This window comes from Donghicola sp. XS_ASV15 (assembly GCF_041224595.1).
Taxonomy (GTDB): Bacteria; Pseudomonadota; Alphaproteobacteria; order Rhodobacterales; family Rhodobacteraceae; genus Donghicola.
In genome coordinates, this window is the sequence record NZ_JBGFGN010000132.1 from 1 (window position 1) to 93,434 (window position 93,434).

102 protein-coding genes and 1 tRNA gene are annotated in these 93,434 nt (G+C 59.9%); 56 read left to right on the forward strand and 47 right to left on the reverse strand.

The features are described 5' to 3' along the window. Window positions 1-122: 122 nt before the first annotated feature. The gene (gene recO / locus AB9K37_RS10170) at window positions 123-854 is read right to left on the reverse strand and encodes a DNA repair protein RecO (protein WP_369838014.1); all 732 of its coding nucleotides are present in this window, start codon (window positions 852-854) and stop codon (window positions 123-125) included. 107 nt (window positions 855-961) lie between these two features. Here recO and AB9K37_RS10175 point away from each other — a divergent pair, with 107 nt between their 5' ends. Continuing rightward, window positions 962-1,567 carry a Pr6Pr family membrane protein gene (locus tag AB9K37_RS10175; RefSeq protein ID WP_369838017.1) on the forward strand — a complete coding sequence of 202 codons (606 nt, stop codon included), beginning with the start codon at window positions 962-964 and terminating at the stop codon, window positions 1,565-1,567. Here AB9K37_RS10175 and AB9K37_RS10180 read toward each other — a convergent pair. Genes AB9K37_RS10180 through folK form a run of 12 tightly spaced genes read right to left on the reverse strand, consistent with a single transcriptional unit; the run spans window position 1,540 to window position 10,866 of the window. Continuing rightward, complete coding sequence (locus AB9K37_RS10180; protein WP_369838020.1) at window positions 1,540-1,866, reverse strand: DUF1491 family protein; 327 nt, start codon at window positions 1,864-1,866, stop codon at window positions 1,540-1,542. The genes AB9K37_RS10175 and AB9K37_RS10180 overlap by 28 nt on opposite strands. Then, complete coding sequence (gene era, locus AB9K37_RS10185) at window positions 1,866-2,771, reverse strand: GTPase Era (RefSeq protein WP_072709738.1); 906 nt, start codon at window positions 2,769-2,771, stop codon at window positions 1,866-1,868. Before era ends, AB9K37_RS10180 begins: the two co-directional genes overlap by 1 nt. Window positions 2,772-2,803: 32 nt before the next feature. Then, window positions 2,804-3,667 carry a DMT family transporter gene (locus AB9K37_RS10190; protein WP_369838024.1) on the reverse strand — a complete coding sequence of 288 codons (864 nt, stop codon included), beginning with the start codon at window positions 3,665-3,667 and terminating at the stop codon, window positions 2,804-2,806. Next, window positions 3,664-4,353, reverse strand: coding sequence for a ribonuclease III (gene rnc / locus AB9K37_RS10195; RefSeq protein ID WP_369838027.1), 690 nt, complete (start codon window positions 4,351-4,353; stop codon window positions 3,664-3,666). The genes AB9K37_RS10190 and rnc overlap by 4 nt, the downstream gene beginning before the upstream one ends. Next, window positions 4,350-5,186: a signal peptidase I gene (gene lepB, locus AB9K37_RS10200; RefSeq protein WP_369838030.1), complete on the reverse strand. Its 837-nt coding sequence runs from the start codon at window positions 5,184-5,186 to the stop codon at window positions 4,350-4,352. The genes rnc and lepB overlap by 4 nt, the downstream gene beginning before the upstream one ends. Before the next feature lie 53 nt (window positions 5,187-5,239). Further along, on the reverse strand, window positions 5,240-5,659 hold the full coding sequence (acpS, locus tag AB9K37_RS10205; RefSeq protein ID WP_369838033.1) for a holo-ACP synthase: 420 nt from the start codon (window positions 5,657-5,659) through the stop codon (window positions 5,240-5,242). Further along, the gene (locus tag AB9K37_RS10210) at window positions 5,656-6,276 is read right to left on the reverse strand and encodes a LysE family translocator (RefSeq protein ID WP_369838036.1); all 621 of its coding nucleotides are present in this window, start codon (window positions 6,274-6,276) and stop codon (window positions 5,656-5,658) included. Before AB9K37_RS10210 ends, acpS begins: the two co-directional genes overlap by 4 nt. Then, window positions 6,273-7,022: a pyridoxine 5'-phosphate synthase gene (locus AB9K37_RS10215; RefSeq protein WP_369838039.1), complete on the reverse strand. Its 750-nt coding sequence runs from the start codon at window positions 7,020-7,022 to the stop codon at window positions 6,273-6,275. Before AB9K37_RS10215 ends, AB9K37_RS10210 begins: the two co-directional genes overlap by 4 nt. A 20-nt stretch (window positions 7,023-7,042) precedes the next feature. Then, window positions 7,043-7,696 (reverse strand): DUF2062 domain-containing protein, encoded by a 654-nt coding sequence (locus AB9K37_RS10220; RefSeq protein ID WP_369838042.1) that lies wholly within the window; start codon window positions 7,694-7,696, stop codon window positions 7,043-7,045. A gap of 14 nt (window positions 7,697-7,710) precedes the next feature. Next, window positions 7,711-9,846, reverse strand: coding sequence for a bifunctional (p)ppGpp synthetase/guanosine-3',5'-bis(diphosphate) 3'-pyrophosphohydrolase (locus AB9K37_RS10225; protein ID WP_369838045.1), 2,136 nt, complete (start codon window positions 9,844-9,846; stop codon window positions 7,711-7,713). Window positions 9,847-9,870: 24 nt separating this feature from the next. Beyond that, window positions 9,871-10,227: a DNA-directed RNA polymerase subunit omega gene (gene rpoZ, locus AB9K37_RS10230; protein ID WP_072709720.1), complete on the reverse strand. Its 357-nt coding sequence runs from the start codon at window positions 10,225-10,227 to the stop codon at window positions 9,871-9,873. 36 nt (window positions 10,228-10,263) lie between these two features. Beyond that, window positions 10,264-10,866 (reverse strand): 2-amino-4-hydroxy-6-hydroxymethyldihydropteridine diphosphokinase, encoded by a 603-nt coding sequence (gene folK, locus AB9K37_RS10235; RefSeq protein ID WP_369838049.1) that lies wholly within the window; start codon window positions 10,864-10,866, stop codon window positions 10,264-10,266. 128 nt (window positions 10,867-10,994) lie between these two features. Here folK and AB9K37_RS10240 point away from each other — a divergent pair, with 128 nt between their 5' ends. The 5 genes from AB9K37_RS10240 to AB9K37_RS10260 all read left to right on the forward strand — a co-directional run bounded on the left by AB9K37_RS10240 (window position 10,995) and on the right by AB9K37_RS10260 (window position 14,333). Then, the gene (locus AB9K37_RS10240; RefSeq protein WP_369838052.1) at window positions 10,995-11,564 is read left to right on the forward strand and encodes an NYN domain-containing protein; all 570 of its coding nucleotides are present in this window, start codon (window positions 10,995-10,997) and stop codon (window positions 11,562-11,564) included. Between the two features lie 195 nt (window positions 11,565-11,759). Next, window positions 11,760-12,710: a 4-hydroxy-3-methylbut-2-enyl diphosphate reductase gene (gene ispH, locus AB9K37_RS10245; protein ID WP_369838055.1), complete on the forward strand. Its 951-nt coding sequence runs from the start codon at window positions 11,760-11,762 to the stop codon at window positions 12,708-12,710. Window positions 12,711-12,812: 102 nt separating this feature from the next. After that, window positions 12,813-13,268, forward strand: a complete 456-nt coding sequence (locus AB9K37_RS10250; RefSeq protein ID WP_369838057.1) for a DUF3429 domain-containing protein — start codon at window positions 12,813-12,815, stop codon at window positions 13,266-13,268. Next, complete coding sequence (rnhA, locus tag AB9K37_RS10255) at window positions 13,261-13,713, forward strand: ribonuclease HI (RefSeq protein ID WP_369838060.1); 453 nt, start codon at window positions 13,261-13,263, stop codon at window positions 13,711-13,713. The genes AB9K37_RS10250 and rnhA overlap by 8 nt, the downstream gene beginning before the upstream one ends. Next, on the forward strand, window positions 13,710-14,333 hold the full coding sequence (locus AB9K37_RS10260; RefSeq protein WP_369838063.1) for a trimeric intracellular cation channel family protein: 624 nt from the start codon (window positions 13,710-13,712) through the stop codon (window positions 14,331-14,333). The genes rnhA and AB9K37_RS10260 overlap by 4 nt, the downstream gene beginning before the upstream one ends. Window positions 14,334-14,336: 3 nt before the next feature. Here the strand turns inward: AB9K37_RS10260 and AB9K37_RS10265 are convergent, their stop codons facing one another. Genes AB9K37_RS10265 through def (AB9K37_RS10280) form a run of 4 tightly spaced genes read right to left on the reverse strand, consistent with a single transcriptional unit; the run spans window position 14,337 to window position 16,494 of the window. Continuing rightward, complete coding sequence (locus AB9K37_RS10265) at window positions 14,337-14,573, reverse strand: hypothetical protein (RefSeq protein WP_369838065.1); 237 nt, start codon at window positions 14,571-14,573, stop codon at window positions 14,337-14,339. A 3-nt stretch (window positions 14,574-14,576) separates the two neighbouring features. Next, window positions 14,577-15,491, reverse strand: coding sequence for a methionyl-tRNA formyltransferase (fmt, locus tag AB9K37_RS10270; protein ID WP_369838068.1), 915 nt, complete (start codon window positions 15,489-15,491; stop codon window positions 14,577-14,579). Further along, on the reverse strand, window positions 15,488-15,979 hold the full coding sequence (gene def / locus AB9K37_RS10275; protein ID WP_369838070.1) for a peptide deformylase: 492 nt from the start codon (window positions 15,977-15,979) through the stop codon (window positions 15,488-15,490). Before def (AB9K37_RS10275) ends, fmt begins: the two co-directional genes overlap by 4 nt. Next, a complete protein-coding gene (gene def, locus AB9K37_RS10280) occupies window positions 15,976-16,494 on the reverse strand; it encodes a peptide deformylase (protein WP_369838073.1) in 519 nt (172 codons plus the stop codon). Before def (AB9K37_RS10280) ends, def (AB9K37_RS10275) begins: the two co-directional genes overlap by 4 nt. Window positions 16,495-16,593: 99 nt before the next feature. On the opposite strand from def (AB9K37_RS10280), the gene AB9K37_RS10285 reads away from it, so the two are divergent. Next, on the forward strand, window positions 16,594-17,766 hold the full coding sequence (locus tag AB9K37_RS10285) for a MalY/PatB family protein (RefSeq protein WP_369838076.1): 1,173 nt from the start codon (window positions 16,594-16,596) through the stop codon (window positions 17,764-17,766). Between the two features lie 15 nt (window positions 17,767-17,781). Here AB9K37_RS10285 and AB9K37_RS10290 read toward each other — a convergent pair whose 3' ends face one another. Both AB9K37_RS10290 and AB9K37_RS10295 read right to left on the reverse strand, forming a co-directional pair. Continuing rightward, window positions 17,782-18,132, reverse strand: coding sequence for a hypothetical protein (locus tag AB9K37_RS10290; RefSeq protein ID WP_369838078.1), 351 nt, complete (start codon window positions 18,130-18,132; stop codon window positions 17,782-17,784). Window positions 18,133-18,253: 121 nt separating this feature from the next. Then, window positions 18,254-19,105 carry an SDR family oxidoreductase gene (locus AB9K37_RS10295; protein WP_369838081.1) on the reverse strand — a complete coding sequence of 284 codons (852 nt, stop codon included), beginning with the start codon at window positions 19,103-19,105 and terminating at the stop codon, window positions 18,254-18,256. 105 nt (window positions 19,106-19,210) lie between these two features. Between AB9K37_RS10295 and AB9K37_RS10300 the strand changes: the two genes are divergently transcribed. From AB9K37_RS10300 to AB9K37_RS10325, 6 genes are all read left to right on the forward strand, one after another. Next, window positions 19,211-19,603, forward strand: a complete 393-nt coding sequence (locus AB9K37_RS10300; RefSeq protein WP_369838084.1) for a winged helix-turn-helix transcriptional regulator — start codon at window positions 19,211-19,213, stop codon at window positions 19,601-19,603. Window positions 19,604-19,721: 118 nt separating this feature from the next. Continuing rightward, the gene (locus AB9K37_RS10305; protein WP_369838087.1) at window positions 19,722-20,696 is read left to right on the forward strand and encodes a glutathione S-transferase family protein; all 975 of its coding nucleotides are present in this window, start codon (window positions 19,722-19,724) and stop codon (window positions 20,694-20,696) included. A gap of 60 nt (window positions 20,697-20,756) precedes the next feature. Continuing rightward, on the forward strand, window positions 20,757-21,695 hold the full coding sequence (gene cobD / locus AB9K37_RS10310) for a threonine-phosphate decarboxylase CobD (RefSeq protein WP_369838090.1): 939 nt from the start codon (window positions 20,757-20,759) through the stop codon (window positions 21,693-21,695). Beyond that, window positions 21,692-22,594, forward strand: coding sequence for an adenosylcobinamide-phosphate synthase CbiB (gene cbiB / locus AB9K37_RS10315; RefSeq protein WP_369838093.1), 903 nt, complete (start codon window positions 21,692-21,694; stop codon window positions 22,592-22,594). Before cobD ends, cbiB begins: the two co-directional genes overlap by 4 nt. 63 nt (window positions 22,595-22,657) lie before the next feature. Beyond that, a complete protein-coding gene (locus AB9K37_RS10320; RefSeq protein WP_369838096.1) occupies window positions 22,658-23,830 on the forward strand; it encodes a lytic murein transglycosylase in 1,173 nt (390 codons plus the stop codon). After that, the gene (locus tag AB9K37_RS10325) at window positions 23,827-24,276 is read left to right on the forward strand and encodes a GNAT family N-acetyltransferase (protein WP_369838099.1); all 450 of its coding nucleotides are present in this window, start codon (window positions 23,827-23,829) and stop codon (window positions 24,274-24,276) included. Before AB9K37_RS10320 ends, AB9K37_RS10325 begins: the two co-directional genes overlap by 4 nt. Here AB9K37_RS10325 and smc read toward each other — a convergent pair. Further along, window positions 24,273-27,731 carry a chromosome segregation protein SMC gene (gene smc / locus AB9K37_RS10330; RefSeq protein ID WP_369838102.1) on the reverse strand — a complete coding sequence of 1,153 codons (3,459 nt, stop codon included), beginning with the start codon at window positions 27,729-27,731 and terminating at the stop codon, window positions 24,273-24,275. The genes AB9K37_RS10325 and smc overlap by 4 nt on opposite strands. Before the next feature lie 132 nt (window positions 27,732-27,863). Between smc and AB9K37_RS10335 the strand changes: the two genes are divergently transcribed. The 3 genes from AB9K37_RS10335 to AB9K37_RS10345 all read left to right on the forward strand — a co-directional run bounded on the left by AB9K37_RS10335 (window position 27,864) and on the right by AB9K37_RS10345 (window position 30,501). After that, window positions 27,864-28,319: a GNAT family N-acetyltransferase gene (locus AB9K37_RS10335; RefSeq protein ID WP_369838105.1), complete on the forward strand. Its 456-nt coding sequence runs from the start codon at window positions 27,864-27,866 to the stop codon at window positions 28,317-28,319. 79 nt (window positions 28,320-28,398) lie between these two features. Then, window positions 28,399-29,610 carry a hypothetical protein gene (locus tag AB9K37_RS10340; RefSeq protein WP_369838108.1) on the forward strand — a complete coding sequence of 404 codons (1,212 nt, stop codon included), beginning with the start codon at window positions 28,399-28,401 and terminating at the stop codon, window positions 29,608-29,610. A 123-nt stretch (window positions 29,611-29,733) separates the two neighbouring features. Then, window positions 29,734-30,501: a FadR/GntR family transcriptional regulator gene (locus AB9K37_RS10345; RefSeq protein WP_369838111.1), complete on the forward strand. Its 768-nt coding sequence runs from the start codon at window positions 29,734-29,736 to the stop codon at window positions 30,499-30,501. Here AB9K37_RS10345 and AB9K37_RS10350 read toward each other — a convergent pair. The 6 genes from AB9K37_RS10350 to AB9K37_RS10375 all read right to left on the reverse strand — a co-directional run bounded on the left by AB9K37_RS10350 (window position 30,498) and on the right by AB9K37_RS10375 (window position 33,603). Then, a complete protein-coding gene (locus tag AB9K37_RS10350) occupies window positions 30,498-30,878 on the reverse strand; it encodes a hypothetical protein (protein WP_369838113.1) in 381 nt (126 codons plus the stop codon). The two genes, AB9K37_RS10345 and AB9K37_RS10350, sit on opposite strands and share 4 nt — an antisense overlap. Before the next feature lie 121 nt (window positions 30,879-30,999). Further along, complete coding sequence (locus AB9K37_RS10355; protein WP_072709648.1) at window positions 31,000-31,557, reverse strand: F0F1 ATP synthase subunit B; 558 nt, start codon at window positions 31,555-31,557, stop codon at window positions 31,000-31,002. Between the two features lie 3 nt (window positions 31,558-31,560). Next, the gene (locus tag AB9K37_RS10360; RefSeq protein WP_072709646.1) at window positions 31,561-32,109 is read right to left on the reverse strand and encodes a F0F1 ATP synthase subunit B'; all 549 of its coding nucleotides are present in this window, start codon (window positions 32,107-32,109) and stop codon (window positions 31,561-31,563) included. Between the two features lie 106 nt (window positions 32,110-32,215). Beyond that, window positions 32,216-32,452 carry a F0F1 ATP synthase subunit C gene (locus tag AB9K37_RS10365; protein WP_072709644.1) on the reverse strand — a complete coding sequence of 79 codons (237 nt, stop codon included), beginning with the start codon at window positions 32,450-32,452 and terminating at the stop codon, window positions 32,216-32,218. A gap of 58 nt (window positions 32,453-32,510) precedes the next feature. Continuing rightward, window positions 32,511-33,284, reverse strand: a complete 774-nt coding sequence (locus AB9K37_RS10370; RefSeq protein WP_072709642.1) for a F0F1 ATP synthase subunit A — start codon at window positions 33,282-33,284, stop codon at window positions 32,511-32,513. Next, the gene (locus tag AB9K37_RS10375) at window positions 33,259-33,603 is read right to left on the reverse strand and encodes an AtpZ/AtpI family protein (protein ID WP_072709640.1); all 345 of its coding nucleotides are present in this window, start codon (window positions 33,601-33,603) and stop codon (window positions 33,259-33,261) included. The genes AB9K37_RS10370 and AB9K37_RS10375 overlap by 26 nt, the downstream gene beginning before the upstream one ends. Before the next feature lie 206 nt (window positions 33,604-33,809). Between AB9K37_RS10375 and AB9K37_RS10380 the strand changes: the two genes are divergently transcribed. Beyond that, window positions 33,810-34,160: a metalloregulator ArsR/SmtB family transcription factor gene (locus tag AB9K37_RS10380; protein WP_072709666.1), complete on the forward strand. Its 351-nt coding sequence runs from the start codon at window positions 33,810-33,812 to the stop codon at window positions 34,158-34,160. On the opposite strand, the gene AB9K37_RS10385 is transcribed toward AB9K37_RS10380, so the two are convergent. Then, window positions 34,123-34,998, reverse strand: a complete 876-nt coding sequence (locus AB9K37_RS10385; RefSeq protein WP_369838119.1) for a LysR family transcriptional regulator — start codon at window positions 34,996-34,998, stop codon at window positions 34,123-34,125. The two genes, AB9K37_RS10380 and AB9K37_RS10385, sit on opposite strands and share 38 nt — an antisense overlap. A 156-nt stretch (window positions 34,999-35,154) precedes the next feature. Between AB9K37_RS10385 and AB9K37_RS10390 the strand changes: the two genes are divergently transcribed. From AB9K37_RS10390 to trmD, 10 genes are all read left to right on the forward strand, one after another. After that, window positions 35,155-35,736, forward strand: a complete 582-nt coding sequence (locus AB9K37_RS10390; RefSeq protein ID WP_369838122.1) for an FMN-dependent NADH-azoreductase — start codon at window positions 35,155-35,157, stop codon at window positions 35,734-35,736. A 276-nt stretch (window positions 35,737-36,012) separates the two neighbouring features. Continuing rightward, on the forward strand, window positions 36,013-37,536 hold the full coding sequence (gene ffh, locus AB9K37_RS10395) for a signal recognition particle protein (RefSeq protein WP_369838125.1): 1,524 nt from the start codon (window positions 36,013-36,015) through the stop codon (window positions 37,534-37,536). Continuing rightward, the gene (locus tag AB9K37_RS10400; RefSeq protein ID WP_369838128.1) at window positions 37,533-38,075 is read left to right on the forward strand and encodes a GNAT family N-acetyltransferase; all 543 of its coding nucleotides are present in this window, start codon (window positions 37,533-37,535) and stop codon (window positions 38,073-38,075) included. Before ffh ends, AB9K37_RS10400 begins: the two co-directional genes overlap by 4 nt. Beyond that, window positions 38,072-38,689 (forward strand): GNAT family N-acetyltransferase, encoded by a 618-nt coding sequence (locus AB9K37_RS10405; RefSeq protein ID WP_369838131.1) that lies wholly within the window; start codon window positions 38,072-38,074, stop codon window positions 38,687-38,689. The genes AB9K37_RS10400 and AB9K37_RS10405 overlap by 4 nt, the downstream gene beginning before the upstream one ends. Continuing rightward, window positions 38,682-38,984: a chorismate mutase gene (locus AB9K37_RS10410; protein ID WP_369838134.1), complete on the forward strand. Its 303-nt coding sequence runs from the start codon at window positions 38,682-38,684 to the stop codon at window positions 38,982-38,984. The genes AB9K37_RS10405 and AB9K37_RS10410 overlap by 8 nt, the downstream gene beginning before the upstream one ends. Before the next feature lie 53 nt (window positions 38,985-39,037). Then, window positions 39,038-39,394 (forward strand): 30S ribosomal protein S16, encoded by a 357-nt coding sequence (gene rpsP / locus AB9K37_RS10415; protein WP_369838136.1) that lies wholly within the window; start codon window positions 39,038-39,040, stop codon window positions 39,392-39,394. A gap of 11 nt (window positions 39,395-39,405) precedes the next feature. Then, a complete protein-coding gene (gene bluB / locus AB9K37_RS10420; protein ID WP_369838139.1) occupies window positions 39,406-40,035 on the forward strand; it encodes a 5,6-dimethylbenzimidazole synthase in 630 nt (209 codons plus the stop codon). Window positions 40,036-40,048: 13 nt separating this feature from the next. After that, window positions 40,049-40,192 (forward strand): hypothetical protein, encoded by a 144-nt coding sequence (locus tag AB9K37_RS10425; protein WP_177218635.1) that lies wholly within the window; start codon window positions 40,049-40,051, stop codon window positions 40,190-40,192. Then, complete coding sequence (rimM, locus tag AB9K37_RS10430) at window positions 40,189-40,695, forward strand: ribosome maturation factor RimM (RefSeq protein ID WP_369838143.1); 507 nt, start codon at window positions 40,189-40,191, stop codon at window positions 40,693-40,695. The genes AB9K37_RS10425 and rimM overlap by 4 nt, the downstream gene beginning before the upstream one ends. Before the next feature lie 4 nt (window positions 40,696-40,699). After that, window positions 40,700-41,473, forward strand: a complete 774-nt coding sequence (trmD, locus tag AB9K37_RS10435; RefSeq protein WP_369838146.1) for a tRNA (guanosine(37)-N1)-methyltransferase TrmD — start codon at window positions 40,700-40,702, stop codon at window positions 41,471-41,473. 7 nt (window positions 41,474-41,480) lie between these two features. Here trmD and AB9K37_RS10440 read toward each other — a convergent pair whose 3' ends face one another. Beyond that, entirely contained in the window at window positions 41,481-42,341 is an 861-nt protein-coding gene (locus tag AB9K37_RS10440) for a hypothetical protein (protein ID WP_369838148.1), read from the reverse strand. Between the two features lie 274 nt (window positions 42,342-42,615). Between AB9K37_RS10440 and rplS the strand changes: the two genes are divergently transcribed. Both rplS and rpmE read left to right on the forward strand, forming a co-directional pair. Further along, window positions 42,616-42,993: a 50S ribosomal protein L19 gene (rplS, locus tag AB9K37_RS10445; protein WP_072709619.1), complete on the forward strand. Its 378-nt coding sequence runs from the start codon at window positions 42,616-42,618 to the stop codon at window positions 42,991-42,993. Window positions 42,994-43,004: 11 nt separating this feature from the next. Then, entirely contained in the window at window positions 43,005-43,226 is a 222-nt protein-coding gene (gene rpmE / locus AB9K37_RS10450) for a 50S ribosomal protein L31 (protein ID WP_072709617.1), read from the forward strand. An 18-nt stretch (window positions 43,227-43,244) separates the two neighbouring features. Here the strand turns inward: rpmE and AB9K37_RS10455 are convergent, their stop codons facing one another. Then, window positions 43,245-43,661 (reverse strand): hypothetical protein, encoded by a 417-nt coding sequence (locus tag AB9K37_RS10455; protein ID WP_369838153.1) that lies wholly within the window; start codon window positions 43,659-43,661, stop codon window positions 43,245-43,247. 209 nt (window positions 43,662-43,870) lie between these two features. On the opposite strand from AB9K37_RS10455, the gene AB9K37_RS10460 reads away from it, so the two are divergent. After that, entirely contained in the window at window positions 43,871-44,680 is an 810-nt protein-coding gene (locus AB9K37_RS10460; RefSeq protein WP_369838155.1) for a division plane positioning ATPase MipZ, read from the forward strand. A 131-nt stretch (window positions 44,681-44,811) separates the two neighbouring features. Here the strand turns inward: AB9K37_RS10460 and AB9K37_RS10465 are convergent, their stop codons facing one another. The 6 genes from AB9K37_RS10465 to rsfS all read right to left on the reverse strand — a co-directional run bounded on the left by AB9K37_RS10465 (window position 44,812) and on the right by rsfS (window position 50,267). Next, window positions 44,812-45,294 carry an RNA pyrophosphohydrolase gene (locus AB9K37_RS10465; RefSeq protein ID WP_303957979.1) on the reverse strand — a complete coding sequence of 161 codons (483 nt, stop codon included), beginning with the start codon at window positions 45,292-45,294 and terminating at the stop codon, window positions 44,812-44,814. Continuing rightward, the gene (locus AB9K37_RS10470) at window positions 45,291-46,622 is read right to left on the reverse strand and encodes a S41 family peptidase (RefSeq protein WP_369838158.1); all 1,332 of its coding nucleotides are present in this window, start codon (window positions 46,620-46,622) and stop codon (window positions 45,291-45,293) included. Before AB9K37_RS10470 ends, AB9K37_RS10465 begins: the two co-directional genes overlap by 4 nt. Window positions 46,623-46,627: 5 nt before the next feature. After that, window positions 46,628-47,749, reverse strand: coding sequence for a murein hydrolase activator EnvC (locus tag AB9K37_RS10475; RefSeq protein ID WP_369838161.1), 1,122 nt, complete (start codon window positions 47,747-47,749; stop codon window positions 46,628-46,630). Further along, the gene (gpmI, locus tag AB9K37_RS10480; protein WP_369838164.1) at window positions 47,749-49,266 is read right to left on the reverse strand and encodes a 2,3-bisphosphoglycerate-independent phosphoglycerate mutase; all 1,518 of its coding nucleotides are present in this window, start codon (window positions 49,264-49,266) and stop codon (window positions 47,749-47,751) included. The genes AB9K37_RS10475 and gpmI overlap by 1 nt, the downstream gene beginning before the upstream one ends. 117 nt (window positions 49,267-49,383) lie before the next feature. Next, window positions 49,384-49,854, reverse strand: a complete 471-nt coding sequence (gene rlmH / locus AB9K37_RS10485; RefSeq protein ID WP_092464820.1) for a 23S rRNA (pseudouridine(1915)-N(3))-methyltransferase RlmH — start codon at window positions 49,852-49,854, stop codon at window positions 49,384-49,386. 26 nt (window positions 49,855-49,880) lie between these two features. Next, window positions 49,881-50,267, reverse strand: a complete 387-nt coding sequence (gene rsfS / locus AB9K37_RS10490) for a ribosome silencing factor (protein ID WP_369838167.1) — start codon at window positions 50,265-50,267, stop codon at window positions 49,881-49,883. Window positions 50,268-50,769: 502 nt separating this feature from the next. Here rsfS and leuC point away from each other — a divergent pair. From leuC to AB9K37_RS10525, 7 genes are all read left to right on the forward strand, one after another. Further along, window positions 50,770-52,179 carry a 3-isopropylmalate dehydratase large subunit gene (gene leuC / locus AB9K37_RS10495; RefSeq protein ID WP_369838170.1) on the forward strand — a complete coding sequence of 470 codons (1,410 nt, stop codon included), beginning with the start codon at window positions 50,770-50,772 and terminating at the stop codon, window positions 52,177-52,179. A gap of 98 nt (window positions 52,180-52,277) precedes the next feature. Continuing rightward, window positions 52,278-52,883: a 3-isopropylmalate dehydratase small subunit gene (gene leuD / locus AB9K37_RS10500; RefSeq protein ID WP_293709890.1), complete on the forward strand. Its 606-nt coding sequence runs from the start codon at window positions 52,278-52,280 to the stop codon at window positions 52,881-52,883. Window positions 52,884-53,138: 255 nt separating this feature from the next. Continuing rightward, a complete protein-coding gene (locus tag AB9K37_RS10505; protein ID WP_369838173.1) occupies window positions 53,139-53,975 on the forward strand; it encodes a hypothetical protein in 837 nt (278 codons plus the stop codon). Between the two features lie 50 nt (window positions 53,976-54,025). After that, the gene (locus AB9K37_RS10510) at window positions 54,026-55,024 is read left to right on the forward strand and encodes an endonuclease/exonuclease/phosphatase family protein (protein WP_369838265.1); all 999 of its coding nucleotides are present in this window, start codon (window positions 54,026-54,028) and stop codon (window positions 55,022-55,024) included. Between the two features lie 42 nt (window positions 55,025-55,066). Further along, window positions 55,067-56,173, forward strand: a complete 1,107-nt coding sequence (leuB, locus tag AB9K37_RS10515) for a 3-isopropylmalate dehydrogenase (protein ID WP_369838176.1) — start codon at window positions 55,067-55,069, stop codon at window positions 56,171-56,173. Window positions 56,174-56,291: 118 nt separating this feature from the next. After that, the gene (locus tag AB9K37_RS10520; RefSeq protein WP_369838178.1) at window positions 56,292-57,287 is read left to right on the forward strand and encodes a DMT family transporter; all 996 of its coding nucleotides are present in this window, start codon (window positions 56,292-56,294) and stop codon (window positions 57,285-57,287) included. Between the two features lie 24 nt (window positions 57,288-57,311). Then, a tRNA-Pro gene (locus tag AB9K37_RS10525) sits at window positions 57,312-57,388 on the forward strand. 51 nt (window positions 57,389-57,439) lie between these two features. On the opposite strand, the gene AB9K37_RS10530 is transcribed toward AB9K37_RS10525, so the two are convergent. Then, complete coding sequence (locus tag AB9K37_RS10530; RefSeq protein WP_369838181.1) at window positions 57,440-58,459, reverse strand: AraC family transcriptional regulator; 1,020 nt, start codon at window positions 58,457-58,459, stop codon at window positions 57,440-57,442. Between the two features lie 139 nt (window positions 58,460-58,598). Between AB9K37_RS10530 and AB9K37_RS10535 the strand changes: the two genes are divergently transcribed. Further along, complete coding sequence (locus AB9K37_RS10535; protein ID WP_369838184.1) at window positions 58,599-59,879, forward strand: hypothetical protein; 1,281 nt, start codon at window positions 58,599-58,601, stop codon at window positions 59,877-59,879. Continuing rightward, the gene (locus AB9K37_RS10540; protein ID WP_369838187.1) at window positions 59,876-60,655 is read left to right on the forward strand and encodes a hypothetical protein; all 780 of its coding nucleotides are present in this window, start codon (window positions 59,876-59,878) and stop codon (window positions 60,653-60,655) included. Before AB9K37_RS10535 ends, AB9K37_RS10540 begins: the two co-directional genes overlap by 4 nt. A gap of 3 nt (window positions 60,656-60,658) precedes the next feature. On the opposite strand, the gene AB9K37_RS10545 is transcribed toward AB9K37_RS10540, so the two are convergent. Beyond that, window positions 60,659-61,192, reverse strand: coding sequence for a DUF1772 domain-containing protein (locus AB9K37_RS10545; protein ID WP_369838190.1), 534 nt, complete (start codon window positions 61,190-61,192; stop codon window positions 60,659-60,661). 86 nt (window positions 61,193-61,278) lie between these two features. Here AB9K37_RS10545 and AB9K37_RS10550 point away from each other — a divergent pair, with 86 nt between their 5' ends. After that, complete coding sequence (locus AB9K37_RS10550) at window positions 61,279-61,878, forward strand: TetR/AcrR family transcriptional regulator (RefSeq protein WP_369838193.1); 600 nt, start codon at window positions 61,279-61,281, stop codon at window positions 61,876-61,878. A gap of 51 nt (window positions 61,879-61,929) precedes the next feature. On the opposite strand, the gene AB9K37_RS10555 is transcribed toward AB9K37_RS10550, so the two are convergent. The 3 genes from AB9K37_RS10555 to AB9K37_RS10565 form a co-directional block, all read right to left on the reverse strand. Beyond that, on the reverse strand, window positions 61,930-63,465 hold the full coding sequence (locus AB9K37_RS10555; RefSeq protein WP_369838196.1) for a tripartite tricarboxylate transporter permease: 1,536 nt from the start codon (window positions 63,463-63,465) through the stop codon (window positions 61,930-61,932). Between the two features lie 11 nt (window positions 63,466-63,476). After that, window positions 63,477-63,908 (reverse strand): tripartite tricarboxylate transporter TctB family protein, encoded by a 432-nt coding sequence (locus tag AB9K37_RS10560; protein WP_072709545.1) that lies wholly within the window; start codon window positions 63,906-63,908, stop codon window positions 63,477-63,479. Between the two features lie 101 nt (window positions 63,909-64,009). Then, window positions 64,010-64,999: a Bug family tripartite tricarboxylate transporter substrate binding protein gene (locus AB9K37_RS10565; RefSeq protein WP_369838199.1), complete on the reverse strand. Its 990-nt coding sequence runs from the start codon at window positions 64,997-64,999 to the stop codon at window positions 64,010-64,012. A gap of 186 nt (window positions 65,000-65,185) precedes the next feature. On the opposite strand from AB9K37_RS10565, the gene AB9K37_RS10570 reads away from it, so the two are divergent. From AB9K37_RS10570 to AB9K37_RS10580, 3 genes are read left to right on the forward strand one after another with little or no spacing between them, the layout of a single operon-like run. Continuing rightward, entirely contained in the window at window positions 65,186-65,857 is a 672-nt protein-coding gene (locus AB9K37_RS10570; RefSeq protein WP_369838202.1) for a response regulator transcription factor, read from the forward strand. Then, the gene (locus AB9K37_RS10575) at window positions 65,850-67,247 is read left to right on the forward strand and encodes a sensor histidine kinase (protein ID WP_369838205.1); all 1,398 of its coding nucleotides are present in this window, start codon (window positions 65,850-65,852) and stop codon (window positions 67,245-67,247) included. The genes AB9K37_RS10570 and AB9K37_RS10575 overlap by 8 nt, the downstream gene beginning before the upstream one ends. Then, on the forward strand, window positions 67,244-68,287 hold the full coding sequence (locus AB9K37_RS10580; protein WP_369838208.1) for an ABC transporter substrate-binding protein: 1,044 nt from the start codon (window positions 67,244-67,246) through the stop codon (window positions 68,285-68,287). Before AB9K37_RS10575 ends, AB9K37_RS10580 begins: the two co-directional genes overlap by 4 nt. Window positions 68,288-68,357: 70 nt before the next feature. On the opposite strand, the gene AB9K37_RS10585 is transcribed toward AB9K37_RS10580, so the two are convergent. From AB9K37_RS10585 to AB9K37_RS10600, 4 genes are all read right to left on the reverse strand, one after another. After that, window positions 68,358-68,699, reverse strand: coding sequence for a DUF779 domain-containing protein (locus tag AB9K37_RS10585; RefSeq protein ID WP_369838211.1), 342 nt, complete (start codon window positions 68,697-68,699; stop codon window positions 68,358-68,360). Between the two features lie 75 nt (window positions 68,700-68,774). After that, the gene (gene adh / locus AB9K37_RS10590; protein WP_369838214.1) at window positions 68,775-70,298 is read right to left on the reverse strand and encodes an aldehyde dehydrogenase; all 1,524 of its coding nucleotides are present in this window, start codon (window positions 70,296-70,298) and stop codon (window positions 68,775-68,777) included. Window positions 70,299-70,425: 127 nt separating this feature from the next. Next, window positions 70,426-71,391 (reverse strand): helix-turn-helix domain-containing protein, encoded by a 966-nt coding sequence (locus AB9K37_RS10595; RefSeq protein ID WP_369838217.1) that lies wholly within the window; start codon window positions 71,389-71,391, stop codon window positions 70,426-70,428. 137 nt (window positions 71,392-71,528) lie between these two features. Beyond that, complete coding sequence (locus AB9K37_RS10600) at window positions 71,529-73,925, reverse strand: mechanosensitive ion channel domain-containing protein (protein WP_369838220.1); 2,397 nt, start codon at window positions 73,923-73,925, stop codon at window positions 71,529-71,531. 261 nt (window positions 73,926-74,186) lie between these two features. On the opposite strand from AB9K37_RS10600, the gene AB9K37_RS10605 reads away from it, so the two are divergent. The 4 genes from AB9K37_RS10605 to AB9K37_RS10620 are packed head-to-tail and all read left to right on the forward strand — an operon-like array spanning window position 74,187 to window position 78,332. Then, window positions 74,187-74,819 (forward strand): CDP-alcohol phosphatidyltransferase family protein, encoded by a 633-nt coding sequence (locus AB9K37_RS10605; protein ID WP_369838223.1) that lies wholly within the window; start codon window positions 74,187-74,189, stop codon window positions 74,817-74,819. Further along, entirely contained in the window at window positions 74,819-76,018 is a 1,200-nt protein-coding gene (locus tag AB9K37_RS10610) for an ABC transporter substrate-binding protein (protein WP_369838225.1), read from the forward strand. The genes AB9K37_RS10605 and AB9K37_RS10610 overlap by 1 nt, the downstream gene beginning before the upstream one ends. After that, entirely contained in the window at window positions 75,991-77,703 is a 1,713-nt protein-coding gene (locus tag AB9K37_RS10615; RefSeq protein WP_369838227.1) for an ABC transporter permease, read from the forward strand. The genes AB9K37_RS10610 and AB9K37_RS10615 overlap by 28 nt, the downstream gene beginning before the upstream one ends. Then, window positions 77,700-78,332, forward strand: coding sequence for an ATP-binding cassette domain-containing protein (locus AB9K37_RS10620; RefSeq protein ID WP_369838230.1), 633 nt, complete (start codon window positions 77,700-77,702; stop codon window positions 78,330-78,332). The genes AB9K37_RS10615 and AB9K37_RS10620 overlap by 4 nt, the downstream gene beginning before the upstream one ends. On the opposite strand, the gene choV is transcribed toward AB9K37_RS10620, so the two are convergent. The 3 genes from choV to choX all read right to left on the reverse strand — a co-directional run bounded on the left by choV (window position 78,329) and on the right by choX (window position 81,189). Further along, window positions 78,329-79,360 carry a choline ABC transporter ATP-binding protein gene (gene choV / locus AB9K37_RS10625; protein ID WP_369838233.1) on the reverse strand — a complete coding sequence of 344 codons (1,032 nt, stop codon included), beginning with the start codon at window positions 79,358-79,360 and terminating at the stop codon, window positions 78,329-78,331. The genes AB9K37_RS10620 and choV overlap by 4 nt on opposite strands. Continuing rightward, on the reverse strand, window positions 79,357-80,196 hold the full coding sequence (choW, locus tag AB9K37_RS10630; protein ID WP_369838235.1) for a choline ABC transporter permease subunit: 840 nt from the start codon (window positions 80,194-80,196) through the stop codon (window positions 79,357-79,359). The genes choV and choW overlap by 4 nt, the downstream gene beginning before the upstream one ends. Before the next feature lie 78 nt (window positions 80,197-80,274). Beyond that, window positions 80,275-81,189, reverse strand: coding sequence for a choline ABC transporter substrate-binding protein (gene choX, locus AB9K37_RS10635; protein ID WP_369838238.1), 915 nt, complete (start codon window positions 81,187-81,189; stop codon window positions 80,275-80,277). A gap of 205 nt (window positions 81,190-81,394) precedes the next feature. On the opposite strand from choX, the gene betC reads away from it, so the two are divergent. From betC to cybH, 9 genes are all read left to right on the forward strand, one after another. Continuing rightward, window positions 81,395-82,918, forward strand: coding sequence for a choline-sulfatase (betC, locus tag AB9K37_RS10640; RefSeq protein ID WP_369838241.1), 1,524 nt, complete (start codon window positions 81,395-81,397; stop codon window positions 82,916-82,918). Between the two features lie 108 nt (window positions 82,919-83,026). Next, window positions 83,027-84,355, forward strand: coding sequence for a sensor histidine kinase (locus AB9K37_RS10645; RefSeq protein ID WP_369838244.1), 1,329 nt, complete (start codon window positions 83,027-83,029; stop codon window positions 84,353-84,355). Beyond that, window positions 84,352-85,344, forward strand: a complete 993-nt coding sequence (locus tag AB9K37_RS10650; RefSeq protein WP_369838247.1) for a HupU protein — start codon at window positions 84,352-84,354, stop codon at window positions 85,342-85,344. The genes AB9K37_RS10645 and AB9K37_RS10650 overlap by 4 nt, the downstream gene beginning before the upstream one ends. Further along, on the forward strand, window positions 85,341-86,765 hold the full coding sequence (locus tag AB9K37_RS10655) for a nickel-dependent hydrogenase large subunit (RefSeq protein ID WP_369838250.1): 1,425 nt from the start codon (window positions 85,341-85,343) through the stop codon (window positions 86,763-86,765). The genes AB9K37_RS10650 and AB9K37_RS10655 overlap by 4 nt, the downstream gene beginning before the upstream one ends. Beyond that, window positions 86,765-89,017, forward strand: a complete 2,253-nt coding sequence (gene hypF, locus AB9K37_RS10660) for a carbamoyltransferase HypF (protein ID WP_369838253.1) — start codon at window positions 86,765-86,767, stop codon at window positions 89,015-89,017. Before AB9K37_RS10655 ends, hypF begins: the two co-directional genes overlap by 1 nt. A gap of 216 nt (window positions 89,018-89,233) precedes the next feature. Then, entirely contained in the window at window positions 89,234-90,319 is a 1,086-nt protein-coding gene (locus tag AB9K37_RS10665) for a hydrogenase small subunit (RefSeq protein WP_369838255.1), read from the forward strand. Between the two features lie 3 nt (window positions 90,320-90,322). Further along, entirely contained in the window at window positions 90,323-92,113 is a 1,791-nt protein-coding gene (locus AB9K37_RS10670; RefSeq protein WP_303958914.1) for a nickel-dependent hydrogenase large subunit, read from the forward strand. Between the two features lie 15 nt (window positions 92,114-92,128). Continuing rightward, window positions 92,129-92,305, forward strand: a complete 177-nt coding sequence (locus AB9K37_RS10675; RefSeq protein WP_369838258.1) for a DUF6732 family protein — start codon at window positions 92,129-92,131, stop codon at window positions 92,303-92,305. 3 nt (window positions 92,306-92,308) lie between these two features. Continuing rightward, window positions 92,309-93,085, forward strand: coding sequence for a Ni/Fe-hydrogenase, b-type cytochrome subunit (gene cybH, locus AB9K37_RS10680; RefSeq protein ID WP_369838261.1), 777 nt, complete (start codon window positions 92,309-92,311; stop codon window positions 93,083-93,085). Window positions 93,086-93,434 lie beyond the last annotated feature (349 nt).

The following is a 93,434-nucleotide window of genomic DNA, read 5'->3' on the forward strand; positions in this document are numbered from 1 at the left end:
TTTGGGGGGGGGTGGGGGAAGTTAGGGCGCGGGTCATTGTGCGTTGTTGGTGGGGGGAGGGTTTGGGGGTCTCTCCCCCACACCCCGGGGTATTTTGCCCAAGATGAAGAAGCGCCGGTCCTTTATTGGGCCGGCGTTTGGCGTTTCAGCAGGTCGAGAAAGCGGGCGCGGGATTCGGGGAGAGGTTTGTCGCCGAAGGATTTTGCGAGGTGATGTTCAAGGAAGTAACCGGTTAGGTGGAAACCTTCGAGGATTTCGGTGTCGGTGACGGGACCTTGACCAAGGAGGCATTGGGGAAGCGGCAGGAGTTTGGGGGCCCATTCGCCTGCGCCCTTTGTGCTGACGGCGCGGCCGGAACGGGGAGAGACATAGACGAGATCATCCATGTCACCGGTCACAGCGCAGCGAGTGAGGTCAAGCCCAAAGCCAAGTTCCTCGAGCAACTCGAGTTCCCAGCGCAAGTAGGCGAGCGGAAAGGCGGCAGGGTGCGCGAGCAAGTCCATAAGGGTGACGGAGCGGTCATAGAGCGGGTGGTGCGCTTCGCGTTCAGGGAGCGCGAAACGCAGCAGTGCCGTTGTCGCGTTGAGCCCTGCGAGCGCAACGCGATCAGCCAGCGCCGCGCTCCGCGAACGAATGGGCTCGACTGAGAATGTGCCAAGCTGATCTTCGACCCGCGCGCGCCAGGTCACGTCGACTTGGTTGCCGGGCTGAAGAATTGGGGCGATCTTGCGCGAAACACCACCGCGCACGACACCTGCGTGGCGGCCGTGATCTTGGGTGAACACTTCGATGATGGCTGATGTTTCCCCGTGCTTGCGGGTCGACAGCAGGATGCCTTGGTCTCTCCATTCCATCTCGCAACTATGGGCTGCGGCTCCGCGGTTGCAAGGGGGTGACGCAAGGCTCCGCTTGCCTATAGAGGTTGAGGGGCCTCAGAATGCAGGCAAGGGGGACTGTGACGTTGGAACACCGTTTTATGTTGGTTATTGGCGCAGTGGCGGCGATCAGCCTTGTTCTGCAGAGTTACGTGGATTTGATCGCGGATGGCCCCGAGGCAACGCTGCTGTCGGTGTGGTGGAACATGCTGCGCTATTACACGATTCTGACGAATCTGGTGGTTGCGGCTGTCTTTCTCATGCGGCCCCGGTTCACGGCCCACTGGGCCGGTGCGATCACCCTGCAAATTCTGCTTGTGGGCATCGTGTACCACGCCCTGTTGTCATCCACCCATGTGCCCGGAAGCCAACTGGGAGAGGTATCGAACCACGGACTTCACACCATCGTACCCGCGCTCGTTTTCTTGTGGTGGTTGATATATGCGCCAAAACAAGGCTTGGGGTGGCCAAACCCGCTATGGTGGGTGATCTGGCCGCTGATCTATGCCGCCTACGGAATTTGGCGCGGAACGCTGGACGGCAAGTATCCCTACTACTTCCTCAACCTGCCAGAACTCGGGCCCATTGGTCTGCTGCGCGAAATGAGCATCGTTGCAGCAGGCTTTTTGATTTTTGGCTTCGTTCTCTTGGGAATCGCGCGGGTTCAGAGACCCTCTTCGGCCAGCAAGTGACGGCCTTGGCGATCCTCGACCTCGATCACCCAGATGTCGGGGTCAAAGGATTGCTGGCGGCGGATGGCTTCGTCCACCTCGAACTCGGGGCCGGAGGCCAGCGTGGCCCAGACCCGCTCGCCTGACATCAGATCATAGGTCCGGTGAAAGGCTTGCGCCTGCCCGTCCAGTGTCGCCAGTTTGACCAGCACCGCCCCCGCCGTGTCATCGCCGTGGGCGATCACGTAAGCGGGGATGTCAGCCAGCCGCAGGCGCGCCAGATAGGCATGCACCCAGAAGTCAGAGGTGAGACGCGCCATTACTTGCCGTCTTTGAAATCAAGGCCCATTTCGCTGTAGCGCTCGGCCTCGTCCAGCCATTTCTCTCGGACTTTGACCTGCAGGAACAAGTGCACCTTGCGACCCAAGAATTCGGTCAGTTCTTCGCGGGCAAGCTTAGAGATCGCTTTGATCGTCTCGCCTTTGTTGCCAAGGATGATGCCTTTGTGACCGTCACGGCTGACATAGATGATCTGATCGACGCGGGCGCTACCGTCCTTGCGCTCTTCCCAGTGCTCGGTTTCGACCGTCAACTGGTAGGGCAGTTCCTGATGCAAGCGCAGGGTCAGCTTTTCGCGGGTCATTTCAGCCGCGATCATGCGCATGGGCAGGTCCGCGATCTGATCCTCGGGGTAGAGCCATGGGCCCTCGGGCAGCTCGCCCGCCAGCCATTTGCGCAGATCGGTGACGCCGTAGCCCTTTTCGGCCGAGATCATGAAGGTCTCGTCGAAGGGGAAGCGCTCGTTCATCTCTTTGGTGATCGCCAGCAGCACATCGCTCTGGACTCGGTCGATCTTGTTAATCGCCAGCACGACGCGGCGCCCTTTGGACACATCGCCGAGGCCTTCGAGGATGCGCTCAACACCCTCGGTGATGCCGCGGTGCGCTTCGATCAGCATAACGACCAGATCGGCATCTGCCGCACCGCCCCAAGCTGCCGCGACCATCGCGCGGTCCAGACGGCGGCGGGGTTTGAACAGACCGGGGGTGTCGACGAACACGATCTGGCTATCCCCCTCCAGCGCGACGCCGCGGATACGGGCACGGGTGGTCTGCACCTTGTGGGTCACGATCGACACCTTCGCGCCCACCATGCGGTTCAGCAGAGTGGATTTTCCTGCGTTGGGTTCGCCGATCAAGGCGACAAAGCCTGCACGTGTTGTCATGGATCTCTTTTCGATTCTGGTCTGTCTGGAATTCAGCGGTCTTGCCGCCCTGCGCGGGCGGTGTAAAGCCCGCTGAGGATAATAACACCAATCCCCGCCCACGTCAGCAAATCGGGCCACTCGCCAAACACAGCAAACCCGAGGATGATGGCAAAGAGTTGGCGGGTGTAGCGGAACGGGGTCACGATACTGATTTCGCCCGTGCGCATCGCCAGCGTTAGGGCGCTGTAGGCCAGAACCCCAGCGACGGTCGCGCCCGTGGTCGCGCCGACTGACAGCCGCGTCGGGGTGGTCAGGCTCTCGCCCAAGATAAAGGAAAGAAGCACGCCCGCGATCACAAGGATCGCAAAGCCAAGGCTGCCCAGTTGCTCGGTCGACATGGTGGCGGGGCTGGCGCGGGTGGCCAGATCGCGGCAGGCAAAGCCCAAGGTTGCGAGGACGGCAAAGATCGAATTGGGCTCGAACAGCGCAGGTGTGGGGCGAATGATCATCAGGACACCCACCAGCCCAAGGCCAATCGCGAGCCACCGCCGCCAGCCCACACGTTCGCCAAAAAACACAACCGCGCCGATCACCACGACCAGCGGCGCAGCCTGCAGGATCGCACTTGCGCTGGTCAGGGGGGTCAAAGCGAGCGCCAATGCAAAAGAAAGACGCCCGACTAGTTCTGACACCGAGCGCAAGATCAGCGCGGTCGAGAAAAGCTGGGGATGCCAGATCGGCTCTTTGCGGCGCAGCGAGAGCAGGACAAATACGGCAAGCCCCATCGCCCCGAACATCATCAACGCTTGGCTGGTTGGGATGTCCTGCGTGGCGCGCTTGAAAAACGCATCTTCGACAGAGAAGGCCCCCATCGCAGCAGCCATGTAGAGACTACCCTTGGCGTTGGGTGTCACGCGGAGCCGCTTTCGAGCTGATCCAGCAGAGTCTTGGCCGCAGTCTGTTCCGCAGTGCGCTTGGCGCCAGCGGTTGCCTTGGCCGTCTCGCCGCTTTCCAGAGTCACAGACATGGTAAAAGTCGGCTGGTGCGGCGGGCCATCGCGGCTCACTTCCTGATATCGGGGCGGCTGCTGGCCACGGGCTTGCGCCCATTCCTGCAGTGCTGTCTTGGGGTCGCGGGCATCAGCCTCGACCGTTTCGACGCGCTTGCCCCAGAGTTTCAGGACCACATCGCGGGCGACTTCAAAACCGGCATCACGGTAAACGGCGGCGATCACAGCCTCCATCGCGTCACCAAGCAGCGCCTGCTTGCGGCGGCCACCGGACATCATTTCGGACCGGCCCAGCTTCAGCACATCCCCCAGCGCGATCTCGCGGGCGATGTCGGCGCAGGCCTCTTTGCGGACCAGTGCGTTAAAACGCGGGGCCAACAAGCCCTCGGCGGCATTGCGGTCCGCCTTGAGCAGCGCCTCGGCCATGACCAGACCCAGCACCCGATCCCCGAGGAATTCAAGACGCTGGTTATCCTCGCGCGTGGGCGAGGACATCGAAGGATGTGTAAGGGCACGCAAAAGCAATTCGGGGCGCCCAAACCGGTGCCCCAAACGCTCTTCGAATGCTTTCATGTCGGCAGAGAGTTTCACTCGATCCCCTTGAAGAAACGGTCGCCGCGCCAAGTCCAGAAAAACAGCATGGACCGGCCAGCAGACGAGAACATGATACGATCCGCGCGGCCAACGATGTTTTCATAGGGCACATACCCCACGCCGCCGATCGACTGAGGCACCCGGCTGTCGGTCGAGTTGTCGCGGTTGTCGCCCATAAAGAAGTAGTGGCCTTCGGGGACGGTGTAGATCGGGGTCTGGTCCGACGCCTGACGGGTGATGTTCAGAATATCATGCGACACGCCGTTGGGCAGCGTTTCGGTCATGCGCGCCTTCGTGCAGAGTGCGCCCTCGCCCACGGGACCATTTTCACAGCGGGGATACAGACGCTCGGGACCTTGGGCCTTGAAGATTTCTTCGAACTGGCCTGCATCTTCGAGTTCGACCGCTTTGCCGTTGATGTGCAGAACGCTGTCGACCATCTGGATTTCGTCACCGGGCAGACCGATCAGGCGCTTGATAAAGTCCGCGCCGCTCACAGGGTGACGGAACACCACGACGTCGCCGCGCTCGGGCTCACCGCCCAAAATGCGCTCGTTGTCGCCCTTGAGGAAACCGCAGAAATCCTCGGCGTCGATGTTGATGCCCAGACGGGGAATGCGCACGGTCGGGCAGGACGCGTAGGAGTAGCCGTAGGCCATCTTGTTCACGAAGAGGAAATCGCCAATCAGCAGCGTGTCCTTCATCGACCCCGACGGGATCCAGAACGGCTGGAAGAACAAGGTGCGGAACACACCAGCGATCACAATAGCGTAAACGACCGTCTTGATGGTCTCGATAATAGCGTTTCCGGCTTCGGACTTGGCGGCCATAAATATATCACTCTCGGCGGCGGGTTGATGCCTGTTTCATGGGGGCCAAGGCGTCAGGTGTCAAGCGATGCGGGGGCAATCGGGCGCGCCTCGATCACCACAAAGGCCTGCGCCCAAGGATGATCATCGGTCAAAGTCACGTGAACGATAGCCTCATAGCCTGCGGGCGTCATCTGCGCCAACCTGTCCGCCGCCCATCCGGTCAGGTGCATCACGGGCTGGCCGCTGCGCAGATTGCTGACCGCCATATCCTTCCAACTGATGCCCATGGCGAGGCCTGTCCCCAGCGCCTTGGAACACGCCTCTTTGGCGGCCCAACGCTTGGCATATGTGCCTGCCTCGTCTTTGCGACGGTTGGCTTTGGCCTGCTCTTCCTCGGTGAAGACGCGGTTGCGAAAGCGGTCGCCAAACCGCTCCAGCGTACCGGCGATCCGCTCGATATTCGCAAGGTCGCTGCCGATCCCGAGGATCATAGGCTGACCGTCAGGATTTTCAGGCTCGCCGCGCCAAAGAGCGCCGCAAAGGTCAGTTCGAACCAGCGGCGCGCCCGTTCGTAGACGCGAATTGCAGCATTGCTGGAAAAGAGCAGCGCGTAGGCGACCATCACGGACGTGGATGCACCCATCAGAATCGCTTGCAGGCGGAAGAGGTCCGACATCGGTGCCGCAGGCGGCAGTGTCAGCGCGAAAACCGATCCCCAAGCCAACACGGCCTTGGGATTGGTCAGGTGGATCAGCAACCCCTTGAGATAGACTTTGCCAAAGGACCCGTCCGCGATGTCCGCGTTGATCTCCACATCCTTCTTCATCGCAGAGCGCAAGGATTTAAAAGCGAGAAACAGCAGGTACGCCGCACCAAGGTACCGCATCACTGTGAACATCCAGACGTGCGTCTGCATGACAGCTCCCATGCCCAGAATAGCCACCGTCGACCAGAACAAGCTGCCCGTCAAAATGCCGAAGGCGAAGAGCATCGCATGCGGCCTGCCAGAGCGCATGGCGGTTCCCATCACCCCCAAAGACGCCGGCCCCGGCGAGCCGACCATCAGCATCCAACCCAATACGAACAGGGCAAGTTGGGTAGGGGTCATGCCCGCGCCTCGTCCATCAGACGGCGCATTTCTTGGATCGATGGCACGATGCCGCGGAAAATCGCCTCGCCGATTAGGAAGTGGCCGATGTTCAGCTCCATCATCTGCGGCAGGGCTGCGATGGGCTGTACAGTGTCATATGTCAGGCCGTGACCTGCGTGGACCTCTAGCCCCAGATCGTGGGCAAAGGCCGCCATCTCGGTGATGGAAGCCAACTCGCGATCGCAGTCCTCGAACCGGCCTTCGGCATGGGCGTCGCAATAGGCACCGGTGTGGATCTCGATGACCTGCGCGCCGATACGGTGGGCGGCTTCGATCTGACGTTTGTCGGCAGCGATAAAGATCGACACGCGACATCCCGCTTCGCGCAGGGGCGCGATAAAATGGGCCAAGCGGTTCTCTTCTCGGGCGACTTCCAGACCGCCTTCGGTGGTCCGTTCTTCTCGCTTTTCCGGCACAATACAGACCGCGTGGGGCTTGTGACGCAGGGCAATTTTCTGCATCTCGTCGGTCGCGGCCATCTCGAAATTCAGTGGCACGGACAGAACGTCCATCAACCCGTCGATATCGGCGTCGCTGATGTGGCGACGGTCCTCGCGCAGGTGGGCGGTGATGCCATCCGCGCCCGCCTCTTCGGCCATTTTTGCTGCGCGCAACGGGTCAGGAACAGTGCCCCCGCGCGCATTACGGACAGTGGCCACGTGATCGATATTCACCCCAAGACGGAGTTTGCCGAGCGGTTGCATATGTGCCCCCAGTTTCAAAATCAGTGCTGCGACGGCCCTTTGTCCTTCGCGTGTTTCCGTTTCTTTAGCGATGCCAGACGCGCCGCCAAAGTCCCGCGCCGCCGTTTCTGGTAGGCGCGGATAAGGGGTAATGTGACGTAATAGCCGACAATTGACAGGACCAATCCAGGTAAAATTCCCCCGACCAGATAGGGAAAGAAAACCTCGTGGTAGAACACCTCGAGACGGCTCCAGTCCGTATACTCACCGGTAAAGAAGGCGACGCAGTTCTGCAGCAGGTTCTCACCAGCATCAAAGAATTTTTCGACCAGTGATTTGTCCAGCCGATGCCCGTCCTCGATCCCCAGAAAGAAGTAGCCCGTCTTCATCGAGATCACGGCAATGGGCACGTAAGTCAGCGGGTTCCCAAAAAACGTCCCGAGAATAGACGCCAGAATATTCCCGCGCAGAATGAACGCCAGTCCCGCCGCAATGAAAAAGTGCAGGCCATACAAGGGTGTAAAGGTCGTGAAGAGCCCCGCCATGATCCCGCGCGCAATCTTTTCCGGAGTGTCGGGCAGTCGGTAGACGCGGTGGCGCACGTAGTGAAACGCCCGTTTCCAGCCGCCTTTGGGCCACAGGAAGTCCTTGGCGATCTGCCAAAGCGTGCGTTTGTCACGACGCTTAAAGACCACGCCTGCTACCTCTCTTACTTATCACCCGAAGCATGAAGGCGGCTTGCATCGCGGCAGCGGGAGATTTCCGCTACATCACTGTCCGCTTGTAACGCCGTCATGACACGGTGGAGGTGTTCCACATCCTTGAGGTCGACATCAACCATCAGTCGGTAAAAATCAGGTTTGCGATCAAGGAAGTGAAGGTCAGAGATATTCGCTTTCTGCTCGCCGATCAGCGTACAGATGCGCCCCAGCACGCCCGCGTCATTGCTGATCGTGAGATCGAGCGAGACCGAATACTTGGCCGGATGCTCGCCGCCGTGCCAGTAGATGTCCATCCAGCGGCCGGTTTGGTCCTCGAACTCGGCCAAAGCCTCGCAATCAATGGCGTGTACCATGACGCCCTGCCCGCGGGTCGTAATGCCCACGATCCGTTCACCCGGAACAGGCTGACAGCACGGCGCGAGCGTAAAGCTCCGTCCGGGTTCAAGGCCGATCACAGCGCGTTTCGGCTCAACCTCGGCAGAGGTGTTGAGCTTCAGGTTGGGGTAGATCGCGGCGACAACTTCGGTTCCCGTGATTTCTGCGCTGCCCAGACGCGCCAACAACTCTTCGCCGTCGGGAATACGCAGAGCGGTCGCGGCAGTAGACAGCGCCTTGTCAGTCGCCTTTTTGCCGACATGTTCAAACGCAACGCGAGCCAGCTCGCGGCCCAGCTTGATAAAGCGTTCACGATCCTCGGCACGCAAGGCACGGCGGATCGCCGATTTCGCGCGGCCGGTGGCGACGATGTCGATCCAAGTGGCCTGGGGCGTCTGCCCTTCGGCCGTGATGATCACAACGCTTTGGCCGTTTTTCAGGCGGGTCCATAAGGGCACGCGCAGACCGTCGACCTTGGCCCCGACGCAAGCGTTCCCGATCCGCGTGTGGATCGCGTAGGCAAAGTCAATCGGCGTCGCGCCTTTGGGCAGCTTGATCACTTCGCCCTTGGGCGTGAAACAGAACACCTTGTCGGTGTACATCTCCAGCTTCACCGCCTCGAGGAAGGCGTCGTGATCGTCATCCTCTTCGAAGCGTTCGGTCAGGCTGGCCAGCCATTTCGCGGGATCCACGGCAAACGGGTTCCCGCTGCGCACACCGTCTCGGTAGGACCAGTGCGCGGCCACGCCAGTTTCCGCCACATCATGCATCTGACGGGTACGGATCTGCACCTCGACCCGGCGACCATCGCGTCCCGACACCGTGGTGTGGATCGAGCGATAACCGTTGGATTTCGGCTGACTGATGTAATCTTTGAACCGGCCGGGAACCGCACGCCAGCGCTGGTGGATCGCCCCAAGCGCGCGATAGCAATCCTCTTCGGACTCGGTAATGATGCGGAAACCATAGATATCGGACAGCCGGCTAAAACCCTGATCCTTGGCCTGCATCTTGCGCCAGATCGAATAGGGCTTCTTGGCGCGGCCAAAGACCTCGGCCTCGATCTCTTGCTTTTCCAAGAGGTTGCGCATGTCACCGGTAATCCGATGCACCACATCGCCCGCCTCTTTGTGCAGCATGACAAAGCGGCGCATGATGCTGGCACGCCCTTCGGGGTTCAGCACGCGGAAGGACAGATCCTCTAGCTCTTCGCGCATCCACTGCATGCCCATACGGCCTGCCAGCGGCGCAAAGATTTCCATGGTCTCGCGGGCTTTCTGCGCCTGTTTTTCCGGGCGCATGGCCTTGATCGTCCGCATGTTATGCAGACGGTCGGCCAGCTTGACCAGAATCACGCGCAAGTCCTTGGACATCGCGATGAAGAGCTTGCGAAAATTCTCAGCCTGCTTTGTCTCGGTCGAGGACAGCTGAAGATTGGTCAGCTTGGTGACCCCGTCGACCAGATCAGCCACTTCTTGGCCAAAGCGCTCTGCAATCTCTGAATAGGTGGATTTGGTGTCTTCGATCGTGTCGTGCAGGAGCGCGGTGATGATCGTCGCGTCATCCAAACGCTGCTCGGTCAGGATCGCCGCAACCGCAACGGGGTGCGTAAAGTAGGGCTCGCCCGAGTGGCGGAACTGCCCGTCATGCATAAGGCGGCCATAAACGTAGGCCGCCTCGATCAACTCGGCATTTGTTTTCGGGTTGTAGTTACGGACCAGGGCAACCAGGTCTTGCGCTGCAATCATTCCAGTTAGCCCTGTATCGGCAAGTTACTTCTGACCCTGAGCTTCCATCAGAGCGCGCAGCAGCTTCTCTTCGGACATATCGTCGTCCTGCGGCTTGTCAGCAGTTTCCGCGCCCATGAGCAGAGCCATCGAATCATCTTCGGGCTCATCAACTTCAATCTGGGTCTGGTTCGATTCAATCATGCGCTCACGCAGCGAATCAGCCGACTGGGTCTCTTCTGCGATCTCGCGCAAGGCAACGACGGGGTTTTTGTCGTTATCACGCTCAACAGTGAGCGACGCACCAGCAGAAATCTCGCGTGCCCGATGGGCAGCAAGCATCACCAGATCAAAACGGTTCGGAACCTTGTCGACGCAGTCTTCAACGGTAACGCGGGCCATGGGATCTCCACTTAGCAGGATGTAGAAAGCGCTTATTTATACGGGCTCAGGGTAATTTACAACCCGTGTTCCGTCGATCGCGCGCACAGTGTCCACCTCTGACGCAGGCAAGGCCGCGCAGAGCGCGCGGGCCGACTGCTTGAGAACCGGATGCACCCATTCCGGAGCAATATCACAAAGGGGGACCAACACAAATGCACGATCCTGGACGCGTGGATGCGGCAGAATCAGTTGCTCGGGCGCATCAACGCGCTGTGCCTCTGGCGCCAAATTCCTCCACTTTTCGTAAGTTTTCACGTCTGGAAGCACAAGATCTGCGAACGAAATCAGATCGATATCGATTACGCGTTCGCCCCAACGAATGACCCGTTCACGCCCAAATTCCGCCTCTATTTGGTGGCAGGTCTGCAAAACTTGCTGCGCCGAGAGTGTGGTCTTTGCGATAATTGCACTGTTAACGAAGTCTGCACCGATTCCAGCCGGAAAGGCCGGCGTAAGGTAGAATTTCGATACTGATACTGGAAATATATGGCTTTGCCTTAAAATACTGGCTACTTTGACTTGCAACTCGATAGATTTTTTAACATCAGGTTCCTGGTTGCCCCCCAATGAGAAAATGACTTGATTATACTTTTTCATATATGCCCACGCCCGAATTGATGAACTCTCTCAACTTGAGTTCTCAAGACAACAGCTTAATTCATTCTAAGATGCAGATGTAAGACCACTCACCTTCAGAACGCATCTCATAATTGAAAGGAATTTTTATGTTCTACAAGGACGAGCGATTGGCTCTGTTCATTGATGGATCGAACCTCTACGCGGCCGCGAAGTCGCTGGGCTTCGACATCGATTACAAGCTCCTTCGCCAGGAATTCATGCGCCGCGGCAAATTGCTGCGTGCCTTCTACTACACCGCTCTGCTCGAGAACGACGAATACTCGCCGATCCGTCCACTGGTCGACTGGCTGCATTACAACGGCTTCTCCATGGTCACCAAACCGGCCAAGGAATACACCGACAGCCAAGGCCGCCGTAAGGTCAAGGGCAACATGGACATTGAGCTGACCGTAAACGCGATGGAACTGGCACCCCACGTCGACCACGTGGTTCTGTTCTCTGGCGATGGCGACTTCCGTCCGCTGGTCGAAAGCCTGCAGCGTCAGGGCGTTCGTGTTTCGGTCGTATCGACCATCCGCAGCCAGCCCCCGATGATCGCTGACGAGCTCCGCCGTCAGGCAGACAACTTCATTGATCTGAGTGATCTGAAAGAAGTGATCGGTCGTCCCCCGCGCGAAATGCCCGACCGTTTGGACGACAACTCCAAAGACCACTAACTTCTGACGACGTGCCCACCGCGCCGTCAGAGCTAACCACTGTACGAGTATCGGCCCCGAGGACACTGCACCACTCACACCGCAGGCATCCAGACGGGGCCCATCCCCCCTTCATCACGATCTCTGGCCCGCCAATTGCGAAGGCGCCCCCCATGCATTAGGTCTGGGGCAAGTATGCATGACAGGACGGTAGGTATGACCAAGCCACAGCTGACCATCTATCTCGCAGCCCCCCGCGGATTCTGCGCCGGTGTGGACCGCGCCATCAAGATTGTCGAAATGGCGATCGAGAAGTGGGGTGCGCCGGTCTATGTCCGTCACGAGATCGTGCACAACAAGTTCGTCGTCGACTCCCTGCGGGACAAAGGCGCTGTCTTTGTCGAAGAACTGCACGAATGCCCCGACGACCGCCCCGTGATCTTCTCGGCACACGGTGTACCCAAATCCGTGCCCGCCGCCGCTGCCAAACGCGAGATGGTGTTTGTCGATGCCACCTGCCCGCTGGTCAGCAAAGTCCACATCGAGGCCGAGCGCCATTATGAAAACGGCCTGCAAATGATCATGATCGGTCACGCAGGCCACCCAGAGACTTTGGGCACCATGGGCCAACTGCCCGAGGGCGAAGTGCTGCTGGTAGAAACAGTGGATGACGTCGCCAAGGTCGATGTCCGCGACCCGTCCAAGCTGGCCTTTGTCACCCAGACCACCCTGTCGGTCGATGACACCATCGACATCGTGGCGGCCCTGCGCGACCGTTTCCCTGCGATCGTCGGCCCCCATAAAGAAGACATCTGTTACGCCACCACCAACCGCCAAGAAGCGGTCAAAGCCATCGCACCGGACTGCGATGCCCTTTTGGTTGTTGGCGCTCCGAACTCTTCGAACTCCAAACGACTGGTCGAAGTCGCTGCCAAGAACGGCTGCAACTATGCTCAGCTTGTGCAGCGTGCGACGGAAATTGACTGGCGCGCCTTGGGCGAGATCCGCAGCCTTGGCATCACCGCTGGCGCTTCGGCCCCAGAGGTTCTGGTGAACGAAGTCATCGACGCCTTCCGCGAGCGTTTCGACGTCACAGTCGAGATGGTGGAAACGGCCAAAGAGAATGTCGAATTCAAAGTGCCTCGCGTCCTGCGCGTGCCAGCGTAATTCACTTCAATCTACATGATCTGGCTCAAAGACCAGCGGCGTGAAACCGCTAGGGAGTGAACTAATTTCAACGGCCAACGGCCGCACTGATTGGAGTTAGTTATGACCAGAATCCCTTTGCCCGCCCTCATCTTAGGTTTTGCAGGCGTTATCCCCTTTGCGTGGGGCGCAGCCTGTATCCTGTACCCTGAACTGAATGAATGGAGCCTGATGACCTTGGGCTCGCGCATGTCTGCGCCGTACATCCAGCTGTCCTATGGCCTGATCGTGCTCTGTTTCATTTCGGGTATTCTTTGGGGCTTCTCGGCCACGGTCGAGGATGACACCCTGCGCGCCTATGGCCTTGGCCTGTCGTGCCTGCCGACCATCTGGGCCTTCTTCATGGTTGGGGATGGCACCATGAATTCCGCGATCAACCTGATTGTCGGTTTCGTCGCCCTACTGGCGCTCGACGTTTATTACAATTATCTGGGGATGAACCCGAAGTGGTGGCTTCAGTTGCGCATCGTGCTGACCATCCTTGTTGTCATCTGCCTAGGAATTACAGCTTTTGCCTGAACTATACGCCTACACCGACGGAGCATGCAGCGGAAACCCCGGTCCCGGAGGCTGGGGCGCCCTGTTACAGGCAAAGTCCGGTGAAGACGTGGTAAAGGAACGCGAGCTCAAAGGCGGCGAGACCGAGACGACCAATAACCGCATGGAACTCTTGGCCGCGATCAACGCGCTGGAGGCGCTAGAGCGTCCCAGTGCAATCACCGTGGTGACCGACAGCGCCTATGTCAAAGGCGGCATCACCCAGTGGATGTTCAGCTGGAAAAAGAACGGCTGGAAGACCAGCACCAAGAAACCGGTCAAGAACGAAGACCTGTGGCGCCGCCTCGACGAGGCCCGCCTCAGGCACGAAGTGAAATGGGAATGGGTCAAGGGCCACGCAGGCCACCCCGAAAACGAGCGCGCCGATGAACTGGCCCGTGCGGGCATGGCCCCTTTCAAGAAATGACAGCGACCTACGCCCTCGATCTAGCCGCGGTGTTTGTCTTCGCCCTGTCCGGCGCACTTGTTGCGAGCCGTCAGCAGCTGGACCCTGTCGGATTTGGCTTTGTCGCCTGCCTGACAGCGGTTGGCGGCGGCACGGTTCGAGATGTACTCTTAGACCGGAACCCTGTGTTCTGGATCGCGGATCCGATCTACATTCTGGCCGCTCTGCTCGCGGCGGCCTTGGTCTTCCTGATCGCGCCGCAGCTAGAAAGCCGTTATTCCGCTATCCGCTGGCTGGATGCTGTGGCGTTGTCTTCGGCGGTCGTCGCTGGCGTCTCTGCCGCGCATGACGTCCAGCAAGGACCGATGATTGTCACGATAATGGGTATGATTACGGGCTGTTTCGGGGGCCTAATGCGCGATGTGGTATGTAATGACGTGCCGCTCGTTCTACGTCACGGAGAGCTCTATGTGACCGCCGCGCTCGCGGGCTCGGTCACTTCGGCCCTGCTGTCGCTCATCATTGCCGATCCGTTGATCTACCTGTCCGCAGGCGCGGCAGCGACCTTTGTCGTTCGCGGGGGGAGCCTACTGTTCGGATGGAAGCTCCCGAATTACCGGCACCGCCCCCCGCGCCAGTAAACCCTAGCGGCGGAAATGCGTCGGGACGATGATCAGCGCCCCGATAGAGGCGATGATGGCGTTCAGGCCAGGGCTGCGAAATCCGATGCCGAACATGATGGTCACGAAGTAGAATAGAAACGCGCCGCCCACGCAGATCACGATGGACGGCAGATAACCATTGCGCGTGAAGCCCGAACGCTCGGACACGTAGCCCACAATCGCTGCGATCACTACGGTGCCGATCAATACGGGAAACATCGCTTACTCCGACCCTAGTTTTTCGCCTGTTTCAATGGGCCATCCGCGCAGAAAAGTGTCAGTGTCCTGAGCGCCCTTGCCCGCGCGCTGCGCCTTGGTGATGCGGACTGCGCCCTCTGCGCAGGCAACGGTCAGCGCAGGTCCGATCACAGTGCCAGCATCGCCCTGCCCCTCGGCCAGTTCGGCCGCCAGCAGTTTGATCCGCTCGCCCTTGTGTGTGGTCCACGCACCGGGAAAAGTTGCAAGGCCGCGGATCTGGCGGCTGATCTCAATCGCAGGCTTGGCCCAATCGACGGCGGCTTCGGCTTTGTCGATTTTCGACGCGTACGTAACGCCATCTTCGGGCTGAACTTCCGGCGTTAGAGTTTCGAGCGCCGAAAGAGCTTCAACAATACATTCCGCGCCCATGCTGGACAGGCGGTCGTGCAACTGATCGGTTGTCTCGGTCTCGCCGATCGGAGTTTCTTTGCGCAGCAAAACGGGACCAGTGTCTAGACCAGCCTCCATCTGCATGATGCAAATGCCAGTGGCCGCGTCGCCCGACATGATTGCGCGATGGATCGGTGCAGCCCCGCGCCAACGCGGCAGCAAAGAGGCGTGGATGTTCAGGCAGCCCTTAGCGGGCGCGTCCAGAATAGCTTGGGGCAGGATCAGGCCATAGGCCACAACCACCGCAATATCGGCATTCAGCGCTGCAAATTCCGCCTGCTCTTCCGCGCGTTTCAAGCTGACGGGATGGCGGACGGGCAGGCCCAAGGCTTCGGCGCGTGCATGGACGGGGGTTGGGCGGTCCTTCTTGCCGCGACCCGCAGGGCGGGGCGGCTGGCAGTAGACGCAAACAACCTCGTGACCCGCCTCGACCACTGCATCCAGCACCGGAACCGAGAAATCGGGCGTGCCCATGAAAACAACCTTCATTGGAACTTCCTCGATTTCCGCACCAGCATGTCGCGTTTCACCTTGGATAGGTAGTCGGTGTAGAGCTTGCCATTCAGGTGGTCGATCTGGTGCTGCACGCTGGTTGCCCAAAGGCCCACAAAATCCTTTTCCATCGTCTCGCCGTTTTCATCCATGTAGCGAACGGTGACCGCCCGAGGACGCTCAATCCGCGCCGACACTCCGGGCAGGTGCGGGCTGGCCTCTTCGTGCTCGCGCAGTTTCACCGAGGCGTGCAGGATTTCGGGATTCGCCATCCGCACGGCCTGACCACGTTCATCGCTGGCATCCACCACGATCAAGCGCTGCAAGACACCGATCTGGTTAGCACCCAGCCCAACGCCGGGCATCGCTTCCATAGTGTCGATCATGTCCTGCCAGATTGCGCGGATTTCGTCGGTGATCTCTTCGACCGGCGCGGCGACTGTGCGAAGACGCTTGTCGGTATAGGGCAGTGTCTTGCGTCTCACGAACGGGCCCGCTCTTTCTTCAACTTCATGGACTTGCGTGTGATCATCTGGCGCTTCATCGGGCCAAGGTAATCAATGAACAGCTTGCCGTTCAGGTGGTCGATCTCGTGCTGCACGCAGGTCGCCCAGAGCCCATCGAAATCTTGTTCCTGCAAGTTCCCATCGCGGTCCAGCCAGCGCACCTTGACCTCTTTGGGGCGTGTGACTTCGGCAAACTGGTCGGGGATCGACAGGCAGCCCTCTTCGTAGACGTTCGTGTCGTCCGAGTTCAGAATGACCTCGGGGTTGAACATCACCATCGGCTGAGGTGCTTCTCCATCCTCTTTGACGCAATCCATGACGATCACGCGATCCATCACACCGATCTGCGGTGCGGCCAGCCCGATGCCGGGCGCATCATACATCGTTTCCAGCATATCGTCGGCCAGCTTGCGCAGGTCGTCCGAGATGTCGGGCACGGGGGCACATACCTTTTTCAGGCGCGGGTCGGGGTGGATCAGAATGGGGCGTATCATAAAAATTCATCTAGGCGATGGGGGCGGATCGCGCAACGCCCCTTGCGTCCGCAAAACACCGCGATAGCCTGCCGGCAGGACTAAAAAAGGACGCACCCCATGAATTTTGACGAAATCATCGAGCGCGTGGGCACTCATTCCGCGAAATGGGACCAGATGGAGCCTTTGTACGGTGTCTCGCCCAAGGACGGGATTTCGATGTGGGTTGCCGACATGGACTTCCGCCCGCCCGCAGGCGTCCAGCGCGCCGTCGAGAAGATGGCCGAGCATGGGGTCTATGGCTATTTCGGCGGCGATCAGGACTACAAAGGTGCGATCCAGTGGTGGATGGACAACCGCCATGGCTGGACTGTCGATGCCAAGGCAATCATGACTACCCACGGCTTGGTCAACGGAACCGGCATGTGCGTGGACACCTACACCAACCCCGGCGACGGGGTCGTTCTATTCACACCCGTCTACCACGCCTTTGCCCGCACCATCCGCGCAGCGAGGCGCGAGGTGGTCGAGTGCCCGCTGGTGATCGAAGATGGCATCTACAAGATGGACTTCGATGCCTATGACGCCCAGATGACCGGCAACGAAAAGATGGTCATCCTGTGCTCGCCCCATAACCCTGGTGGCCGTGTCTGGACGCTGGAGGAACTGAAGAGCGTGGCCGCATTCGCCAAGCGCCATGACCTGATCCTTGTCTCCGACGAGATTCACCACGATCTGGTCATGCCTGGCAACAAACACCACGTCATGGCTGTCGCTGCGCCTGACATCATGGACCGACTGGTGATGATGACCGCCACGACCAAGACTTTTAACATCGCGGGCAGCCATACCGGCAACGTCATCATCCCCGACGACACCCTGCGCGCCAAATTTAGCGCCCGCATGATGGCATTGGGCATTTCGGGCAACTCGTTCGGTCTGGAGATGACCACTGCCGCCTATTCGCCCGAAGGTGCAGAGTGGGTGGATGCCTTGGTCGAGTATCTGGATGGCAACCGCCGCCTTTTGGACGAGGCACTCAACGCGATCCCTGGCGTGACTTCTATGCCGATGGAGTCGACCTATCTGGCGTGGGTTGATTTTTCTGGCACGGGCATGGACCAGTCCGAGTACAAAAAGCGCATCGAACAGGACGCCCGCATCGCAGCCAACCACGGCGAAACCTTTGGCAAAGGCGGCGAGACCTTCATGCGGTTTAACTTTGCAACGCCGCGCGCCCGCGTCGCTGAGGCGGCAGAGCGTCTGAAGGCCGCCTTTGGCGACCTGCAGTAAGTTGGGACTGCCCCGTTACAGGCGGGGCAGCAATCCCACAGGCGCATTGGGGTCTTCGGCGAAATCAACCGGAGCTTTGTCTGCGGCCAGTGTGCTGCGCTTGAACTCGTAACGCATTTCACCGTCGCCCACTTCGGACGCCACGATCAAGGCCTGTGACAAGTGACGGCCCGCGTCATACAGGTCGACCAGCCCGCGCAAATGGGGCGCGTCCTCGGTTGCGACCGAAAACCCGTTCGACCACATTTTCAGAACTTTGTAGCTCTCTTCGCCGTTCTGCACCCGCAAACGACTTTGACGGCGCTGGTTTGCAATCACAGCATCCCGCAACCCGTCCTCTACATCTTTTGGCAAAAACGTCGACATTTGACCCTCCATCGCGCACCAAGCATGACACGCGAAAGACTAAGGTCAAGTTTCCAATGGATAACTTCGACAAAGGTCGCGCGTTGCAGTCTTCGTGCAACGCGCGTGCCATCAGGCATTTTCATCGTTCCGCCAAGGCGGCAGCCACCACATCCGACAGGGGTGTCGTGGGCCGTCCGATCAAGCCAGACAGGGTTTTCCCGTCACTATATAGAGCACCTTTAGACGCTTCGACGTCAAAGCTGGCCAGCGCGCCAGCGAACCCTTCGGGCAGACCCGCCTGTGTCAGAGCTGCCGCATACTCAGTCTCGGGCAAGTTCACATAAGGAATCTGCTTGCCAGTCTGTTTGGACAGCTCGGCGGCCAATTCGGTCAGCGTGTAGGCCGAATCGCCCGACAGCTCATAGGTTTTGCCCTCGTGCCCCTCGCTGGTCAGCACGGCCACTGCAGTTGCAGCATAATCCACGCGTGAAGCCGAAGAAATGCGCCCATCGCCAGCCGCGCCAATCAGGGCGTTGTGTTCCACCGCAGCAGGTAGGCTCATGGTGTAGTTCTCAGTGTACCAGCCGTTGCGCAGCAAGGTGTGCGGGATGCCCGACGCCGCCAGCAGCTCTTCGGTGGCGACGTGTTCAGGGGCCAGCGAGAGCGTATTCTCGGTCGCGTTTAGAAGGCTGGTGTAGGCAACATAGGGGACGCCAGCCGCTTTGGCCGCATCAATGACCGCTGTATGCTGGCCGACACGCTTACCGATTTCGCTGCCCGAGATTAGCATCAGTTTATCCACGCCCGCGAGCGCAGGCTCTAGTGTTTCAGGCTTATCGTAATCAAAGGCCCGCACCTCGACACCCAGATCCGCCGCTTTCTCGGGCGAACGAACCAGAGCCACAATCTGCTCTGCGGGAACCTTGGCTTTCAATTGATTGATAACAATGCGGCCCAGTTGGCCGGTGGCGCCGGTGATCGCGATGGTCATTTCAAACTCCTCAATCGTGTTTCGATGACCCATAGCTAGATACAGCGCTTGTATTTCGTAAGTACGTACATAAATGTTAGTATATAGATTTTTTCCGGAGGTCCCATGACACCCCTCAGCGACGCCATCCACAGCGGTGCCCTACGCGGCAATGTTCTTGCCCGCACCTGCCCGTCTCGTGACGTCCTCAAACACGTCACCAGCCGCTGGGGCGTACTGGTTCTGATCGCCCTGCAGGGGAGCACCAAACGGTTCGCCGAACTCCGCCGGATGGTCGGCGGCGTCAGCGATCGTATGCTCGCCCAAACCCTGCAAACATTGGAAGAAGACGGTTTTGTCCGGCGCCATGATCACGGCGAAGTGCCCCCGCGGGTGGACTACACCCTGACCCCCATGGGCGAAGAAGTAGCCGAGCATGTGCGCGCTCTAGCCGACTGGATCGAGGGCAACCTGCTCCGCATCTTGAAACCCGAAAATGGCCCCGCAGAAACCGCCTAAAACTGCCCTATGTGCATTTTGGCAGGGGATGTGCGCGGCCCTACCTGTGTGCACGGCCTCGTGATCGCCCTACGTTCTGCTCAAACTGGATCACGAATTGACAGAATGCGAGGCCCCAATGGGACTGCTGGTAGACGGCGAATGGAAAGACAAATGGTACGACACTTCTGAAACGGGCGGCAAATTCGTTCGTGATCAGGCCAAGTTCCGGAACTGGGTGACCGCCGACGGCAGCGCTGGCCCTACCGGCGGCAGTGGCTATGCCGCCGAGAGCGGTCGCTACCACCTCTATGTGTCTTACGCGTGCCCTTGGGCGCACCGCACCCTGATTTTCCGCGCGATCAAGGAACTGGAATCCCACATCAGCGTCAGCGTCGTGCACCCCGAAATGCTTGGCGAAGGGTGGACCTTCTCGACCGACTACCCTGCGACGACCGGCGACACACTGTTCGGACTGGACTACCTGCGCGAGGTCTACACCAAAGTGCTGCCCGACATGACCGGCCGCGTGACCGTTCCTGTCCTCTTCGACAAAAAGACGAACACCATCGTGTCGAACGAAAGCGCCGAGATTATTCGGATGCTAAACAGCGCGTTCAACGACTTGACCGGCAACACCGACGACTACTGGCCCGTTTCTCTGCGCGACCAGATCGAGACGCTGAACAGCCGCATCTACGACACGGTGAACAACGGCGTCTACAAAGCGGGTTTCGCAACCTCTCAGGATGCGTATGACGAGGCGGTGCATCCGCTGTTCGACAGCCTTGACTGGATCGAGCAGATTCTCAACACCAATCGTTATCTGGCGGGTGATCACCTGACCGAAGCCGACTGGCGCCTGTTCACCACTTTAGTTCGCTTCGACTCGGTTTATCACCAGCACTTCAAGTGCAACCGAAAACGGATCATCGACTACCCCAACATGTGGGGCTACGTGCGAGAGCTGTACCAGCGCCCTGGCGTTGCACCGACGGTCAATCTGGACCACATCGTGCGCCACTACCACTATAGCCACGATATGATTAACCCGAACCGGATCATCCCGATCAATCCGGTGCTGGATTTCGACGCACCCCATAATCGCGGTTAATTTGTGCTTGCTCCCAGCCGTTCAATCGGCAACCTGCGCTTCAGAAAAGGAGGGCAGGGTATGGGGCCTGAGGTCAGGGATCATGGCGGCGGAATCGATGCTGCAATCAACCAGTTCGGCGGAACGCGCGCGGGCTGGCTTGATTTATCCACGGGTATCAATCCGGTCCCTTATCCTGTTGGCAAAATCTCTCAGGGAGACTGGACCGAGCTTCCCGATCAAGCGGCCCAAAACGCTCTGATGACCGCTGCGCGAACGTTCTGGTCTGTTCCAAAAGAGGCTGAGATTCTCGCGGCTCCGGGCGCATCGAGCCTGATCGCGCGTATACCAGCACTTGCTGAGACAGGGCGCGTTCACATCCCTGCGCCGACATATAATGAACATGCCGCGGCCTTTGTTGCGGCGGGTTGGACCCTGACAGACCAAGAGCCCGACGCGATGGTCGTCGTGCACCCGAACAATCCGAATGGGCGCATTCATCACCCCAATGATCTAAAGGGCAAGCTCGTCGTGATCGACGAAAGCTTCTGCGACATTGCGCCGGATGCCAGCATGATTGATCTCGCGCGCTACGAAAATGTGGTCATCCTGAAATCTTTTGGCAAGTTCTGGGGTCTGGCTGGGGTGCGACTTGGCTTCATGATTGGCCACCCCCGTTCGATTGCAAAGATGCGGGAGATGATCGGTCCTTGGGCCGTGTCGGGACCGGCATTGTCCATTGGGACACGTGCCTTGAACGACACCGCTTGGGCATCGCAAACCAGAATCCGCCTCAGCACAGAGGCAAACCGCATGGACGAGCTGCTAGCCCCCCACGGTCCGCGCGCAGTTGGCGGCACGCCGCTCTTCCGCCTATACGAAGTGGACGACGCTGCCGCCTGGCAAGACAAGCTGGCCAAGAAGCATATCTGGTCGCGAATTTTCCCATACTCGAAAACATGGCTACGACTTGGCCTGCCTGCCCCTGATCGATGGGAGCAGTTCGAGGACGCCTTATGAGCGCCGCACTCGTTCTGGCGATGGCGCTGGACAGCGTCATGGGCGAACCCAAAGCGCTGTGGGATCGCGTTCCGCATCCCGCAGTCCTAATGGGGCGTACCATCGATTGGGCGGACAAACTCTTCAACTCAGGCGACAACAAACGGCAAAAGGGTATCATTGCACTTGGCCTCCTGATCCTGTTCTGGATCGCCATCGCTGGTATTCTGTCCAGCTTCGGCTGGGTCGTGCAGATCGTCTGTGCCGCCATCCTGTTGGCTCAGAAATCACTTGTTGAACACGTCGAGGCTGTCGCCGCAGGTCTGCGCCAGACCATCACCAGAGGCCGTAAATCCGTGGCGATGATCGTGGGCCGCGATACCGCTGAGATGGACGAACCCGCCGTCGCCCGTGCCGCGATCGAATCCGCGGCCGAGAATTTCAGTGACGGCGTTATTGCCCCCGCCTTCTGGTTTCTGATCGGCGGTTTGCCCGGCATCGTCCTCTACAAATTGGTCAACACCGCAGACAGCATGATTGGCCACCGCACCCCGCGTCACGAAGAATTCGGCTGGGCCGCTGCGCGCCTTGATGACTGGCTGAACTGGGTGCCCGCTCGCCTGTCTGCGGTTCTGATCCTGCTGTCCCACGGCCGTCCCGACTTGTGGCGCGGCCTGCCCGCAGAGGCGCGACAGCACCGGTCCCCCAACGCGGGTTGGCCCGAAAGCGCAATGGCCCGCGTTCTGGACGTTTCTCTTTCTGGTCCACGCGCCTATCATGGACAAATGCAGGACTTCCCTTGGGTGCATCCTTCGGGGAACCGCTATCCCGGCCCAATGCAGATCGATGCAGCTTGCACGGTGCTGTGGCGCGCATGGGCCGGCATGGTTTTGCTGGCTGCTCTGATCTGGCTGATCTGACATTTTACCGTCGCGCCCCGAGTGCTAAGTTCTGTTCAAATCTTTGATCTACAGGACTTTCCTATGCGCCTCTTGACCGCCAGCTTCTTTGCCCTTGGCCTCGCCCTGCCCGCCTCTGCCCAAACTTGTGGAGGCAATTGGGGTAGTTTTATTAACGGGCTCAAGGCCGAGGCGATGCAGCGCGGCCACTCCCAAGCCACGGTCGACGCCTTTTTCTCGGGCGCACAGCAATCCGGCGCAGTTCTCAAGGCAGACCGTGCCCAAGGCGTCTTTCAAAAGGACTTCATCGAATTCTCGCGGATGCTGATGAGCCAGAACCGCATGCAGGCCGGCGCGCAAAAATGGCGCCAGTACCGCAGCACCTTTGATCGTATCCAGCAGCAGTACGGCATCAACCCCGGCGTGCTGCTGGCGTTTTGGGCGTTCGAAACCGACTACGGCGGGTTCCAAGGCGATTTCAACACACGCAACGCTCTGGTCACCTTGGCCCATGACTGCCGCCGCCCCGAGCTCTTCCGCCCGCAGGTGCTGTCCGCCATCCGCCTGTTCGAAAAGGGCGATTTCGCCCCCCAGACGACCACGGGCGCTTGGGCTGGCGAGATCGGCATGGTTCAAATGCTGCCCGGCGACATTTTGGAAAACGGCGTGGACGGCGATGGCGACGGTCATGTCAGCCTAAAAACCTCGGCACCCGATGCGCTGATGTCCGGCGCCAAGATGCTGTCCGGCCTTGGCTGGCGTCCCAACGAGCCGTGGCTCCAAGAGATCGTCGTGCCGCAAAATCTGGACTGGAGCCAAACCGGACTCAAAACCCGCAAAACCGCCGCCGAATGGCAAGCGATGGGCGTTCAGGCACGCAGTGGGCAAATGCTGCGTCCTGATCTACCCACATCCATTATCCTGCCCATGGGACGCAAAGGTCCAGCCTTCCTCGCCTATCCCAACTTCAACGTCTATTTCGAGTGGAACCAGAGCTTCACCTACGTCCTGACCGCCGCCTATTTCGGCACACGCCTCGAAGGCGCTCCGGTCTACAACGCGGGCAACCCCGACCCCGGACTGAGCGGCCCGCAGATCAAACAGCTACAGCAGAAGCTACAAGCGCGCGGCTATGACGTGGGTGGCGCGGACGGTATCTTGGGCGAGAAATCCCGCGAGGCTGTGCAAGACATCCAGCAAAAACTGGGCCTGCCCGCCGATGCATGGCCGACCCAAGCGCTGCTGAACCAGCTATGATCCTGAGGCTGGCGACACAGGACGATCTGGCTCAGGTCGTCCAACTCTATCGCCACCTGATCCCCGAAGAAGAACCCTGCAACCTCAACACTGCAGAGGCTTCTTTCACGCAACTCATGCAGTGGCATGGCAGCGGGATCATCGTGGCCGACCAAGATGGTGCGATCATGGCAAGCTGTACTCTGGTGGTTATCCCGAACCTGACACGCGGCGGCAAACCCTATGGACTGATCGAAAACGTGGTCACACATGCGGACGCCCGCCGCACGGGCCTAGGCCGCCAAGTCCTGCATTTCGCCGCCGAGCAGGCGTGGGATGCAGGCTGCTACAAGGTGATGCTGCTGACGGGCACGGATCGCCCCGACAATCACGCTTTCTACGCTGCCGCCGGTTTCGAGCAGTCCAAAACTGGCTTTCAAATGCGCCGCCACCCCAAGCGGGCTTAGGCCACCATCGACTCTGCTTTTTTCAGGTCCACGGAGACCAGCTGACTGACCCCTTGTTCGGCCATTGTCACGCCGAACAGGCGGTCCATCCGCGCCATTGTTACCGCGTGGTGAGTGATGATCAGGAAGCGCGTCTCGGTGCGGCGGGTCATCTCGTCCAAGAGATCGCAGAAGCGCGTCACGTTCGCGTCGTCCAAAGGCGCATCGACCTCGTCAAGCACACAGATCGGGGCAGGGTTCGCAAGGAACACCGCAAAGATCAGCGCGAGCGCAGTCAGCGTCTGCTCCCCGCCAGACAACAAGCTCAGCACGCTCAGCTTCTTGCCCGGCGGCTGGCACATGATCTCTAGACCCGCATCCAAGGGATCGTCGCTCTCGACCATGACCAGCTTGGCCTCGCCCCCGTTAAAGAGGTGGGTGAACAGCATCCCGAAGTTTTCGTTCACCTGATCAAAGGCCGCCAGCAATCGCGCGCGCCCTTCTTTGTTCAGGCCGGAAATGCCGGTGCGCAAGGCTTTGATCGCCTCTTCCAGATCGTGCTTTTCGCCGACCAGAGTGTCATGCTCTTCGGCCACTTCGCGCATGTCCTCTTCGGCGCGCAGGTTCACCGCCCCCAAGGCATCGCGCTGACGACGCAGACGGGTGACGTCCTCCTCCAGCACATCAGAGGCGGGCATGTTCTTGGGGTCCAATTCCAAGCGCGCCAGCAAAGCATTCGGAGTGACTTCCAACTCTTCTTCGATCCGATCTGCGGCATGCTGCACCGTCTCGCGGGCGCCGTCCAAGCGGGCCTCGGCGCGGGCGCGGGCCTCTCGGGCCTCGCCAGCCTGACGCTCGCAATCGCGGCTCGCGATATCGGCGGCGCGCAAGGCTGTCTCAGCCGCGGCCAAGGCATCACCCGCCGCGCTCCTGCGTCGCTCTGCGTCCTCAATCTGCGCGTTCATCTCTTCGCGGCGGATCTCAATCTCTTCGGGCGCGGCGCAGGCCTCGTCCAGTTCGATCTCGGTGTCCTCTTTGCGGGCCTGCAATTCCTCGGCGCGCAGGTTCGCGGTCTCAAGGCGGTGACGCCAGCCCGACAATTCCTGCGTCACCTGCTGGCTGCGCTTCAGACGCGCCTCGCCCTCTCGCTTCACCGCATCCCACATGGACCGCTTGGTCATCATGGTCATCCGCGACGCTTCGACCGTCAGCTTCAGATCCTCGATCTCGGCACGTGCGGCCTCCAGATCCCCCAGATCCTCAGCGGCAGCTTCGGCCTCCGTCAGCGCTTCACGCGCCGCCAAGGCATCATCAGAATGACGGCGCACCGACAGGTCCAGCGTTTCCAGTTTGCCCTCGGCGAGGTTGCGCTCTGCTTCCAGTCGAGACAAGCGGCGGCCCGCTTCGGCCACCTGCTGGTCCGCCATCCGGCGCGCATCCCGCGCAGCCGCATCGGCCCGCGCCAATTCCGCCAGTTCCGCACCAACCTCTTCGTGAGCCGCGCGGGCGTCCTCGGCACGAATTTCGGCTTCGTCCAGTTCCTCGCGCAGACGCTCCAAACGGTTCAACTGCTCCAGACGCAAGGCCGCAGCGGTCGGCGCCTCTTCGGCGTTTGCGTGCAGACCGTCCCAACGCCAGAGGTCGCCTTCAACACTGACCAACCGCTGCCCCGGCGCCAAAACGGCGTGCAGACGCGCGCCATCCTCGGCCGATACGATCCCGATCTGGGACAAGCGGCGGGCCAAAACGGCGGGCGCCTCGACCACCTCGGCCAAGGGCCGGACCCCGGCGGGCAATGTCTGAGGCACCGCGTATTCCGGCAGCAACGTCCACCCGCTCTCGCCCTCTCGGACGGCGGGCTGGCGCAGATCATCGGCCAGCGCTGCGCCCAAAGCCTTTTCATACCCAGCGGTCACATGCAGTTGATCCAGCAGCGGCGCGCTGTCCGACTCATCCCGCGACACCAGTTTGGCCAACGCGCCCGCTTCGGCGCGCAAGGTATTGGCCGCACCCTCTGCCTCGGCACGGGCCGCGCGGGCGGCGTTTTCGCGGTCCTGCATCTGGGACCGCGCGCTTTCGGCATCTGACAAGGCGATCTCTGCCGCCTCGGCCTGCGCCTGCGCGATCGCTTCCTCTTCTTCTGCGCGCGCTAAATCTTCGCTCGCACGGGCCAAGATATCGCGGGCTTCGGCAACCGCCTGACGCGCCCGTTCGCCTTCGGCTTCGGCCTTGTCCAAGGTCCGGCGTGTGTCCGACAGCAGGCGCTGCACGGACTGGTGACGCGCAGCCAAACGGGCCACATCTTCGGTCCGCTCGCTCAGGTCAGCCTCGCGTTCCGCCAGAACAGCCGCCGCTTCGGAGGCGGCATCGCTGGCTTCAGCCAGTCGCTCCTCTTGGCCTTCGCTGGCCTTGGCCAGTTCACGCGCTTCCCATTCCAACCGTTCAATCGTCTCGCCTGCGTCCCGGTTCAAACCGGATTCGCGGTCAATATCCTGCGCAAGCTGAGTGATCCGGCCCTGCAGCGTCCGAATGCGGTCCTGCGCCTGTTTTTCCTGATCGGACAGGGCATCGCGGGTCGCCTGCAAGCGCTGTAAAATTGCGCTGGCCACGGCCTCTTCCTCGCGCAGCGGCGGAAGCAATCCCTCGCATTCCTCTCGGGCAGCAGAGGCTTTGCGCGAGTCCGACTCGGCCTGAGAGGCGGTCAAACTAGCCTGACGCAGCACCTCTTCGGCGGCCATCCGCGCGTCGTCCGCCTCGCGCCAACGGCGGTACAAGAGCTGCCCCTCGGACTTCCGCAACTCTTCGCCAATCGCGCGGTAACGCGCGGCCTGCTTGGCCTGACGCTGCAGCGTGGCCAACTGCTGGCTGAGTTGGTCAATCACATCGTCCACGCGGGTCAGATTGCCCTCGGTCGCCTTGAGCCGCAATTCGGCCTCGTGGCGACGCTGATAGAGCCCCGAAATCCCTGCCGCCTCTTCCAGAATGCGGCGGCGTGCCTTGGGTTTGGCGTTGATCAGCTCCGAAATCTGCCCCTGACGCACAAGCGCCGGCGAATGCGCCCCGGTCGAGGCATCCGCGAACAGCATCTGAATATCGCGCGCCCGCACATCTTTGCCGTTGGCCTTGTAGGCGCTGCCCACATCACGGGTGATGCGGCGCACTACGTCCACGCTATCCTGATCGTTGAAGCCCTGCGGCGCCAGACGGTCCGTGTTGTCCAAGTGCAGGGACACTTCGGCAAAGTTCTTGGCCGGACGGGTCGAAGCCCCTGCAAAGATCACGTCCTCCATGCCGCCGCCGCGCATGGCGGTCGGGCGGTTCTCGCCCATGACCCAGCGCAGCGCTTCCAGAAGGTTGGACTTACCGCATCCGTTAGGGCCCACCACCCCTGTCAAACCGTCGTGGATTATCAAATCCGTTGGGTCTACAAAGCTTTTGAAGCCAGTCAGGCGAAGTTTGGTGAACTTGAGGGGCATTGTGTTCCTGCGCGAGTCGTAAGGCGCTTATTTTGCAGGCGGCATCGGACCAGAGTCAACGGAACCCCATCACGATCTATTGTTTATGCACGGCTTATCCACAAGATATTGCGGAAACCAAGAGGCACACAGATGACTGTTACTGTTGCGGTCGGCAACCCACATGCCCCCGACTCCACCGCCTTGTTACAGGCCAGCCACGCACTCATGCTCTCGCTCTTTGACGCGGAGTCCTGTCACTTTTTGTCGATCGACGCGCTGTGCGTGCCAGAGATCACATTCTTTGAAGGGCGGATCGACGGCGTTACGCGGGGGTGCTGCGCCATCGCTCGCAAAGACGGCTATGGCGAGATTAAATCGATGTTCGTGGACCCGACCTTTCGGGGTGCAGGGCTCGCTGATTCGATGCTCGAGGCGATCTTTGCCGTCGCCCGCGACGAAGGGATCCCAATGCTCAGACTCGAGACCGGAACCCTGCTGACAGCGGCGCACAAGCTATATCAACGCCACGGCTTTACCTTCTGCGGACCCTTTGGAGATTACACAGAGCACCCCGACAGCCTGTTCATGGAAAAGCCCATGACCTAGGGTGCGACACTTTGGGACTTCACATTCCAACTTGTGAATACTAATATATTCACAAAGACGAATACGTCAGGAGAGTCCCATGTCGATTCACACTTCCAAAGCCGCGGACAAATATGTCCCCACCTACTTCCTCGGCTCCGTCGGAGCTGGCGGCCTTGCCGTCACGTTCTTTATGTATCTGATGTTCTGGGTCCCGCATCCCGGCAAGCCTGTCCCCGTCTTCGAGGACATTCGCGCCGCGTTCGAAACCGGTACGCTGCCGCTGCAAGCCGCCATCATCGTCGCCGCTCTGGGCATCGCCGTGTTTGCCTTCATGAACATCAAAGCACTGATCTGGAACCTCGGCCAGCTGTCCAAATTCAAGCAGACCGAAGCCTATACCAAACTGCGCAATTCTAATGGGGAAACCACCTTGCTCGCCGCACCTCTGGCCGTTGCCATGAGCATTAACGCCAGCTTTATCGTCGGTCTCGTGTTCGTGCCGCAGCTGTGGAGCATCGTCGAATACCTGTTCCCGATGGCGATGGTTGCCTTCGCGTTGACCGGTGTGTGGGCTGTTCGCCTGATCGGCGACTTCCTTGGCCGCGTGCTGTCCAAGGGCGGGATCTTTGATGTGACCGCGCACAACTCTTTTGCCCAGATGCTGCCTGCGTTTGCTCTGGCCATGGTTGCCGTTGGACTGTCCGCCCCCGCCGCGATGTCGCATACCACCGCGACAGTCGGTGCGAGCCTCGTGCTCTCCAGCATCGTAGGAGTGGCTGCCGTGCTCTATAGCGCTGTCGCTGTTATCACGGCGTTCAACTCGATGCTGCACTACGGCACTGCCAAAGAAGCTGGCCCGACCCTGATGATTATCGTCCCGCTGATGACTGTACTCGGGATCATGGTCCTGCGCCAAGATCACGGCCTGCACACCACCTTCGAGGTGCACACCACCGCAGGCGAAACCATGGTCTTCTTGGCCAAGCTGCTGGCAGTCCAACTCGTGTTCCTTGGCCTTGGCATGACGGTTCTGCGCCGCCAAGGGTACTTCAAGGATTTCGTTCTGGGTCAGAAAACCTCTGCTGGGTCCTACGCTCTGGTCTGCCCCGGTGTCGCGCTGAGTGTCATGTTGCATTTCTTCGTCAACAAGGGGCTCGTGGCTGCTGGCGTGATCACCAAGTACGACATGACCTACTGGAGCATCACCGCCATCGCCCTGATCGCACAATTCGCGATGGTTGCCTTGGTCTTCCGCCTGAACCGCCAGCACTTTGCCACCTCAGAGGCCACGGCGGTGCCCGCAGAATAAAACCACCACTCTCTTTTCCATCCCTGGAAAGACTTGGGCGCCCTTCGGGGCGCCTCTTTTTTTGCACTGTATCCCAACGCGCGGCGGTCATATAATCTGACCAATCAAAAAGACGGGGCGCAAATGCCATTCCAAAAAGTCCAACCCGAGAAGCTTTCGACGTCGGTCGTTCGTCAGATCGAGCAGCTGATTCTGCGCGGCGTCTTGCGCCCCGGAGAGCGGCTGCCATCCGAGCGTGAACTCTCGGACCGTCTTGGTGTGTCTCGGCCGTCGCTTCGCGAAGCCGTGGCAGAGCTACAGGACAACGGCCTGCTAGAGACCCGAGCAGGGTCCGGCGTTTTCGTGGCAGAGGTGTTGGGCAACGCATTTTCCCCCGCACTGATCCGGCTTTTTGCAGCCCACGACGAAGCGGTTTTCGACTACATCGCATTCCGACGCGATATCGAAGGACTGGCTGCCGATCGCGCCTGCCGCATGGCATCGGACACCGATCTTCAGGTCATCGATACAGTCTTCAAACGCATGGAAGCCGCCCACCCCAAACGCAATCCCGCCGAAGAGGCCGCGATTGACGCAGATTTCCACATGGCCATCATCGAGGCCAGCCACAACACGATCATGCTGCACATGCTGCGCTCCATGTTCGATCTGCTGCGCGAGGGCGTGTTCTACAATCGCAACGTCATGTTCAAACAGCGCACCACCCGCGATGACCTGCTAGAGCAACACCGTGCGATCAATACTGCCCTACAAAAGCGCGACCCCGCAGCCGCGCGGGCGGCAGTGACGGCGCATCTGGACTACGTGGAAACGGCGTTGCGGGACGAAAAGCGCGCTCTGCGCAACGAAGTCGTCGCGCGGCAGCGCTACCAGCATGAACGCGAGCGCTAATCGCGGTTCTTTTCGAAATAGCAACTCCAGACAAACAGCCCGCCCAACGCAAAATTCGCAGCAGCAATTCGCAAAAAGTTGCTACTCGCGTGGCCGTGGAACCACTCAAAGAGCGCCGTTCCCCCAAGCCCGAACATTAGGAAAATGGATCCCTGACAGAGTGCCTGACGCGGCTTGCCCGGCGGCAGATCATGCAGTCGGAACAGGATAAAAGCGTAAAAGTACATAAAGATCGAAACACGGCGCGAGATGGTGTGCGGAGCTGTAGCGAGCACATCAAAGAACTCGTCAAAGATCATTAACGGGAAAAACATCAAGATCAGCCCCAAGAGAAGCATGATCGCAGCTGTCAAAATGGCTGTGGTCTTGAAAGGCATGGGCCCCTCTTTTCACGTGCGGCTTCTCTGGAACATAAAGCCGCAGCGCGCCACGGGCCACAAAAAAGCCCGGACCGCAATGCGATCCGGGCCCTTCACTGTCCCTGTAAGACCTTGGCCGTTAGTGCAGTTTGGCTTTTACTTCGTTGATCGACGAGTCAATCAGAGCGCCCGACTTTTCGTCGGTCATCTGCTTGGCAAGGATGTCGCGCGCCGCGCCGACAGCTGCGTTGATTGCGCTGTCACGGACTTCACGAACAGCCGATGCTTCGGCCGATGCGATCTGCTCTTCGGCAGCTTGCACACGGCGAGCAATCGATTTCTGCAGGTCTTCTTTCGCCTGAACAGCAGCAGCTTCAGCTTCGGCTTTGGCGTTTGCAACAATTGCGTCCGCCTGGTCCTGAACTTCTTTCTGCTTACGCTCGTAGCTGGCCAGCAGGCTCTGAGCCTCTTCGCGCAGCTGACGTGCTTCGTCCAGTTCGCCTTTGATCTCGGTCGCGCGGTTATCCAGCATACCACCCAGAGTGCCAGGCACTTTGAAGTACACGAGAATGCCGAGGAACACCAAGAAGGCGATCAGAACGACAAAGTTGGTGTTGTGCAGCGAGAAGAACGGACCCGATGCAGCCATCGCCGGCGAAGCGGCAAGAGCAGCGGCAAGGATGATCAGTGTGCGCATGGCTTATCCTTTCATCCGGGCGTTAACAGCTGCGGTCACCGAGCGGCCATCAACTTCGCCACCCAGAGCAGCGATAAGCTCTTTGGCGGTGTCTTTGGCAACTTCGGCTGCGCTTTCGGCTGCGTTCGCGCGGATTTCGGCGATTGCCTTTTCCGACTCTGCAGCTTTGGCAGCGATTTCAGCGTCAGCCTTTTCCAGAGCGGCATCAAGGTCAGCCTTGATGTCGGCACGGGTGGCTTCGACAATCTCGTTCGCCTGAGTGCGGGCATCAGCCAGTGCCTGTTCATAGGCGGCCTCTGCCTCTTTCGCCTTGAGCTTCAGCTCTTCGGCGGCGGCGATATCATTCGTAATGGTCCCCTGACGCTCGGCCAGAACGGCTGCGATACGCGGCAGAGCCACGCGCGACAGGATCAGGTAGGTCGCGACAAGCGCGACGAGGAGCCAGAAGATCTGGTTCCCAAAGGTCTCGACTGCGAGCTGAGGCATACCTGCCGACTCGGCTGCGGCGTGACCTGCTGCAACGGCTTCAGCGCCATGCGATTCAGTTGCCATGTTGTGCGTCCTCCGTGGCCCGTCCTTGGTTCGGACCCGAAGGTCCGATATTACCGGGCGAGCGTCGCAGTGACGCTCGCCCGGCCGTAAGGAATGAACCCGTAGATTAGACGGCGAACATCAGCAGCAGAGCAACCAGGAACGAGAAGATGCCCAGTGCTTCTGCGAACGCGATACCGATGAACAGGGTCGCGGTTTGGCCGCCAGCGGCCGAAGGGTTGCGCAGTGCGCCAGCCAGGAAGTTACCGGCGACGTTACCCACACCGATAGCTGCCAGACCCATACCGAATGCCGACAGGCCGGCACCGATGAATTTACCCATTTCTGCGATCGAGCCTTCCATAACATTTCTCCTTACGTTGGAATGGCGATAATTCAGTCCTGATCTGCGGGGCCGAGCCTTAGTGGCTCGGGTGCAGAGCGTCTTTCAGGTAGACACAAGTCAGGATGGTGAAAACGTAGGCCTGAATGAATGCAACCAGCATTTCGAGGCCGTACATGGCGGTGATGCCCAAAATAGCCAGCGGCGACAGAGCGACGAGACCAGCGAATGCAGCGAACACTTTGATCACGGCGTGACCGGCGGTGATGTTACCGGCAAGACGGATAGAGTGGCTGACAGGGCGGACAAAGTAGGAAATCACTTCGATGACGGCCAGAACGGGACGGATGGCGAGCGGCGCCGAGGTCACCCAGAAAAGGCCGAGGAAGTGCGTGCCGTGCTTGACGAAACCGATGATCGTCACGGCAAAGAACACTGCGAATGCGAGGATCGCGGTGACTGCGATCTGTGCAGTGTTCGCGAAGCTGGCAGGGATCAGACCCAGGAAGTTGTTCATCAGGATGAACATGAACAGGGTCATGATGTAGGGGAAGTAGACGATGGCATCCTTGCCGGTCACGTCCTCGATCATCTTGTAGACGAAGCCGTATGCCAGTTCGCCGATCGACTGACCGCGCGAGGGGATCACAGCGCGGCCGCGTGTCCCAACAACCATCACGAGGAAGACAGCCAGAACGGTCAGGGCAAGCCACAGCATCGCGTTGGTCGGGGTGTACCAGCTTACGTCAGTACCACCGAACAGCGGCTGGACCTTGAACTGATCCATGGGGTGAAAAACCAGGCCGGTGCCTTCTGCTGCGTGTGCATTATCCGCCACTGTTACGTCCCTCATCATCCTGTGCGGCCGTCGCCGCGTGTTGATCTTGGATTTCTGTTACCGAGCGGAGCATTGTCTTCACGCCCGCGATGAAACCCAACAATGTAAATACCGCCATGAACACCGGTTTGGTCCCTAAAATGGCATCCAAACCGTATCCCATGCCGAAGCCGATCAATAAACCGGCAACCAGTTCCGTCACCATCCGCCAAGCAACCTGCGCTTGGGAATAATGTTCGTCGGCCCGGGGCTCGGGCTCGGCATGAGCCTTTTTCGCTTCCGAGATCCGCGCCTCGAGCCGCTCAAGACGCTCTTTTTCGGCTGGATCAATCATCTACGCACCCCTTGGGCTGTTGGAGGTTGGATAGGTGTCACAGCGCTGTGAGTCAAGCGACAGAATGTCCACCGTAAGTCATTGATTTTTATGACATCGGTTTCCGTTTGCGCCACCACGCCGCAGGCAAAACCGGCACGAAAGGCCCATTTGCTATATTCAACCATTTGGTTGACGTTCCCAAATTCCTGCCCCATGCCCTGATTATGGACCAGCAGCTCGACCTTGTTTTTGCGGCGCTCGCCGATCGCACCCGACGCACCATCCTGTCGATGCTGCTCGAGGATGATATGGCTGTCACCGATGTGGCAGAGCCGTTCGATATGTCATTGGCTGCGATCTCCAAGCATCTGACCATTCTCGCCAACGCGGGCCTGATCTCTCAGGAAAAGCGCGGACGGGTGAAGTGGTGCAAGCTAGAGCCGAATGCCCTGCGGGATGCCAGTATCTGGATGCAGGGCTTCGGGCAGTTCGAAGCCGTCAATCTGGACGCCTTCGAACGGTTTCTCGAGGTTGAACTCAGCGCCAGCCCTGAGCCTGATCCTTCAGATACTTGAGGAAGGTCTGAACCTTGGGCGTGCGATGCAGGTCCACGTGGGTCACGATCCAGATATTCGAGGCCCAAGTGTCATCGGGTTCGCAAATCTGCACCAGATCTTTGTGCTGCTGCCATTCCCAGTAGGCCATGAAGCCGATTCCAGCACCGTCCAGAATGGCCTGCTCGATGGCGCGGGAATCTTCGGACCGGAAGGTCACGTTCTCACGCGGGATGTTGTCCTTCATCCAAATATAAAAGGGCGCGCGGCTGTCGACATTATCCTGCCCGACAAAGCGGTGGTTCTTGTAGTCCGTCGGGCTCTCGGGCTTGCCGTGCTTCTCGACATAGTCTTTGGACGCGAACAGGGCGACCTGCTGACGAAAGAACGGCTGAACCACGTTATCCGGCTGATCAGGCGCATTGCCCGCACGGATCGCCACGTGCGCCTCGCCATACTCCAGACGGAACAGACGCTCCCCGGTCAAGAAGCGAACACAGACATCCGGATGCTCTTCCTGAAAGCCCTTGAGTACCGGCACGATCAGCGGCGACAACTGCACCAGCGATGTGACGACCAACTCGCCACCCACACCGGCGCCCTGCCCTTTGATCCGGCCCGCCAACTGGCTGAACTGGTCGTCGGTGGCTTGCGCCACGCGGAACAGGTCATGGCCCGCTTCGGTCGGCGTGTAACCACGGGCATGGCGTTGGAACAGTTTGACCCCGAGCCGCTGCTCAAGAGCATCGATGTGACGGATCACTGTGGCATGGTGCACGCCCAAAATGTCGGCAGCGCCACTGACAGTCCCCATTCGCGCCACCTGATAGGCGGTACGCACCTCGTCCCAATTATCCATACCCATCAGACCAATTAGACCCCCGAAACATTATCATTGTGCAAAGACACACATTTACTACCGCATTTCTCGTGATTGCGTTCGAAAAAGCAAGAGCCATGTTATCGGGGAGACATAAAAACCACCCTCCTCCCTCGAACAAAGTGGATTTTACAAATGACTAAGACCGTACTTCGTATTGATAGCTCCGTCCGCAAAGAAGGTTCGATCTCTCGTGATCTGACCAGCCGTATTCTAGAGCGCCTGTCGCCCGAGCAGGTCATCACCCGCGATCTGACCGAAGAATTGCCCCTGATCGATGGCGAATGGGTTGGCGCGAACTTCACCCCTGCGGACCAGCGCACTGACGCGCAAAAAGATGTGCTGTCTCTCTCTGACACCATGATCGCCGAACTGAACGAAGCCGACACTATCGTGATTGGCCTGCCCATTTATAACTTTAGCGTTCCCGCGCGCCTGAAAGCATGGGTCGACCAAGTGGCCCGCGCTGGCGTGACCTTCCGCTACACCGAAGCTGGCCCCCAAGGCCTGCTGGAAGGCAAGCGCGCGATCCTCGCCGTGGCATCTGGCGGCACTCCTGTCGGATCCGAAATCGATTTCGCGACCACCTACATGAAGCAAGTGCTTGGCTTCATTGGCATTACCGACGTCACCATTGTGGCCGCCGACCAACTGGCTGTCGACGCCGACGGTTCTGTAAAAAATGCGTACAACGCCGTGGAACAAATCGCCGCCTAAGGTCGTTACCTCTTCAACAGGCCGCTTTCCTCCCTCATTCCGGTGGCCAATCCAAAGGCGCGTCCCATTCCTCCCCGGGGCGCGCCTTTTCTTGACTCTGGTGCCTGTATCATGCATACGCGCGCAGAATCCTCCGGAAGTTTTGATGCTTCCGGTCCCATGGCTATTGCCGGGATCGCCCTCCATCAGCGCGTTGCGCCCATGGGGGCGCTTGGCGTATGTCGCTTCACCGCCTATCTAGGGCGCATTGTTTAACGGTCTTGGAAAGGGCTTGGCATGTTCGAAAATCTATCTGAACGCCTTGGCGGTGTCTTTGACCGGCTGACCAAAGCAGGTGCGCTGTCCGAGGACGACGTTAAAACGGCTCTGCGCGAAGTGCGCACCGCTCTGCTGGAGGCCGACGTCTCTCTGCCCGTCGCACGCGACTTTATTAAAGCTGTCCAGAAAAAAGCGACCGGCGCGTCGGTGACCAAATCGGTCACCCCCGGTCAGCAGGTTGTCAAAATCGTCCACGACGAACTCGTGGCGTTCCTCGCTGGCGAAGGCGAGCCCGGCAAGCTGAAGGTCGACAACCCGCCCGCCCCGATCCTGATGGTCGGTCTGCAGGGTTCCGGTAAAACCACCACCACCGCGAAACTGGCGAAACGTCTGAAAGAGCGCGAAGGCAAGCGCGTGCTGATGGCCTCGCTCGACGTGAACCGTCCTGCGGCGATGGAACAGCTGGCCATTCTGGGTCAGCAGATCGGCGTCGACACCCTGCCCATCGTCAAGGGCGAAGACCCCGTCACCATCGCCAAGCGCGCCAAGACCCAAGCGGGCCTCGGTGGCTATGACGTTTACCTGCTCGATACCGCGGGCCGTCTGCACATCGATCAGGAACTGATCGCACAGGCCGCCGCTGTTCGCGACGTTGCCAACCCGCGCGAAACCCTGCTGGTCGTTGACGGTCTGACCGGTCAGGACGCCGTGAATGTGGCGACCGAGTTTGACGACAAAATCGGCGTGACCGGCGTGGTCCTGACCCGTATGGACGGTGACGGTCGCGGCGGTGCGGCTCTGTCCATGCGCGCTGTCACCGGCAAGCCGATCAAGTTCGTCGGCCTCGGCGAAAAGACCGACGCTCTGGAAGAATTCCACCCCGAACGTGTGGCTGGCCGTATCCTCGGCATGGGTGACATCGTCTCGCTGGTCGAAAAGGCGCAGCAAACGCTCGAGGCTGAACAAGCCGAGCGCATGATGAAGCGCATGATGAAGGGTCAGTTCAACATGAACGACCTGAAGAGTCAGCTTGAGCAGATGCAGAAAATGGGCGGCATGCAGGGCATGATGTCCATGATGCCCGGCATGGGCAAAATGGCCAAGCAGGTGCAGGAATCTGGCATGGATGACAGCATCATCAAGCGTCAGGTCGCTCTGATCAACTCGATGACCAAGCAGGAACGCGCCAACCCCGGCCTGCTGCAAGCCAGCCGCAAGAAGCGTATTGCCAAAGGCGCGGGCCTTGAGGTCTCGGAACTGAACAAACTGCTGAAAATGCACCGCCAGATGGCCGACGTGATGAAAAAGATCAGCCAGAAGGGCGGCAAAGGCATGCTCAAGCAGGCTGTCTCGGCCATGCGCGGCAAAGCTCTGCCCGGCATGGACGGCAACTTTGACCCCGCATCAATCGATCCCAGCAAGATGGACCCCAAAGAGCTTGAGGCCACCGCGCGCAAGCTCGGCATGGGCGGTCTTGGCGGCATGGGCGGCGGCATGCCCGGTATGGGCGGCCTTCCCAACATGTTCGGCAAAAAGAAATGATCAACGTTCCCGTTATCAACACCGAACGCTTTACGATGCGGCCCTTCACGATCGCGGACTTCAAAACCTTTGCGAAGTTCTACGCATCGGACCGGTCAATCTATTCGGGCGGCATCGCCGGGGAAGAGTCCTCGTGGCGTATGCTTGCCTGCGAGATCGGACATTGGCAACTGCGCGGCTATGGCCGCTGGGCCGTCGAGGACAAGGCAACCGGCAAGCTGGCAGGCAACGTCGGCCTGTGGTGCCCCAATGGCTGGCCCGAGCCTGAAATCGGCTACGATATCTACGACGGTTTCGTCGGGCGTGGCTATGCGACCGAGGCCGCTTTGGAAGCGCGCCGCTATGCCTATGACAAGCTTGGATGGCCCACCGTCATCAGCTTGATCAAGCCGCAGAACGAACCCTCCAAAAAAGTGGCCCAGCGCATCGGCGCCCGCTTCGAAAAGGTGTTCACGCACGAACGTTTCGGCGAGACCGAAATCTGGCGCCACGTGCCTGCAGCAGACCTGCAGCAAGGCGGGATGGACATCTACGCATGACCGTGACCGCCCCCCATATCTCTATTCCCGAGCTGCGCACCAAGCGGCTCGTTCTGCGCGGCCCCGCGCCCGAGGACTACCCTGATTTCAAGGCGACGTTCTCGAGCTACCGCTCGCGTTTCATGGGGGGACCGCTGAACCAGTACGAGGCATGGATGCTCTATGCTGCGGAAATCGGGCACTGGGAAATTCGCGGCTACGGCATGTGGATGATCCACGACGCCGAAACCGACGAAACCTATGGCATGGCTGGCGGCTGGAAGCCCGCAGGCTGGCCCGAAGCTGAAATCGCGTGGATCATCTGGCCCCGAGTCGCTGGCCGCGGCATCGCGCTAGAGGCCGCCGATTGCGTGCGCCGCTACTTCTACAACGAGCGTGGCTGGGAAACCGCCGTCAGCTATCTGGACCCGAAAAACCTCGACTCGATCCGCCTTGCCGAACGGCTTGGCTGTACCAAGGATCACGAGGCCCCTTCGGTCGATGGCAACGATGTCGTGTACCGCCACCCCACCCCTGCGCAGTGCCGCTCCAGCCAGATTGCGGACGCGATCGCGCAGGAAATCGGTTTCTACCAAAATCCCAATTTCAAACCGGAAGGATGGGCCCTTGACTGACACCGTGACGCGCGCTGCCGAAATCCTCAAAGGTCACCGCGAAAGCATCGACCGTCTGGATGCCATCCTCGTCTATACCTTGGGCGAACGGTTCAAGCACACGCAGGCCGTTGGCCGCCTCAAGGCGGAACACGACCTGCCCCCCTCGGATCCCGCGCGCGAAGCAAAGCAGATCGCGCGGCTCGAAGAATTGGCGATTCAGGCCGATCTGGACCCTGAATTCGCCAAGAAATTCCTGAATTTCGTCATTCAGGAAGTGATCAAGCATCACGAAGCCAAACAGAAGGACGCCTGAGCGCGGCCCACTCTGAAAACCAACCAGAAATACCCTCTAAGGAGACACTTCCAATGGCAATGAAAATTCGTCTGGCCCGCGGCGGCAGCAAAAAACGTCCCCACTACGCAGTTGTTGCAGCTGACTCGCGCATGGCTCGCGACGGCCGCTTCATCGAGAAGCTGGGCACCTACAACCCCCTTCTGGCAAAAGACGACGAGCGTCGCGTATCGCTGGACATGGAGCGCGTTCAGTACTGGCTGAGCCAGGGCGCACAGCCCACCGACCGTGTTTCGCGCTTCCTCGAAGCCGCTGGCGTTGCCCCCAAGAAAGAGCGCGCCAACATGAAGAAAGCCGTTCCCGGCAAGAAAGCGCAGGAGCGCGCTGAAGAGAAAGCTGCAAAAGCGGCTGAAGCAGCAGCCGAAGAGTAATCGGCTCTGTGATGACCGGATTTTCGGACACCTTTCGGGACGAGCTGGACCAGCTCATGCGGTGGCGGCGCGATGTGCGCCACTTCCGCACCGATCCGGTGTCCGAGGATCTGCTGGCGGATCTGTTTGGCACCTTTGCTCTGGCACCCTCTGTGGGGCTGTCAGAGCCTTGGCGTCTGGTCCGCGTGACCAGCGCCGCGGCCCGTACCGCGGCGCTGTCCAATTTCCGTACTGCCAACAGTCAGGCGCTGGACGGGTATTCGGGCGACGACGCCAAAACCTATGCCACGCTCAAGCTGTCCGGCATGCAAGAGGCCCCTGTCCATCTGGCCGTCTTCTGCGACGACAGCACCACCAAGGGCAAAGGCCTTGGCGCGGGCACCATGCCCGAAATGCGCCGGTATTCCTGCGTTTCCGCGATCATGCAGTTCTGGCTTGCCGCACGCGCCCACGGGCTTGGTGTCGGCTGGGTCTCGATCCTTGATCCCGAAATGCTCTGCCGCGATCTGGATGTGCCCACCGATTGGGCCTTGGTCGCGTATCTCTGCATCGGCTACCCGACAGAGGACAACATCACCCCCGAGCTAGAGCGCAAAGGCTGGGAAGCCCGCGCCGCTGCCCTGCCGCTCGAAACCCGCTAAACCGGAGAGACCCATGTTCGGCCTCATTCGCCTGCCATTCCTGTTGGCCGTCGCCTTTGTGGCGGGCATGATGTACGAACGCTCGGAAAAGGGTAAACTCTGCGACGAAATCGGCGGGACCACCCGCAACGGACTATGCATCATGAGGACGGAATGACCGAACGTGTTCGAGTAGGGACCATCGGCGGCGCATACGGCGTCAAAGGCGAGGTCCGGATCAAAAGCTTCTGCGCCATCCCAGAGGCCATTGCTGACTACGCCCCCCTCACCACCGAGGATGGCAGCCGCACCTTTGACGTGACCATCACCCGCCAGATCTCCAACGGTCTGGCCGCCCGCATGACCGGCATCGACAGCAAAGAAGACGCGGATGCCCTGCGCGGCATGGGCCTCTATGCCCTGCGTAGCCAGCTGCCCGAAACCGATGATGACGAATACTACTACGCGGACCTGATCGGGCTCGACGTGTTCGACACCGGCGGCAACCCCATTGGCAAGATCAAGGCCGTCCAGAACCACGGCGCCACCGATCTGCTCGAGGTCTTTGGCCCCGGTCTGAAAACCACCGTCCTGATCCCCTTTACCAAAGAGGTCGTGCCCACCGTGGACATCGCCTCTGGCCGCGTGATCGCGGACCCGCCCGAAGGCCTGTTTGACTAATCCCATGACCGACGCTCCCAAACGCTCTCACGGCCGCAAGGCGATCAAACTCACCGCGCAGCCCACGGATCTGATGGCCCCCGCGCCGCTGGCCCATGTCTGGACCGCCCGCGTGATCACCCTGATGCCCGGCACCTTTCCCGGCATCCTGGGCGAGAGCCTGACCGGCAAAGCCCTGCGAGAGGGGCGCTGGCAGCTCGAAACCATCAACCTGCGTGATTACGGCGTGGGCAAGCACAAGAACGTGGACGACACCCCAGCAGGCGGCGGCGCTGGCATGGTCCTGCGCCCCGACGTGGTGGGCCGCGCGCTCGAGGACGCGACCGAGGGCACGCGCGGCAACTGGCCGATCCTCTACATGTCCCCCCGCGGCAAACGCATCGACCAAGAGATGGCCCGCACCCTGTCCGCCTGCGACGGCGTCACCATCCTGTGTGGCCGGTTCGAGGGCGTGGACGAACGCGTGCTGGAACACTACGGCATCCAAGAGGTCTCTCTGGGGGACTTCGTCATGACCGGCGGCGAAATCGCGGCCCACGCGCTGCTCGACGCCACCGTCCGCCTGATCCCGGGCGTCTTGGGCAACGCCGAAAGCATCGAAGAAGAGAGCTTCTCCAACGGCCGCCTAGAGCACGGCCAATACACCCGCCCCGCCGTCTGGAAAGGCCGCGAAATCCCCGAAGTCCTGATGTCAGGCCACCACGGCAAGGTGGCCGACTGGCGCAAGGAAGAGTCCGAGCGTATTACTCGGGAGAGGCGTCCGGATTTGCTGGAGTGAATACTTACTAAATAGGGCCTAGATCACCGATTTTTAGCGTTGAAAACGGCGAGCTTAGCAGCTCATCCATTTCAAACACGGTCTCAATTTGTTCTAGAAGTCTAGAGAGGCCGGTATGGTATTCGCTCAGCTTTACCTGAACTCGCTCGGACGTTCCCGCTTCGCGATCGACTTGAGTTCGAAGCGCCTCCAAGCAAACGCGCAATTCTGAGAGATGCTTGACTGTTTTCAGTTTTATAGCCGCATCCCCTGAACTTAGATTGGATGCATGCATTGAAATTAGACGCTTCTGCCGAGAAAAAGGATCTACCGCAACTAGCCCACCGCTCTCGATCAGACTTTCTCCCAGAAATCTCTTCACGCACTGATCGGTGTTTTCGCGATAAAATTCGGTGACAGCTTCAGACAATTCAACGAAAGGCGTCTTGCTCACCTCGGACGAATGAAAGGAAAATCTCACCTTTGCTTCATTCTTTACGGCCTCTTGGTACGCTGAGCCAAAAAACTGCCCTGCCTTGTGGTAAACAAGACCTTTAGAAATATATCCCCGCGCCATCAGGCCAATTTCCAAGAGGTTGCTAATCGACCTGCCACACTCATCTACAAGCCGGAGCAAGCCCAGAGGCGTCGCCTCCGCAGACAGCACGGCACAGTCGGATATTTGTGTAGCTACAAAAGACAAGTCCTCTGATACTCGGTCACTTTGGGGGCAGAGCGTAAATGGGAAATTATTTCGTTCATCACTCCAGAGCGCCGAAACCATGTTTTCGATTTGGCTCAATCCACCAACTCGCTTTTCTCGTTCCTCTACCTTTTCTGAAAAACCAAGAATATCTACAAAAGCAACGAACCGGTCTTCGAATTGCATACTGCATCCCCTTCCAATGCAATCAGAGTGGCCCAACCCTCCCCCCTTGCCAACCCCAGCAAAACCTGACATATCGCGCGCATCCCGCACATGGAGGCCCCAGTGCGATTCCGTCTTCTTCTGGCGGCAATCGGGCCCTCTGACGTTCGGGAGACCGAAGTAAAGCTGATCTGATCCTCTGGCGGGCGCTACGGCGGACCCGAGAGAAGACCTAGAGTTCTGAGACCGGCACCAGACCTTTGTGGGCCAACCACAAGCAGTTAGGAGATATGCGATGGATCTTATCGCACAGATCGAAGCGGAGCAGATTGCTGCGCTGGGGAAAGAAATCCCCGACTTCAAAGCCGGCGACACCATTCGCGTCGGTTACAAGGTGACCGAAGGCACCCGTTCGCGCGTTCAGAACTACGAAGGCGTGTGCATCAGCCGCAAGAACGGCAAAGGCATTGCCGGCTCGTTCACCGTTCGCAAAATTTCGTTTGGCGAAGGCGTAGAGCGCGTATTCCCCCTCTACTCGACCAACATCGACAGCATCACTGTTGTGCGTCGTGGCCGCGTCCGTCGTTCGAAGCTGTACTACCTGCGCTCGCGTCGCGGTAAATCGGCACGTATCGCCGAAGTCAGCAACTACAAGCCCAAAACCGAAGCGTAAGAGGTGTAGTCATGAAAAAAGACATCCATCCCGACTACCACTTCATCACCGTCAAAATGACCGACGGCAGCACCTTCCAGGTCCGCTCGACCTACGGCAAAGAAGGCGACACCCTGTCGCTGGACATCGACCCCACCGTGCACCCCGCATGGACCGGCGGCTCGTCGCGCCTGCTGGACCAGGGCGGCCGCGTCTCGAAGTTCAAGAAAAAGTACGAAGGCCTGGGTTTCTAATCCCCGCCTCATCGGTTTCTACGACGCCGCTCCATTCGGGGCGGCGTTTTCTTTTGCAGCCCTCTCTAGCAGAGCCGCATAGGCGCTTTTGTCCAGAATCCTGAGCGTCTCCAACGCCTGCGCCGCCTTGGCCTCTGCATCGCTTTTTGATCGCATTTTGATCGCCTCAACCTTGGCCACCATCTCCCGCACCTGCGCGATTGCTTTGGGGTCTTCGCCCTCGAACGGCCCGGCTTTGTCCGCCAAAACCAGCAAAGCGTCTGAAAGCCAGCCCAACTGCCGCCCGTAGCCGGCAACCTGGCTGATAACTTCACTCTCGATCTCCTGATGACCCGAATACGACGGGCTAAAGAAGGCAGGGCGGATTTCCTGAATGATGTCACCGGACCACGGCATGCGGAAACCACCAGAAAATGGAAAAGTAGGAAATTTCATTTTGATCACTTTCGTTGGAAATATAGGCGACAGCATGACAGCAAAAATGCAATCAGGCCTAGTCAGGCCCACCAGACCTGCCTCGAAACCACGAAAACTTGAAAAATCGCGGCTCAGGCGTACGCGGACTCTTGCCCAACCCCGCCCGGTCTAGGCATAAGCATACCTAAACCAATATTCGGTTCCGAGAAAATCAGGGGACACCATATATGGCGCATATCATTGTCGTGGGGAACGAAAAGGGCGGCTCCGGCAAGTCGACCACCTCGATGCACATCGCGACGGCACTTGTTCGCCTTGGCTTCCGCGTCGGCGCGCTCGACCTCGACATGCGTCAGAAAAGCTTTGGTCGCTACTCCGAGAACCGCAAGCGCTTCTTGGCGAAAGAGGGCATCGAACTGCCCAGCCCGACCTATATCGAACTGCCCGAGGTCGACCCCGCCACCCTCAAGGAAGGCGAGAACATCTATGACGTGCGTCTGTCCTCGGCGGTCCAACAGCTCGAGGCCGAAAGCGACTTCATCCTGATCGACTGCCCCGGCTCGCACACCCGCCTCAGCCAGATGGCGCACAGCCTCGCGGACACGCTGGTCACGCCCCTGAACGACAGCTTCGTGGACTTCGACCTCTTGGCCCGCACGGATGCCGAGGGCGAGAATATCCTTGGCCCATCGGTCTACTCGGAAATGGTCTGGCACGCCCGCCAGCTGCGCGCCCAAGCGGGCCTGACACCGATCGACTGGATCGTGGTCCGCAACCGGATCGGCGCGCAGAACATGATTAACAAGAAAAAGATGACCGCCGCCGTCGATAAACTGGCCAAGCGCATCGGCTTCCGCATCGCGCCCGGCTTTTCGGAACGCGTGGTCTTCCGCGAACTCTTCCCCAAGGGCCTGACGCTTCTGGACCTCAAGGACATCGGCGTCACCCAGCTGTCGATCTCGAACATCGCCGCCCGCCAAGAGCTGCGCGACCTGATCAAGACGCTGAACCTGCCAGACGTCAAAGTGAACTTCTAACCCCCCAAAGGCAGCCCCAGAGGCTGCCTTTGTCGTTCCAGACATCCATGAAAAAAGGGCCGGTCCCCAAGAACCAGCCCTTTCTGCTTTGAAAAAATACTCACGGCACTGCAGCCGCCAGAAGCCCTCCCCTAGATCAAGGGCCCCAGCTCCGCCACAACCTGCTCATACACACCGCGCTTGAACGGCACGATATTCTCGACCAGCTCATCGACAGGCAGCCAGCGCCACTCGCTGAACTCAGGGTGCGGCCGGTCAATCACGATCATGTCGTCAGAGCCTTTGAAACGCATCAGGAACCACTTCTGCTCCTGACCGCGGTACTTGCCCTTCCAGATCTTGGGAACGATGTCGTGGGGCAGATCATAGCTGATCCAACCCTCGGTCTCGCCCGCAACATCCACCATGTCGACCGAAATACCGGTCTCTTCTTCCAGCTCGCGCAGGGCCGCTTCACGGGCATCTTCACCCTTGTCGATCCCGCCCTGAGGCATCTGCCACGCAGGCACTTCGCTATCCAGACGCTGCCCGACCCAGACTAGACCGTCGGCGTTCACGATCATAACGCCGACGTTCTTGCGATAAGGCAGCTTCGCGATGTCTTCTGGCGTCACTGACCGCTCTCCAGCGCCGACAGACCCTTGAGGATGTCGATGGCATAAGCCAGCTGGTAATCCTCATCGCGCAGCTTCGCGGCTTCTTCGGCCTTGGCGTTGTCCTCTTCGATCTGGCGGATCTCGTCTTCGCTCAGGCTGTCATTGGACAGGCTGCCACGCAGGTCCGCTTCGGAACGGGTGCGCGGTGTGCTCTCGTCCTCGTCCTCGACAACCGACGCACGGGGCTGCTGCACCACGATGTCAGGCGATACACCCAGGTTCTGGATCGAACGGCCCGACGGCGTGTAATAGCGCGCGGTGGTCAGACGCATCGCGCCATCGCCACGCAGCGGCATCACAGTCTGAACCGAGCCTTTGCCGAACGACTTGGTGCCGACGATCACGGCACGGCGGTGATCCTTCAGGGCGCCTGCCACAATCTCGGACGCCGAAGCAGAACCGCCGTTGATCAGGACGACGATCGGCTTGCCTTCGGCCAGATCGCCGGGGGTCGCGTTAAAGCGCTCGCCGTCTTCGGGGTTACGGCCACGGGTCGATACGATCTCGCCTTCCTCAAGGAAGGCATCCGCCACCAGAATAGCCTGATTGAGCAGGCCACCGGGGTTGTTGCGCAGGTCGATAATCACACCGCTCAGGTTGTCCAGTCCGCCGGCCTCTTCGGCTGCTTTGGCCAGACCGTCCTTCAGGTTGTCAAAGGTCTGGTCGTTAAAGGTGCTGACACGCAGAACCACAGCCTCGCCCTCGGTGCGGGTCCGCACGGCGGTCAGGCGGATGGTGTCGCGAATGATGGTCACGTCGAACGGCTCGGCTTCGCCCTCGCGGACCAGCGTCACCACGATCTCGGAGCCCACAGGGCCGCGCATCAGTTCGACCGCTTCGTCCAGCGTCAGGCCCAGCAGGCTCTCGCCGTCCACGTGGGTGATAAAGTCGCCCGACAACACGCCCGCCTCTTCGGCAGGGGTGCCATCCATAGGCGCCACGACCTTGACGAAGCCTTCTTCCTGCGTGACCTCGATGCCCAGACCGCCGAACTCGCCGCGGGTCTGGACGCGCATGTCCTGCGCATCATCGGGGGACAGGTAGCTCGAATGCGGATCAAGGGACTGGAGCATGCCGTTAATGGCCGCTTCGACCAGTTCGCCCTCGTCAACCTCTTCGACATACTGCGCGCGGATCCGCTCGAAGATGTCGCCGAACAGGTCGAGCTGCTCATACACGTTGACTTGGGTTTTTCCTTCTTGGGCCAGCAGCGGTCCCGCGATCTGCGTCGAGGCAATCAGCCCCGCCAGAGCGCCACCGCCCACTGCCATCAGAAACTTGCGCATTCGTGTCATTCCTTGTCCGTCTTGAACCATTCGGCGGGGTTCACCGTCTCTTGGTCCTCTCTCACTTCGAGATAGAGCGTTTCTGTATTCTGTCCGGCGCTAGCCTGCGTCAGGATCTCGTCCTGTGCAACACCCGCACCCCCCATGAGGCCCAGCGGATGCCCTGCGGGCAGCACCTGTCCGACCTCACCGTAGACCTGATCGAGCCCTGCAAGCACGAACAGAATGCCCGGTCCGGGCTCGATAATCATCACATTTCCGTAGTCCAAGAGCGGCCCACGATAGCGAATGGTTGCTGCCGCTGGCGTGGTCACCAGCGCCCCGGGCGCCGTCGCGATGACCCAACCGGGGCGCTCGATCCCTGCGGCATCGGGTTGGCCCGCCTCTCTCAGGATGGTCCCTTGCACGGGCAGAGACAACATGCCGCGCTGCTCGTGGACATCCGGACCGCCCTCCAGCTCGTCACCAACGACGATCTCGCCCAGATTATCGGCAAAGCTGGCCAACGTATCCGAAGACGCAACCAGCACCGCCGTCTGAACCGGATCAGCGGTGAACTTCATGGGCAGGTCGGTGCGGTCCGAAATCGCAGCGCTCAGCGCGGTGCGCGCCGTTTGCGCCCCTTGCAGCCCCTCGCGCAGGGTATCCGCCGCCGACTGTTGCAGGGCGCGCAGGGTTCGCACCTCTTCCAGATCACGGGCCAAGCCATCGGCCTCGGCCTGCAAGGCGGGCGAGATTTCGGTCAGGATCATCCCCGCCCGCGCTGTCCCCGTGGGGCCCGCAGGGTGGGTTAGTTGCACAGGGGCCGGACTGCGGGAAATGGTCAGCAGGCTGGCCAGCAAATCCGCCACCTGTCCCTGCGCCGAGTTCAACTCCTGCGTCAGCGCCTTTTCGCGGATGGCCGCGCGGCGCAGCCCAGCGCGTAGGGCCGTCAGCCCCGCCTCATAAGCCTTGACCGTCTGGGTCAGTGCGGCCACGCGGTCCCGCGCCCCTTGGGCATAGTCCAGCGCGACAGCCGCCTCGTCCAGCAATCCCTTGGCCCGCAGCGCCGCCGCAGCCGGATCTTCTTGCGCCGCCAACGGGGACGCAAGCAAACCCAGACAGAAAACGACCGCGCGGCGCATCATCACTTGATCAGGCTCTCACCAGTCATTTCTTCGGGCTTCTCGACACCCATCAGCTGCAGCACGGTCGGCGCCAGATCGGCCAGACGACCGTCACGCAGTTCCGCGCCCTCGGGGCCGCCGACCATGACGACCGGCACAAGGTTCAGGGTGTGCGCGGTGTGTGCGCCACCCGACTTGGGGTCGACCATCACTTCACAGTTGCCGTGGTCCGCCGTCACGATCATCGCGCCGCCCTTGGCTTCCAGCGCCTTCAGCGCCTCGCCCAGACCGCTGTCCACCGCTTCACACGCGGCCTTCGCGGCCTCTAGGTCGCCGGTGTGGCCAACCATGTCGGGGTTCGCGTAGTTCACCACGATCATGTCGTAATCCCCGTTGATCGCCTCGACGAACTTGGCGGTCACTTCGGGGGCCGACATCTCGGGCTGCAGGTCATAGGTCGCCACGTTCGGCGACTTCGGCATGAAACGATCCTCGCCCTCTTCGGGCACCTCGACACCACCGTTGAGGAAGAACGTCACGTGGGGGTATTTCTCGGTCTCGGCCAGACGGAACTGCGTCTTGCCCTGCTTGGCGACCCAAGCGCCCAGCGTGTTCACGATTTTCCGCTTGGGGAAAGCCGTGTCCATGTAGTCGTTGTGACCGTCCGAATATTCCACCATGCCCAGCAGCGCCGACAGCTTGGGGCGCTCGCCCACTTCGAAATCATTGAAATCGGGTTCGCCAATCGCACGCAGGATTTCACGGGCACGGTCCGCACGGAAGTTCAGACAGAAGAAGCCGTCGCCGTCATGCACGCCTTCGAACCCACCGATCACAACCGGCTTGATGAACTCGTCCAGCACGTCCTGCTTGTAGCTGTCTTTCACCGCATCTTCGGCGGTCGCGGCCTCAAAGCCCTTGCCGCCCACCATCGCGTCATAGGCCAGCTGCACCCGCTCCCAGCGGTTGTCGCGGTCCATGGCGTAGTAGCGGCCCGACACCGTCGCAATAAATGCGCCCTCGGGCAGGCGCTCTTCCAGCTCGGCCACAAACTTGTCAGCGGACTTGGGCGCCACATCGCGGCCGTCGGTGACCACGTGCATTGCGACGGTCACGCCCGCATCGGTGATCGCCTTGGCGGCGGCCAGCGCGTGCTCGGTGTGGCCATGCACACCGCCGTCCGAAATCAGACCCATCACGTGGGCCATGCCCGCGCTCTCGGTCACTTTGGCGATAAACGCCTGCAATTCTTCGTTCTCGTAGAAAGAGCCATCCTCGATCGCCAGATCGATCTGCCCCAAGTCCATCGCGACCACACGGCCTGCGCCGATGTTGGTGTGACCCACTTCGGAGTTGCCCATCTGGCCGGATGGCAGACCCGCATCGGGACCGTGGGTGATCAGCCGCGCATGGGGGCACTCGTTCCAGATACGGTCAAAGTTGGGCGTCGACGCCAGCGCTGGCGCGTTCGCCGGACTGTCATCACTCAGTCCCCAACCATCCAGAATACATAGAACAACGGGCTTGGGTGCAGTCATGGTGTTACCTCCTAGGCTTGCCCTCTCCTAGCGCAAGGCAAGCGCGGGGTGAACCATCCCTGTATCGGCGAACTGGATTTTTTGGTCAAAAACCGGAAGCAGCCCGATCAGGGGCGCTTATTCGCGGTGATACGGCGCGTTCGACAGGATCGAGGCCGCGCGATACAGCTGCTCGGTCAGCATGACCCGCACCAGCATGTGCGGCCACACCATCTTGCCAAAGCTGATCGCGAAATCCGCCTCGGCGCGCAGGGACGGGTCGATCCCGTCCGCCCCGCCAATCACAAAGGCCAAGTCCTGCGTGCCCGTGTCGCGCCAGCCCGCCATCTTGTCCGCAAACTGGGGCGAGGTCATAAGCTTGCCGCGTTCATCCATGACGACCAGCCGCGAGCCGCTGGGGATCGCCTTGCGCAGCAGATCCGCCTCAGCGCCCATGCCGCGGGACTTCTTATCCTCGACCTCAATGACCTTAGCCGGGCCAAGGCCCAAGGCCCGCCCGGTTCGGTCAAATCGCGTCAGATAGTCGTCAATAAGAGTGGCCTCGGGCCCCGACCGCAGTCGGCCCACCACGCATAAATGCACGCGCATCGTCAGTCCCTAGCGGCGTGCCAGCCTCAGGCGGTGCCCGCAGGCTGCCACATCTTCTCGAGCTGGTAGAACTCGCGCACTTCGGGACGGAACACGTGGACAACAACGTCGCCAGTGTCGATCAACACCCAGTCGCCGCCTTCTTTGCCCTCGATCTTCGAATAGATGCCGAACGCTTCTTTCAGGCGATCGACCAGCTTTTCCGCGATCGAGACAACCTGACGGCTCGAGCGACCCGAAACGATGACCATATAATCACCGATCGAAGAAACACCGCGCAGATCGATCTGCACGACATCTTCGGCCTTGTCATCATCAAGAGAGGTCAGGATACGGGACAAGATGGCTTCACTTGTCACTTCGGCATCCGCTGCCGGAACGGGTTCAGCAGACTGGGCTGCTTGGTTCGTCATAGTCAGGACTTGGTCCTCCTAGATACACGCCGAATAGCCCCGGCGCTGGACATATATATAGCCTACCACTTTTGCGGCTTTCCCTCAATCACCGAGGGGGCATCGCAACGGGCGACTCACTTGGCGCGCCTTCATAACGGGCGTTCGCGGGCTGTTCCACCGGCTGACCCGAAATTTCGAGACTCGCATGCGCCCAGCCAAAGCTCAGGCACAGGGCCAAAATCAGCAGGATTTGCAGCAAGCACAGAGGCTTCGTCAGTATGGTCACGCGCTAAACATCCGTTGGTGAATCACAAGCCGCGGCGTGTAACACGACTTGCCCTTGCAGCGAAGCCCTCTGCGCTGTATTTCCACGCCATGATGGTAATTTTCGATATGGATGATCGCGCACGCCTGCCGTGGCGCTTCTTCGGTGCGATGCACACCGTTCTCGCCCGCCTATAAGGCGGGACCCGAACCACTATTCCATCACATTTTCCAAAGATATCCACGGGAGAGGACCATGACCGCCCCGAAGACACTCTATGACAAGATCTGGGATGCCCACGTTGCCCACGAGGCAGAAGACGGCACCTGCTTGCTGTATATCGACCGTCACCTCGTACACGAAGTGACCAGCCCTCAGGCATTCGAAGGCCTGCGTATGGCCGGCCGCACCGTGCACGCGCCCGAGAAAACCATTGCGGTTCCGGACCACAACGTCCCCACCACCGCGGGCCGTGACGATCCGTCGAACATGCCCGAGGACAGCCGCATTCAGGTTGCCGCTCTGGACACCAACGCAAAAGAGTTCGGCATCCACTACTACCCCGTGACCGACGTCCGTCAGGGCATCGTGCACATCGTCGGCCCCGAACAGGGTTGGACCCTGCCCGGCATGACCGTGGTTTGTGGTGACAGCCACACCGCGACTCACGGTGCGTTCGGCGCGCTGGCCCACGGCATCGGCACTTCGGAAGTGGAACACGTTCTGGCCACCCAGACCCTGATCCAGAAGAAGTCCAAGAACATGAAGGTCGAGATCACCGGCAAACTGATGCCCGGTGTGACCGCCAAAGACATCGTTCTGCGCATCATCGCGGAAACCGGCACCGCTGGCGGCACAGGCTACGTGATCGAGTATTGCGGCGAAGCGATCCGTGACCTGTCCATGGAAGGTCGAATGACCATCTGTAACATGGCCATCGAAGGCGGCGCCCGCGCCGGTCTGATCGCCCCCGACGAGACCACCTTTGAATATGTCAAAGGCCGCCCCCACGCCCCCAAAGGCGCCCAGTGGGAAGCTGCTCTGAACTGGTGGAAGACCCTCTACACCGACGAAGGCGCGCACTTCGACAAAGTGCTGGTCATCGAAGGTGAGTCGATCGAGCCCACCGTGACTTGGGGCACCTCGCCCGAGGACGCACTGCCGATCAGCGCCGTCGTTCCCACCCCCGCCGACTTCCAAGGCGGCAAGGTCGAAGCGGCTGCCCGCTCGATCGAGTACATGGGTCTGACTTCGGGCACTCCGCTGACCGACATCGAGATCGACACCGTGTTCATCGGGTCCTGCACCAACGGCCGCATCGAAGACCTGCGCGCCGCTGCAGAAATCTTGAAGGGCAAGAAGGTCAAAGAAGGCATGCGTGCCATGATCGTTCCCGGTTCGGGTCTGGTCCGCGCTCAGGCTGAAGAAGAAGGTCTGGCAGACATCTTCAAGGAAGCCGGTTTCGAATGGCGCCTTGCTGGCTGCTCGATGTGCCTTGCCATGAACCCCGACCAGCTGAAGCCAGGAGAGCGTTGCGCCGCAACCTCGAACCGCAACTTCGAAGGTCGTCAGGGCCGTGGTGGCCGTACGCACCTGATGTCGCCCGCGATGGCAGCAGCCGCTGCGATCACCGGCAAGATCACCGACGTGCGCACTCTCGCCTGATAAATCCCGCCGCCTGCGTCAGGCGGTCATGTATGTACGTAAGCCATACGTGATCCAGACGCAGGCCATACCCACCTTTTTCGGAAGGAAGACAGGATATGGACAAGTTCGAAAAACTCAGCGGGATCGCCGCACCCATGCCGTTGATCAACATCGACACCGATATGATCATCCCCAAGCAGTTCCTGAAAACCATCAAGCGTTCGGGCCTCGGCGTGAACCTGTTTGATGAAATGCGCTACGACGACAACGGCAACGAAATCCCTGATTTCGTGCTGAACAAGCCCGCCTACCGCGAAGCCGAGATCATCATTGCCGGTGACAACTTTGGCTGTGGCTCGTCGCGCGAACACGCCCCTTGGGCGATCAAAGATTTCGGCATCAAGTGCGTGATCGCACCCAGCTTTGCCGACATCTTCTTCAACAACTGCTTCAAGAACGGCATCCTGCCGATCGTTCTGCCCCAAGAGCAGGTCGACGTGCTGATGAAGGACGCAGAAAAAGGCGCCAACGCCCGTATGGAAGTGGATCTGGAAGCCCAGACCATCACCACCTCGGACGGCGAGACCTTTGCCTTTGAAGTCGACGCATTCCGTAAGCATTGCTTACTCAATGGCCTCGATGACATCGGCCTGACCCTCGAAAAGAAAGCTGCAATTGATTCTTACGAGTCGGCAGCAGCGCAGGCGCGTCCTTGGGTCTAAGACCCTGACAAAACACAAGATATAGATGGGGGCCGTATTTCGGCCCCTTTTTTGCTTACGGTTTGATGCAGAATAGCACCAGCTTTTCCCCGAATCCGCCCCAATATGTAAGTAACGTACTTACAGGTATTGAGACCTGACCCCGATATTGGCAGCATTGTGTCAAGATTGAGGCATTCCGCACCATAAGCGGATCAGGTGGGTCAAAAGGCACGGCAAAAAAGGCCAAGCCCGCCCTGGTAGAAAGGTAGAGCAGTGTTCACACGTTTTGTGAGCGCACTTGTGCGCGCGATATTCGTTGTGCTGTTGATCGCGACCCCGTGGCTGTTGCTGCCCGGTCCGAATGACAGTGCGCCCATCGTCCTTCTGGTGGCGATCTTTGTCGGCTGGCTCGTCTTTTCGGAATACATGACCGAATACCCCAGCCTGATCGAGTTCCGCGACGCCCCCCCGTACAACCGTCTGCGGTTCGGCGCCCTGTTTGCGACCGTTCTGGTGCTGACGCTGATCCAGCGCGGCATTGCGCATCCCAGCCCCATCAGCGAGCTGTTTACCGCGATCTCGCACGTGGTCGGCGATGCGCTCGACTTCCCGTTCTCGCCCGTGCGCCTGATGGTTCTATCCCTGCCCGAAGGCGCCCACGCCGTCGATGTTGACATGCTGCGTCGCACCTCGGCGATTGCCTATCTGATGTCGCTCATCTCGTTGGTTTTCTTCATCTTTATCATGTGGCTGAACGGCTGGCCTCGCCAGAATGGCAGCTTCAATGTGTGGACCAACCTGCCCACCTTTGACCCCACCGGTGGGGGCGATGTGGTCGGCCGTCTGAACCGCGACGCCAATCTTTACGTGGCCTTAGGCTTTTTACTGCCATTCTTGTTCCCGGCCTTTCTGCAGGCCGCTGCGGGGATCGTTGACCCGATCGCTGTGGCCCAACCGAAGTCACTGATCTGGACCGTCAGCCTATGGGCCTTTGTACCGTCGAGCCTTTTGATGCGGGGCATTGCCACCGCCCGCGTCGCATCGATGATCGCGGACAAACGTCGCCGGTCCATGGACCGCGACACCGAGGATATGCACGTCTTCGGCTGATCCTACTGGCGCTGCTGGCATGCTTTGCGGAGCTGGCCCACGCCGATCCCATTCGCATCGCGACCTACAACACAGAGCTTGGCCGCAAAGGGCCGGGCATTTTGCTGCGTGACATCCGGCGCGGCGACGATCAGGTCAACGCCGTTCTGCAGGTGCTGATTCAGGCAAACGCCGACATCCTCGCATTGCAGAGCATCGACTGGGATTACCGTGGCCAGACCCTCGGAGCCTTCGTGGACGCGCTCGCGGCCCAAGGCCTGAGCTATCCGCACACACTGTCCCTGCGCCCCAATGCGGGAATGCACATAGCGGGCACCGATCCCCCGCAAAACCACAGCTTTGGTCGATTCGCAGGGGCCGAGGGGATGGCCTTGCTTTCGAAATTCCCAATCGACCGCACGCAGGCCCGCGACTACGCCGAACTTGGATGGCGCGCCCTGCCGTGGACACACGCTCCAGCGGGAACACACCCGGATCAACGCCTCTCGACCATGGGGCATTGGGTGGTGCCGATCCAGACGCCCGATGGCCCGCTCAGTCTCATGGTTTTCCACGCCACGCCCCCTGTCTTTGACGGCCCCGATGATGCCAACGGCCTGCGCAACGGCGACGAGATCCTGTTCTGGCAACACCTGCTGGATGGGGACTATGGCCCGCCGCCCGAACGCTTTGTGATCATTGGGGATTTCAACAATGATCCCAACGGGGGAGAGGGCCTCAAGGCCCCCCTGAACGCGCTTTTTACCGATCCTCGCCTGACACCCATCCACGCCACAGGTGCCCAAGGCACAGCCACCGTGGACTGGTCTGGTATCGGCCTGCCGCCAATGCGTGTCAGCTACATTCTGTCCGACAACGGGATCAACGTACCCGCCAGCGGCATCCTATGGCCGCCCCCCGATGATCCAAGGTCCCAGATCATTGCTTCCGCCAGCCGGCACCGTTTGGTGTGGGCGGACATCGAGATGCCCCGAAACACGCAAGAAAACGTCACTCAGCCTGCAAAACAACAGCTGCGGTTCCTTGACCCTCTTCGCGCCAATCGGTAGGCCATCTGCCAACTCTTGGGACATTCAAAAGGACCATCGCACATGAGCAATCCTTCGCTTCTTATCCTGCCTGGTGACGGCATCGGCCCCGAAGTCATGGCGCAGGTTCGCCGCATCATCGACTGGTTCGGTGACAAGCGCGACCTTAAGATCGACGTGAGCGAGGACCTCGTCGGTGGTGCAGCGTATGACGCGCACGGCACCCCTCTGCACGACGACACCATGGCCAAAGCGCAAGAAGTCGACGCGGTTCTGCTGGGTGCCGTTGGCGGCCCCAAGTACGACGTTCTGGACTTCTCGGTGAAGCCCGAGCGCGGCCTGCTGCGCCTGCGCAAGGAAATGGACCTTTATGCGAACCTGCGCCCCGCGCAGTGCTTTGACGCGCTGGCCGACTTCAGCTCGCTGAAGCGTGACGTGGTTGCCGGTCTGGACATCATGATCGTGCGCGAACTGACCTCGGGCATCTACTTCGGCGAGCCGCGCGGCATCTTCGAAGAAGGCAACGAGCGCGTGGGCATCAACACCCAGCGTTACACCGAGTCGGAAATCGAACGCGTTGCGCGTTCGGCGTTCGAACTGGCCCGCCGCCGCGGCAACAAGGTCTGCTCGATGGAAAAGGCCAACGTGATGGAATCGGGCATCCTGTGGCGCGAAGTCGTCCAGAAGGTACACGACGAAGAATATGCGGACGTCGAGCTGTCGCACATGTACGCGGACGCAGGTGCCATGCAGCTCTGCCGCTGGCCCAAGCAGTTTGACGTCATCGTGACCGACAACCTCTTTGGCGATCTGCTGTCGGACGCGGCTGCGATGCTGACCGGCTCGCTCGGTATGCTGCCGTCTGCTTCGCTGGGTGCCCCCATGGCAAACGGCCGCCCCAAGGCGATGTACGAACCGGTACACGGCTCGGCTCCTGACATCGCAGGTCAGGGCAAAGCCAACCCGATCGCATGTATCCTGTCGTTCGCAATGGCTCTGCGCTACAGCTTTGACCAAGGTGCCGAAGCTGACCGCCTGGAAGCAGCGGTTGCCAAGGTTCTGGAAGACGGCGTGCGCACCGCAGATCTGCTGGGTGAAGAGGGCGTTGACCCCGTCTCCACCGAGGGCATGGGTGATGCAGTTCTGGCGGCTCTGGACGCCAGCCTCTGATAAACCTGCACATTCACGAATGTATGAGGGGGGCCTTGCGGGCCCCTTTCTTTTTGGTTTGATGGGCCTAGGGTTACCCCAGTTCCTTGCACTCCCTCCCCCTCCAAGGAGACTTCTTATGTCCACACCCCCTGCGACTGAACAGTCGAACATCAAGGGTGCCATCTTTGCGCTGATCGCGTTCGGGCTCTATTCGGGCCACGACGTACTGGTCAAAGTGCTGGGTGCAAACCATCACCCCTTCCAAATCGTTTTCTACAGCGTCCTGCTCAGCTTTCCCTTCCTGACCGTGGTGCTGATCCAACGCAAAGAGCCCTCGACTCTGCGCCCTGCCACCCCTGCATGGACCTACGCGCGGACGATCGCCGTGGTCTTTACAGGCGTCTGTGCGTTCTATGCCTTCTCGGTGCTGCCGCTGGCGCAGGTCTACGCCATGGTCTTTGCCACGCCGCTCCTCATTACCGTTTTGTCCATCCCCGTCCTTGGGGAAAAGGTCGGCCCCCGCCGCTGGGGTGCTGTGATCGTCGGTCTGATCGGCGTCATGGTCGTCTTGCGGCCCGGCTCGTCTGAACTGACCTTGGGCCACTTTGCCGCCCTTGGCGCGGCCGTCGGCGGATCGTTCGTGTCGATCATCGTGCGCCGCATCGGGTCGAAGGAAAGCGATATGGTCCTGCTTCTGTATCCCCTGATCGCCAACATCGTGATCATGGGTATGCTTATTCCTCTGGAATACCGCCCCATGCAACTGTGGGAACTGGGCACTGTCGCCTGCGTGGCGCTGCTATCCCTTCTTGCGATGAGCTTCCAGATCCGCGCCTACAAAACCGGCGAGGCGGGCATCGTTGCACCGATGCAGTACAGCCAGATGATCTGGGCCATCTTTTACGGCTACATGTTCTTTTCCGAATATCCCGACTTCTACACCCTTCTTGGGGCGGGGATCATCATCGCCAGCGGCGTCTACATCGTGATGCGCGAAGGCGCCAGAAAAGACACCCAAGCGCCGGTCACCAACACCGCTGTTCGGTTCGAGACCGGCACCACCCCGCGCTATACGCTTTTGTTCCTACGCAGAAGCAAGAAACGCCAAAGCACTCTTGCCAAGCAAAGCTAGGTGCGATAATCGGCCCGACACGGTCGGAGTGTAGCTCAGCCTGGTAGAGCACTGTCTTCGGGAGGCAGGGGCCGGAGGTTCGAATCCTCTCACTCCGACCAATAAAACAAGGCGCCCTCAGGGGCGCCTTTGTGCGTTCTTGGGCACGGTTTTCAGGGGTGCGCCGCGCGATAGGCGCTGGGGCTTTGCCCCGTCCAACGCTTGAACGCGCGGACAAATGACGACGCCTCGGAAAAGCCCAGCAGATAGGCCGTCTCCATCACCGAAGCCTTCTGCGCAGTCAGGTAGTCCTGGGCCATTTGACAGCGCAACTGGTCATGCACCTCGGCAAAGGTCACGCCTTCGTCCTTCAGGCGCCGGTACAGTGTCTGACGACTCATGCCCAGATCCCGTGCGACATCATCCATCGACGCCGACCCCTGATGCAGATCTGGCAGCAAAGCCGCCTCAACCCGCGCCCGCGTACTCTCGGCTTTTTGCAAACTCTCCAACAAGGCCTCGGCATGGCGGGTATAGAGGCCAAAAGCATAGGGCTTCGGCGCGGCATTCAGCCCATTCAGACATCCAGCATCCAACGCCAAGGCATTGCGCTCCGCCCCGAACGTCACTGGTGCCCGAAATACCTCAGTATAGAGCGCTGCGTGGGGCGGCTCGGGGTAGGTCAGGTACACGCCCTGCAAGAACACCGCCCCTGGCATCATCCGCCGGAAATTCACAACAAAATTCGCAAAGGTCTGTTCAATCGCGGTGGGGGAGGCATTGGCGTTTGGAAAGTGATCTATGAGCCAAAGGGTTTCTGCCTCCTTCAGCAATTCGAACCGATCCGGTGCGCTCAAAATCTCCACGTCCGCGATGATCCGGGCATAACGATTCACTTGCGCGATACCGTCTTCCAGCGGCCCTGCAGCATCAATGATCAACCCGATGATCGACAGTTTATCCAGCCCCGTCTCGGCAGCATACCGCAGGGCGATCCCCGTATCCCCGCTGATCCCGATGGCAGTCCCCATCATAGCACCGTACGACCGCACCGGCACGCGCCCATCGGGGTCCAGCAGAACCGTCTCTTCTATCCCAGAGGCCTGCATCAATGCCGCTCGCGGCACCCCCCTCCCTACAGCGTAGTCCAGAAAAGAAGCGGCCATACTTGCCATCACCGTCGGTTCAGTCATGTGCCTGTTCCTCTTGCTCGCGCGCCTTCACAAGCGCGTTGGTCCTTGCCCAAAGGTCTGCTGCCCCTTGACCAGAAAAGTGTTGACCCCACCTACCCTAGGTTGATGGAATTCTGACTGTCTCTCAAGGGAATGGTGCATGGACGAACGCCCCGAACACGATGATCATAGCCAGCGCGGCCTACGCCATGTGCGCGAACTCGAAGGACACCTCGCGTGGCTCGACACCTTTTCGGGGGTCGCCTTGGGCGTTCTGTCCGCTGCATCGGGGATTTACACATATCTTGGCGTTTCTGGACTGCTGGATGACACGGGCGCATTTTCCTTTTTTGCGGCAGCGGCGTATTCAATCGCGGTATCGGTCGGGATTTTCGTCTTCTGGTCCTACATGCTGCGGCTTTTGCCCGCGATGCAGAACACCGGAAACAAGCTGAAGCTCACCGGCGCGATGGCCTTGGGCTGCGCAGCGATCATTGCGATGTCGTCCTGGCTGAATGCCGCTGCGCTGGCTGGTGCCGCAGCCGTCGAACAGCACCTCGCGACCACGGTCCAAAGCTACCAAAGCGCACTCGAGGAATCCCACGACATCGCCATTTCCGCCCAAGCGCTGGAACGCGACGTCGCCCGCGTGCGCCAGTCGTTCGAGGATCTGTCTGCCCAAGAGGCAGACGGCAACCTGTCCGGCCTTGCGGGGCGCGGCGCCGTCTTCCGTGTTCTCTCCCAGAAGGCGTCTGAGCTTTCGGCGCTCGAAGAGCAGATCGCTGCCCAATCCCCCCTGATCGACTCCGCCTTTGACGAAGGGAACGCCCTCCTGTCTCAGATGCGCGCGCTGATCGTTGAACAAGGCCCCGTAGAAGCCCGCAGCGTCGCCTTCAGCGAAGAAGCCGTACGGCTTGCCGGTCTGGTGGCGCAGCTTCGTCAGTTGTCCGTTGCCCCGCTTGTGGATCGCGCGGCGGCGGACTTGTCAGCGTCTGTCGTCTTGCCCGAACTCGACGGCAGCACACCCGACGGACAAATGGCGCAGCAGCAGACGATCTCTTCGGTGATGGATGTGTTGCAACTGCGCGCCGACTCTTTGGCGCAGGCGGCAGACCAAGTGCTCGCCCGTCCCGCTCCTGCCGACGTGGTCTATACGCCGGTCTCGGCTGCGGATGCGGTGATCCTGTATGCGGGCAACTTCGTGCCGTCTTGGGCGGGCGCGATTGCGATCGACCTTTTGCCTGCCGTGCTGGTCCTGATCCTGATGGTCACCCAGTCAGCCATCCGCGAAAACCGCCACACCGCCCCCGCCGTCGATGGCCTGACCTTGGGCGAATTGCGCGCGGCCATGTACGCCATGCGCGAGGTAGAACAGGACAGCACACCGCGCCCAACGCCTGCACCTGCCCCCATGCCCAAGCCGGACACATCTGACACATGAGCGAGACGGACACCGTAGACACACGCTCTGCCAAGCCCATTCGCCGTGCCATTCTGGCCATCTTGTGGGTGCAGATCGGGATCGGCGCGTTTCTGGCAGGATCAGATGTGATGTCGGGCTTGGACGGAGTGATGCGCCCGTCCAGCGCCCCCAGCTTTGATCAGCCCGTTCGGCCCGGAGATCAAACCCGACGGTTCGAGCCCGCGAACGCGCCGGACCTCACCACTGATCCCAGCCGGCGCACCCCCTTTCCGGGCGGCGATAATGTACCTAGCCGATTGGCCTTCGAAGCCGCCGACGGCACCGCCTTTGTCAAAGGGCAGATCACGCCCGGTGACGCAGTCCGGTTCGACGAATGGCTCGCCACGGTGGACGTCGACCGAGTGCGGCTGATGTCCCCCGGCGGATCGGTGCAGGACGCATTGCACATTGGCCGAACCATCCGCAAAAACGCGCTAGAGACGGTGATGCTGGCAGGCGACTTTTGCTATTCCGCTTGTCCCTACGTGCTCGCAGGCGGCACCAGCAGACAGATTGACGACGAAGCCTCGGTCGGGGTGCACCAGCATTACTTTGACGAAAATACGGTGCTGCCCGCTTTTATCGCGGTCGAGAATATCCAGCGCGGTCAGGCAGAGGTCGTCGCCTATCTGACCGAGATGGGCATTGATCTGCGGGTAACAGAGCACGCCCTCTCGACCCCGCCGGATGAGATCTACGTGCTCGTCCCCGAAGAACTGGTCGAGTACGGCTTTACCACCGCCGAGGAGGCGTAACGCTTAGGCGTTGCGCTGGATGATGGCGATCCCGACACACACCAGCGCAAGGCCCGAAAACACCGTCCGCGTGATGTTCCAAACCTGCCACGGCTCTGAATAGTCGGTCCAGATGCGGCTGGCCTCGGCCACCTCCGTATCGAGCGTGACGTCGAGTGCGCCAAGTGCTTCGTTCATCGGGACGTTCACCAGCATTGTCAGAAACAGGCCCCCGAACAGGTAGAGGAGCGCGCCCGCTCCGACCCACAGTCCAGCGGCTCGCGCACCGGAGCGCAGCGCCAATATCGCCGCCGCGCCTAACACAAGGGGCGTGCCAAAAAATGCAGGGGCGAAGACCGCGTTTCGGACGGACGCGTTCATTTCTTGCATCGCGATAATCGCCACACGCGGATCCGCATGATCCAACCCCCACATGGTCGAGCAGACCCATGCATAGAAAAACCCAAAGATCGCCCCGCTGAACAAGAGCGAAAGAACCAGCGCCCCAGACACCAAATCAATTGATCTGGTGGAGTGAACTGTCTGTGTCATCGTCATGAAATACCCCAATCCGTAATGATGTGTACGCCTATACAAAATCCGTAACAAGATGTACGGTTTCGGTCAAGTGATTGGGAGACGCCATGCAGGACGCCAAGAAAGACGCACGGAGCGAACAAATCGAAGAGGCCGCCTATGCGGTTCTGGCAGAGAAAGGATTCGCAGGCGCATCGATGCTGTCGATTGCCAAGCGGGCCAAATGCTCAAACGAAACGATGTACCGCTGGTACGGGGATAAGGTCGGGCTCTTTCGCGCACTCGTCACGCGAAATGCGGATCAAGCTGCAGATGTTCTCAGAGACGCGGCGGCTGAGGATCGCGACCCAATGACCATGCTAGAGCATTTTGGCCCCGTGCTCTTGGATGTCCTGCTTGGCGAAAAAGCTGTGGCCCTGAACCGTGCGGCGGCAGCGGATGGGAGCGGAGTGCTGGGGCTGACCCTCGCCGCGGCCGGACGCGACACCGTGCAGCCGCTGATCGTTGCGGTGATGGAGCGTGCCATAGGGCAAAGGGCGATATCAGGCCCCGCCGAGGCTGCGTGCGATTTGTACTTGTCGCTCCTGATCGGGGACTGGCAAATCCGGCGCGTGGTGGCGCGTGTCCCTGCCCCCTCTACCGAGATGTGCATAGGACGGGCAAAGCGGGCGGTACAGGGGCTGCGGGCTCTGATGCCCGCAAAATGAAAAACCCCCGCCGCAAGGGCGAGGGTTTCTGGCGTGTTTGATCTGAGGACATCAGTCCGAAATTGCGCCTTCTTCGTCTTTGCGCTGCATTTTGTTTTTCAGCACGCGGCCAAAGATAATCGGCATTACGAAGCCGATGATCGCAATCGCCCATAGACCAAGCGACAGGGGGCTATCCACCAGGGTCCACCAGTCACCGTTGTCGATGGTGATCGCACGGCGCAGGTTGGCCTCCATCGAGTTCCCCAGCAGGGTCCCGAGGATGATGGGCACCAGCGGCACATCCAGCTTGCGCAGAACCCAGCCCATGACACCGAAGCCGATCATCACCAGCAGGTCAAAGGACGAGCCCGAGATGCCGTAGATGCCGACAAAGCTGACCATCGCAACCACCGGCATCAGGATGCGCGGGGGCACCATCAGCAGACGGGTAAACAGGCCGACCATCGGGATGTTCATCGCCAGCAGCATGAAGTTCGCGATGAACAGCGCTGCGATCAGACCCCAAACCACATCAGGGTTCTGGGTGAACAGCAGCGGGCCAGGGGTGATGTTGAGCGACAGCAGAACGGCCAGCAGAACAGCGGTGGTACCGGATCCGGGCACACCCAGCGCCAGCATCGGCACCAGAGCACCACCCGCAGCCGCGTTGTTGCCGGTCTCAGGCGCAGCCACACCACGAGGATCGCCGGTGCCGAAAGTGCCTTCTTTGTCGACCAGACGCTTTTCCATCGAGTAGCTGATGAACGAGCCCAGCGATGCGCCCGCACCGGGCAGAACGCCCGCGATGAAGCCCAGAACAGAGGTGCGCAGCATGGTCGGGGTACACTGCTTGATCATCGACAGCGGCGGCGTCAGACGACCAACTTTCAGCTGACGACCTTCGGCGCTGGCTTTGCCGTGACGTTCTTCGAGGAAGATCAAAACTTCGGACAGGGCAAACAGACCCACGATAGCCACAAGGAAGTCGAGACCATCATAGAGGTGCACTTCGCCAAAGGTGAAACGCGGCACGCCGGTTTGGGTATCCACACCGATCATCGCCAGCCCCAGACCAAGAGCAGCGGCGAAAGCCGACTTGGCTTGGTTGGTCGAGCTCACACCACCAAGGGTCATGAACGCCAGAGCGAAAAGGGCGAAGTATTCGGCAGGGCCAAACAGCAGGGCGACTTTGACCAACTGAGGTGCCAGAGCAATCAGCCCCCATGTCGCAAAGAACGCACCAACGAAAGAGGCGATACCTGACAGGGACAGCGCTTCGCCAGCCATGCCCTTTTTCGCCATAGGGTGCCCGTCGAGACAGGTCATCATCGCAGGCTCATCGCCCGGAATGTTCAGCAGGATCGAGCTGATCCGGCCACCATACATGGCGCCATAATACACGGACGTCAGCAGGATCAGCGAAGGTGTCGCCCCCAGACCCAGTGTGAACGCCAGCGGGATCAGAATAGCCACGCCGTTCGACGGCCCAAGGCCGGGCAGCGCGCCCATAACAGTCCCAAGAAAACAACCCAGCAGCGCCAGAAGCAGATTTTCAAAGGTCAGAGCGATCGCAAAGCCATCGCCAAGAGCAGAAAGGATATCCATATCGTGTCTCCTTAGAAGCCGAGCGGGCCACGGGCCAGCGAGAGCCCGAGCACGAGGTGGAAGATGACGTAGATGCCAACCGAGGTTCCGACGCCTGTGGCGACAGATCCGATGATGGTCGAGCCCAAACGCCACGCCAGATAGGTGGCAGCGATTGCGGTCGCGAAGACAAATCCGATGATCGGCAGGAACTCTGCGTACAGGACCATCACGACGACTGCGGCCGCGATTTCGACGAAACGACCAAAGTCAGGCCAATGAGGCTCTGGATCGGGTTTGATCGCAATCACGGCAGAGCTGATGCCGAGGATCGCTGCGATAATCAGGGGAAATGCTTTGGGGCCGACTGCGTCCGACAAAAAGCTCTCTTCGATGGCAAGGGCAGACATTGCGTACCCGATGGCCAGAAGAACGCCGAACACGCCAAAGATACGATCACTCATCAAGGATCTCCTGAGACGGCTATGGTTTGAATAAGGAAAGGGACGCCGCATGAAGGGGAGAGGCGGCGTCCCTAAAGTCTACACAGGGGGGCTGCGTAGAATTACTTGATGATCCCGATCTCTTTCGAGATGTTCTGGATCTGGTCTACCGAACCCGACACGAAGTTCTGGAACTCATCGCCGCGCAGGTCGAGCGGTGCCAGACCGTTTGCTGCCATGATGTCTTTCCACTCGGCCGATTCATACAGGTCACCGATTTTCGAAACCCATGCGTCGTATGCTTCGTCGCTCATGCCAGCGGGAGCGTAGAAGCCGCGCCAGTTTGCGCCGATCGCGTCGATGCCCTGCTCTTTTGCAGTCGGGAAGTCAGCGAATTCGCCACCCAGACGCTCGGGCGACAGAACTGCGATAACTTTGACGTCGCCGCTGTCCACAAAGCCTTTTGCTTCGGAAACGTCGCCGGTGAACGCCTGAACCGAGCCAGCCAGCAGCTGGGTCACAGCTTCGCCGCCGCCATCAAACGCGATGTATTTTACCGAACGGACATCTTCGACGCCGTATGCGTTTGCTGCGATCAGAACCTTCAGGTGGTCCCAGCCGCCAACAGCCGAGCCGCCAGCAACCGATACCGAGGTGGGATCGTTTTTGATCATGTCCAGCAGTTCGGGCAGGGTGTTCACTTCGCTGTCGGCTGCAACGGCGATGACACCGTAGTCCGCACCGATCGACGCCAGCCAGCGCACCTGGTCATAGGTGTTGCCGGGATATGCGCCCTGCGCCAGACGAGTCGCAGTTGCGGTCGAACCTGCAACGATCAGGTCATTATCGTCGCCGCGCTTGTTCACGACTTCGGCAAATGCCACACCACCGCCGCCACCGGCGAGGTTCACGACCTGCATAGTCTTTTCGATCAGACCGAGGTCCTGCATGGATTTACCAACTTGACGGCAGGTGAAGTCCCAGCCACCACCGGGGTTTGCGGGAGCGATACACTCGGGGTTCTCGGGCTGCCAGCCTTCGGCGGACGCTGCAAATGCAGATGCACCCAGCATCAGGGCGGCCACGGTCATACGAGTCGCTTTAAAGATCATTGATGTTCTCCTCCACAGTGATCCTTCGGGCAGATCTGTGTCTGTCCGGTCTGAACCCGCCTACGCTGCATGTGTTTGCAGTCTCCTCGTGGCGGGCTATGAAGGAGTTAAGTAGCGATGAAAGCTGTCGCGAACCTGTCAATTTGACAGCAAAGCGCCGGCAGATAGATCCGATAGAGGAAAAAGATGCGCATTCTGATTGTCGAGGACGCCACCGACATGGCAGAGGCCATCGCGATTCGCCTAGGCAAGGCAGGTATGGCCTGTGACATGGCCGAATCGTGCGAGGCAGCCGAAGATTTCCTCGCTGTGCAGCGCTATGATGCCTTGGTTCTCGATATCAACCTTCCTGATCGCACAGGGACAGAGTTGCTGGCCGACCTGCGCGCGCGCGGTGTGCGGACGCCTGTTCTGATGCTGACCGCACTGTTTTCCGTGGATGACCGCGTGTCCGCACTGAACCTCGGGGCTGATGACTATCTCGTAAAGCCCTTTGATTACAGGGAACTAGAGGCCCGCCTCCGCGCTCTTGTCCGCCGCGAAGCAGAACAGAAGACTGACACACTGACCCTTGGCCCTTTGAAATTTCAGCCGTCGACGATGACTGCAGATATAGCAGATACGCCCTTGGACCTGACCCGACGCGAGGCGGCTCTGTTGGGGCTTTTGCTGCGAAACAGTGGCAAAACTCTGAACAAAGAGCGGCTCTATGACGGCCTGTTCGCGTTTGAAAACGCGGACGTGGGGCTGAATGCAATCGAGCTGTATATCGGCCGTCTGCGCAAGAAACTGGCGGGCAGCGGCGTCTCGATCGAGACCCAAAGACGGCTCGGATATCGGATCTGTCTGGATGAATGAGCCTTTGACAGCCACCGCGCGACAGCGATCTTTGTCGTCACGTGTGGTGATAGGTGTGCTTTCGCTTTTGCTGATCGGTGGAATCATTGTTGCCATCGCGAGCTTTGCCTACGGCCGCCAAGCTGCCCGCCAAGCTTATGACCGCCTGCTCTTAGGCGCTGCTAACGACATCACGGAATCGATTACGATAATCGGGGGCGAACCGTTGACCGACCTGCCGGTCTCGGCCTTCCAACTCTTGGCGCTGGCCCCAGATGATCGCGTGGCATACGCCGTGCGCGGCTCGCGCGGGCAGCTTTTGACAGGCCAAGACCACGTACGCCTGCCGCAATCGAGCACGACTAGCGGCCCCGTGTTCTACGATGCCCCCATGCAGGACGAGGCTGCGCGGTTCGTGACTGTGTACCGCCGCTTTGCCGAGCGGGACTTTTCGGGCACGGTCAGCGTAACGGTCGGACAAACGCTCGCCGCGCGGAATGTCATGGCTTTGGGACTGACCCGCGACGCCCTGATCGCTTCGCTCGTGGCTGGACTTGCGCTGATGGTTCTGGCCACGCTCGTGATCCGCAATGCGATGGCCCCGCTTAACAAGATCGCCGATGAACTCCTAGACCGAGATCCCTACGATCTGACCCCCATGGACCGGAACGTGCCCGCCGAAGTGTCCGTCATGATCGACGCCATGAACCGGTTCATGCTGCGGCTGGACCGCCAAGTCAGCAGCATGCGACACCTTATTTCGGATACCGCGCACCAACTGCGCACGCCCGTTGCCGCTATCCGAGCTCAATCAGAGCTGATCGTCGAAGCCACAGACGAGGACGTGCGAAACCAGATGGTCACCCGCCTGACGCGCCGCTCGCGATCCTTGGGCGAACTTTTGGACCAGATGCTGTCCCGTGCGCTCGTGATCCACCGATCAGACAGCGCGCCGCCCTTGCCAGTGGATTTACGCGACATCGCTCTGAACGTCGTCGAGACCAGGGATCACGAACTGCTCTCGCCCGAAACAGTGGTGGAACTGCGGATCGGGCCAGACGAAGTGATTGTTTTGGCCGACGAAATTTCTTTGGTCGAGGCGGCGAAAAACATGTTCAACAACGCGTTGCGCCATGGCCAGTCGCCCGTGGTTATCGGGGTATCCCAACATGGCGACACGGCCGAAATCTGGGTCGAGGATGCGGGTTCTGGCCCGCCCGCCGACATTCTAGACCGCATCGGCGAACGCTTCGAACGCAGCGCCGCCTCTACGGGGCGCAGTGCGGGGCTGGGGCTGTCAATCGTGCGCTCGGTCGCCAACGCTTTCCAAGGGGAACTGAGCATGGGACGTGGTGACAGCGGCTTTCGGGTGACCTTTACTCTGCCTGCCAGAACCGGAGGCTCCGAATGATCCGCAAAGCGCTCTATGCCCTCATGTTCTGCGGCTCAGCCCTCAGCGCTCAAGCCGAAGAAGCTGTAGCAGTATTTGGCGATGAAACCGCGCGGTCGATGCTGTTCCGGTCGACCACTGACATCCGCGTCCTTGGCCCCACCATCGAAGAATTCGTGCGGCTCAACCCCGATGTCCGTGTCATCTACGAGCAATGGGGATCGAATGCACTCTTCGCCGAGTCCAAGAAAGACTGCGAAGCAGGTACAGGCGCAGACGCCATTCTGTCCTCAGCCGTTCATCAGTTGGTTTCCTTGGTGAACACTGCCTGCGCGGCGCCTTATCGGTCCCCCCTGACGGCCGCGCTCCCGAACGACCGCCGCTGGCGGGACGAACTCTGGGGCATCACCCGCGAAGCCGCCGTCATCATCTACAACACCGCCCTCCTACCCGAACAAGATGTACCGCACAGTCGGTTCGAGCTCTTGGACCTGATGCGTCAGGACAATCCGGCCTACGAGGATCGCATCGCGACCTACGATATCGAAGCCTCTGGGCTTGGGTATCTCTTCGCATTTTCCGACAGTATCGAGGCCAGCACCTTTGGTGCTCTCCTCGAAGGGTTCAGCCGCGTAGACGCGGTCGCCACATGCTGCTCGAACGAGATTATCGAGGGAGTGAGTTCAGGGCGCTACCTGATCGCGTATAATGTGCTTGGTTCTTACGTCAGCACGCAATACCGCGACAACGTCAGCGTGGTCATGCCAGAGGATTACACGCTCTTCCTATCCCGCGCCTACATGATCCCGCGCAATGCGGGGAACTCAGGTGCCGCCACAAGGCTCCTTGATTTTCTGCTCTCTAGCCAAAGCAACGCGCTCTTGCGCGATAGCGGCCTTGTCATGCGCCGCGATCCCGAAGAAACCTTTCTTCCTGAAAGCTCGGAACGAGTCATTCCCATCAACCCGATGCTTCTGGTCGCCCTGGACCAACACCGGCGCAAGCGTTTTATCGCGCAGTGGCGTGCCACTTTCGGTGCACCACAATTCCTGTCCCCATAAATAGGAAAGGCGCAGGCCAGTGAGGAGGGACCTGCGCCGAAAAGCGCCACTTGGGATAGACCTAGGGGAGTCAGGTGGCGCAAAGCGTAGAGCGCGTGAGGAAACGACGCTCTCGCCCATTATCAAGGCTAAACATGCCGCCACGGCCCTCGATCACATCAATGATCAAATCCGTATGTTTCCACACCTCGTACTGGCTACCAGAGATGTAGAATGGCATCTCGCCAATCTCTCCCATTAAAACATCGTGTTCACCAACGCGGAAATCACCTTGCGCGTAACACATCGGGGCCGAGCCATCACAGCAGCCTCCGGATTGATGGAACAAGACAGGCCCATGATCAGCAACGATCTCGGAAAGCAGTTCCAGCGCTTCGGGAGTGGCAGTCACCTTGTCCAGTTTTTCAGACATGACCCGTCTCCTTCATCTTGGCGAAAATACCCTCGGGGGGTGTGGGGGGCCGAAAGCCCCCCACATGGTCGTAGCTTAGAAGAAGCCCAGTTTCTGGGGGCTGTAGCTGACCAGCATGTTCTTGGTCTGCTGATAGTGATCCAGCATCATCTTGTGGGTCTCGCGGCCTACACCCGACTGCTTGTAGCCACCGAACGCTGCGTGTGCAGGATAGGCGTGGTAGCAGTTGGTCCAGACGCGACCGGCCTGAATGGCGCGGCCAAAGCGGTAGCAGGTGTTCGCATCACGCGACCATACGCCTGCACCCAGACCGTAGAGTGTGTCGTTTGCGATCTCGAGAGCCTCGTCGGCATCCTTGAAGGTGGTGACCGAAACAACGGGGCCAAAGATCTCTTCTTGGAAGACGCGCATCTTGTTGTGGCCCTTCATGACGGTCGGCTTCACGTAGTAACCGTTCGCCAGATCGCCATCCAGAGTGTTGCGCTCGCCGCCGATCAGAACCTCGGCACCTTCCTGACGACCAATGTCGAAGTAGCTCAGGATCTTTTCCATCTGCTCGCTCGACGCCTGCGCACCGATCATGGTGTTGGGGTCCAGCGGGTCGCCCTGAACGATGGCTTCAACACGCTTCAGAGCACGCTCCATGAAGCGGTCGTAGATCGATTCGTGGATCAGTGCACGGCTGGGGCAGGTGCAGACCTCGCCCTGGTTCAGCGCGAACATCACGAAGCCTTCGATCGCTTTGTCAAAGAAGTCGTCGTCTGCGTTTGCCACGTCTTCGAAGAAGATGTTCGGCGACTTGCCACCCAGCTCCAGAGTCACGGGGATCAGGTTTTCCGATGCGTACTGCATGATCAGACGGCCGGTCGATGTTTCACCGGTGAACGCGATCTTTGCAATGCGCTTCGAGGTTGCCAGCGGCTTACCTGCTTCAAGACCAAAGCCATTGACGACGTTCAGAACGCCTGCGGGCAGTGCTTCTGCGATCAGTTCGCACAGAACCATGATCGCTGCAGGGGTCTGTTCTGCGGGCTTCAGAACCACACAGTTACCGGCGGCCAGCGCGGGTGCCAGCTTCCAGCAGGCCATCAGCAGGGGGAAGTTCCAGGGGATGATCTGGCCAACGACACCCAGAGGCTCGTGGAAGTGGTACGCGATGGTGTCCGCGTCAATTTCCGAGATCGCACCCTCTTGCGAGCGCAGAACGCCAGCAAAGTAACGGAAGTGGTCGATCGCCAGCGGCAGGTCAGCCGCCATGGTTTCGCGGATCGGCTTGCCGTTGTCCCAAGTTTCACATGTCGCCAGAAGCTCCATGTTCTCTTCCATGATGTCTGCGATTTTCAGCAGAGCAGCCGAACGCGCTGCAGGCGCGGTGTGGCCCCACGCAGTTTTCGCTGCATGTGCTGCGTCCAGCGCTGCCTCGATGTCGCTTTCGTCGGAACGTGCGATTTCACAGATTTTGCCGCCGGTGACGGGGCTGCCGTTGTCAAAATAACGGCCGTTCTTCGGCGCAACAAATTGGCCATTAATAAAGTTGTCGTAGCGCTCCTTGAAGGGCGACACGCGTGCTGCGGAGCCGGACTGAGCCATCTCGTTCATAATCATTCCTCCTCGTTGACCCGGCTATCCTCCAGCCGGGATTGGCAACAGCCTCGCCTAACAAGGGGGTTTTGCGCAGCCCCACCAAAGTCTCATTGTTGGCGACGGTGTCTCAGGAATGAGACAGTCAGTGAGTCTTTTCCGAGATTCCAAGGCGCTTCATGCGGCGGTATAGGGTCGCCCGACCAATTCCGAGGGCCTTCGCCGCCGCTGAAACGTTCCCTTCGGCCCGTGATAGGGCACGAACGACCGCAGCGCGCTCTGCGCCTTCGAAACCTTTGGGTGATTCTTTTGGGCGTCCCAGCACGTCGACCGCTGGAATCGGACGCAGAGAGCCTTCGCTCGGCAGACCCAGCGCCGCACGGGCCAGACGCGTCGCCCCCACAACCAGATCATCGCCATCAACTGCCAGCAAGGCGCCCTCTTTGCCCGCGTCCCCCACATAGATGATCCGGGCCTTTTGATAGGTCGCGCGGAAGTAATCGACCTCGATCTGGCTGGCGGTTTGCTCAACCATCGCCGAGATCAACTGATTGAACCCTTGGGTCTGGTCACTTCGAGCAGACGAGACATCCAAAGCTCCGAGGAGTTGGCCTTCGGGGCCGAAGATCGGTGCGTCCATGCAGCTTAGACCAGTGTTGCGCGCCATAAAGTGGTCTTCTCGGTGGATGGTCACGCGGCAGCGCTCTTCCAGACAGGTACCAATCCCGTTAGTGCCTTCGGCTTCTTCGCTCCAGTTCACACCGGACCAGAGACCCCACTTGGCGAACACATCCGCATCCCCGTCGCTGACGCGATGCTGCAAGACAACACCCTGCGCATCCGTCAACAGAACAGCAAAACCGGATTGCTGAACCAACGCATAAAGGCTGTCCACGCGCGGTGTCGCACTTCGGACGAACCCGTCATTCGACTGAAGCAGATGATCAAGCTCTGTCGCCGACAATCGTTCCGGCCCTTTGTCTGCAGCGGGATCGACACCATGGCGCACCAGAGATCGTCGCCAAGATGCAGCCAAACGGGAGCGTGCCGCTGCCGAGCCGGACTCGACAACGGATAAAACATGGTCTGCGTGGTCACGAAGTTCGGACACTGGCACCTCCCCTATGCTGCCGCCCCGCCATTCTCCTCAGACGGCTGGGCTTGCGGTGGGCAGTGTCCTGCAACAACAAATGGCCCGCAAGGTCTGAAACCGTGCGGGCCATCGTCAATTGGTCCTACGACAGCGGATTACCGCCCGCCGTCTTCGCCATCATCACCCACATCGTTGTCGGTGTGGTCGGGCAAGTCCAATTCCTTGGGCTTGTTGCGGGCGTCCGCAGGATCCGAGACCTCGTCGGCTTCGCCTTCGACGATCTCTTGGTTCTCTTTCTTGACCCGCATCGGAACGGACGAGCCGTCCTTGTTCTCGGCCCAAGTAAGGGTCTGGTAGGGGAACGGGATCTCGATACCGCGCTCATCGAAGATGCGCTTGATGATCTCGTTGTAGGCACGGCCAATACCCCACTGATCACCGGGACGGGTTTTAATACGGCCGCGCAAAACAATGGCACTGTCGCCAAAGCTGTTCAGACCGAACCATTCGAAGTCACCAGTGATCTTGAAGCCGTTCTCACCTTCTTTAAGCTCATTAAAGGCATCAAACATGGCTTCTTTCACCTCGGGCACACTCTCGCGATAGGCCACGCCCATGTCGGCAACAAAGTAGCCGTATTCCATCATGTAGTTGGACACCATGTCGACACTGCTGAACGGAATCATGTGGTAGATGCCCTGATAATCCCGCAGGGATACCGATCGGATGGTCAGCTTTTCGACCACGCCGGTGGTGCCGTTCAGGGTGATCACGTCGCCGACGTTAATCACGCCCTCGAACTGGATAAAGATGCCGGTGATGATGTCCTGCACCATCTTCTGCGCACCAAAACCAATCGCCAGACCCAGCACACCAGCCGAAGCCAGCAGCGGCGCGATATCCAGACCAATTTGCGAGAGCACGAACATCAGCGTGATGATGATCAGCGCAATCGTCGCCGCATTGCGCAGCAAGCTGAGCAGCGTGGTTTCGCGAGAGGTCGGCGCTTTGCCCCAGTCTGGGTTCAGGCGGTAATCGACCCACGACGTCAGCGACAGCCAGATCAGGCAGGACACCGCAAGGATCAGCAGAACACTGATGGTCTTGGCCGAAAGGTTCGCCCCAAAGTTCGACGCCAGTGCCGCCCCAAGGTCAAACACCCCCAGTGCGTTCAGGGCAAAGATCACGACGAACAAGAAGATTACGACGCGCAAGCCCGCCATAACTTTGGGGACAAAGCTGTTCAAACGGGTTTCCAGCAGCGGCAGGCGCTGTTTCCAAGCATCCGGCAGATGTACGCCATTCCTTACAAAATGCGTCAACCAGCCAGAGGCCATCATGCCAAGTAGCACCACAAGCGCGACCTGAGCGGTGTTCACAAAGGTCTGGAACACAACAGTGGTCGAGCGGGTCATTACGATGAGGAACACACCCGCCAGATACAGCAGCACGGGCCAGTGCCAGCTGCGCGCTAGAACACCGGCTGCGCCTTTGGGGGCGCTGTCTTCGTCTTCACCCAAAAGGTAGCTGGCAACATTACCCCGGTTGCGCAGAACCGTCGCGACAATGATCCCCAGCACCAGAAGCGCCAACAACAAGGTCACGGCGCGGCCGGTCATGTAGGACAGATCGTTGTTGACGACGGGCACGACCAGCAGCTGACCATATCCCAAGAGACCAATCAGCAGGTTCAGGCGGCGCGACACGTAACGAGCGGTTTCATCTGTCAGCCGAAACATCCGCAGGCTCGATGTTGCAGGCGAGAAGACCAGACGCACAACCACTTTGATCAGTTCAACCACGAGGAAAGCGTTCAGGTACAGGGTCTGGCGGATACCGATCTCGCCGAATTCGCCAAAGACCATTAGCGCCAGCGCATAGCCCGTAAGCCACGAAATCAGGACGATCAGAACGTCAATCGCACCGGACAGAAAGAACAGACCAACCGAGCGTAGGAAAAGGCTGTCAGACGCTTTGGCTCCCAGGCGCTGGTAGTAATTGGTCGCAAAGTTGCGCAGCAGCAGGAACACGGCGATGGTCGAGACGATGACCAGCCCCAAATCCTTGAATGTCACAAGCAGATCAGATGCGTCCCCAGCACCAAGCGCCGAAAGCGTCGAGAAAGAGAAGGTGATCTGACGCCAAATCTGAGCGCTCTCGGCAGTCAGGTCCTCGGCTAAGGACTTGGTAAAGGTCGCGATTTGCCGACCAAAAGAGACATTTTCCTCGGCGACGGCGGCGACCTCTTCAGCCGCCTTCTCCACCACGGTTTCGTCGGCCTCCTCGCTTGATGCATCCGAGCCGGACGAAGCGCCAGAACCATCAATGTCACGCAACGCCTCAATCAGCTTTTCGCGCGTTGCGTCGTCTTGCAGGACATCAATGAGTTTATCGGTTTCGGAGGATTGGCTATCCAAACTCTGTGAAGAGGTGGTCTCGGCCGAAGTCGCAGTGCTGCTGTCTTGAGCCAGCAAAGCACCGGACCACATCAGCATCAGCGCCATCACACAGGCCAGCATCAGCTTTGACAGGGTCGAAAGGGAGCGAATCATAATGGGAAGGTCTTCTCGATCATATTTTTCAGGTTTTCCGGCCCACATGCAGCAGAGGGATGCGCACGACGAAGCGGGCCGAACAAGGCTATGCTTGAGAACAAAAGCCCCGTGCACGTGAAAGGTTCCCTATCGATTAACCATTTCAACAAAAATTTCACGGGCAAAGCTCTCAAGCCCGCAATCACGTTCCTGTCGGTCGTTTGAAAAAATGCAACAAAACGGGTGACATCGCCAGAGCGTCACAGCACAGTCGGCTGCATGTTTGACGCCGCTCTTCGCCCCTTTATTGATCCCGCCCTCAACCGATTGGGTGCCAAGTTAGCGCGTTTTGGCTGTAGCGCAGATTCGATCACGCTGGTGGGGTTGGCCCTCGGACTTTCGGCAGCTGGAGTCATCGCCTTGGGCCATTTGGGCTGGGGACTGGCACTGATGCTGGCCAGCCGATTGGCCGACGGACTGGATGGTGCCATCGCGCGCGCAACGCGGAAGACCGACTTTGGCGGCTATCTGGATATCACCTGTGACTTTCTATTCTACGGCGCAATTCCTCTGGGGTTCGTTATCCTAGACCCCACTTCGAACGCGCTGGCTGGGGCCTTCTTGCTGACCAGCTTCTACTTCAATGGGGCAAGTTTTCTGGGCTATGCCATCCTTGCCGAAAAGCACCGGATGCACACGTCCGCCCGTGGCTCCAAATCTCTGTATTTCACCGGCGGCATCCTAGAAGGCGCCGAAACCATCGGCTTCTTTATCCTGATTTGCCTGTGGCCTGTGTTGTTTGCCCCCGCGTCCTATGTCTTTGGCGCACTGTGCTTTTTCACCGCTGTGTCGCGCATTCTATTGGCCCGCCAAGTGTTCGGGTCCCCCGTCCAAGAGGAGGAAAAGATTTGATGAAACGCCTGACTGCGGCCTGTGCCGCATCCCTGCTGGCCACAACGGCCTTTGCCCAACCCGATCCCAATGATTGGGATGCCGTCCTCGAAGAGGCGCGCGGGCAAACCGTGTACTGGAATGCATGGGGCGGCTCGACAACCACCAACGACTTTATCGCATGGGTCGGGGACCGCGTAGCCGAAGAGCATGGCGTTACTCTCAAGCACGTGAAACTCACCGACACTGCTGATGCCGTGGCCCGTGTTCTGGCCGAACAGCAGGCTGGCACGAACGAAGGCGGCGCGATTGATATCATCTGGATTAACGGTGAAAACTTCGCCTCGATGAAACGTCAGGACCTGCTCTTTGGCCCCTTTGCCGAAGACCTGCCAAATTGGCAGTACGTGGATACCGAGGGCAAGACTGTCCAGACCGACTTCACCATCCCGACCGAAGGTTATGAGAGCCCATGGGCCATGGCTCAGGTGGTCTTTATGTATGACACGGCAGACATTGACGCGCCGCTGCCATCGATGGACGCCATTCTGGAGTGGGCACAGGCCCATCCCGGTCGCTTCACCTACCCCCAGCCCCCCGATTTCCTAGGCGCGACCTTCCTGAAGCAAGCGCTGCTGGATCTGGTCGAGGACCCGGCCCCGCTGATGGAACCCGCAACCCCCGAGACCTTTGCCAAGGTGTCGGCCCCCGTTTGGGATTTCCTCGAAGAACTGACTCCGAACCTATGGCGCGAGGGCGAGGCGTACCCGCAAAGCGGCCCTCAGCAGATCCAACTGCTCAATGACGACGAGATTGATCTAGCGATCAGCTTCAGCCCGGGCGAAGCGTCTACCGCGATTTCGAACTTCGAACTGCCCGACACCGTACGGACGTTTGTTCTGGACAAGGGCACATTGGGCAACGCCAGCTATCTGGCCATTCCCTTCAACGCGAATGCGGCTGCAGGGGCGATGGTTGTCGCCAACTTCATTCTGTCGCCCGAAGCGCAAGCCCATGGTTTGGACCCGTTGAACCTGGGCTACGGCACGGTTCTGGACATGGACAAACTGTCAGACGACCAGAAAGCGGCCTTTGATGCGATTGATCTGGGCATTGCGACCCTGACGCCGGCTGAACTGGGCACGGCCCTACCTGAACCCCACCCCAGCTGGATGGAGATGCTCGAGACCGAGTGGACCGCCCTCTACGGGGTCCAGTGACGCCAAGCCTGACATGGGTTCCCCGCCTGACGCTGGCCGCCTTGGTGCTGCCGGTCGGGGCGGGGCTATGGGGGGTGATTGCCCCCCTCTTGGGTCTGGTCCAAATCACCGGTGCCGACCCTACTGAGGCGATTGATGCCCTGCTCGCTTGGCCCGGCCTTGGGCCCTCCGCGCTGCTGAGCGTGACCACAGGCGTTTCTGCAACTCTGCTCGCGCTGTTCTTGGTCGTTCTCATCCTGTCCCAACTGCATGGCACAGCGGCACTTGATTGGCTTCGAAGGCTACTCTCGCCGTTGCTGTCGGTACCCCATGCCGCCGCAGCCTTTGGTTTGGCATTTCTGATTGCGCCATCGGGCTGGGTGGCAAGGCTCTTTAGCCCTTGGGCTACCGGATGGGACCAACCGCCCGACCTACTCATCCTGAATGATCCATGGGGTCTGACCCTGACCCTTGGTCTTGCCATCAAAGAAGCGCCCTTTCTATTGCTCATGAGCCTTGCGGCACTGGGGCAAACGCGGGCCGACCAGTCGATCCTGATTGCACGGGCGCTGGGGCACAGTGCCTCTGGCGCTTGGCTCAAAACGGTCTTTCCTGCGATTTATGCGCAAATTCGGCTGCCTGTGTATGTGGTGCTGGCCTACTCGATGACGGCGGTTGATGTGGCGCTGATCCTAGGACCGACACGGCCAAGCACACTATCCGTTCAAATCCTGCGGTGGATGTCCGATCCTGATCTGGCCTACCGCCTGCAAGGGGCGGCTGGGGCCTTGGTCCAACTGGCGCTTGTTGTGGGCGTCATGGCCCTTTGGTGGGCGGCTGAGCAAGCTGTCGCCACCTTGGGCAAAGCATGGATCACAGGTGGCAGTCGGAGTTCAGGGCTGGATCAATTGCGCCCGCTGGCCCGTGTTCTCGGGGGGCTGTCGTCCCTTGGGGTGCTACTGGGATTAGCTGGACTCGTGATTTGGTCCTTTGCCGGTCAGTGGCGCTATCCTGATGTGCTGCCGGACCAGATGACCCTGCGCAGTTGGCAGCGCTTCGCACCGCAACTGACCGATCCGCTGATGGAAACGGCACTGATTGCGCTGGCCAGCACGAGCATCGCCCTGATCCTGTGCATTGGCAGCCTAGAGGCCGAGACTCGTCACAACCTGCGCCCCACAGGGCGCGCGATGGCCCTGCTGTACCTGCCGCTACTAATCCCGCAAATCGCGTTCTTGCCCGGACTGCAGGTCTTGCTTCTGCAATCGGGGCTGACCTCGGGGCGCTGGGTGGTGGTTCTGTCCCATCTGGTCTTTGTGCTGCCCTATGTCTTCTTGTCGTTGTCCGATCCTTGGCGTGCATGGGATCGTCGATATGGCACCGTGGCCAGTGCGCTTGGGTCCAGCCCCGATGGCGTTCTGTTTCGTGTGCGTTTGCCGATGTTGCTGGCTCCCCTTCTGACGGCCGCAGCAGTCGGGTGCGCGGTTTCCGTCGGGCAATACCTGCCCACCCTTCTCGCTGGCGGGGGGCGCGTGGCTACGATCACGACCGAAGCCGTCGCGCTGAGTTCCGGTGGGAACCGCCGTGCCATCGGGGTTTACGCCGTGGCTCAAACTCTCGCCGCGCTCATCCCCTTTGCAATCGCGCTAGGACTGCCCAGACTGGTCCACCGCAACCGCCGTGCCTTGATACCGGAGACCCGATGACCACCGGACTGACCCTGAAATCCCTGCGCATTACCCGCGGCGAGACTGAGTTGCTGGCGATCGACACTAATGTGCCTTCGGGCGCGGTGCTGTCTGTTATGGGTCCCTCTGGTGCGGGCAAATCTACGCTGCTGGCTGCACTGACGGGCACGCTGGCCCCTGCGTTTCAGCTCCAAGGACGCGTGATTCTGAACGGTCGCGACATCACCAACCTCCCGACCGAAGCGCGGCGCGTCGGCATTCTGTTTCAGGACGACCTGCTATTTCCCCATTTGAGCGTCGGTCAAAATATGGCCTTCGGATTGGCCAAAGGCGGCACCCGTACTGAGCGCCGCGCGAAAATCAAAACCGCGCTGACGGATGTGGGACTAGAGGGCTTTTTTGACCGCGATCCGGCGACCTTGTCCGGCGGACAAAAGGCACGGGTCGCCCTGATGCGGATGCTGCTGAGTGCGCCAGAGGCGCTTCTATTGGACGAGGCGTTCAGTGGTCTGGATCCGGCCCTGCGCGAACAAATACGGGCGCTGGTGTTTACCCGCGCCCGCACTTTGAATTTGCCTGTGGTGATGGTGACCCACGACCCTGCCGATGCAGAGGCCGCGGGCGGTCACATCTTGAAAATCGGTTAGGCCGCGCTGCGCGGGTCCACCAGATTGCGCAGGATGTCGTCCTTGGTGATCTGACCGATGATCTGGCCGTCCTTGATCACAGCCAGCGGAGTTTCGGTGCCCATGATGCGCTGCATCACGTCGCCCACCGGCATCCCTGCATCCACCTGATCGGTCGCCAGAGAGGTCTCCGGCGACATGATATCGCCCGCGCGCAAAACACCCAGCGGGTTCATGTGCGCCACAAACTCGGTCACATAGTCATCTGCAGGTTTCGAGAAGATTTCCTGCGGTGTGCCGCACTGGACGATCCGCCCACCTTCCATAATCGCGATCCGGTTGCCGATCTTGAACGCCTCATCCAGATCGTGGCTCACGAAGATGATGGTGCGGTTCAGCTTCTGCTGCAGCTCCAGCAATTCGTCCTGCAATTTGGCGCGGATCAGCGGATCAAGCGCACTGAAGGGTTCGTCCATGAGCAGGATCGGCGCGTCGGTCACGAACGCGCGGGCCAGACCCACACGCTGTTGCATGCCGCCCGAGAGCTCGCCCACCTTGCGGTCGGCCCATTGGGACAGACCCACGAGGTCGAGTTGAGTTTCCACCTTGGAGTCGCGCTCGGCCTTGTCCATGCCGCCAAGTTCCAGACCCAGTTGCACGTTCTCGCGCACAGTCCGCCAGGGCAGCAGACCGAACTGCTGAAAGACCATGGCGATCTGGCTCAGACGCATCCGGCGCAGGTTGGTTTTGTCCGCATGGGTGATGTCGACCATCTGGTTGCCGTCATTGACCAGGACCGAGCCGCGCACGACAGGGTTCAGGGCATTCACAGCACGCAGCAGGGTCGATTTGCCCGAACCGGACAGCCCCATAAGCACCAGAATTTCACCGGTCCCAACCTCGAGCGAACAATTGTGGACGCCCAAGACCTGACCGCATTCCTGTTGGACGGTGCCGCGGTCGGCGCCCTTGTCCATCAGGGGCAGCGCGCTTTGGGGTTTGTCGCCAAAGACGATGGAGACGTTGTCGAATTTAACAGCCATACTCATTTCTTTTCCCCTTTGCTCAGCATCCGATCCAGCATGATGGCGACAACCACGATGACAAAGCCAGACTCAAAGCCAAGCTTGGTGTTCACCTGATTCAGTGCGCGCACCACGGGCACGCCAAGGCCATCCGCGCCAACCAGCGCAGCGACCACAACCATCGACAGCGACAGCATGATGGTCTGGTTCAGGCCCGCCATGATCTGCGGAAGGGCATAGGGAAGTTCGACCTTGTACAGGACCTGATTGGGCGTTGCACCGAACGCGCGCGCCGCTTCAAGCAGCTGCTGCGGGGTCGAGGAGACACCCAGATAGGTCAGTCGGATCGGCGCAGGCAGCACGAAGATCACGGTCGCAATCAGGCCCGGCACCATGCCGATGCCGAAAAAGACGATCGCGGGGATCAGGTAAACAAATGTCGGAAGGGTCTGCATCAGGTCGAGCACCGGACGCAAATATGTGTAAACCTTGGGCTTGTGGGCGGCGAAAATCCCGATGGGCACGCCGACGGCCATACAGACCACACAGGCGGACATCACCAGCGTGATGCTTTCGGTGGTTTCCTCCCAATAGTCCTGATTCAGGATGAACAGGAAGCCAGCGAAGACAAACGCACAGATTTTCCAGTTGCGCTGCAGGACCCATGTCAGTGCGACAAAAGCCGCAATCACCACCAGCGGATGCGGGGTCTGAAGCAGCCAAAGGATGGCATTGATCAGCCAGTCCATCGCATCGGACAGGCCTTCGAAAAAGAATTCGGCGTTGTCGCGCAGGAAGTCGAACACGACCTCGGCGCCTTCGCCTACCGGAATTTTGTTATCGGTTAACCAATCTAGCATCTATCACTCGTTCTCTGTTCGGAGGGACAACCTTAAGAAAGGAGCCCGGCATTGATCCGGGCCCCGATAGGTCGGTGATTAGAGGCCGAGGTGCGCTTTGACAGCAGCCACTGCGTCGCCACCGTCGATGGTGGTCACGCCTTCGAACCAAGGTTCGATTTCTGCGAAGTTTGCCTTCAGCCAGGTTTCGGTTGCATCATCTGCTTCTTCGCCGTCGTTCAGGATTTTGCCCATGACTTCGTTTTCCATGGCAAGGCTGAACTTCATGTTCTTGAGCAGCTGGCCAACGTTCGGGCACTCGTCTGCATAGCCGGTACGCGTGGTGGTGTAGACCACACCTTCACCGCCAAAGAAGTCTTCGCCGCCGGGCAGGTACTTCAGTTCAAAGTTTGCGTTCATGGGGTGGGGTTCCCAGCCCAAGAAGACAACGTCTTCGTCGTCTTTGTAGTTACGCTCGACCATCGCCAGCATGCCCTGCTCCGAGCTTTCGACGACTTCGAACTCACCCAGACCGTGGGTGTCATTCTCGGTCAGGCCGATCAGGTAGTCGTTGCCTTCGTTTCCGGGCTCGATGCCATAGATTTTGCCGTCCAGCGACTCTTCGAATTTCGCGATGTCACCATAGGACTGCAGGCCACGCTCCCAAGTGTAGGCGGGGACGGCCAGAGTGTACTTAGTCCCTTCGAGGTTCACGACGAGCTGCTCGATCTCACCTTTGTCCAGATAGGGCTGGATGGCGCCGGATTGCGCGGGGATCCAGTTGCCGAGGAACACGTCAACGTCGTCGCTTTCGAGCGAAGCAAAGGTCACGGGAACCGACAGAACCTTGGTGTCTACGTCGTAGCCCAGACCTTCGAGGATATGAGTCGCGGTGGCGGTGGTGGTGGTGATGTCTGTCCAACCCACGTCCGAGAAGGTCACTTCCGAGCAATCCGCAAAAGCGGGCGAGGCTGCGATGACGGCCAGAGCAGAGATGGTTGCCTTGAATTTCATCTGGATTTTTCCCTGATTTGTTTGAGTGTGGTTTTGTTGATTGACTGGTCAATAAAAATCTGGTCTCGGTGAGAGAGTCAACGAAAAACCCGAATTGACAGGGTTTTGTGGCGCATTGGACCAGTTTTTATGCGGTTTGCGAGGGGTTTGGAGTGCATTCCCATTTTGCAAGATCGCACTTGCAACACGAGGAGGACACCAAGAGATGACCGAAACGAAACGGCCGAACATCCTGATTTTGATGGTAGACCAGCTCAATGGCACGCTCTTTCCGGATGGACCGGCAGACTTTCTGCACGCGCCCAACCTGAAAAAGCTGGCCGCGCGGTCCACGCGTTTCCGGAATTCTTATACGGCCTCTCCGTTGTGCGCACCTGGCCGCGCCTCCTTTATGTCCGGGCAGTTGCCCAGTGATACGGGTGTCTACGACAACGCAGCCGAGTTCACATCGTCAATCCCGACATACGCGCACCATTTGCGCCGTGCGGGGTATCAGACATGTCTTTCGGGTAAAATGCACTTTGTCGGCCCTGACCAGATGCACGGCCTAGAAGAACGCCTGACTACCGACATCTACCCCGCCGATTTCGGCTGGACTCCGGACTACCGCAAACCCGGCGAGCGGATCGACTGGTGGTACCACAATATGGGCAGCGTCACCGGCGCGGGCGTGGCTGAGATCAGCAACCAGATGGAGTATGATGACGAGGTCGCCTACAACGCGACCCGCAAGATCTATGATCTGGGCCGCGGTCTGGATGACCGCCCTTGGTGTCTGACCGTCAGCTTCACCCACCCGCACGACCCCTATGTCGCCCGCAAGAAATACTGGGATCTGTACGAGGATTGCGAGCACCTGCTGCCCGAAGTCAGCGCAATCCCCTACGAAGAGCAGGACAACCATTCCAAGCGCATATTCGACGCGAATGACTGGCGCGGCTTTGACATCAACGAAGACGACATCAAGCGATCGCGCCGAGCTTACTTCGCAAACATCTCGTATCTGGACGACAAGATCGGCGGGATTCTCGAGGCATTGGACGGCACCCGCCAGACCGAGAACACCATCATCCTGTTCGTGTCAGACCACGGCGATATGCTTGGCGAGCGCGGCCTCTGGTTCAAAATGTCCTTCTACGAGGGATCGTCCCGCGTGCCGATCATGATCGCCGCCCCGCAGATGGAACCTAGCCTCGTCACCGAGCCGGCCTCGAACATCGACATCTGCCCGACCGTTTGTGATCTGGCTGGCGTCAGCATGGAAGAGGTCATGCCGTGGACCACCGGCGAGTCGCTGGTGCCCTATGGTCAGGGCCAAACCCGCGAAACCCCTGTCGCGATGGAGTACGCGGCAGAGGCTTCATATGCCCCGATGGTCTGCCTGCGTCAGGGAAAATACAAGTTCACGCGCTGCACTCTGGACCCCGAGCAACTGTTCGATTTGGAAAAGGACCCGCACGAGCTGACCAATGTCGCTGGCGATCCCGAGTACGCGGAAGTTCTGGCTGAATTCCAAGCCGAAGCCGACCGCCGCTGGGATCTGGACCGCTTTGATGCAGATGTGCGTTTCAGCCAGGCCCGCCGCTGGGTCGTTTATGAGGCTCTGCGCAATGGCGACTACTACCCTTGGGACTACCAGCCCCTGCAAAAGGCCTCTGAACGCTACATGCGCAACCACATGGACCTGAACGTCCTAGAGGAAAACAAGCGCTTCCCCCGCGGCGAGTGACAAGCGATCTACCAGCGGTGGCAAGCCGCTGGCCCTTGACCTTTGGTTTCAATCTGTTGGACCCTGCGGCATCCCCCGCGGGGTCTGTTCGTTTCACAAAGGTCAGCCATGTCTCCGGACCAGTTCCCATCGCCAGACACCTTGCGCGCCGATATCGGTGACGCGGCGTGGGTAGACGTGATGCAGGCCGTGGACCGGACCTATGCGGAACTGGTCGACTATCAGGAACAGCTGGAAACGCGGAATGCCGAGTTGGAGGCACTGCGGACGTTTCTGTCGTCAATCATGCATTCCATCAGCGATTATCTGGTGGTGACCGACACCGCCGATTGCATCGCGGATGCCAGCCGGTCGTTCTGCAAGGCCGTGGGCCTGCCCGTGGAAAAGCTGATCGGCCAGCCAATTGCGGGCTTTTTGTCCGGCACCAGCAGCGCCGACCTGATGACAGCGATCTCTCGCACCATGGCGCAGCGGGTCGAGAAAACCGCCGAAGCCGAACTGTCCACCACCATCGGGCCGGAGCCTGTGGAATTCCGCGTTTCGCCTCGCCTGCGGGCTGGCCGGAAACGGGCGGGTGTAATTCTAACAGGCCGCCCCTTGGGCGAACTCCGCCGCGCCTATTCCGAGCTGGAGACCAGCCACGAAGAGCTGAAGCAAGCCCAGACCCAGCTAGTTCGTAATGAAAAGCTGGCGTCCCTTGGTCGCCTCTTGGCCGGCGTAGCGCACGAGTTGAACAACCCAATCAGCTTTGTCTACGCCAACACCCACGCGCTGGAGAAATATATTAACCGGTTTGAGACCTATTTTGACCGCGTGCAATCCGGCGCCTCTCGGGATGAATTGGTGACCCTGCGTGCCGACTTGAAACTGGACCGCGACCTGCGCAACCTGCGCACCGCCATCAACGGGGCGCGCGACGGGGCCGAGCGGGTCAAGAACATCGTCGAAGACCTGCGCCGCCTCTCCGCCGAAGGGTCGGGTGAATTGCGCCCGACTGATCTGGTCCAGACCGCCCGTATCGCCGCCGACTGGGTCGAGCGTGGCAGCAAGAGCCAAGTCAAAATCACCCTGAGCGGCGCAGCGCCTTGTATCGCCCACGCCCGCGGCGGCCACATCCAACAGGTCTTGATGAACTTGATCCAGAACGCCGTCGACGCCATGTCAGGCCAAGATGATGCCACGCTGGACATCGCCACCCGCTACGAGGACACCCACGCGATTATCGAGGTGACTGACAACGGCCCCGGCATTCCCGACAGCGCCAAGGCCAAGATTTTCGACCCCTTCTTTACGACCAAAGAGGTCGGCCAAGGCACCGGCCTCGGGCTGTCGATCAGTCACAAGATCGCGGATGAACACGGCGGCGCGCTAGAGTTGATCCCGACCGACAGTGGCACGTGTTTCCGGCTGACCCTGCAACGCGGAGATCAGACATGAATATCTTATGGCTTCAATCTGCGGGCTGCGGCGGCTGCACCATGTCGCTGCTTTGCGCCGAGGACCCCAATGTGCTGGACCTGCTCGAAGGGGCGGGGCTGAATCTGCTGTGGCACCCGTCCTTGTCCGAGGCCACAGGCGCCGAGGTGCGCCGGATGCTGGACGCGATTCTGGCGGGGGAGCCGCAGCTGGACATCCTGTGCGTCGAAGGCTCCATCCTGCGCGGCCCCAACGGCACAGGCCGCTACCATATGCTTGCGGGCACGGGCCGCCCGATGATGGAGTGGGTCCGCGATCTGGCTGGCATCGCCAGCCACGTGGTCGCCGTGGGCACTTGCGCGGCCTATGGCGGGATGAGCTCGGCGGGCGAAAACCTAACCGACGCAGTGGGCTTGCAGTACGATGGTGGGCACGCGGGCGGTATCTTTCCAGCGACGTGGCGCAGCAAGTCTGGCCTACCGGTCGTGAACGTAGCGGGCTGCCCGACCCACCCTGACTGGGTCACCGAAACCCTGATGCTGATCAAGGCAGACGCGCTGACCGAAAACGCGCTCGATGGCCTCGCCCGTCCTCGCTTTTACGCTGACACTTTGGTCCACCACGCCTGCACCAAGAACGAATTCTACGAATACAAAGCCAGCGCCGAACACCTTTGTGAAATGGGCTGCATGATGGAGCATCTGGGCTGCGTCGGCACCCAAGCGGTCGGTGACTGCAACACCCGTGGCTGGAACGGCGCGAACAGTTGTACGCGGGCGGGCTACCCCTGCATCAACTGCACCGCGCCCGAGTTCGAGGAACCGGGCCACGGCTTTACCGAAACCCCGAAATTCGCGGGCATTCCCGTGGGTCTGCCCACCGACATGCCCAAGGCATGGTTCATGGCCCTTGCCAGCCTGTCCAAGGCCGCGACCCCGAAACGACTGGCCGAAAATGCAGTGTCCGACCGCGTGACAGTGCCGCCCACCTTGCGAAAGCCCAAACCATGACGACCTTGCTTGTTGGCCCCTTTAATCGTGTCGAAGGGGATTTGGAAATCCGGCTCGAGGTGCAGGATGGTCAGGTGTCGGCAGCCTATGCCAATTCGCCCCTGTTTCGTGGGTTCGAACGGATGATGGTCGGCAAAGGCCCCTTGGATGCGCTGACAATCACACCGCGCATCTGCGGGATTTGTTCGATCAGCCAGTCTATGGTGGCTGCGGCAGCGCTGGCTGATCTGGCTGGTGTGCAACCCGCGCCCGAGGGGGCGAAGGTCGCAGCGCTCCTTCATATGATCGAAAATGTCTCGGATCACATGGCGCACTTCAACCTGTTCTTCATGCCGGATTACGCCCGCGTCGGATATTCCGGTGCAGACTGGCACGGGCAGGTATTGGAGAGATTCACGGCGGGCCAAGGCAGTGCCCTGCGCCGCGCGATCGAGGCCCGCGCAGACCTGCTGCACGTAGTTGGAATGCTTGGCGGAAAGTGGCCGCATACTCTGGCGATCCAGCCAGGTGGGGTCACCCGCACGCCCACCGCACGGGACCTGATCCGTATCAGCGCGACGCTGCAGGCGTTCCGGCGGTATCTGGAGGCCGAGACCTTTGGCGGGAAGCTAGAGGATTTCGCTGCCTTGGACAGCATTGAGGCGCTGGAAGCGTGGAGCGGTGGAGACGCCGCCCTGTTCCTGCGCGTGGCAGACGCGTCCGGCACGGCAAAGATGGGTCAGGGGTCGGGGCGCTACATGTCCTTTGGCGCATACCCCCTGCCCGATGGCCGCGTGTTCGATGCAGGCACGTGGGACAACGGCACCGAAGCGCCCGTGGACTTCAGCGCAATCCAAGAGGACATCAGCCACGCGTGGATGCTTGGCGATCCAGCGCATCCGACGCAGGGTGAAACGATCCCAGACGAGATGATGCGCGAAGAGGCCTACAGTTGGTGCAAGGCGCCGCGCCTCGCCGGTCGGACTTTTGAAACCGGCGCACTGGCGCGGCAGATCATCGTAGGGCACCCCTTGGCAAGGGCGCTGACGGCAGAGGGTGGTGTACGGGCGCGGGTCGTCGGGCGCCTGCTGGAACTGGCGCTGACACAGATCGAGATGGAGCGCTTGCTGCGCAGCATCCAACCCGAAGAGCGGTTCATGGATCAGGTCGCGCTACCTGCAGACGGCACCGGCGTCGGTGTCGTCGAGGCCGCGCGGGGGGCATTGGGGCATTGGATTAACGTCGAGGATGGCGCGATCAATAACTACCAGATCATCGCGCCGACGACTTGGAATTTCAGTCCCCGTGACAGCGCAGGCACCGCCGGTCCGGTCGAGGCCGCTTTGGTGGGCGCACCTGTCGCCGAGGGCGAGGGCACGCCGCTGTCGGTCCAACACATCGTCCGCAGTTTTGACCCCTGCATGGTCTGCACGGTCCATTGATGAACGGCCTGCGCATCAGGGTGCGTGGTCAGGTCCAAGGGGTCGGCTTTCGGCCCTTTGTCTGGACCCTGGCGCAGGATTTGGGCGTCACGGGCCATGTGCTGAACGATCCCGAAGGCGTGCTGATCGAAGCTTATGGACCCGTGGCTTCCTTGCCCGATCTGATCCGTAGGAGAGCGCCGCCTTTGTCCCGCATTGATGCTATTGAAGTGTCAGAGATCACCGGCAAATTGCCCGCAGATTTCCGCATCATAGCCTCCAGCGGCACCGGGGCCGAGACCCGTGTCACGCCCGACGCTGCGACCTGCGACGCATGTCTCGCGGAGATTCAGGACCCAAGAGACCGCCGCTATGGTTATGTTTTTGCGAACTGCACCCATTGCGGACCTCGCTACACGATCCTGCAAGCGCTACCCTATGACCGCGCGCAGACCACCATGGCAGAGTTCCCGATGTGCCCGGATTGTGCATCGGAATACGCCGACCCTGCGGACAGACGGTTTCACGCGCAGCCCATCGCCTGCCCCGTTTGCGGACCGCGCCTGTGGATCGAACCCGCTCACGAGGACCCAATAGCCGAGGCCGCCGCGCGCCTGCGGCATGGAGAGATTTTGGCCATCAAGGGGCTTGGCGGCTTCCATCTGGCTTGCGATGCACGGAACGCAGGTGCCATCGCAAACCTACGTCGGCGCAAGCACCGGCCCGCGAAACCCTTTGCTCTGATGGGGACGCTCGCGATGATCCGCCAGCATGCATCCCCGACAGAGGCAGAGGTAGCCCTCTTGTCAGATCCAGCCGCGCCGATCGTGCTGCTGTCCAGCAACGGCACCCTGCCCGACGGCGTCGCCCCGAACCAAAACACATACGGCTGGATGCTGCCATACACCCCTCTGCATCACTTGCTGATCAAGGCCTTTGGCGGGCCTCTGGTCATGACCAGCGGGAACCTGTCGGGCGAGCCGCAGGTCATCGGGAACGGTGAGGCGCGAGAGAAACTGGCACCCTTTGCCGATGCGTACCTGATGCATGATCGCGATATCGCGCGGCGGCTGGATGACAGTGTCGAGCGGATCACCCCGCACGGCCCCATGGTTTTGCGGCGGGCGCGGGGGCGTGTACCGGGGACTTTGCCTCTGCCAGAGGGGTTTGAGAGCGCACCTCAAACCGTAGCCTATGGCGGGCAGATGAAATCTGCGCTTTGCCTGATCAAGAACGGGCAGGCCCTGTTGGGGCACCATCTAGGGGAACTGGATGAGGCTCTGACATGGGAGGCATTCCAGAAGGCCGACCGCGATTATACGGCGCTGTTTGACCACAAGCCAAAGGTCGTGGCGGTGGACTTGCATCCTGATTTCCGCGCATCACGCCACGGGGCTGCTCGGGCAGAGGCAGAGGGGCTGTCTCTGCAGGAGGTTCAACACCATCATGCCCACTTGGCAGCGTGTATGGGCGAGAATCTGTGGCCGTTGGACGGCGGCAAGGTCGCGGGGATCGTTCTGGACGGATTGGGGCTCGGACCGGATGGGACCGTTTGGGGCGGAGAAATCTTGCTTGGGGATTACCTTGGGTTCGAGCGGGTCGCGCATTTGTCACCTGCCCCTTTGCTTGGCGGCGATCGGGCGCAGGCGGAGCCTTGGCGGAATGCGTTGGCGCGGCTGGATCAGTCGGGACTGTCTGATTGGGCGGATGACCTCTTTCCTGATGCACCGAGAGACATGCTTCGGATGGCCGCGTCGCGCGGCTTGAATGCGCCGATGTCGACCAGTGCGGGACGGCTGTTTGATGCCGTAGCCGCCTGCCTAAACATCTGCGCAATGGGGCAAAGCTACGAGGGTGAAGCTGCGATGACCCTAGAGGCTTTGGCTCTGAAAACCCCCATAGAGGAACAGCGGGACGCCTATCAGATGGTTCACACACCGGACGGTTTCGACGTGACCCAGATGTTCAAAGCCATCCGCGCGGACCTGAACTCCCATACCAGCACCCGAACAATTGCGTGGCGCTTCCACGCGGGCTTGGCGCAGACCTTTGCCTCTGCCGCCAAAGAACTGGTGGACCAAGGGCAGGCGAAAGCCATCGCGCTGTCTGGGGGATGCTTCCAAAACGCGCTGCTGCTTGATCTGACCATTCAGGCGCTCGGCGACACCCCCTACCTGATTCACACCAAGACTCCCGCCAACGATGGTGGGCTGGCCTTGGGGCAAGCACTGGTTGCAGCCGCCCGCGAGATTCCCCAAGCGGAAAGCATCTGACCAACAGGGTGGAAAGCTGGCAGCATTCCATCCGAATGCACCCGCAGCACCAAGCCCAATAGTTGCAGCAAGCCCCTGATCTGACTGCGTTTTAAATGTGTGTCACCGGTGCACCCATTCGCTTTGATCGAAATCGTCATCTGCCCGACATTCAAACTAACGGAATGTATGCAATTGCATCCCGACGGAATCGATCCAGTTAGGGGAGGACCAGTTTTGAGCCAGATCGAAACCTTCTACGACGTTATGCGGCGTCAAGGGATCACGCGGCGGAGTTTTATGAAGTATTGCTCCTTGACCGCGGCGGCCCTGGGCCTCAGTCCAAGCTTTGTACCCAAAATCGCCCACGCCATGGAAACCAAGCCGCGCACGCCGGTAATCTGGGTTCACGGTCTGGAGTGTACCTGTTGTTCGGAATCCTTCATCCGCGCCGCGCACCCGCTGGCCAAGGATGTGGTTCTGTCGATGATCAGCCTCGACTACGACGACACGCTGATGGCCGCTGCCGGTCACGCGGCGGAAGCTGCGCTGGAAGACACCATCCAGAAGTACAAGGGCAACTACATCCTCGCCGTTGAGGGCAACCCGCCCTTGAACGAAGATGGCATGTTCTGCATTACGGGCGGCAAGCCCTTTGTCGAAAAGCTGCGCTATGCTGCCAAAGACGCGAAGGCGATCATCAGCTGGGGCGCCTGTGCGTCCTATGGCTGTGTGCAGGCGGCAAAGCCGAACCCGACCCAAGCGACTCCGGTTCACAAGGTCATCACCGACAAGCCGATCATCAAGGTTCCGGGCTGCCCGCCCATCGCCGAGGTCATGACCGGTGTGATCACCTATATGCTGACCTTTGACCGTCTGCCCGAGTTGGATCGTCAGGGCCGCCCCGCGATGTTCTACAGCCAGCGTATCCACGACAAATGCTACCGCCGTCCGCACTTTGACGCTGGCCAGTTCGTCGAAACCTGGGACGACGAGCACGCGCGCAAGGGCTACTGCCTGTACAAGATGGGCTGCAAAGGCCCGACCACCTACAACGCATGTTCCACCATCCGCTGGAACGAAGGCGTCAGCTTCCCGATCCAGTCGGGCCACGGCTGTATCGGTTGTTCGGAAGATGGCTTCTGGGATCAGGGCAGCTTCTATGACCGCGTCACCGATCTGACCCAGTTCGGCGTCGAAGCGAACGCAGACAAGGTCGGCCTAACCGCTGCCGGTGTCGTCGGCGCAGGTGTCGCCGCACACGCCGCCGTCAGCGCGCTAAAGGCGGCCCAAAAGAAAACTCAAGACAAAGAGGAGGCGTAAGCCATGGTAGCAACTCCGAACGGCTTTGACCTCGACAACACCGGACGCCGCATCGTAGTGGATCCCGTAACCCGTATCGAAGGTCACATGCGCTGCGAAGTGAACGTCGACGAAAACGGCGTGATCCGCAACGCAGTCAGCACCGGCACCATGTGGCGCGGTCTGGAAGTGATCCTCAAGGGTCGTGACCCCCGTGATGCTTGGGCCTTTACCGAGCGTATCTGCGGCGTATGCACCGGCACCCACGCGCTGACCTCGGTGCGTGCGGTTGAGGATGCACTCGGGATCACCATCCCCGACAACGCGAACTCGATCCGCAACATCATGCAGCTGAACCTGGAGATTCACGACCACGTCGTGCACTTCTACCACCTGCACGCGCTGGACTGGGTGAACCCCGTGAATGCACTGCGCGCCGACCCCAAAGCGACCAGCGAGCTGCAGCAGGCTGTCAGCCCCAGCCACCCGCTGTCCTCGCCCGGGTATTTCCGCGACGTGCAAAACCGCCTGAAGAAGTTCGTTGAATCGGGCCAGCTGGGGCTGTTCAAGAACGGCTACTGGGACAACCCCGCCTATAAACTGCCCCCCGAGGCAGACCTGATGGCGACCACGCACTATCTCGAAGCGCTCGACCTACAGAAAGAGATCGTCAAGGTTCACACCATCTTTGGCGGCAAGAACCCTCACCCGAACTGGCTGGTTGGCGGCGTTCCCTGCCCGATCAACGTCCACAGCACCGGTGCTGTCGGCGCGATCAACATGGAGCGCCTGAACCTCGTTTCGTCGATCATCGACAAGTGTAACGAGTTCAACCGCAACGTTTACCTGCCCGACGTTATCGCCATTGGCGGCTTCTACAAGAGCTGGCTCTATGGTGGCGGTCTGTCGTCCAAGGCTTGCCTTGCCTACGGTGACATCCCCGAGAACCCCAACGACTTCTCACCCGAGCAATTGCATCTGCCCCGTGGTGCGATCATCAACGGCAACCTCGAAGAGGTGCATGATGTTGACGTGCGTGACCCCGAGCAGGTTCAGGAGTTCGTGGATCACAGCTGGTACGACTATGGCGAGCCCGGCATGGGTCTGCACCCGTGGGATGGCCGCACCGAGCCCAAGTTCGAGCTGGGTCCGAATGCCAAAGGCACCAAGACCAACATCAAAGAGCTGGACGAAGCTGGCAAGTACAGCTGGATCAAGGCCCCCCGTTGGCGCGGCAACGCGATGGAAGTTGGCCCGCTGGCCCGCTACATCGTCGGCTACGCCAAAGGTCACGAGGACATCAAAAACCAGGTCGACGGCCTGCTGCGCACCATGGATCTGCCCGTGGACGCTCTGTTCTCGACCCTTGGTCGGACTGCGGCGCGCGCGCTGGAATCCGAGTACTGTGGCCGCCTGCAGAAGCACTTCTTCGACAAGCTGGTCCAGAACATCAAGAACGGTGACGAGAGCACGGCAAACGTCGAGAAGTGGGATCCCAAGACCTGGCCCAAAGAGGCAAAGGGTGTTGGCATGACCGAAGCGCCGCGCGGTGCTTTGGGTCACTGGGTCAAGATCGAGAACGGCCGGATCGAGAACTACCAGTGCGTTGTTCCGACCACTTGGAACGGCTCGCCCCGCGACAGCAAAGGCAACATCGGTGCGTTCGAAGCGTCGCTGATGAACACCCCGATGGAGCGTCCCGACGAGCCCGTCGAAATCCTGCGCACCCTGCACAGCTTCGACCCTTGCCTTGCTTGCTCGACCCACGTGATGTCGCCCGATGGTGACGAACTGACCACTGTCAAAGTGCGCTAATCAGAGGATCAAACCATGAAATATTTCACACTTGCTCTTCTGTTCGGCGCAACCGCTGCTCAGGCACATACCGGTCACGATGCCGCCCTTTCGGGCGCATCGCACTGGATCCTGTCGCCCATGCACGGCCTTGGTCTCATTGCTGTGGCGGGTGTCCTGTACGCCCTGCGCACCGCACGCCGGAAGGAGTGAGCCATGCCCGAGGATACAATTCACCGACCGAATATGGACGTGAACCCGTTGCCGACAGCTCAGCTGACCGGCGACGCCACGGCCGAGGACATCGATAGTATCCGTCGTCGGACCTCTGTCTTTGTCTACGAATGGCCCGTCCGCCTGTGGCATTGGGGCAATGCCCTGTGCATCGTGGTTCTGTGCATCACCGGCTGGTTCATTGCCAGCCCGCTGCCGACCATGACCTTTGCCGAGGCGACACATCAGTTCGTCATGGGTTACATCCGCTTTGCACACTTTGCGGCGGGTCAGCTGATGACTGTGGGCTTCTTTGCCCGCATCTACGTGGCGATCACGGGCAACCACCACGCAAAACAGCTGTTCTATGTCCCATTCTGGAACAAGCACTGGTGGGCGGAAATCATGTTCGAGATCCGCTGGTACCTGTTCATGGAAAAAGAGCCCAAGAAGTATGTGGGTCACAACCCGCTGGCGCAGGTCGCCATGTTCTTCTTCATCACGCTGGGAACTGTCTTCATGTTGGCGACCGGTTGGGCGCTTTATGCTGAGGGCGCAGGTCAGGGCAGTCTGCCCGATCTGGTCATGGGCTGGCTGATCGCGCTGGTTGGGAACACCCAGATCCTGCACAGCCTGCACCACATCGGCATGTGGTTCATCGTGATCTTTGTGATCATCCACATCTACGTGGCGATCCGCGAAGACATCATGAGCCGCCAGTCCATGGTCTCGACCATGATCTCGGGGCATCGGACGTTCAAGGACGACCGCGCGGATTGATCACAGCGCTGTCACTTTGGATAGGAATCGGAAAGGCGGATCTTCGGGTCCGCCTTTCTGCATGATAGCAATATTCCAAATTACTCAATTAGTGGTTACTTACTTACCACATTACTAAGCAGCTAAAACGCTGAATTCCAGCTAACACACCAAAATTCAAAGGAAATAGTTTTCTCAGCCCAAAAGGTGAATTTCTTCCATCCCTTCGACCCACATTTCCCAAGTAAGGCGCTGATTTCGCTGTCCTGACCATTATATTTCCTATATAAAACATGGTGTTGAAGGCTGCGAGGGGCGCGTTTCATGGATCACCCAGAGGGTGCGGGCTTGCAACGGGCAGATCGGGTGG

Coding starts and splice junctions, on each gene's coding strand:
- AB9K37_RS10360 (WP_072709646.1), bottom strand. CDS start 32,109: ATGGCAACTGAATCGCATGGCGCTGAAGCCGTTGCAGCAGGTCACGCC.
- AB9K37_RS10650 (WP_369838247.1), top strand. CDS start 84,352: ATGAATATCTTATGGCTTCAATCTGCGGGCTGCGGCGGCTGCACCATG.
- choV (WP_369838233.1), bottom strand. CDS start 79,360: ATGAGTATGGCTGTTAAATTCGACAACGTCTCCATCGTCTTTGGCGAC.
- AB9K37_RS10555 (WP_369838196.1), bottom strand. CDS start 63,465: ATGGATATCCTTTCTGCTCTTGGCGATGGCTTTGCGATCGCTCTGACC.
- folK (WP_369838049.1), bottom strand. CDS start 10,866: ATGAAAAAGTATAATCAAGTCATTTTCTCATTGGGGGGCAACCAGGAA.
- rlmH (WP_092464820.1), bottom strand. CDS start 49,854: ATGCGCGTGCATTTATGCGTGGTGGGCCGACTGCGGTCGGGGCCCGAG.
- gpmI (WP_369838164.1), bottom strand. CDS start 49,266: ATGACTGCACCCAAGCCCGTTGTTCTATGTATTCTGGATGGTTGGGGA.
- betC (WP_369838241.1), top strand. CDS start 81,395: ATGACCGAAACGAAACGGCCGAACATCCTGATTTTGATGGTAGACCAG.
- AB9K37_RS10475 (WP_369838161.1), bottom strand. CDS start 47,749: ATGATGCGCCGCGCGGTCGTTTTCTGTCTGGGTTTGCTTGCGTCCCCG.
- AB9K37_RS10370 (WP_072709642.1), bottom strand. CDS start 33,284: ATGAGGGACGTAACAGTGGCGGATAATGCACACGCAGCAGAAGGCACC.
- ffh (WP_369838125.1), top strand. CDS start 36,013: ATGTTCGAAAATCTATCTGAACGCCTTGGCGGTGTCTTTGACCGGCTG.
- AB9K37_RS10645 (WP_369838244.1), top strand. CDS start 83,027: ATGTCTCCGGACCAGTTCCCATCGCCAGACACCTTGCGCGCCGATATC.
- AB9K37_RS10535 (WP_369838184.1), top strand. CDS start 58,599: ATGGACGAACGCCCCGAACACGATGATCATAGCCAGCGCGGCCTACGC.
- AB9K37_RS10290 (WP_369838078.1), bottom strand. CDS start 18,132: ATGTCGACGTTTTTGCCAAAAGATGTAGAGGACGGGTTGCGGGATGCT.
- AB9K37_RS10440 (WP_369838148.1), bottom strand. CDS start 42,341: ATGCAATTCGAAGACCGGTTCGTTGCTTTTGTAGATATTCTTGGTTTT.
- AB9K37_RS10215 (WP_369838039.1), bottom strand. CDS start 7,022: ATGCAACCGCTCGGCAAACTCCGTCTTGGGGTGAATATCGATCACGTG.
- AB9K37_RS10460 (WP_369838155.1), top strand. CDS start 43,871: ATGGCGCATATCATTGTCGTGGGGAACGAAAAGGGCGGCTCCGGCAAG.
- era (WP_072709738.1), bottom strand. CDS start 2,771: ATGACAACACGTGCAGGCTTTGTCGCCTTGATCGGCGAACCCAACGCA.
- adh (WP_369838214.1), bottom strand. CDS start 70,298: ATGAACGAGATGGCTCAGTCCGGCTCCGCAGCACGCGTGTCGCCCTTC.
- rpsP (WP_369838136.1), top strand. CDS start 39,038: ATGGCAATGAAAATTCGTCTGGCCCGCGGCGGCAGCAAAAAACGTCCC.
- AB9K37_RS10300 (WP_369838084.1), top strand. CDS start 19,211: ATGACACCCCTCAGCGACGCCATCCACAGCGGTGCCCTACGCGGCAAT.
- AB9K37_RS10365 (WP_072709644.1), bottom strand. CDS start 32,452: ATGGAAGGCTCGATCGCAGAAATGGGTAAATTCATCGGTGCCGGCCTG.
- AB9K37_RS10250 (WP_369838057.1), top strand. CDS start 12,813: ATGACCAGAATCCCTTTGCCCGCCCTCATCTTAGGTTTTGCAGGCGTT.
- AB9K37_RS10620 (WP_369838230.1), top strand. CDS start 77,700: ATGACCACCGGACTGACCCTGAAATCCCTGCGCATTACCCGCGGCGAG.
- AB9K37_RS10265 (WP_369838065.1), bottom strand. CDS start 14,573: ATGTTTCCCGTATTGATCGGCACCGTAGTGATCGCAGCGATTGTGGGC.
- def (WP_369838073.1), bottom strand. CDS start 16,494: ATGATACGCCCCATTCTGATCCACCCCGACCCGCGCCTGAAAAAGGTA.
- AB9K37_RS10260 (WP_369838063.1), top strand. CDS start 13,710: ATGACAGCGACCTACGCCCTCGATCTAGCCGCGGTGTTTGTCTTCGCC.
- AB9K37_RS10565 (WP_369838199.1), bottom strand. CDS start 64,999: ATGATCTTTAAAGCGACTCGTATGACCGTGGCCGCCCTGATGCTGGGT.
- AB9K37_RS10455 (WP_369838153.1), bottom strand. CDS start 43,661: ATGAAATTTCCTACTTTTCCATTTTCTGGTGGTTTCCGCATGCCGTGG.
- rpmE (WP_072709617.1), top strand. CDS start 43,005: ATGAAAAAAGACATCCATCCCGACTACCACTTCATCACCGTCAAAATG.
- leuC (WP_369838170.1), top strand. CDS start 50,770: ATGACCGCCCCGAAGACACTCTATGACAAGATCTGGGATGCCCACGTT.
- AB9K37_RS10320 (WP_369838096.1), top strand. CDS start 22,658: ATGCGCCTCTTGACCGCCAGCTTCTTTGCCCTTGGCCTCGCCCTGCCC.
- lepB (WP_369838030.1), bottom strand. CDS start 5,186: ATGGCCGCCAAGTCCGAAGCCGGAAACGCTATTATCGAGACCATCAAG.
- leuD (WP_293709890.1), top strand. CDS start 52,278: ATGGACAAGTTCGAAAAACTCAGCGGGATCGCCGCACCCATGCCGTTG.
- AB9K37_RS10560 (WP_072709545.1), bottom strand. CDS start 63,908: ATGAGTGATCGTATCTTTGGCGTGTTCGGCGTTCTTCTGGCCATCGGG.
- AB9K37_RS10180 (WP_369838020.1), bottom strand. CDS start 1,866: ATGGCGCGTCTCACCTCTGACTTCTGGGTGCATGCCTATCTGGCGCGC.
- AB9K37_RS10325 (WP_369838099.1), top strand. CDS start 23,827: ATGATCCTGAGGCTGGCGACACAGGACGATCTGGCTCAGGTCGTCCAA.
- AB9K37_RS10380 (WP_072709666.1), top strand. CDS start 33,810: ATGGACCAGCAGCTCGACCTTGTTTTTGCGGCGCTCGCCGATCGCACC.
- AB9K37_RS10340 (WP_369838108.1), top strand. CDS start 28,399: ATGTCGATTCACACTTCCAAAGCCGCGGACAAATATGTCCCCACCTAC.
- recO (WP_369838014.1), bottom strand. CDS start 854: ATGGAATGGAGAGACCAAGGCATCCTGCTGTCGACCCGCAAGCACGGG.
- AB9K37_RS10610 (WP_369838225.1), top strand. CDS start 74,819: ATGAAACGCCTGACTGCGGCCTGTGCCGCATCCCTGCTGGCCACAACG.
- bluB (WP_369838139.1), top strand. CDS start 39,406: ATGACCGGATTTTCGGACACCTTTCGGGACGAGCTGGACCAGCTCATG.
- rimM (WP_369838143.1), top strand. CDS start 40,189: ATGACCGAACGTGTTCGAGTAGGGACCATCGGCGGCGCATACGGCGTC.
- choX (WP_369838238.1), bottom strand. CDS start 81,189: ATGAAATTCAAGGCAACCATCTCTGCTCTGGCCGTCATCGCAGCCTCG.
- AB9K37_RS10540 (WP_369838187.1), top strand. CDS start 59,876: ATGAGCGAGACGGACACCGTAGACACACGCTCTGCCAAGCCCATTCGC.
- cobD (WP_369838090.1), top strand. CDS start 20,757: ATGGGGCCTGAGGTCAGGGATCATGGCGGCGGAATCGATGCTGCAATC.
- AB9K37_RS10350 (WP_369838113.1), bottom strand. CDS start 30,878: ATGCCTTTCAAGACCACAGCCATTTTGACAGCTGCGATCATGCTTCTC.
- choW (WP_369838235.1), bottom strand. CDS start 80,196: ATGCTAGATTGGTTAACCGATAACAAAATTCCGGTAGGCGAAGGCGCC.
- AB9K37_RS10390 (WP_369838122.1), top strand. CDS start 35,155: ATGACTAAGACCGTACTTCGTATTGATAGCTCCGTCCGCAAAGAAGGT.
- AB9K37_RS10570 (WP_369838202.1), top strand. CDS start 65,186: ATGCGCATTCTGATTGTCGAGGACGCCACCGACATGGCAGAGGCCATC.
- AB9K37_RS10425 (WP_177218635.1), top strand. CDS start 40,049: ATGTTCGGCCTCATTCGCCTGCCATTCCTGTTGGCCGTCGCCTTTGTG.
- AB9K37_RS10335 (WP_369838105.1), top strand. CDS start 27,864: ATGACTGTTACTGTTGCGGTCGGCAACCCACATGCCCCCGACTCCACC.
- AB9K37_RS10580 (WP_369838208.1), top strand. CDS start 67,244: ATGATCCGCAAAGCGCTCTATGCCCTCATGTTCTGCGGCTCAGCCCTC.
- trmD (WP_369838146.1), top strand. CDS start 40,700: ATGACCGACGCTCCCAAACGCTCTCACGGCCGCAAGGCGATCAAACTC.
- acpS (WP_369838033.1), bottom strand. CDS start 5,659: ATGATCCTCGGGATCGGCAGCGACCTTGCGAATATCGAGCGGATCGCC.
- AB9K37_RS10670 (WP_303958914.1), top strand. CDS start 90,323: ATGGTAGCAACTCCGAACGGCTTTGACCTCGACAACACCGGACGCCGC.
- AB9K37_RS10285 (WP_369838076.1), top strand. CDS start 16,594: ATGAATTTTGACGAAATCATCGAGCGCGTGGGCACTCATTCCGCGAAA.
- AB9K37_RS10550 (WP_369838193.1), top strand. CDS start 61,279: ATGCAGGACGCCAAGAAAGACGCACGGAGCGAACAAATCGAAGAGGCC.
- AB9K37_RS10305 (WP_369838087.1), top strand. CDS start 19,722: ATGGGACTGCTGGTAGACGGCGAATGGAAAGACAAATGGTACGACACT.
- AB9K37_RS10675 (WP_369838258.1), top strand. CDS start 92,129: ATGAAATATTTCACACTTGCTCTTCTGTTCGGCGCAACCGCTGCTCAG.
- AB9K37_RS10520 (WP_369838178.1), top strand. CDS start 56,292: ATGTCCACACCCCCTGCGACTGAACAGTCGAACATCAAGGGTGCCATC.
- AB9K37_RS10545 (WP_369838190.1), bottom strand. CDS start 61,192: ATGACGATGACACAGACAGTTCACTCCACCAGATCAATTGATTTGGTG.
- rplS (WP_072709619.1), top strand. CDS start 42,616: ATGGATCTTATCGCACAGATCGAAGCGGAGCAGATTGCTGCGCTGGGG.
- AB9K37_RS10600 (WP_369838220.1), bottom strand. CDS start 73,925: ATGATTCGCTCCCTTTCGACCCTGTCAAAGCTGATGCTGGCCTGTGTG.
- cybH (WP_369838261.1), top strand. CDS start 92,309: ATGCCCGAGGATACAATTCACCGACCGAATATGGACGTGAACCCGTTG.
- rsfS (WP_369838167.1), bottom strand. CDS start 50,267: ATGACGAACCAAGCAGCCCAGTCTGCTGAACCCGTTCCGGCAGCGGAT.
- AB9K37_RS10355 (WP_072709648.1), bottom strand. CDS start 31,557: ATGCGCACACTGATCATCCTTGCCGCTGCTCTTGCCGCTTCGCCGGCG.
- smc (WP_369838102.1), bottom strand. CDS start 27,731: ATGCCCCTCAAGTTCACCAAACTTCGCCTGACTGGCTTCAAAAGCTTT.
- AB9K37_RS10655 (WP_369838250.1), top strand. CDS start 85,341: ATGACGACCTTGCTTGTTGGCCCCTTTAATCGTGTCGAAGGGGATTTG.
- AB9K37_RS10470 (WP_369838158.1), bottom strand. CDS start 46,622: ATGCGCAAGTTTCTGATGGCAGTGGGCGGTGGCGCTCTGGCGGGGCTG.
- AB9K37_RS10295 (WP_369838081.1), bottom strand. CDS start 19,105: ATGACCATCGCGATCACCGGCGCCACCGGCCAACTGGGCCGCATTGTT.
- AB9K37_RS10385 (WP_369838119.1), bottom strand. CDS start 34,998: ATGGATAATTGGGACGAGGTGCGTACCGCCTATCAGGTGGCGCGAATG.
- AB9K37_RS10605 (WP_369838223.1), top strand. CDS start 74,187: ATGTTTGACGCCGCTCTTCGCCCCTTTATTGATCCCGCCCTCAACCGA.
- AB9K37_RS10400 (WP_369838128.1), top strand. CDS start 37,533: ATGATCAACGTTCCCGTTATCAACACCGAACGCTTTACGATGCGGCCC.
- AB9K37_RS10210 (WP_369838036.1), bottom strand. CDS start 6,276: ATGACCCCTACCCAACTTGCCCTGTTCGTATTGGGTTGGATGCTGATG.
- AB9K37_RS10240 (WP_369838052.1), top strand. CDS start 10,995: ATGTTCTACAAGGACGAGCGATTGGCTCTGTTCATTGATGGATCGAAC.
- rpoZ (WP_072709720.1), bottom strand. CDS start 10,227: ATGGCCCGCGTTACCGTTGAAGACTGCGTCGACAAGGTTCCGAACCGT.
- AB9K37_RS10585 (WP_369838211.1), bottom strand. CDS start 68,699: ATGTCTGAAAAACTGGACAAGGTGACTGCCACTCCCGAAGCGCTGGAA.
- AB9K37_RS10225 (WP_369838045.1), bottom strand. CDS start 9,846: ATGATTGCAGCGCAAGACCTGGTTGCCCTGGTCCGTAACTACAACCCG.
- AB9K37_RS10575 (WP_369838205.1), top strand. CDS start 65,850: ATGAATGAGCCTTTGACAGCCACCGCGCGACAGCGATCTTTGTCGTCA.
- ispH (WP_369838055.1), top strand. CDS start 11,760: ATGACCAAGCCACAGCTGACCATCTATCTCGCAGCCCCCCGCGGATTC.
- cbiB (WP_369838093.1), top strand. CDS start 21,692: ATGAGCGCCGCACTCGTTCTGGCGATGGCGCTGGACAGCGTCATGGGC.
- hypF (WP_369838253.1), top strand. CDS start 86,765: ATGAACGGCCTGCGCATCAGGGTGCGTGGTCAGGTCCAAGGGGTCGGC.
- leuB (WP_369838176.1), top strand. CDS start 55,067: ATGAGCAATCCTTCGCTTCTTATCCTGCCTGGTGACGGCATCGGCCCC.
- fmt (WP_369838068.1), bottom strand. CDS start 15,491: ATGAAGGTTGTTTTCATGGGCACGCCCGATTTCTCGGTTCCGGTGCTG.
- AB9K37_RS10405 (WP_369838131.1), top strand. CDS start 38,072: ATGACCGTGACCGCCCCCCATATCTCTATTCCCGAGCTGCGCACCAAG.
- AB9K37_RS10375 (WP_072709640.1), bottom strand. CDS start 33,603: ATGATTGATCCAGCCGAAAAAGAGCGTCTTGAGCGGCTCGAGGCGCGG.
- AB9K37_RS10345 (WP_369838111.1), top strand. CDS start 29,734: ATGCCATTCCAAAAAGTCCAACCCGAGAAGCTTTCGACGTCGGTCGTT.
- AB9K37_RS10530 (WP_369838181.1), bottom strand. CDS start 58,459: ATGACTGAACCGACGGTGATGGCAAGTATGGCCGCTTCTTTTCTGGAC.